Below are 80,747 nucleotides of genomic sequence, written 5' to 3' on the forward strand. Positions count from 1 at the left end.
CCGGCCCGCAACCGTCCCTCCCGTCGCCCGCCCAGTCAAACACATCCACCGGTGCGGGGGGGTGGGTACCCGGCCCCCCCCCGGGCCCCGCACCCCCCCCACACGACGTTTCAGCCGCCGGCGCCCGAGAGACCGGCGGCCCTAAAAGCGGATGACGGCCGCCCGGACCCCGCGTACCTTCTTCCCCATGGGAACGCTGTGATCGCCCCGCCCACGACCGCGTAGAGCTCAGCTCCGCCGTCGTGGTGCCGATCCGTCCTCGAATCCGTTCTGCCGGCCCGGCCGAGAACAGGGGCTCACGCATGCACCCAGCACACTCCGCACAACTCTCCCTGCACGATGTCACCAAGCGTTACGGCGACCGCACCGTGCTCCGACAGGTCTCGTTCAGCCTCGCCCCCGGCGAGAAGGCCGGCGTCGTCGGCGACAACGGGGCGGGCAAGTCCACCCTGCTCCGTCTCCTCGCGGGCGAGGAACGGCCCGACGCGGGCGAGGTGTCCGTCGTCGCGCCCGGCGGGACGGGGTATCTCGCCCAGGCCATCGCGCTGACTCCGCGGGCCACGGTCCAGGACGCCGTCGACCTGGCACTGCGGGAGCTGCGCGACCTGGAGTCCGGGATGCGCCGGGCCGGGGCCGCGCTGGCCGAAGCACCTCCCGGCCCGGAGCAGACGGCGGCCCTCAGCGCGTACGCGCGCCTGACCGAGCGGTACGAGGCGCGCGAAGGCTACGGTGCCGAAACCCGGGTGGACACCGCGATGCACGGACTCGGCCTGCCGCGGCTGTCCCGGGACCGGCCGCTGGGCACGCTCTCCGGCGGTGAGCGGGCACGGCTGGCGCTGGCCGCGGCACTCGCCTCCCGCCCCGAACTGCTGCTGCTGGACGAGCCGACCAACGACCTCGACGACCGGGCGGTCGGCTGGCTGGAGGATCATCTGCGAGCCCATCGCGGAACGGTCGTCGCGGTCACCCATGACCGGGTGTTCCTGGAGCGGATCACCGCCACGGTCCTGGAGGTCGACGGCGGGCGAGTCTCCCGCCACGGCAACGGCTACGCCGGATACCTCACGGCCAAGGCCACCGAACGCCGGCGGCGCCGGGAACGGTACGAGGAGTGGCGGGCCGAACTCGACCGCAGCCGCCGGTCGGCCGAGTCGAACGCCGTCCGCCTGGGCGCCATCCCGCGCAAGCTGGAGAAACCCGGCTCCGGGGCCGGTGCGTTCCGTGCGCGCGGGCGCGCCCACGGCGCGATGAGCCGTATCCGCAACGCCAAGGAACGGGTCGACCGACTCACCGCGAACCCGGTGGTTCCGCCGCCGGACCGGCTGTCCTTCAAGCCCCGTATCGCCACCGCCGACGGGCCGGGCGAGGCGCCGGCCGCGGTGCTCGGCGGTGTGGTCGTCGGGGACCGGCTGAAGGTGCCGGAGCTGCGCATCGGACCGGCCGAGCGGTTGCTGGTCACCGGCCCCAACGGCGCGGGCAAGAGCACCCTGCTGCGGGTCCTGGCCGGGGAACTCCGGCCGGACACGGGCGCCGTGGGCGTGCGCGGGCGGGTAGGGCATCTGCGGCAGGAGGAGACTCCGTGGCCGCCGGGCCTGACCGTACTCGCGGCGTACGCCCACGGCCGGCCCGGCGACCGGGACGGGCACGCCGACCGGCTGCTGTCGCTCGGCCTGTTCGAGCCGGCCGACCTGCGTCTGCGCGTCGGGGAACTCTCGTACGGCCAGCGGCGCCGCATCGAACTCGCCCGGCTGGTCAGTGAGCCGGTTGACCTGCTCCTGCTGGACGAGCCCACCAACCACCTCTCGCCGGTTCTCGTGGAGGAGCTGGAGGCGGCGCTGGCCGGTTACGCGGGCGCACTGGTGCTGGTCACTCACGACCGCCGGATGCGGAAGGGGTTCAGCGGCACCCGGCTGGAGATGAGCGACGGCACCGTCACCGGCGGACCCTGAGCCTCTCGCCGGGAGCCGGGAGCCGGGAGCCGGGAGCCGGGAGCCGGGAGCCGGGAAGCGGCGCCGCTGGGCACGGCCGGTGTCCCGTCCCCGGCACCCGTGAGGGCGTGGACGGGACACCGGTTCCGTGCGGCGGGTCAGGAGGCGACGAAGCGCGCGATCTGGCCCAGCACGATGGTGTCCGCCAGGTAGCCGATGTGGGTCTGGCAGGCCACGTTGTGGTTCGTCGCGCCGCTCAGCCTGGTGCTGGTGTACGGGAGGATGACGCCGTCGCACGCCGAGTACCAGGTTGCGTACGCGGTGTCGCCCGGCGTCTCGTCACCGGAGGAGATCTGGGAGATGTACGACGAGCCCGGGTACATCTGCTGACAGGTCGTGTAGATCAGGCAGGCGCCGGCGAACGTGGTGCCGTGGTTCGCGCCGGCGATGGACGCCAGGTGGCTGACGCTGGTGTTTCCGCCCAGGACCTTCAGGTAGTACTGGCTGACGAGGCCGCCCATCGAATGGTTGACGATGGCGACCTTGCGCGCCCCGGTCTGCGACTTCACGTTGTTGACGAAGGTCGCGAGCCCCTGCGCGTTGGTGATGTTGTTGCCGTACGAGTTGTACTCGTAGGCGAAGAGCTTGGAGCTGGACCAGCCGTTGAGCTGGAAGACGCTCTTGGCGGTGACCCAGTTGGAGGCATTGCCGGTGTACCCGTGGACGAAGACGACCGGGGTGCTGGTCGACAGGGGCTGAACGGCGGCCTGCGCGGCCTGTCCGGTGGAGACGGCCGTGGTCTCGGCCGCGCCGGCCGTCGACGCCGAGCCGAACAGGGTGAACGCGACCGCGGTGGCCGCGAGAACGCCGAGAAGCCGGCGGGGGGAACGACGACGCATGGGGCACTCCTGACAACGATGTGGGGGAGACGGGGATGCGGATGACTGCTTGGATCAGCGTCGGGGCGCGAGGCGCGGGCGGCATCGGTGATTTCACCGGTGTTCGTGAGCGGCGGGGACGCCGTACCTGAGCTGGGGCGCCGCACCTGCGTATGCGGCGGCTCCCAGTGGGGCCGATGACCGTAAGTCTTTGCATAAAACTGCGGCTATGCGTATAGTCATGCCATCGACGAGGAGGATTTCGATGGCGGTACGTGCAGCAGTGGCAGGGGCAAGCGGATACGCCGGCGGGGAGCTGCTCCGCCTTCTGCTGGTCCACCCCGAGGTGGAGATCGGGGCCCTCACCGCGAACTCCAACGCGGGACAACCCCTCGGCGCCCTGCAACCGCACCTGCGACCGCTGGCCGACCGCGTGCTCCAGCCGACCACCGCCGAGGTGCTCGCCGGGCACGACGTGGTCTTCCTTGCGCTGCCGCACGGCCAGTCCGCCGCAGTGGCGGAGCAGCTCGGCGACGAGGTGCTCGTGGTCGACATGGGGGCCGACTTCCGGCTCAAGGACGCGGCGGACTGGGAGAAGTTCTACGCCTCGCCGCATGCGGGCACGTGGCCCTACGGCCTGCCCGAGCTGCCCGGGGGACGGGCCGCACTGGCGGGGAGCAAGCGCGTCGCGGTGCCCGGCTGCTACCCGACCGCCGTATCGCTCGCGCTCTTTCCGGCGTACGCGGCCCAGCTCGCCGAGCCCGAGGCCGTGATCGTCGCCGCCTCCGGGACCTCCGGCGCGGGCAAGGCGGCCAAGCCGCATCTGCTCGGCTCCGAGGTGATGGGCAACATGTCGCCGTACGGCGTCGGCGGCGCCCACCGGCACACGCCCGAGATGATCCAGAACCTCAGCGCCGCCGCGGGCGAACCGGTCACCGTGTCCTTCACCCCCACTCTCGCCCCGATGCCCCGCGGCATCCTCGCCACGTGCAGTGCCAAGGCGAAGCCGGGCGTGAGCGGCGATTCGCTGCGCGCCGCGTACGAGAAGGCCTTCGCGGACGAGCCGTTCGTCGATCTGCTCCCCGAGGGGCAGTGGCCCGCGACGGCCGCCGTGTACGGCTCCAACGCCGTACAGATCCAGGTCGCCCACGACGAGGCCGCCGGCCGGATCATTGTGATCAGCGCCATCGACAACCTCGCCAAGGGCACTGCGGGCGGCGCCCTGCAGAGCATGAACATCGCCCTCGGACTCCCCGAGGACACCGGACTTTCCACGATCGGAGTGGCACCGTGAGCGTCACGGCAGCACAGGGATTCTCGGCGGCCGGCATCGCCGCCGGAATCAAGGACAGCGGCAACCCGGACCTGGCCCTCGTGGTCAACAACGGTCCGCGTCGCGCCGCCGCGGGCGTCTTCACCTCCAACCGTGTCAAGGCCGCTCCGGTCCTCTGGTCGGAGCAGGTCCTCAAGGGCGGCGAGGTCAGTGCCGTCGTCCTCAACTCCGGTGGCGCCAACGCCTGTACGGGTCCGCGGGGCTTCCAGGACACCCACGCCACCGCCGAGAAGGCCGCCGAGGTGCTGGAGGGGCACAGCGCGGGCGAGATCGCCGTCGCCTCCACCGGGCTCATCGGCCTGCTGCTCCCCATGGACAAGCTGCTGCCCGGCATCGAGAAGGCCGCGGCGGCCCTGAGCGAGCACGGCGGCGAGAAGGCCGCCATCGCGATCAAGACCACCGACACCGTGCACAAGACGGCCGTGGCCGGCGGCGCGGGCTGGACCGTCGGCGGCATGGCCAAGGGCGCGGGCATGCTCGCCCCCGGCCTGGCCACGATGCTCGTCGTCCTCACCACCGACGCCGACGTCGCCGCCCCCGCCCTCGACACCGCGCTGCGGGATGCCACCCGGACCACCTTCGACCGGGTCGACTCCGACGGCTGCATGTCCACCAACGACACCGTGCTCCTGCTGGCCTCCGGAGCCAGCGGCATCACCCCGGAGCAGGGGGAGTTCGCCGAGGCCGTACGGACCGTCTGCGACGACCTCGCCCGGCAGCTGATCGGCGACGCCGAGGGTGCGTCCAAGGACATCCGCATCGAGGTCGTGAACGCGGCGACGGAGGACGACGCCGTCGAGGTGGGCCGTTCCATCGCCCGTAACAACCTCCTCAAGTGCGCCATCCACGGTGAGGACCCCAACTGGGGCCGGGTGCTGTCCGCCATCGGCACGACGAAGGCGGCCTTCGAGCCGGACGAGCTGAACGTCGCCATCAACGGCGTCTGGGTCTGCAAGAACGGGGGAGTCGGCGAGGACCGCGACCTCGTCGACATGCGCTACCGCGAGGTCAAGATCACCGCCGACCTTGCCGCGGGCACCGAGTCGGCCGTCATCTGGGCCAACGACCTCACCGCGGACTACGTCCACGAGAACAGCGCGTACAGCTCATGACCACCGCGCGGAAGCACACCGCACTCCCGAAGGCGCAGATCCTCATCGAGGCCCTGCCCTGGCTGACCCAGCACAACGGCAAGACCGTCGTCATCAAGTTCGGCGGCAACGCCATGATCGACGAGGATCTGAAGGCGGCCTTCGCCCAGGACATCGTCTTTCTGCGGCACGCGGGCCTCAAGCCCGTCGTCGTGCACGGCGGCGGCCCGCAGATCAGCGCCCAGCTCGACAAGCAGGGCCTGGTCAGCGAGTTCAAAGCCGGGCTGCGCGTCACCACGCCCGAGGCGATGGACGTCGTACGGATGGTGCTCGCCGGACAGGTCCAGCGCGAGCTCGTCGGCCTGCTCAACCAGCACGGCCCGCTCGCCGTCGGCATGACCGGCGAGGACGCGCACACCATCACCGCAGTCCAGTACCGCCCGGTGATCGACGGCGAGGCCGTCGACATCGGCCGGGTCGGTGAGATCACCGCCATCGACACCGGGGCCATCCAGGCGCTGCTGGACGACGGCCGTATCCCCGTCATCTCCTCCATCGCCCGTTCGGCGGAGGACAATCACGTCTACAACGTCAACGCCGACACCGCGGCCGCCGCTCTCGCGGCCGCGCTGAACGCCGAGACCCTGATGGTCCTCACCGATGTGGAGGGCCTCTACGAGGACTGGCCCAACAGCGACGACGTGATCAGCCGCCTCACCGCCACCGAACTGGAGACGCTCCTGCCGGAACTCTCCAGCGGCATGGTGCCCAAGATGCAGGGCTGCCTGCACGCCGTGCGCAACGGCGTGCAGACCGCTCGTGTCATCGACGGACGGGTCCAGCACTCGATCCTGCTGGAGATCTTCACCGACGAGGGAATCGGCACGATGGTCGTGCCCGACGCACAGGGGGAAGCATGACCAACGCCGAGCTCTCGCAGCGCTGGCAGACCGCGCTGATGGACAACTACGGCACCCCGAAGCTGTCCCTCGTGCGCGGCGCAGGCGCCCGTGTGTGGGACGCCGACGGTACCGAGTACCTCGACTTCGTCGGCGGTATCGCGGTGAACGCACTGGGACACGCCCACCCCGCCGTCGTCGAGGCGGTCTCCACCCAGATCGCCTCCCTCGGTCATGTCTCCAACCTCTTCATCGCCGAGCCGCCCGTGGCACTCGCCGAACGGCTGCTCCAGCTCTTCGGCCGCACCGGCAGGGTCTACTTCTGCAACTCGGGTGCGGAGGCCAACGAAGCGGCGTTCAAGATCGGCCGGCTGACCGGCCGCACTCACATGGTCGCCACCGACGGCGGCTTCCACGGCCGGACCATGGGCGCCCTCGCCCTCACCGGCCAGCCCAAGAAGCGCGACCCCTTCCTGCCGCTGCCCGGCGACGTCACCCATGTCCCCTACGGGGACGCCGAGGCACTGCGGGCCGCGGTGACCACCGACACCGCGCTGCTGATCATCGAGCCCGTCCAGGGCGAGAACGGTGTGGTCGTACCGCCCAAGGGGTATCTGGAGGCGGCCCGGGAGATCACCCGCGCCACCGGCACCCTGCTCGTCCTCGACGAGGTGCAGACCGGGATCGGCCGCTGCGGCACCTGGTTCGAGCACCAGGCGCACCAGGGCGTGGAGCCGGATCTGGTCACCCTCGCCAAGGGGCTCGGCGGCGGACTGCCGATCGGTGCCGTCGTGGCGTTCGGCGAGGCGGCCGACCTGCTCGCGCCGGGTCACCACGGCACGACGTTCGGCGGCAACCCGGTCGCCTGTGCCGCCGGTCTCGCGGTCCTGGACACCCTGGCCGCCGACGGCGTGCTGGACAGTGTGAAGCGGCTCGGTGAGAAGATCCGCAACGGCGTGGAGGGCCTGGGGCACCCCCTGGTCTCCCACGTCCGCGGCTCCGGTCTGCTGCTGGGTATCGTGCTCACCGAGCCACTCGCACCCCAGGTGCAGCAGGCGGCTCAGGGAGCCGGAATCCTGGTGAACGCACCCGCGCCCGATGTCGTACGGCTGATGCCGCCGCTGATCATCGGTGAGGCGGAGGTGGACGCGTTCCTCCAGGCGCTGCCCGGCGCTCTCGACGCGGCTTACGGGAACGGACGATCCGGAGAGGGACACACCGGGGAATGAGGCGACGACGATGACCGAGGCGCAGGATTCCGAGCACGGAGGGCCGTCCGTGCCGCAGACCCGCACCGCACGCCACCGCCGGATCGTGGACATCCTGAACCGGCAGCCGGTGCGCTCACAGAGCCAGCTGGCCAAGCTCCTCGCGGACGACGGACTGAGCGTCACCCAGGCGACGCTCTCCCGGGATCTCGACGAACTGGGCGCGGTGAAGATCCGCAACACCGGTGGCGAGCTGATCTACGCGGTGCCGAGCGAGGGCGGATTCCGTACCCCGCAGGCACCGCTGGGCGGGTCCGCCAAGGAGGAGCGGATGCGCCGCCTCTCCGCCGAACTGCTGATCTCGGCGGAGGCGTCGGCCAACCTCGTCGTGCTGCGTACGCCTCCGGGCGCCGCCCAGTTCCTCGCCTCGGCGATCGACCAGGCCGAGCTGCACGACATCCTCGGCACGATCGCCGGGGACGACACGCTCATGCTGATCAGCCGTGACCCGGCCGGCGGGCAGGCGCTCGCCGACCATCTGCTGCGGCTCGCCCAGAACGACCGCTGACGGCCGGTCAGTAGCGCGTGATCGCGGTCGTGCCCGAGCGGGTGCCGATCGCGATGTGCGGACGGCGGGCCGGATCGGCCCAGGCCAGGATCCGGTCCATCGCGGCCGCCGGCACCGAGACACAGCCGGCGGTCGCTCCGCGCCCGTTGACGTGCAGGAAGATCCCGGCACCGCGGCCCCGTACGGGCCGGTCGTAGTTGAACCCGACGACGAGGGCGCGGGCGTACTGCGCCGGATACGTGATCAGGTGCTCGGCCTCGGCCGCCCGGCAGTCGGCGGGCCGGGGCTCGGCCCACCGGTTGTAGGCGCGCGCCTCGGTGTCCTGGCACCACCATGACCGGTCACCGACCCGGCGATACGGGTAGCGCGTCCCGGGCCGGGCCGCCGCGATCCCGAAGGCGTACGGCAGGTCGTACAGCCCGGTGGGTGTGGTGTCGGTGCCCTGCTTGCGCGAAGCGCCCTCGGTCAGCCCGTTCGCACCGAAGCGGGCCGGCGCCGACCCGGCCGCCACCCAGCGGCCGGCCCGCAGACTCCACCAGGTGACGGTGCCCGTGGTGGAGGCGGTGGAGGGTGCCTCGGCCGTGATGAGCTGGCTGCCGCCGCCCGTGTCGGCCAGCCGCCCCGGCAGCGGGGCCGCTGCCGGGGGCCGGGCTCCCACGAGGCCGGCGAGAGTGAGCAGGACCGAACCGGTCACCAGAATTCCGCGCATGGACCGGACCGTAGACGGGCCGCCGCCGGGGCGCCCGCGGGCCTGCTCCGTACGGCCCAGCGGACCCGTGGGCCAGGAGGTGTGCGCTCGCTCGGGAGCGCAGGGCCCGTGACGGGACCGCTCCCGCGCAGCTTTGACAAACCATACAGAGCATCGCATAGTTATGCCTGATAGTGATTGCGGCAGTGGCTGCACCGTGGATCGCGCCGTGAGCAGGTATCCGTAACCGGGTGTTCCCCGCGCGCGGGGAGGCGGTCGCACATCCAACCCCCTGGTTCTTCCGAGGAGCACGCAGTGAGCAACGGCAACGGCAACGGCGACGTACGTCTCTGGGGCGCCCGCTTCGCGGACGGTCCGGCCGAGGCGCTGGCCAGGCTGTCCGCGTCCGTCCACTTCGACTGGCGGCTCGCGCCGTACGACATCGCCGGCTCCCGCGCCCACGCGCGCGTCCTCAACAAGGCGGGCCTGCTCACCGAGGACGAGCTGAAGCGGATGACCGCCGGGCTCGACCAGCTGGAAGCCGATGTCGCGGACGGCTCCTTCACCGGCACCATCGCCGACGAGGACGTCCACACCGCGCTGGAGCGCGGACTGCTGGAGCGCCTCGGTCCCGACCTCGGCGGCAAGCTGCGGGCCGGACGGTCCCGCAACGACCAGATCGCCACGCTCTTCCGGATGTACCTGCGCGACCACGCCCGCATCATCGGCGGCCTGATCGCCGAGCTCCAGGACGCCCTCGTCGGTCTCGCCGAGGCTCACCCGGACGTGGCCATGCCCGGCCGCACCCACCTTCAGCACGCCCAGCCGGTGCTCTTCGCCCACCATGTCCTGGCCCATGTGCAGCCCCTGTCCCGGGACGCCGAGCGGCTGCGGCAGTGGGACGAGCGGACCGCGGTCTCGCCGTACGGTTCCGGCGCGCTCGCCGGCTCTTCGCTCGGGCTCGACCCGGAGGCGGTCGCCGCCGACCTCGGGTTCGAGCGAGGCTCGGTGGGCAACTCCATCGACGGAACGGCCTCGCGGGACTTCGTCGCCGAGTTCGCGTTCATCACCGCGATGATCGGCGTCAACCTCTCCCGGATCGCCGAGGAGATCATCATCTGGAACACGAAGGAGTTCTCCTTCGTCACCCTGCACGACGCCTTCTCCACCGGTTCCTCGATCATGCCGCAGAAGAAGAACCCCGACATCGCCGAACTGGCACGGGGCAAGTCCGGGCGGCTCATCGGCAACCTGACCGGTCTCATGGCCACGCTCAAGGCCCTGCCGCTCGCGTACAACCGCGACCTCCAGGAGGACAAGGAGCCGGTCTTCGACTCCTGCGACCAGCTCGAAGTCCTGCTCCCCGCCTTCACGGGCATGATGGCCACCCTCACCGTCAACCGCGAGCGCATGGAGGAGCTGGCCCCGGCCGGTTTCTCGCTCGCCACCGACATCGCCGAGTGGCTGGTCAAGAAGGGCGTCCCGTTCCGCGTCGCCCACGAGGTCGCGGGCGAGTGCGTCAAGGAGTGCGAGAGCCACGGCATCGAGCTCGACGAACTGACCGACGAGCAGTTCGCGAAGATCTCCGGACACCTCACCCCCGAGGTCCGCACGGTCCTCAACGTGGCCGGTGCGCTCGCCTCCCGCAGCGGACGCGGTGGGACGGCGCCGTCGGCCGTCGCCGTCCAGCTGGCCGAGGTCAAGGCCGACCTGGTGACCCAGCACGCCTGGGCGGCGGCGCGCAAGTAGCCGTAAGGGCATCGCGGGCTACGTTGGGGGTAGCCGAGAGTCCTGCCTACCGAGGAGCCCGCGATGCCGTTCGCCCGACTTGCCGACGCGACCACCCCGACCGCCCACATCGGGCTCGGCCTGGCAGCGGTCGGCAGGCCCGGTTACATCAACCTCCACCGCGAGCGCGACCTGCCCGGCGAGCGCACCGTCGACGCGCTGCGCGCCCGTACGCACGAACTGCTGGACGCGGCCTACGCGCAGGGTGTCCGGTACTTCGACACCGCCCGCTCCTACGGCCGTTCCGAGGAGTTCCTCGCCGACTGGCTGACCGCCCGGCCCGAGGTCCGCGACATCGTCGTCGGCAGCAAGTGGGGCTACACCTACACGGCCGACTGGAGCGTCGACGCCGAGGCGCACGAGGTCAAGGACCACACCCTCGACACCTATCTGCGCCAGCGCGCCGAGACCGCCAATCTGCTCGGTGACCGGCTCGACCTCTACCAGATCCACTCGGTGACCGCAGACAGTCCGGCACTCACCGACAAGGAGCTGCACGCCCGGCTCGCCGAGCTCGCCGCCGAGGGGGTCAGTGTCGGCCTCTCCACCAGCGGACCGGCCCAGGCGGACGCGATCCGGGCCGCCCTCGCCGTCACGGTGGACGGCGAACCTCTCTTCCGCACGGTCCAGGCCACCTACAACGCGCTGGAGACCTCGGCCGGACCGGCGCTCGCCGAGGCCCGGGCCGCGGGGCTCACCGTCATCGTCAAGGAAGCCATGGCCAACGGCCGGCTCGCGGGCACGGAGGCCCCCGCCGTGATGCGGGAGATCGCCGACGAGGAGGAGCTCGGCAGCGACGCGGTCGCCCTGGCGCTGGTGCTTCACCAGCCGTGGGCCGGGGTCGTGCTCTCCGGCGCGGCGACCGTCGGCCAGCTCGCCGGCAACCTCCACGCGGCCGTCCTCGACCTCGACGCGGAGCGCAGGTCCCGGCTGGAGGCGCTGGTGGAGGAACCGGAGGCGTACTGGCGGCACCGTGCGTCGTTCCCCTGGAGCTGAACCGAGCCGAGTCCTCCCCGCACCTCTGCCGCATCGGGCGGCTCCGCCACGTCAGTGCGGTCACAGCGCATGACGCGGGAGGCGGAAGACCGCGGGCGCGGAGGTCAGCCGCCGGCCCGGCCGTCCGCCCACGCTGCCAGCGTGTCGAAGTCGGCCCGCTCCAGCCCGGTCAGCGGATCGATCCGCAGCAGGAGACTCTCCTCGCCCGCACCCCGGCCCGCGACCCACGCCCGGTCCCGGTCGGTGATCTCGTCGTCGACCCATGCGAACGGCCGCCCGGCCGCGTACTCCACGACGTACTGCGTCTTCCAGTACGTCCCGGCCGGTGCGGAACCGTGCATGTCCGGCCAGTCGATGTACGGGAGCGGGGGCAGCCCGAGACGCGGCCCGATCCACTCGTTCGCCTCGTCCTTCCAGGTGGTCGCCCAGACCAGCTCGTACCGGCCGGTCAGTGCGAGCAGCCTGCCGCCGTGTCCGGGATTGAGGAGAACGGGCAGCGCCGGGCCGTCGGTCCACCCCGTCGGCCGCATGCGGTGCCTGGTGTATCCCTCCGGCGCACGGCGGCGGGAGAGCGCTGCGTACGGATTGAGCGGACCGTCGATGTCGATCAGCAGCAGCGGCTTCATGCCGATATGGTCCCCGCTTCCGCAGGGGGCCGCGACCCTCTTTTCGGTGAGACGTTGATGTCTCAAATGGGTTAGTGTCGTCTCATGACTCTTGATCGTGAGCAGGTTCTGCGCAGCGCCGCAGCCCTGCTGACCCGCAAATCGACGGCAACCATGGACGAGGTCGCCAAGGTCGCAGGCATCGGCCGCGCCACTCTGCACCGGCACTTCGCCGGACGGGACGCCCTGGTCAGGGCGTTGGAGGGGCTGGGTATCCAGGAGTTCGAAGCAGCCCTCGACGCCGCCGCGCTGGACGAGGGGACGTCGGAGGAGGCGCTGCGCAGGTTCGTCGCGGCGATCGAGCCGAGTGCCGGACTGCTCTCCTTCCTCGTGACCGAGAACCAGCTCTTCGAGGGCGATGAGCAGAACGAGGGCTGGGACCGGCTGGACGCCCGGGTGGCCGCGTTCTTCCGGTACGGCCAGGAGCGTGGCGAGATCCGCCTCGACCTGACCCCGGCCTGGCTCACCGAAGCGCTCTACGGGCTCATCAGCAGCGCCGCGTGGGCCGTTCAGGCGGGCCGGGTCGCCGCACAGGACTTCCCGTACATGATCGTCGAGTTGCTGCTCGGCGGCGCACGCCGGAGCGTGGAGCAATGAGCAGCGTCGAACAGCCCCCGGAGCCCGCGCCCGAGCTGTACCGCCCCGGGCGCTGGATCGCGCTGTCCGTGCTCGTGCTCGCGGTGCTGCTGGTGGCCATCGACGCCACCGTGCTGGGGCTCGCGACCCCGTTCCTCAGCGAGGACCTCGAACCGACCGGCACCCAGCTGCTCTGGATCGGCGACGTCTACTCCTTCGTCATCGCCGGACTCCTGGTCTCGATGGGCAGCCTCGGCGACCGCATCGGCCGCAAGAAGCTGCTGCTGTGCGGTGCCACCGCCTTCGGCGCGGTCTCGGTGCTCAACGCGTACGCGAACTCGCCGGAGATGATGATCCTGGCGCGGGCCCTGCTCGGCGTCGCCGGCGCCACGCTGATGCCGTCCACCCTCGCCCTGATCCGCAACCTCTTCCACGACCCCCGCGAGCGGAGTCTCGCCATCGGCATCTGGGGAGCGATGGCGTCGGCCGGTGCGGCGGTCGGGCCCGTCGTCGGCGGATTCCTCCTGGAGCACTTCTGGTGGGGCTCGGTCTTCCTGATCAACGTGCCGGTCATGGCCGTACTCGTCGTGGTCGGGATCAAGATGATCCCCGAGTCGAAGAACCCGGCGCCCGGACCGTGGGACCTGCTGAGCGTGGCGCTCTCCCTGGTCGGCATGATCGGGGTCGTCTACGCCATCAAGGAGCTGGCCGCACACGGCGGAAGCTGGGAGGTCGCGCTCGCGGGCGTGGGCGGACTCGCGGCACTCGTCTGGTTCGTACGCAGACAGTTCCGGCTCCCCGCACCCCTGCTCGACATGCGGCTCTTCCACCACCGGGGCTTCTCCGGCGCGGTCCTCGCCGATCTGCTGACCATCCTCGGCCTCTCCGGCCTGGTTTTCTTCCTCTCCCAGTTCCTGCAACTGGTCCAGGGGCGCGGACCGCTGGAGGCCGGACTCGCCGAACTGCCCGCGGCCGTGGGCGCGGTCACCGCGGGTCTGCTGGCCGGCACGACCGCCCGCCGCTTCTCCGTACGGTCCGTGGTGGCCGGGGGGCTCGGCGGGATCGGCCTGGCACTCGCCGCCGTCGCCGCGGTCCACAAGGACACCGCCTATCCGCTGATCGGCGCCCTTCTGCTGGTCGTCGGCGTGGGGGCGGGCTTCGCCTTCACGGTCACCTCCGACGTGATCCTCTCCAGCGTTCCGAAGGAGCACGCCGGTTCCGCGTCCGCCGTCTCCGAGACGGCGTACGAGCTCGGCGCGGCTCTCGGCATCGCCCTGCTCGGCTCCATCGTCACCGGGGTCTACCAGGGATTCACCGCCCCGGCCGGAACCCCGCCCGATGTCGCGGAAGCCGCCCATGAGTCACTCGGCGGTGCGGTCGAGGCCTCCCATGTGCTGCCCGAGGAACAGGCGACGACCCTGGTCTCCTCCGCCCAGGACGCCTTCGTCGACGGGCTGGGGGCCGCCTCGGCCATCGGTGCGGTCGTTCTGATGGCGACGGCGGTCGCCGCCTGGTTCCTGCTGCGCGGCCAGGAACTGGAGGAGGGCATCGTCCACGAGTAGGGACTTCCCGCCGCCCGCGCCCCGGGGATCTGTTCCGCCCGTGACCACCCGTCCCCGCCCGGCTGCTCCGGGGCCGTATCGAAACCCGGGGCAGCCGGAGTGCCGCGCGCCGCACGAGCGTGCGGGCATGCCGAAGGGCCCGTACCGCCGACCGGGGACACCGTGTCCACCGGCCCGGGTACGGGCCCTTCCCGCCGCTTCGTTCCGTGCCGTGGGGCTCCGGTTCAGGCGGCCTTGGCCTTCGTTGCGTACATGTCGACGTACTCCTGGCCGGACAGCCGCATCACCTCGGCCATCACGGAGTCCGTCACCGCCCGCAGCACATAGCGGTCGCGGTCCATGCCCTCGTAGCGCGAGAACTCCATCGGCTCACCGAAGCGGACCGTGACCTTGCCGGGCCTCGGCAGGCCGGCGCCGCCCGGCTGCAGCTTGTCCGTACCGATCATCGCGAACGGCACCACCGGAGCACCCGTCATCAGCGTCAGCCGCGCGATGCCCGTCCGGCCGCGGTAGAGGCGGCCGTCGGGGGAGCGGGTGCCCTCCGGGTAGATCGCGAAGGCCTTGCCCTCCTCCAGCACCCGACGACCCGTCATCAGCGCCGCGACGCCGCCCCGGCCGCCGTCCCGGTCCACCGGGATCATGCCGCTGCCGGTGAAGAACCACGCCATCAGCCGGCCCTTGAAGCCCTTGCCGGTCACGTACTCGTCCTTGCCGATGTAGAACACCGGCCGGTCGCAGCAGATCGGCATGATCATCGAGTCGATGAACGTCAGATGGTTGCCCGCGAGGATCACCGGCCCGGTCCCCGGAATGTTCTGGGCGCCTTCCACCTGGGGGCGGAACATCAGGCGCAGGATCGGTCCGAGCACTGCCTTGATGAGTGCGAGTCGGGACAACGGTTCCTCCGGTGTAGTGGCCGGGCCGGCCGAGGCGACGGATTGAGAGGGTCCATGCAGGTGAGGACGATACTCGCGGGTACTCGCTGATCGCACATCGGGTTCACTCCACGGATACACGGTGTTGACCTGTGTTTGCGCCATGTTCGTCCAGATGGCGCCGTCCGGACCGCGCCGCCGCCTACGCTCGGTCCTCGCCCGAACAGGTGCCGCACATCACATGCGAGGAGCATCAATGACAGAGCGTACGCAGGCCGGCCCCGGACGACGGACCGTCATGGGCGCAGGCGCGGCGGTACTCGGGACCGCCGCCCTCGGAGCCACCGGAACGGCGCACGCGGCCGCGGAGCCCGGCCGGAAGCCGGCCGGGCACGGCGGCCACCGCCTCGATCTTCCGGTGCCGACCGTCATCGGCCACCGGGGTACCAGCGGCTACCGCCCCGAGCACACGCTCGGCTCCTACCAGCTGGCTCTCGACATGGGCGCGCACATCATCGAGCAGGACCTGGTCCCGACCAGGGACGGCCATCTCGTATGCCGACACGAGAACGACATCACCGCCACCACCGATGTCGCGGCCCACCCCGAGTTCGCGAGCCGCCGGACGACGAAGACGGTCGACGGCACCCCACTGACCGGCTGGTTCACCGAGGACTTCACCCTTGCCGAGCTGAAGACGCTGCGAGCCGAGGAGCGCATCCCCGGCAACCGCCAGAAGAACACGCTGTACGACGGCCGTTGGGAGATCCCCACCTTCGAGGAGGTGCTGAGCTGGGCCGAACGCGAGGGCCGCGAGCGCGGAAAGCCCGTCTGGCTGTACGTCGAGACCAAGCACCCCACCTACTTCCGCGGCCTGGGCCTCGGCCTGGAGGAGCCGCTCGCCAAGCTGCTGCGCCGCTACCACAGGCACCGCGCACAGTCGCCGCTCATCCTCCAGTCCTTCGAACCCGGCAGCATCCAGCGGCTGTCGAAGCTCGTCGCCACCCCGCGTGTCGTGCTGCTCTCGGGCGCCGGTTCCCAGCCCTGGGACTTCGTCACCTCCGGCGACCCGCGCACGGTCGACGACCTGGTGAAGCCCGAGGGCCTGAAGTGGCTGGCGTCCTTCGCGCAGGGCATCGGCCCCACCCTGGACCTGGTCATCCCCAAGGACGCCGCGGGACGGCTCACCACGCCCACCACCCTGGTGCGCGACGCGCACGCACAGGGCCTGATCCTCCACCCGTACACGATGCGCAACGAGAACACCTTCCTGCCCGCCGACTTCAGGCGCGGTACGGACCCCAACGCGTACGGCGACGCGTTCGGCGCCTTCGCCGCGTACTTCGCCACCGGGATCGACGGGATCTTCTCGGACAACCCGGATACGGCGCTGCTCGCGGCGGCGGACTTCACCGGCGAGTAGCACCCCGTCGGTCCTTCCGGCCGCCGTGCGCGGCACGGCACATCCGGTACGTCAGCACCCGGCCGGGCCGTGCCCCGGTCGGGTGGTCCCGGCAGGTTCGGCGACCGTCGCCCGGGATACCGGGTCGGGTGGGGGCGTGACGCTTCTCGATCTTCCCCAGGTCCTGCCCGCCCCGGGCGCCGCCGCCGTGGTCCGCGCGCTGTATCCGCTGGTCGGAGCGGAGGCGACGGCGGAGGCCGCGGCATCCGCCACCGGCGCCGCAGTCGAGCCCGCCGATCTCGCGCAGTCGGTCTGGCTGCGGCTGCTGGAACGGCTGGCGGACCAGGGGCCGCCCGCCGACCCCGTCCGGTGGGTGCGGGACACCGTCAGGGCCGAGGCCCGCCGGGCCCGTCGTACCGCCCTGCGGGAACGCCCCTACCGGGACGAGTCCGCCGCCGACCCCTCCGGCTGCCCGGAACGGGCCGCCCTCTTCGCCGACCAGTGCCGGATGCTGTACGACGCGGTGGACCGGCTGCCCGGTCACTGCACCCGCCTGCTGCGCGCGCTGCTCGCTCCGGGCGACCTCACCTACCGCCAAATCGCAGGGGAGTTGGGTATGTCACAGGGGAGTTTGGGTCCGATCCGTTCCCGATGCCTTGGATGTCTGCGCAGAATGCTGGCGGCGGAGGTTGTAGCTCCTGAACTGCGGGGAAAGGAGCGGTAGACAACCGGCGGATCAGGTGAGCGAGAGGCATGCGCGGATGGGCATGAGCGTGATCATCTCGGCGGCGAAGGCACAGGACGCCGAGCAGGTCTTGAAACTCCAGTACCTCTGTTTTCAGAGCGAGGCGGAGCTGTACGGGAACTACCGGATCGACCCCCTCGTCCAGACCCTCGAATCGGTACGCGCCGAAATCGCCACGCACCTGGTGTTCGTGGCGCGCCTCGGCGACGAGGTCGTCGGTGCGGTACGCGGTGCGGCGGACCAGGACGGCACCGGACAGATCGGGAGGCTCTGCGTCCACCCCCGGCTCCAGGGGCACGGCCTCGGCGCCCGGCTGCTGGGCGCGGCGGAGGCCGGCCTCACCGACCAGCGGTCGGCCACCCGCTTCCGGCTGCACACCGGGCACCGCAGCGAGAACAATCTGCGGCTCTACCGGCGCGCGGGCTACGCCCCCGTCGGCAACGAGACCGGTCAGGACGGCGTCCGGATGATCCTGCTGGAGAAGGAGGCCTCGGCACCCGCCTATGTGACGAGCGCCTGAGGGAAGTCCCGGCAGTTCCTGGCGGGAGCGCCCTCGGGGTCACGCGGTCCGGGCGCGGCGCAGCCACATCATCCCGGTGACCGGAAGGATCACCGGGATGAACAGGTAGTCCCGGCCGAAGTACGACCAGACCGTGGCGTCCGAGAACGCCGAGGGCTCGACCAGGGTCCACGTACCCACGATCAGCACCCCGGCGAGCTCGGCGGCACAGCACACCAGAGCCGTCCGCCGGGCCTTCTCGCCACCGCGCACCAGCGAGTAGGTGATGAAGCCGTAGACGGCCGCGGCCCCAGCCGACAGCACGTACGACAGGGGGGCCCTGCCGAAGTCCAGGATCATCTGCACGATGGCGCGCGACGCCGCCGCCACGGTGAACACCCCGTAGAACCAGACCAGTACCCGGCCCGGTCCGGTGCCGAGGTCGAAGGGCTGCTTTCCACCGGCGGCCGTTGCGGGGGTGCGATCGGTGTCGGTCACGGTCAGTTTCCCCAGATGTCGTAGAGCCGTACTTCGAGAACGGCCAGCACGACCGCGCCCGCCGCCACCGTCACCGAACCCCAGCGGGTCCGTTCGCTCAGTGACAGGAAGCCCGCCGCCGGTACGGCGAGGAAGGCCCCGGTCAGATACGCGATGAAGATGGTCATGCCCTGCTCGGGCCGCTCGCCGCGGGCCAGCTGCACGATCCCCACCACCAGCTGGGCCAGCGCCAGGAGCGAGACCACGGCCATCCCGATGAAGTGCCAGTCCTTGGTCGGCTGGTCCCGGTAGGCGGCGAATCCGCACCAGGCGGCGAGGGCGAGGGCGGCCACACCGACCGCGATCGTCAGGGCGTCAAGCATGAGCCGAGGGTATTACGGGCGGCGGGGGCCGCTGCGTGCACCCCCGTGCCCGAAGGCCGCGGCTCGCGGGGACGAGGGCGTGCGACAGGACCGCACCGGGCGGGGGAGCGATCGTGGTCTTGGCCACACGCCCCCATGCCCCCGGCGGGTGCGGGCCTGCTTCACGGACCGTGCGCCCCTTGTATCGGCGCAGGTCACAGCGGTACGGCCGGGCCTCTGCCGGGCAGGCCGGCCGAAGCCGTCGGACCATCCACGGCTGTCCGCTATCCGGACAGCGGGTTCGGCGGGAACCTGACGTCTGTTTTACTTGGCGCATGACCACGACGAGCAGCCGCACCCTTGCGACCGAGGCGATCACGACGCCCGGTGCTCGTTGTATGTGTCGAATGCGCGCCTTCTGAGGGCCCACGCCTGAGCCTCGCGCCCCGAAGCGAGACCGAGTCCGAGCTGTCCGCACCCAGCGGAACGCGCCCTTCCAGCACGCTGCCCCGCGGCCGCCGCCGCGTACCGGCCGTGCCGGGACACCCGCTCGGAACGTCCGGCCGAAACGTCCGGACGGCCTCATCGGACGACTTCCCCGTGCCCGGCGGACACCGCGCCGCGCACTCGACAGTGACGGAAACCCTGTGATCACCACTACAGGCCTGACGAAGGTCTACCAGTCGCGCGACCGTGAGGTCACCGCCCTGGACGGCGTCGACCTGCACGTCCGCGAGGGCGAGGTGTACGGCGTCATCGGGCAGAGCGGCGCCGGGAAATCCTCCCTCATCCGCTGCGTCAACCTGCTGGAGCGCCCCACCTCCGGCACCGTGACCGTGGCGGGCCAGGACCTCACCGCTCTCGCGGGCCGGGGCCGCCGGGCCGGCAAGGAACTGCGCGAGGCACGCAGCCGCATCGGCATGGTCTTCCAGCACTTCAACCTGCTGGCCTCCCGCACCGTCCAGGGCAATGTGGAACTCCCGCTGGAGATCCTCGGCGTCACCGGCCGCGAACGGTCCCGCAAGGCGCTCGAACTCCTCGGCCTGGTCGGCCTCGCCGACAAGGCCAAGGCCTACCCGGGCCAGCTCTCCGGCGGCCAGAAGCAGCGTGTCGGAATCGCCCGCGCGCTCGCCGGCGACCCCAAGGTGCTGCTCTCCGACGAAGCGACCTCGGCCCTGGACCCCGAGACCACCCGCTCCATCCTCCAGCTGCTGCGCGATCTCAACCAGCAGCTCGGTCTCACCGTCCTGCTCATCACGCACGAGATGGACGTCGTCAAGACGATCTGTGACTCCGCCGCGCTGATGCGCAAGGGGCGCGTCGTCGAGTCCGGCACTGTCGGCGACCTGCTCGCCACCCCCGGCTCCGAACTCGCCCACGAGCTGTTCCCGGTCGGCGGCAGCGCCTCCGGCCCCGACCGCACGGTCGTCGACGTCACCTTCCACGGCGACGCGGCCGGCCGGCCGGTGATCTCGCAGCTCTCCCGTACGTACAACATCGACATCTCGATCCTGGGTGCCGCGATGGACACCGTCGGCGGCAGGCAGATCGGCCGGATGCGCATCGAGCTGCCCGGCGGGTTCGAGGAGAACGTCGTCCCGATCGGCTTCCTGCGCGAGCAGGGACTGCAGGCCGAGCTCGTCGACGGCACAGAGACCGAACCCGCCGTCATCCCCGCACCGCTCACCAAGGAGGTGGCGAAGTGACCTGGTCCGAAATGCAGCCGCTGCTGACACAGGGCACCGTCGACACCCTCTACATGGTCCTTTGGTCCGCGGTCGTCACCGTCCTGGTGGGACTGCCGCTCGGCGTCCTGCTCGTTCTCACCGACAAGGGCGGCCTCCTGCGGAACACACCGGTGAACAAGGTCATCGGCGTGATCGTGAACATCGGCCGCTCGCTGCCGTTCATCATCCTGCTGATCGCCCTGATCCCCTTCACCACCTGGGTCGTGGGCACCTTCATCGGCCCGACCGCGATGATCGTGCCGCTGGCCGTCGGCGCCATCCCGTTCTTCGCCCGGCTCGTCGAGACGGCGGTGCGCGAGGTGGACCACGGGCTCGTCGAGGCCGTCCAGTCCATGGGCGGCTCCATCCCGACGATCGTCCGCAAGGTCCTGCTGCCGCAGGCGCTGCCCTCCCTCGTCTCCGGGATCACCACCACCGTCATCGTGCTCATCGGCTACTCCGCGATGGCCGGTGCGGTCGGCGGCGAAGGACTCGGATCCAAGGCCGTCACCTACGGATTCCAGCGCTTCGACAACCAGTTCATGCTCATCACCGTCGCGCTGCTGATCGTCATCGTGACCGTGATCCAGCTGATCGGCGACGGAGCCGTACGCCTGCTCGCCCGCCGAGGCCGCACCACCTCCTGAGACTTCTCTCCTCCACGAGCCCGCACTCCTTGTCCGGGCGCACCACCATCACCACCTGAAAGAGGCACTCTTCGTGCGTAAGAACATCAAGATCACCGCGGCTGCCGCCGCCACCGCCGCCCTCGCCTTCGGTCTCACCGCCTGCGGTACGGACTCCGACCCGGCGTCCAAGGGCGGGACCGGCGCCAAGGCCGACACCTCCAAGGCCCTCGTCGTCGCGGCCTCCCCGACGCCGCACGCCGACATCCTGGGCTTCGTCAAGAAGAACCTCGCAGAGAAGGCCGGCCTCAAGCTGGAGGTCAAGGAGTTCACGGACTACGTCCTGCCGAACACCGCCACCGAGACCGGCCAGGTCGACGCCAACTTCTTCCAGCACCAGCCCTACCTGGACGACTTCAACGAGAAGAACAACACCCACCTGGTCTCCGTCGGCACCGTCCACCTGGAGCCCCTGGGCGTCTACTCCAAGAAGGTCAAGGACCTGGCCGACATCAAGTCCGGCCAGACCATCGCCGTACCCAACGACACCACCAACGAGGGCCGCGCGCTCCAGCTCCTCGCCGAGAACGGTCTGATCACCCTCAAGGACGGCGTCGGCACCAGCGCCAAGCTGAGCGACATCACCGACAAGAAGGGCCTGAAGTTCAAGGAGCTGGAGGCCGCGACCGTACCCCGCGCCCTGAACGACGTGGACGCCGCCGTCATCAACGGCAACTACGCCATCGAGGCCGACCTCAAGCCCGCCGAGAACTCCCTGGCGCTGGAGAAGGCGGACGGCAACCCGTACGCCAACATCATCGCCGTCAAGAAGGGCAACGAGACGGACCCCCGCGTGGAGAAGCTCGTGAAGCTCCTCCACTCCGACGAGGTCAAGAAGTTCATCGAGGACAGCTACCAGGGCTCGGTCATCCCGGCCTTCGGTACCGCAGCCAAGTCCTGACCACGGCAAGGCACTTGCCCGCGGAGCCCCGCACACCCCGCCCGGGTGTGCGGGGCTCCGCCGTGCCCACCCGGCCATGCGCGGGGCCCACCCGATGCTGCATGCTGTGCCTTTACACGGTCTTCGGCATGGAGCTGCGCATGACTTCCACCTTCCCGGACATCTCCATCAGCACGGACCGGTTGGTGCTGCGCCCGTTCGACATGGCGGACATCCCCGCGCACATCGAGATGATGAACGACGAACTCGTCATCGCCTGGACCGAGGCCCCTCAGCCCTACACCCAGGTCGACGCCGAACGCTGGGTCCGCAGAATCGCTCCCGCGGAGCGCACGAAGGGCGACGGCATCGTGTTCGCCGTCACCGAGTTCCTCACCCAGCGCCTCGTCGGCTCGGTGCGGCTGCGCAACACCGACTGGCGGACCCGCGCCACCGAGGCCGCCTACATCACCGCCCCGTGGGCGCGCGGCGAGGGCTACGCCACCGAGGCCGTGCTGGCCCTTGCCCAGTGGCTCTTCCGTGACCAGGGCTTCGAGCGCATCGAGCTGCGCACCGCCGCCGACAACACGGCCTCCCAGCAGGTCGCGCAGAAGCTCGGCTGCATCAGCGAGGGAGTGCTGCGCAACGCCCGCATAGCCCGTTCACAGACCGAGGACGGAGGATGGACCGACATCAGGACCGATCTGATCGTCTGGGGCCTGCTGCCCGAGGACCTCGAAGGGGTGGCCGAAGAGCTCGCCGACGCCGGTGGCTACGGCACCTACAACGACTGGAACTGAGCTTGCCGGGGCACTGGCACGGCACAGGTCCGTACCGGGTAACCTCACCCTGCCCGCCTCTGGGCAACCTGCCCCACCTGCGACACATCCAGGAGACTGACGACAGATGGCCGACCGTGTCACCGTGATCGGCTGGGACGGCTCGCCACTGACCAGAGCGGCCACGGCCGCGCTCTCGGCTGCCACCCTCGTCGCCGGCGCCGCCCACCATCTCGCGCTGCCCGAAGTCCCGCACGGCGCGGAGCGGATCCGCCTCGGCTCGGTCGACCTCGCTGCCCGCCGGATCGCCGGGCACCGGGGCAGCGTCGTGGTTCTCGCCGACGGGGACCCGGGTTTCTTCGGGGTCGTACGCACCCTGCGCGCGCCCGAGCACGGTCTCGAAGTCGAAGTGGTGCCCGCCGTCTCCTCCGTCGCCACCGCCTTCGCCCGCGCCGGCATGCCGTGGGAGGACGCCCAGACGGTCGTCGCTCACCCCCGCACCCTGCGCCGGGCGGTGAACGTCTGCCGTGCCCACCACAAGGTCGCCGTCCTCACCTCGCCGGGTGCGGGCCCCGCCGAACTGGCGCTCCTGCTCGAAGGCGTCCACCGCACCTTCGTCATCTGCGAGGAGCTCGGCACCGACCGCGAACAGGTCAGCGTCGTCACCTCCGACACCGCCGCCGACCACGTCTGGCGCGACCCCAACGTCGTCATCGTCATCGGCGGCGGCCCCGAACAGCGGGCCGAAGGAGCCTGGATCGCGGGCCGCCACCCCGCCTACCCCCAGGGCGTACGCGGCTGGGCGCTGCCCGCCGACGCCTACCGGGGCCCCGCGACGGACGCCCGGGGCGAGAGCGGCGAGGGCGAGGCCCCCGGGCTCCGCGCCGCCCAACTGGCCCATCTCGGGCCCCGCACGGGCGACCTGCTCTGGGACATCGGCTCCGGCTGCGGCGCCCTGGCCGTGGAGGCCGCCCGCTTCGGTGCGGCGGTCCTGGCCGTCGACAGTGACCCGGACGCCTGCGCCCGTACGACCGCGGCGGCCCGGGCCTTCGGCGTTCAGCTCCAGGTCGTCGAGGGCCGGGCTCCGCACGTGCTGGAGCGGCTGCCCGAGCCCGACATCGTACGGATCGGAGGCGGCGGCGCCCCCGTTGCCGTCGCCGTCGCCGACCGCAGGCCGGAGCGGATCGTGACCCACGCGTCGACCCGGGACGAGGCGGAGGTGCTGGGCGCGGCGCTGATGGAGAACGGCTATACGGTCGCCTGCTCCCTCCTCCAGTCCGTCGAACTCGACACGGCTGCCTGGTCGGAGCGCGAACGCACAGTCGTCTTCCTGCTCTCCGCACTGCGTTCGGACCTTGCCCCCTGACCCGGTCGGCATGCGGTGCGAGGTAGGCTGGCCGATCGTTGCACCGCGCCCGGACGTTCGTCGCTTCGTTCGTCAATGTCCGGAAAAGGGGACTGTTTTGGCCCCTGTTGTGGTACGGCAGAACCGGGGGACGCGCAACGTGGCGCAGTCCACAGCGAGCCGTGGCGAAATGTCCTGCCGCGGCGCCGAACGGCCGCGAGAATGCACTATGTCCGCGACCGATTCGTGCCGCGCGGCTCGCCCGCTCGTTCCACTGGACGAGTACCGGTGTGCCACGTTCGGGCGTTCCGGGCGAAGGGCCGAAGAAGCACTGACGATGGGCGAGGGGTACGCATGAGTGACACCGGCCGGATCCCGGGCGAGGGACTGCCGGAGAACGCAGGCATGGTGGAGCGGACGGGCATCCCCGCCCCGGACGCTTACACCTTCCTCGACCCCTCCGCGCATGTCTCCGAGGACGACGACCTCCTGCTGATGCCGAGCGCCCAGGGCGCCTGGGGCGAGCCCCAGGCGGGCCAGGCCCCGCTGCCCGAGCAGGGCGGCGCGTACCAGCAGGGACCCGCCCCGCAGCCGCACCACATGCCGCAGGGTGACGGCGGGGCGCAGGACCCGGCCCCGTTCCAGGAGCAGGTCACGGCGTACGCCGTGCAGCAGGCCCCGGCCGAGGCCCTCCAGGAGAGCGGCCGGGGAACCCATGAGTCGGGCGGCCGCGATTCCGGGCACGTCGACCTGAGCGGTGTACGCATCCCCTCGCCCGCCCCCGTACCGGCGCAGGCCCAGGTACCCGTGACGCAGACGCAGACGCAGACGCAGACGCAGGCGCCGGTGCGCCGTCCGCTGCACCGGGGTCCGGCCTCCGCCGACTCCGGTCCCTCCTACGGCGGTACGTCCGGCGGCGTGGTCCGTTCGCTGGCCGACCGGGGCCCGGCAGGATCGCCCCAGCCCCGGACCCAGCCCCCGGCGCGGGCTGCCGTTCAGACACCCGCACGGCACGCGGGCCCGGCCACCGCCGAACCCGAGTACTTCGAGCTGCCGGCCGACGAGGTTGCCGCGCTCCCGGGACCGCAGCTCGGTGAGATCCCGCCGCAGAGCGCGGGTCAGTGGGCCGCCCAGGCGCCGCAGCAGGCCGCCGTGCCGGTCGCGGAACAGGCCGTCGCCCCGGAGGCGGAGTCCTCGGCGCCGGAGGAAACGGCAGCAGCAGAAACGGTTGTACCGGAGGCGGTCGTTCCGGAAGTGGTGGCCGAGGTGTCCGTCGCCGAGATGCCCGTCGCCGAGATGCCCGTGGCCGAGATGGCCCCGGCCGAGGCGCAGGAGCCCGCGCCGGTGGCCGTGGAGCCGGTGGCCGTCGAGCCCCCGACTCTCCCGGCCGAGGACCCGGCACCCGCACCCACGTCGGCGGAGACCGCTGAGGCCGCTGGGGCCGAGGTTCCGGCCGGCGTCGCTCCCGTGCACGCGGCACCTGCCGAGGCAGCGGCCCATGACGCCGCCGCGCCCGCCGAGGCCGTGGCCCCGACCGAGGCCGCATCCGCCGAAGTCCCGCTCGCCCAGCCCGTGCCTGCCGAGACGGCGGCCGCCGAGCCCGTGCCCGCCGCCGAAGCGCGGGCCGAGGCGGCCGTGGCCGAGGAAGCCCCGGCCGGGGCAGCCGCCCTGCCGCAGGTGGAGCCGGTTCCCGACGGAGCGTCCCTCGGCCGGTTCGTGCCCGTCGCGGGTTCGCTGCCGACCGCCCCGCACCTCGCTCCGGTGCCGGTGACCGAGCCGGCCGCGGAGCCTGCTCCGGAGCTCGCTCCTGAGGCCGTGGCAGCGGTCATGGAGACCGGGGGCCCGGCCCGGACGGTGGAGGCGGCCGAGGTCGTCGAAGCCGTCGCGCCGGAAGCCGTCGTCGTGCCCGCGCCCGAACCCTTGGCGGTGCCCGAGCCGGAATCCGCGAGCGTGCCCGCGCCCGCACCGGCGGTCGTGGCCGGGCCGGAGACGGGTCCCGAGGTCATCGAGACCCCGGACCTCACGGACGGCCACGGCTACCCGGAGCCCGTACGGCCCGAGGCCGCCGAACCCGAGCCGCGGACCCGGGCCGCCGATCTCACGGAGACCTCCGGGGCCGCTGCTCCCATGGTGGCCGACGAGCCCCAGGCCTCCGACGCCCCGGCCCCGGAGGGCGATGAGGCCGCCGCCTTCCAGCCCCCCGCCCCCGGCTACGACGACGCCGAGCGCGATGCCGTACTGCGCGTCATGCGCGAGCGCCGCGACATCCGCAACGGCTTCCGCAGCGACCCCATCCCGCACGAGGTGCTCCTGCGGGTCCTGGAGGCCGCCCACACGGCGCCCAGCGTCGGGCACTCGCAGCCCTGGGACTTCGTCGTCATCCGCTCCGCGGAGACCCGCCGCTCCATGCACGAACTGGCGCAGCACCAGCGTGAGGCCTACGCGAAGTCGCTCCCCAAGGGCCGGGCGAAGCAGTTCAAGGAACTGAAGATCGAGGCGATCGTCGACACCCCGGTCAACATCGTCGTCACGGCCGACCCCACCCGCGGCGGCCGGCACACCCTCGGCCGGCACACCCAGCCGCAGATGGCTCCGTACTCCTCGGCGCTCGCCGTCGAGAACCTGTGGCTGGCCGCACGTGCCGAAGGCCTCGGCGTCGGCTGGGTCAGCTTCTTCGACGAGCGTGAGATGGTCCGGGCCCTGGGCCTGCCCGAGCACCTCGAAGTCGTGGCGTACCTCTGTGTCGGTTACGTCGACGAGTTCCCCGAGGAGCCCGAGCTGATGCAGGCGGGCTGGTCCAAGCGCCGCCCGCTGTCCTGGGTCGTCCACGAGGAGACCTACGGCCGCCGTGCCCTGCCCGGCGAGGAGCCGCACAACCTGCTCCAGGAGACCATCTCCACCATCCGGCCGCTGGACGCCAAGGCGCTGGGCGAGGCCTGGGAGCGCCAGAAGCGGATGACCAAGCCGGCCGGTGCGCTCGGCATGCTGGAGATCATCTCGGCGCAGCTCTCCGGGCTCTCCCGGATGTGCCCGCCGCCGATCCCGGAGCCCGCGGCCGTCGCGATCTTCGCGGGTGACCACGGGGTGCACGCCCAGGGCGTCACGGCCTGGCCGCAGGAGGTCACCGGCCAGATGGTCGCAAACTTCCTCGGCGGCGGCGCGGTCTGCAACGCCTTCGCGGCCCAGGTCGGTGCCGAGGTGTGCGTGGTCGACGTCGGTGTGGCCATGGAACTGCCCGCGCAGCCCGGCCTGCTGCCCCGCAAGGTGCGCGCCGGAACGGCTGACTTCACGACCGGCCCCGCGCTCACCCGCGAGGAGGTCCTGGCCGCGATCGAGGTCGGCATCGAGACCGCCCGCGATCTGGTGGCGGCGGGCAACAAGGGCCTGCTGACCGGGGAGATGGGGATCGCCAACACCACGGCGTCCGCCGCCCTGATCTGTGTCTACACCGGCCTGGACCCGGCCGAGGTGACCGGCCGGGGCACCGGCATCAACGACGAGATGCACGCCCGCAAGGTCGATGTGGTACGCCGCGCCCTCGACCTTCACCAGCCGGACCCGGCCGATCCGATCGGGGTACTCGCGGCCGTGGGCGGCCTGGAGCACGCCGCGATGGCCGGCTTCCTGCTCGGCGGGGCGTCGCTCCGTACGCCGGTCATCCTCGACGGTGTGAGCGCGGGCGCGGCCGCCCTGGTCGCCCGTGCCATCGCGCCGGAGGCGCTTGCCGCCTGCATCGCGGGCCACCGCAGTGCCGAGCCCGGTCATGTGGCCGCGCTCAACAAGCTGGGCCTGCGCCCGCTGGTCGACCTCGACCTCCGCCTCGGCGAGGGTACGGGCGCTCTGCTGGCGCTGCCGATCGTGCAGAGCGCGGCCCGCGCGATGCACGAGGTGGCGACGTTCGACTCGGCAGGCGTCACGGAGAAGTAGCCCGGTCGCGGTCCGGGGGCATCGCACCCCCGGACCCCGCTCCCGGTCGCCGGAGGTCCGGGCCCGTCCCGCCGGGCGTGAAGCCCCGGCTGCGCCGGCATCCGCGGCTCGCCCCGGGGCGAGCCGCGGGGCCCGCGGTACCCGACGTCCGGCCCACCCCACCCCGTATCGTGGCCAGCCCCAGCCCCAGCCCCAGCCCCAGCCCCAGCCCGCCCCGCACCACCGCACATCACCGCACGTGACAGCCGCTCCACCGCCGCAGCGGCCGCAGCCCCCGCATCGCACGAGGAGCCCGCACCGCCATGGCCGAGCACGCCGATCACCCCGCCTACCCTGTCGGACTGCGCCTCAGCGGGCGCCGCGTCGTCGTCGTCGGCGGCGGCCAGGTCGCGCAGCGCCGCCTCCCCGCCCTCATCGCGGCCGGCGCCGACATCGTCCTCGTGTCGCCGTCCGCCACCCCGTCCGTCGAGGCGATGGCGGATGCCGGCGAGATCCGCTGGGAGCGCCGCCCGTACGCCGACGGGGACCTCGCCGACACCTGGTACGCCCTCGTCGCGTCCGACGACACGGCGGCCAACGACGCCGCCTCCGCCGAGGCCGAGCGCACCCGCACCTGGTGCGTCCGCAGCGACAACGCGGACGAGGCCACCGCCTGGACCCCCGCCACCGGCCGCAGCGAGGGTGTGACGGTCGCCGTGCTCACCACCGACGCGCACGGACGCGACCCGCGCCACTCCGCAGCCGTCCGCGACGCCATCGTCGAGGGGCTGCGCGACGGCACCCTCGCCGCCCCCCACCACCGCACCCGGGCCCCCGGCGTCGCCCTGGTCGGCGGCGGACCGGGCGACCCGGACCTGATCACCGTCCGGGGCCGCCGCCTCCTCGCCGAGGCGGACGTCGTCATCGCGGACCGGCTCGGCCCGCGCGACCTGCTCGACGAACTCCCGCCGCACGTCGAGGTGATCGACGCCGCGAAGATCCCCTACGGGCGCTACATGGCGCAGGAGGCGATCAACAACGCCCTGATAGAGCACGCCAAGGCGGGCAAGGCCGTCGTACGGCTCAAGGGCGGCGACCCGTTCGTCTTCGGGCGCGGTATGGAGGAGGCCCAGGCGCTCGCGGCCGAAGGCATCCCGTGCACCGTCGTGCCCGGCATCTCCAGCTCGATCTCCGTTCCCGGAGCGGCGGGCATTCCCGTCACCCACCGCGGTGTCGCCCACGAGTTCACAGTGGTCAGCGGCCATGTCGCCCCTGACGACGCGCGTTCGCTGGTCGACTGGGAGGCGGTGGCCCGGCTGCGCGGCACCCTCGTGCTCCTGATGGCCGTCGACAAGATCGGCGCCATCGCCCGTACGCTCATCGCTCACGGCAGGTCTCCCGAGACCCCGGTCGCCCTGGTCCAGGAAGGGACCACGGCCGCCCAGCGCAGGGTCGACGCGACGCTCGCCACGGTCGGGGAACGGGCCGTGGCGGAGGACGTCCGCCCGCCGGCCGTCATCGTCATCGGTGACGTCGTCGCGGTCGGTCCGGCGACGGCCGCCACGACACACACCGAGTAACCGGCGGTAACGGATCTTCTTCCAGACCGTTGGCACCACACACCGGACAAGGCAGTATCAACCTGTGGCTGATCTCATCACCGTCGACGACCCCGACGACCCCCGCCTGAGCGACTACATCGGTCTGACCGACGTCGAGCTCCGGCGCAGGCGCGAGCCCGCCGAGGGCCTCTTCATCGCCGAGGGGGAGAAGGTGATCAGACGCGCCAGGCATGCCGGGTACGAGATGCGCTCCATGCTCCTCTCGGCGAAGTGGGTCGACCTGATGCGCGACGTCATCGACGAGGTGCCGGCGCCCGTCTACGCGGTCAGCCCGGAGCTCGCCGAACGCGTCACCGGCTACCACGTGCACCGGGGCGCCCTCGCCTCCATGCAGCGCAAGCCGCTGCCGACGGCCGACGAACTGCTCCTCGCGACCCGCCGCGCGGCCGGCGCGGAGACTGCCGACGACCGGGCGGACACCGGCGCGGTGCCGGCGCCGGGTGCGCGCGAACGGGCTGGGCAGAGCCGTATCGCGATCTTCGAGGACATCGTCGACCACGCCAACCTGGGTGCGGCGTTCCGCAATGCGGCGGCTCTGGGAGTGGACGCCGTGTTCCTCACCCCGCGCTGCGCCGACCCGCTCTACCGGCGGGCCGTGAAGGTGTCCATGGGGGCTGTTCTCGCGGTCCCGTACGCCAGGTTCGAGTCCTGGCCGAAGGGCGCCGACGTCATCCGGAAGGACGGCTTCGTGCTCGCGGCCCTCGCCATCTCGGCGAGTTCCATCACGCTCGACGAGCTCGCCGGCCGCCGTCACGAGAAGCTTGCCCTGATGCTGGGCACGGAGGGGGAGGGGCTGTCGGCCGGTGCGCTGCTGGCAGCCGACGAGCATGTACGCATCCCGATGGACGCCGGTGTCGACTCCCTGAACGTGGCCGCCGCCTCGGCCGTCGCCTTCTACGCCACCCGGCCGAGGTCCGGCTGACCCCCGATGCCGAGGCTCATGAGGGCGGCATGAGCTGACGGGCGGTCTCCCGGGCACGCGGGACGCCGCGGCGGCCCTGCTCGCCATCGGTCCGAACCCGCCCGGCGGCCCCCCCCGGCCCCCGGACCCCGGGGAGCCGGCGGGCCCAAGGCGCACGGCTACTGCTCGCCCTGCCCCTGCCCCTGCCCCTGCGTCTGGCCGGCGCCGAGACCGCGGGCCGGTCCCTCGCAGCCCTGCGCCGCCGCGATCCCCAGCGCCACCAACAGCGTCACCACGACGAAGACCACCAACCGCTGCCGCAGCAGGCGCGGGTTGGCAGGACGCCTGCCTGTCGAGGTCGGGCGCGTGCCGGGCCGGGTCCCCGGCCTGCCGTTCGTCCCGGCCGGACCCTGCGGCCTCCTGCCCGAACGTGTCGTACCGCGCGGCTGCTGCGGCGCGGGCCGCGAACCACCGGTGCGGGGCGACGCCGGACGCGGTGCCGCCGGCTGACGGCTCCGCGGCCGTGAAACCGGAGCGGGACCGGGCGAGCGACGCGTCTGCTGCTCGGTGTACGGGCCGTCCAGGCGCCCGGTGGGCCGGTCCGCCTCCTGCGCCGAGCGCTGGGCGGGCGGGCGGCTCTCGTGCAGCCCCTGCGCCTCCCGTGCCGCGATCTCCTTCAGCCGCATGGAGAGTTGCAGTGTGCTGGGGCGCTCCTCCGGGTCCTTCGCCAGACAGGCGCTCACCAGTGGCGCGAGTGCGTCGTGCACGTCGTACAGCTGAGGCTCCTCGTGCACCACGCGGTAGAGCATCACCTCGGAACTGCCGTGCCCGAAGGGCGAATCGGCCATGGCCGCGTACGCCAGTGTGGCCCCGAGGGAGAAGACGTCCGTCGCGGGCGTCACCGCCGCGCCCCGCACCTGCTCGGGCGCCAGGAAGCCGGGCGAACCCACCGCCGTACCGACGTGCGTGAGTGTGGAGGCACCGGTCGCCCAGGCGATGCCGAAGTCGATGATGCGGGGCCCCTTGGGGGACAGGAGGATGTTCGACGGCTTCAGGTCCCGGTGGACGACACCGGCCTCGTGCACCGCCACCAGGCCCTCGGAGAGCGCGGCCCCGATCGAGGCCACCTCGGCGGCGGACAACGGGCCCTCCTCGGCCACCTTGTCGTGCAGCGAGGGGCCCGGAACGTACTGCGTCGCGAACCACGGGCGGTCCGCCTCCAGATCGGCGGCGACCAGCCGTGCCGTGCAGCCGCCCCGGATCCGCCGGGCCGCGGACACCTCGCGCGCGAACCTCGAGCGGAATTCCTGATCCTCCGCCAGGTCGGGGCGGATCACCTTCAGGGCCACCCGCTGGCCCCGCCGGTCCGAGCCGAGGTAGACGACACCCATGCCGCCCGCCCCGAGCCGCCGGTGCAGCCTGAACGAGCCGACGACACGCGGGTCCTCGCGCCGGAGCCGCATCATCGCCATGTCTGCCCATCCCCGCTGCCTGGTCCGCCTGACGAGGCACAGCTTACGTACCCGCCGCCCGGGGCGCTCAGAGGCCGCGCCCTCGCCGGACAATCGATTGTCAGTGCCGGGTGGGAAACTTGAGGAGTGGTCAGGGAGCCGCGGATCCAGGCTCCCCGGCCCGTGCGAGATCTCAAAGGTCCGTCGCAGAAGGGGGATTGGATCAATGAAGGGCGATCGAGTCGAGATAGTCGTGGACGCCGGGGGCACGACCCGAACCTACGAAGTAGTGGCCTCCAGGGCAGGGCGCAGGGTGGAGACCGCGGTCCGCCGAGGGGTGGTCGAAGTGAGTGAAGTCACGAGGAAAGGCTCCGTGGTGCGCACTGCCCGCTTCATGGCGGCCAGGGTGGTCGCCCTGGTCGAACAGCCGGTACCCGGAGAGGACACATCCGAGCGTCCTCTCCGGGATGACCCCAACGTCCGGTAGTCCGTTCTCCACCCAGGGGAGTACGCCGACTGTCCACGGCTCATCCTCCGGGAGGCCCGGTATTCGGTACGCGGGCATGACGCCGCCCGCTTCCCGGATCCCTAATGTGTAAGTCAAGCGGCGGGCGTCGCACTCGTCCCCCGAGGTCACACGCCCGCTGCTCCACATCAGGTCAGGAGAGGAACCATGACGGACACGGCAGCGCGGACCATGGTCCGCACGCGAGGACGCGGGGCCCATGCCTCGTTCGGCAGCCGCCCGTCGTCCGGCAGGCGGCACCCGTTGGTCGCCACGGTCATGGTTCTTCCTCTGGCGGCCCTGCTCGCAGTCGTCTTCGGCGGCTGGGAAGCGGTGGTCACACAGGCGTCGTCCGTGGGCGTGATGCTGGGGCGCTGAGCGGCGCCCCGGGTCCGGAAGAGCGGTCCGGACCGGGACATCCGGCCAACAACCCCGTGGGGACGGGGGTGCGGCGGACGGCAGCGTTTGTCCGGTCAGCTGGGGAGCTGACCGGACATCGCGCTGTCCGGGGCCGTTCGGCCGCAGGCGGATCCGACGGCGTCGTCCGGAGCCCGGCAGGGCGAGCGGCAGCCGTCCACCCGCGTACGGCTGTCAGCGCGATCCGCGTACGCTCTCCGGCGGGCGCGGCGCCGGCCGGGCCCGCCGATCCTGTACTACCGGGGGAGTCCGTGACCACCGCAGTCGTACGCGCGCTGGGCGCCCTCGCCCACGAAGCGGCCCATGCCCGTTCCGGGTCCTTTCCCGGTCAGGTGCGGCGGCGCGACGACGTGTGCGGCTGCCCGCCACCGGCCGTCCTCGCGGACCGCGCGGACGGCACCGTGGTCCGCTGCGGCCCCGTCGTCGCCAAGGCCCACGCCGCAGGTACGGACCCCGCCGCCCTCTCCGCACGCCTCGGCCTGGCCTCCGATCCCGGTCTGGCCGGCATTCTGCTCGCGCCGCTTCCCGCGCGGCTGCTTTGGGCACCGGCGGAGGACGGCGCCGCCCCGCCGTCCTCCGCCGGTGCCGCGTACGGCGCCGCCTCGCCGTACCTTGCCGAGCTGCACGGCAGGCCGGTCACCCTGTGGCCCTACGGGGAGCCGGTGGACCCGGGCGACCCGGACGGGGCGCCGTGGGAGGAGGCGGCCGCCCTGCTGGCCCGTCTGCACCGCACCGGGAGGCCGGACCGGCAGCCCGCTCCGGGCACGCTGCCCGCCATGAGGGGCCCGGCGAAGGCCGCGCTCGCGGTGGCCCGGATGCGCGCGGCCCGGCCCGGTGACCGGGCCACCGCCCCGGTGCTCGCGGCCTGGCGCGCACTGCCGCCCTGGGTACGGGACGAGGCCGCGGCTCCCGCGCACCGCGCGCACGCTCTCTGCCACGGCGATCTGCACCTGGGCCAGCTCGTCCGGCACCCCGCCCCGCATGGTGCGTGGCTGTTGATCGACGTCGACGACGCGGGACCGGGCGATCCGGCCTGGGACCTCGCGCGGCCCGCGGCCTGGTACGCGGCCGGACTGCTGCCCCCCGAGGTGTGGTTCCGCTTCCTGGGCGCCTACCGGGCCGCGGGCGGCCCCGCGGTACGCGCCAAGGGCGACCCGTGGCCCGAGCTGGACCTCGCCGCCCGCGCCCTGACCGTACAGACGGCGGCACTGGCCCTCGCCAAGTCCGCGGCGGAGCACCGGGATCCGGATGAGGTGGAACAGATGATGATCGATGCCTGTGCCCGAATTGCCTCTCTCCCGGCCGAGTTGGCCGCCGAACACTCGTCGTAGGGTGAACCGACCGCCGCCGGGCACGCATTCCGGCGATGGCTAACCGACGGCGAGGAGTGAGCCCGAAGATGCAGTGTCCCAAGTGCCACGCACAGATGCACACGTACAACCGCAACGGCATTCAGATCGAGCAGTGCAGCGGCTGCCGGGGGATATTCCTGGACTACGGCGAGCTGGAGTCCCTGACCCGCGTGGAGGCGCAGTGGACGCAGCAGGCTCCGCCCGCGCCGCCCGCCCCGCAGGCATACCCGGCGGCACCGGCCCCCGCCTGGGGATCCCCGCAGCACCACGGCGGGCACCACCAGGGTCACTACCGGCAGAAGAGCTTCGGCCGGATGCTCTTCTCGTCCTGATCCGGACCACCCCGTGCCGTGGCCCGGACGGAACACGTCCGGGCCACGGCACGGGCACCCGTCGGCGGCGACCGCGGGTACGCGAGCCAACAACGAAGCCCCGGTCGTCGAGACGACCGGGGCTTCGAACGGTGCGCGATACTGGGATTGAACCAGTGACCTCTTCCGTGTCAGGGAAGCGCTCTCCCGCTGAGCTAATCGCGCAGGTGACCCTGCGTGTACTGCGTGCGCGATACTGGGATTGAACCAGTGACCTCTTCCGTGTCAGGGAAGCGCTCTCCCGCTGAGCTAATCGCGCGGGGATCCTTGCGGATCAGTGGACGATACTGGGATTGAACCAGTGACCCCTTCCGTGTCAGGGAAGTGCTCTCCCGCTGAGCTAATCGTCCTTGGAGGTGGAGACGGGATTTGAACCCGTGTAGACGGCTTTGCAGGCCGTTGCCTCGCCTCTCGGCCACTCCACCAGGGGTGGGGGTTCGGGAAGATCCCCCACCTTCTGCGAGCGGACGACCAGGTTCGAACTGGCGACCTCAACCTTGGCAAGGTTGCGCTCTACCAACTGAGCTACGTCCGCTTGTCGGTTCCGATTCACTTGCGTGTCCCGGCGACGTGTTGAACTCTAGCGGATTCCGGGGCCAGTACAAAAACGCGTTTGTGCAGCGTGCTGAGGTGCACTCGCCCCGGCGCGGGTCGGCACGGACCGTCCTAGACTCGCGGACGTGCACGACCTTGCTCCCATGGCCCGCTTCGGGGGCCTCGTCGCCTCCGGCCTGCGGGATGTGACCAGTGATCCCGCGGCCCTCGACTCGTCCGGCTTCTGGGCGGTATCGGCCGATTTTGAAGGCCGCCTCGTCTGTGCCCGCTTCGACACGGTGCGCACCGAGACCGTCCCCCAACCCGTGCGTGGCGCCTGGCGCGGCCCCGTCGCCGGTGACTGGACCTCCTCCCTCGACCGTGACGCCTACCTGGCGGGTGTGCGGCGCATCCGCGCGTACATCGCGACGGGCGAGGTCTACCAGGCCAATCTCTGCCGCGTGCTGACCGCACCGCTGCCCGATCCGGCGGCGGCGGACGTGGACGCCCTCACCGCACTGCTGGCGCGCGGCAACCCGGCCCCGTACGCAGGAACGATTCGGCTGCCCGGTCACGGCGTCGGGATCGCGACCGCCTCGCCGGAGCTGTTCCTGCGCAGGGACGGCCGCACGGTCGAGTCCGGACCGATCAAGGGCACCGGCCGCACCGAGGCCGACCTGCTGGAGAAGGACCACGCCGAGAACGTGATGATCGTCGACCTGGTCCGCAACGACCTGGGCCGGGTCTGTGCCACCGGAACGGTCACGGTCCCCGGCCTCTGTGCCGTGGAGAGGCACCCCGGGCTCGTCCACCTCGTCTCCACCGTGCGCGGCCGGCTCGCCGACGGTGCGGGCTGGCCGGAACTGCTCGCCGCGGCCTTTCCGCCCGGCTCGGTCACCGGAGCCCCCAAGTCCAGCGCGCTCAGGATCATCGAGGAACTGGAGACCGCCGCGCGCGGCCCGTACTGCGGCGGCATCGGCTGGGTGGACGCCGACCGGGCCACCGCCTCCCTCGCCGTGGGCATCCGCACCTTCTGGACCGACCGCGCGGGCGACGCCCAGGTCCTGCGGTTCGGCACCGGGGCGGGTATCACCTGGGGCTCGGATCCGGAACGCGAGTGGGACGAGACCGAACTCAAGGCGTCCAGGCTGCTCGCGGTAGCGTCGGGCGCATACGAACCAACCGGGAGGACCGCGCCATGAAGATCTGGGTCAACGGGGGACTGCGGGCCGCCGACGACGCCCTGGTGTCCGTGCTCGACCATGGGCTGACCGTCGGGGACGGCGTGTTCGAGACGGTGAGGACCGCCGACGGCCGGCCGTTCGCGCTCACCCGCCATCTGGACCGGCTGGCCCGCTCCGCCCTCGGCCTCGGCCTGCCCGCTCCCGACCTCGACGAGGTCCGCCGGGCCTGCGCAGCCGTGGTCGAGGCCAACCCCGTCGCGCTGGGCAGGCTCCGGATCACCTACACCGGCGGGATCTCACCGCTCAGCTCCGACCGGGGCAACGAGGGTCCCGGCCTGGTCGTCGCCCTCGGCGCGGCGAAGCGGCGCCCGGACACCACGGCGGTCATCACCGTGCCGTGGACCCGCAACGAACGCGGCGCGCTCACCGGACTCAAGACCACCTCGTACGCGGAGAACGTCGTCGCCCTCGCCCGTGCCCACGAGCACGGCGCCACCGAGGCACTGTTCGCCAACACGGTCGGCCGGCTCTGTGAAGGAACCGGCTCCAACGTCTTCGTCGTCCTCGACGGACAGCTGCACACACCGCCCGTCGCTTCCGGGTGTCTGGCCGGGATCACCCGCGCACTGGCGGTGGAGTGGACCGGGGCGCAGGAGACGGACCTGCCGTTCGACGCCCTGGACCGGGCCGAGGAGATCTTCCTGACCTCCACTCTCCGCGACATCCAGGCCGTCCACCGCGTCGACGGCCGGGAGCTGCCCGGCGGACCGGGACCGGTGACCGCCAAGGCGATGCGCGTCTTCGACGAGCGGGCCGCCGACGATCTGGACCCGTGACCGGGAGGCCCGTACGGCAGGCCCCGCCGAGCGGCCCGTTCCCGGAAAAGCGAATGACGGGCTCGCGCGCAGGGGATAGAAATCCTCTGATGACCACGACACTCCGGCCGTCCGGGCCGATCCAGTCAGGCGCCGACGGCGCACAGAGCCGCGCCTACGACGTGTGCGACAACGGGCGCCCTGTCGGAGCCGTCGAGATCGGCACCGAGCCCGGGTCGGACGGCTCGACGGGGGTGCTGCGGTCCCTGCGGATCGACGAGCCGGTCCGGCGGCGCGGCCGGGGCACCATCGCCGCGCTGGCGGCCGAAGAGGTGCTGCGCGGCTGGGGCTGTACGCAGGTGCTGGCGGAGGTCGCCCCCGACGACACCGCGGGGCGACGGCTGACGGCTGCGCTCGGCTACACCGAGCGCAGCCGGAACATGATCAAACAGCTGCCGTCCGACCCTCCGGCCCTGCCCGACGGCCTGACCACACGGCCGATGACGTCCGAGGAGTACACGGCCTGGGAGGACGTCGCGACAGCCGGGTACGCGGAGAGCCTGGTGGCACGCGGCGTCCCGAGGGAGTCGGCGCTGGGAGCCGCCCGCGCCTCGCACGCCAGGCATCTGCCGCAGGGCCTCGCCACCGAGGGTGCGCAACTGCACCACCTCATCCATGAGGACGGGAAGGCCGGGTTCCTGTGGGTGGCGCGGTTCGAGATGCACCCCGGCCAGGTGGTCGGCTACGTCTTCGATGTCGAGGTGGACGAACGCTACCGGGGACGCGGTTTCGGCCGGGCGCTGATGCTCCGGGCCGAACGTCTCGCGCGGGCGGCCGGCCACACGCGGCTGGGCCTGCACGTCGTCACGGCCAACACTCCGGCGCTCCGGCTGTACGAGTCACTCGGCTACGAGCCGACCCGCTACAACCTGGCCAAACCGCTCTGACCCACCACCCGGCCCTTGCTCCCGTCGGCACGCGGCCCGAGTCGGCCCGTGCGCCGCTCCGGGCCCGTGCGCCGAGTGTGCCCCTGCTCCCGTCGGCCCGTGTGCCGCTTCGTGCGGTGCTCAGCTCCGGCCTGTGTGCCGCTCCGGGCAGGACGGGGCGGTGGGCCTCTTCGGCAGTCCGGCCGCCGCACGCCCGTTCCCGCCCCGCTTCTGTTCCCGTCCCGTTGCCGTTCCCGTCCTCAGCCCTGTTCGGCGAGCAGCCGGTCGGCGATCGCCTCGATCCGCTCCCGCAGCCCCTCCTGGCTCTTGCCGCCGTCCAGCCGCTCGTCACCGATCACGTACGTGGGCGTGCCGGTGACCCCGATCGCCTTGCCCTCGGCCTGGTCGGCGTCGACGATCAGCATGTGCCGGCCGTCGATCAGCGCGGTGTCGAACTCCTCGGCGTCCAGACCCAGTTCCCCGGCCAACTCCACCAGCAGCGGCTCACCGGTGCGGCCAAGTTCGGCGGTGCGGGCGAGGACCGCCTCGATGTACGGCCAGTCCTTGCCCTGCGCCGCGGCCTCCTCGGCGGCCTGCGCCGCCGCGTAGGCGTGCTTGTGCTTCTCCAGCGGGAAGTGCCGGAGCCGGATGTCGATCCGGTCGCCGTACCGGGCGCGCAGCGCGTGTACATCGGTGAGGGCCTGGTGGCAGTCGGGGCACTGGAGCTCGCACCAGACATCGAGGACGACCGGTGCGGCGGAGGTGGAATCGCTCATGGGACCAGTCTCCCAGGGGGCGCCGGTCCGCCACGACCGGCACCGGGGCGGAGGAGGGCGCGGCGTCCGCGGCCGGTCCGGTGGTGGGGCGTACGGCACCTGGGGAGGATTCCGGCCCTGAAATGTCCCTGATCCGGGCAGGGAGCGTGGCCGCCCGCCCGGTCTCCGGTGCAGGATGGAAGGGACGTTTCCCCTGCGCCTGGAGGCCGTGATGCTTGCCGAGACCATCTGCTCCGCGGTGTCAGCGGCGGGCTTGGGCATCGCCGCCGTCACCGCGTACCGGAAGAGGTTCCTCACGGCGACCAGGATCGCCGCGTACTCGCTGGTCCCGATCGGTCTGGTGCTGACCGGTGTCGTCGAGTGGGTGTCGGACATCGCCTTCAAGCCCAGCGTCTGGCTGGGCTTCGGGGTGCTGGGGGTGGCCTGGCTGCTGTTCATGACCACGCGCGCGATCGAGCGCCGGGGCGGGGGCACCCGGAAGGAGCGCAAGGCGGCGGCCCGGTCCGGACGGAGCGACGCGGTGGCGCCGGCGGCCTCGGCTCCCTCGCTGGGGCCGGGCGCACCGGCTGCCGGGCCGAGGCAGAAGCCGAAGAAGCAGTCCGCCGACGCGGGTGCGGGCGACGACTTCAGCGACATCGAGGCCATCCTGAAGAAGCACGGCATCTGAGCGCCACCTGTTCCTCCCCGCCTCCGGTTCCGCGGGCCGGCCCCCTGGAGGTCGCCGGCGGACGGACCCCACTCGTATGAATCGATTCAGGCATGATCCTTGACGGCGTCCGACCGGCGGGCTAGCGTCCCGGTCGGATTGAAACAATTCATTCATGCCCGTCCGTACGATGGGGTGACGCCGCCTGACGAGCGCGGCCGGGGCAGTGGGGCAGGACTAGTGGCGCGTGTGGCAGGGATCAAGGACGTGGCCCGGGAGGCCGGCGTCTCCGTGGGCACGGTCTCCAATGTGATCAACCGTCCCGAGGCGGTGCTGCCCGAGACTCGGGCCCGGGTGCTGGCCGCCATCGAGGAGCTCGGATACGTCCGCAGCGAGTCGGCCCGCCAGCTCAGGGCCGGGCGCAGCCGGATCATGGCACTCCTCGTCCTGGACATGGGCAACCCCTTCTTCGTCGAGGTGGCACGCGGGGCCGAACGCGCCGCCCGGCAGGCGGGACTCGGCGTCATGGTCTGCAACAGCGGCCAGAGCCCCGCGGAAGAGGCCGAGTACCTCGGCCTCTTCGCGGAACAGCGCGTATGCGGCGTACTGGTCACCCCGGCCGATGCGACCGGCCGCAACCTCGAATCCTTCGCCCGCCACCGGATTCCCTACGTCCTGGTGGACCGGGTGGCATCCGGCACCGGGACCTGCGCGGTCTCCGTCGACGACGTGCGGGGCGGCGCCCTGGCCGTCGGCCATCTGATCTCGGCCGGGCACCGCTCGGTGGCCTACGTCAGCGGCCCGGGTGATCTGCATCAGATCAGGGACCGCCGCCAGGGCGCGCTGTCCGCCCTCGCCGAAGCCGGGCTGCCGTCCGAGGCGCTTGTGGAGATCCCCTCCGACCGCCTGGACGTGGCGGCGGGCCGTGATGCCGGGGCCCGGCTGCTCGGGCTGGTCCCGCGTCCCACCGCTGTGTTCTGTGCGAACGACCTGCTCGCCCTGGGTGTGCTCCAGGCCCTGTACGCGGCCGGGGTGCGGGTGCCCCAGGACATCGCCATCGTCGGGTACGACGACATCGAATTCGCGGCCGCCGCTGCCGTACCGCTCACCTCGGTCCGCCAGCCGGCGGCCGTGATGGGCCGGATGGCCGCCGAACTCCTGCTGGAGGAGGCGGACGACGAGGGCGGTACCCACGAGCACCGCAGCGTCGTGCTCCAGCCGGAACTCGTCGTGCGCGCGTCGAGCTCCACACCGCGCTGAGTTCTGCCGTCCGGCCCGCCCCTCGGTCCTTCTCCGTAGTTCCATCCTCCGCTGTTCCATCCTCCGCAGTTCTTCCGCATGCCCGAAATGGAGATGCCATGTCCCTGTTCGACCTGCCCTTGGACGAACTCCGCGCCTACCGGCCGGAATCCGGTGAGCCCGACGACTTCGACGCCTTCTGGCGCCGCACCCTCGACGAGGCCGCCGCGCACCCGCTGGACGCCGAATTCACTTCGTTCGACGCCGCGTTGAGCAATGTCGAGGTCCATGACGTGTCGTTCGCCGGCTGGGGCGGCCATCGCATACGCGCCTGGCTGAACGTGCCCGCGGGCGCCGAGGGTCCCCTGCCCACCGTCGTCCACTACCTCGGCTACGGCAGTGGGCGCGGACTGCCGCACGACCACCTGGTCTGGCCCGCCGCCGGCTGGGCCACCCTGGTCGTCGACACCCGCGGCCAGGGCGCCGTCAACAGCCACTCGGCGGGCGCCACCGCCGACCCGCACGGCGGCGCCAACCCGCAGTCGCCCGGATTCATGACCCGCGGCATCCTCGACCCCGACGAGTACTACTACCGCCGGGTGTTCACCGACGCGGTGCGCGCCGTCGAGGTGGCCCGCGCCCATCCGTCCGTCGACGCGGACCGGATCGTCGTGCACGGCGGCAGCCAGGGCGGCGGCATAGCCCAGGCGGTGGCGGGGCTCAGCCCCCATGTGAGGGCCGCGCTCGTCGACGTACCGTTCCTGACGCACTACCGGCGGGCCGTGGAGATCACCGACGAGGACCCGTACCAGGAGATCGTGCGTTTCCTGGCCACCCAGCACGGCCACGCCGACCAGGTGTTCCGGACTCTCTCCTACTTCGACGGCGTCAGCTTCGCCGCCCGTGCGGAGATGCCGGTGCTGTACTCCGTGGCCCTGATGGATCCCATCTGCCCGCCGTCCACCGTCTTCGCCGCCTACAACAACTGGGCGGGCCCCAAGGAGATCGAGGTCTACCCCTGGAACGGCCACGAGGGCGGCACATCGGCCCACCGCGCGGTGCAGCTGCGTATGCTGCGCGACCTGGGCTGACCGGAACCGGGCGGAACGAGAGGGCTGAGGCCTGTCCCGCAAGGAAGCACGGGACAGGCCTCAGGAGTGCGGGAGCGGAGTTCCGAAAGCGCGGCGGGAGCACCGGAGTTCCGAAAGCCTGACACGCGATCGGACGCAGGATCGATTCGGCACTCCCTTTGGGGGGTGAACTGCCTTCGTGAAAAGGTGTGTTGCCCCCCAAGGGGGCCGGACTGCGTCATGATCGTCGCGAGATGGTGGACACCTCCCGGGGCGATGCCCCCGCACCCCCCGCCGAAGAGCCGCGTGGCTGCCTCTTCGCGCTTTCCCAGCCCCCTCTGATGATCTTCCTCACGGTGATCGGCGGCTTACTGCTGATGGCCGCGTTGCATGATCTCTTCGTGCTGTGAGCCGTCAGTCGGCCGCTTCTCTGCGGCGTGCCCGGTACGCGGCGACGTGCAAGCGGTTGCCGCAGGTGCGGCTGGAGCAGTAGCGGCGGGAACGGTTGCGCGAGAGGTCGACGAAGGCGTGCCGGCAGTCCGGCGCCTCGCAGCGCCGCAGCCGCTCCGTCTCGCCCGCCACGATGATGAAGGCGAGAGCCATGCCGCAGTCGGCCGCCAGGTGGTCGGCGAGCGAGGCGTCCGGCGCGAAGTAGTGCACGTGCCAGTCGTAGCCGTCGTGGTTGCTGAGCTGTGGTGTGGTGCCCGCGGCGGCCACGAGCGCGTTGACGAGTGAGGCGGCGACCTGTGCGTCGGCCGCGGCGAAGACATCGGCGAACCGCGCCCGTACGGCGTGGACGGCGCGCAGGTCCTTCTCGTCGAGCTCGTTCACGCCGCTCACCCGGTGGCGCCGGGCGAACGCGTACAGCGCCTCGATGCCGGCGAGTCCGTCGACGGGCGAGCAGCCCTCGGGCCGCTCGCTCTCCGGCGCGGTGTTCACCAGATCGACCACCGTTTCGAGGGCGATCCGGGTGTCGTGGGGGATCAGCACGCTTCCGCTCCCTGGCCTCCGGCAGGCAGGACGCCCGCCGATGCCCGCTGACTCTACTGGCAGGGTCCTGACGCATCGGGACGTGAGGGTCATCAGGGGCCCCTGGGGCGCGTTGCCGCCCGAGGGGGCTCCCCTGACCCCGGCGCGGACACGGAAAGGCTCCACGGGGCACCTGGCGGGCCTGTGGAGGGTGCCGGCGGGGGACGGAGGGAACGCGGACCGGCGCCGTCACCACGGTGGATTCCGTGATGACGGCGCCGGTGTCAGCCCTATGAGGTTGTCCGTGCGGCGCCGTCTCCCCGAGTCGACGGCGCCGTTGCGCTCTCGGCCTGGCTCAGCTCTCGGCCAGGATGTGTGAGAGCTCCGTATCGAGATCGAAGTGACGATGCTCGGTCCCTGGCGGTACCGCGGCGTCGGTCCTTTTCAGGAACGACTCCAGGGCCCGCGCAGGGGCCTCCAGCAAGGCTTCGCCCTCTGGGGAGCTCAGTGCGATACAGGCGACGCCCTGGCCGTGACTACGGGATGGCCAGACGCGGACGTCTCCGGTGCCGGTGGGCCTGTGCAGCCCCTCGGCAAGGAGGTCGCGGGCGAATACCCACTCGACCGTTTCCTCCGCTCCGGTGTGGAAGGTGGCGTGCACGGCATACGGATCGGCCGTGTCATACCGCAGGCCCGCGGGTACAGGCAGTGAGGACTCGCTCGACACAACGAGGCGCAGGTGCAGCTCGCAGCTGACCGTGGTGTTCATAAGCGCCAGGGCCTTTCGCTCAGTGTGCGCTCGGGGATTCGCACGTCGGCGAAATCGACATGCCACCTACGGTGTCGTTGTAAACCCCTCTGACCGTTTTGTGATCCTTCGGGTAGCTCGTACAGCGGTGTGTAACTTTGAGTTATGCGGCCATTCCAGTGACGAGGAGCGTTCCGGTAGGTTGGCACCCATGAATGCGGAGAGTGACGAGCGGGACGGAGCTGCCGCACCGGCGGATCCGGCATCCGCGACGGGGGAAGCGCGCGGGAGCGTGACGGGGGACGTCACGGAGGGGGTGGCGAAGGAGGAGCGGGAGCTCGGCTCCAGGGCCCCCGGGTTCATCAAGGCGTCCAGGACGCTGCACCTGAGCTGGCAGGTCGGTGTGTTCGTGGTCGGCCTGGTCGTCGTGGCGGCCGGGATCGTCATGCTGCCGCTGCCGGGCCCCGGCTGGCTGGTGATCTTCGGGGGCATGGCGATCTGGGCGACCGAGTTCGTCTGGGCCCAGCTGGTGCTGCGCTGGACGCGCCGGAAGGTCACCGAGGCCGCCCAGCGCGCCCTCGATCCCAAGGTGAGGCGGCGCAACATCGCGCTCACGGTGATCGGCCTCGTGATCATCGCGGTGCTGGTGGGGATCTATCTGTGGAAGTTCGGAATCGTCATGCCGTGGAAGATCAACGAGTGACCCGGGGATGGTCGGGGGGCGCCGCTGACATGGGGTAATGTTTGGCGTGCGCCCGGGGCGATTAGCTCAGTGGGAGAGCGCTTCGTTCACACCGAAGAGGTCACTGGTTCGAACCCAGTATCGCCCACCCCGGACCGACGGCCCGGAAGCTTTCCGAAGCTTCCGGGCCGTCGGCGTTTTCGTGTGCGCCGTTCAAGCGCTTCGACCGATTTTCGTCCCAACTGTTGACGTCGCCGGTGCCGCTCCTTACTTTGACCCGGCAAGCGCTTTCTAAAACGATTCAATCAAGCGTAGGGGCGAACTATGTCTCGGAACCAGGGCATGGACCGGCGGCAGATGCTGAAGCTCGCGGGCTTCTCGGCTGCCGGTCTCGGGCTGACCGCGGCCGGCTGCGGCTCGGGCGGCGGCTCCAACGGGCCGGTCACCATCCGGCATGCCTGGTGGGGCGCCGACGACCGGGCGAAGAAGGTCCAGGAGTGCGTCACGCTCTTCGAGAAGAAGCACCCGAAGATCAAGGTGAAGACGGACTTCCAGCAGTACGCGGACTTCTGGAAGAAGTTCAACACCCAGGCCGCCGGCGGCAACCCGCCGGACGTCATCCAGAACGCGGTGACCTTCCTGCGCAAGTACGAGGCGAAGAACGTCCTGCTCGACCTCAACCCGCAGGCGAAGAAGGGCAACCTCAAGCTCGAGGGCTTCCGCGCCGGTCTGGAGAAGTTCGCCGAGATCGACGGCAAGCTGCTCGGCGTACCGGTCGGCAGCAACTCGATGGCCCTGGTCATCGACGAGAAGGTCTTCGAGAAGGCCGGCGTCGACCACAGCCTCGGCTGGACCTGGGACGACTGGTACGCGGGTCTGAGGAAGATCAAGTCCGGCCAGGGCATAGCCGGCGACTCCGGCCCGCACGGCGTCATGTACCTGTACGACCTGATCCTCCGCCAGAACGGCAAGGCGTTCTTCACCGAGGAGGGGATGGGCTTCGGCGAGGCCGAACTGCTGCCGTACTGGACCGAGGCGCTCGCCCGGGTCAAGGCCGGTATCTACGCCGACCAGAAGAAGGTCGAGCAGATCAAGCCCGCCTCCGCGCTCGCCAAGGGCCTCTCGGCCGGCGAGTTCACCTGGGACAACTTCTCCGTCCGCTACAGCGCGGAGGGCAAGAGCAGCTACAGCCTCGCGCCCATCCCGAGCACCGACGGCAAGAAGACCGGCCAGTACCTCGGTTCGCTGATGCTCAGCGGCACCGCCCGTACCAAGCACCCCGCCGAGGTCGCGACCTTCATCAGCTTCATGACCCACGACCCCGCCGTCGCCCGCATCATGGGCTACGACCGGGGAGTCCCCGCCACCACCGCGCAGTTCGAGGCCTACCAGCCCACCGACGCCCCGAGCAAGGCGATCGGCGCGTACGAGACCGAGATCGCCAAGGCGGGTGTGCTGGAGCCCATCACCCCGCACCCGGCCGGTGCCGACGTTGTCGAGGCCGCGTTCCTGCGCATCGGCGGCGACATGTCCCTGGGCAAGGCCTCGCCGGAGGACTCCGTCAAGCAGTTCTTCTCCGAGGCGAAGACCGCCCTCGCCTCGAACTGAGAGGAAGACGCGGTGACTCACATCCAGACCTCCACGAGCGGCCCGGTCCTCGACAAGGACCTTGCCGCCGTGGGGCCGAGCGGCCCGGGGCCCAGGACCCGCCCCGCTCCGCGACCGCGGGGCCACCGCGAGAATCTGACCGGCTATCTCTTCATGTCGCCCTGGATCGCGGGCTTCCTGTTCCTGATCGCCGGGCCCATGGTCTTCTCGCTGTACCTCGCGTTCACCGACTACAACCTGTTCGACGCCCCGAAGTGGGTCGGACTGCAGAACTTCACCGACATGTTCGCCGACCCCCGCTGGCGCCAGTCGGTCAAGGTGACCTCCTGGTACGTGGTGATCGGCACCCCGATCAAGCTGGCCGCCGCACTCGCCGTGGCGATGCTGCTGGCCCAGAAGCGCTGGGGACAGTCCTTCTACCGGGCCGCGTTCTACGCCCCGTCGCTGATCGGCGCGAGCGTATCGGCCGCCATCGTCTGGCGCGCCCTGTTCTCCGACGACGCCGTCGTCGACCGGGGGCAGCAGCTGTTCGGCATCGACGCGGGCGGCTGGATCGGCGATCCGGACATGATCATCTATGCGCTGGTGGGCCTCACGGTCTGGCAGTTCGGCGCCCCGATGGTGATCTTCCTGGCGGGTCTCAAGCAGGTCCCCAGGGAGCTGTACGAGGCGGCCGAGGTGGACGGGGCCGGTCCCTGGCGCAAGTTCTTCAACATCACCCTGCCGATGATCTCGCCGGTGCTGTTCTTCAACGTGCTGCTGGAGACCATCCACTCCTTCCAGATCTTCGGATCGGCCTACATCGTCAGCAACGGCAGCTGCGGCCCGGCCGACGCCACGCTCGTCTACACCTGTTACCTGTACGACCAGGGCTTCGCGAACAGCCGGATGGGCTTCGCCTCCGCCATGGCATGGCTGCTGCTCGTCGCCGTGGGCCTGGTCACCGCCGTGCTGTTCTGGTCCCAGAAGCGCTGGGTGCACTACGAGGAGGGGGGCCGATGACCCCGATGGACACCACTGCCGTACGACGCCGGCTGCCCGGCTCCCTCGCCTGGCACATCGGCGCCCTCGCCATCCTCGTGGTGGTCCTGTACCCGGTGGTGTGGACGATCGGTGCCTCGTTCAAGCCGAGCGGGGACATCGTCGGCGCGCTGAACCTCTTCCCGGCCGACCCGATCACCGACAACTACCGGCGGCTCGCCGACGGCATCGCCGACATCCCCATCTGGAAGTTCTTCCTGAACTCGGCCTACATCTCGGTCGGTTCCGTGATCGGCGTCGTCATCTCCTGCTCGCTCACGGCGTACGCCTTCACCAAGGTCCGCTTCGCCGGGCGCAACGCCATGTTCGCCGTCATGATCGGGACGCTGCTGCTCCCGTACCACGTACTGATCATTCCGCAGTACGTGATGTTCCAGAAGCTGGAGCTGATCAACACCTTCACTCCGCTGCTGATCGGCAAGTACCTCGCCACCGACGCGTTCTTCGTCTTCCTGATGGTCCAGTTCATGCGCGGACTGCCCAAGGAACTCGACGAGGCCGCCCGGCTCGACGGCTGCGGGCACCTGCGGATCTACTGGTCGATCGTGATGCCGCTGTGCCGGCCCGCGCTCATCACCAGCGCCATCTTCACCTTCATCCAGGCCTGGAACGACTTCATGGGCCCGTTGCTCTATCTCAACGAGCCGGACAAGTACACCGTCTCGATGGGGCTGCGGATGTTCATCGACCAGGACGCCGTCGCCGACTACGGCGGCATGATCGCGATGTCACTGGTGGCTCTGCTCCCGGTACTCGCCTTCTTCCTGGCCTTCCAGCGCTACCTCATCGACGGCATGGCCACCTCCGGCCTGAAGGGCTGAGCACCCCGTGGCGACCACATCCCGCACCGCACCCAGGACCTCCTTCGTCCGGGAGCGATTCAGCGTCTTCTCCGAATGCCTGCTCACCGGCGTGTGGATCACCGTCGCCGCCCTGCCCCTGGTCACGTTCCCCGCGGCGTTCGCCGCGGGGAGCCGGCACCTGCGCCGGTATCTGGCCGGGGAGGCGGGCGGGGTGCGGGAGTTCGCCGCCGATGTGCGGGAGGCGTTCCGCAGTGGCTGGCGGATCTCCCTGCTCTGGTGGGCGGCGCTCGCGCTGCTCGCCTTCGACTGGCAGGTCGCCCGGTCCGGCCTGCTGCCGGGCGGCCGTCCCCTCATCGCCGTGAGTCTGCTCGGACTGCCGGCCGTGGCCGTCTGGGGACTGCGTACGGCTGCCGCCTGGCGGCCCGGCACACCCTGGACGGCCACCGCGCGGGCCGCGGGCCGCCGGACCTTCACCGACCCGGCGGGATCACTCCTGCTCGTCGGCGGATTCGTCGCCCTGGCCCTCGCCGCCTGGCAGATTCCTCCCCTGGCCGCACCCGCCCTCGGCTGTCTCGCCGCGGCGGCCGTCGCCGCCGACCGTCGCTGACCGACGGCCGGAACCGCCTGCCGAACCACCTCCCACCACGCGTCAGCGTGCGATCAGTCATGCCCGTTTCGCCACGAACTGGAGTCGTGATGTCCCCGATCCCCCGCCGCACCGTCCTCAAGGCCGCCGCCGTAGCCGGTGCGGCCACCACCTTCTCCTGGGCGTTGAACGACACCGCCCAGCAGGCAGCCGCCGCCACCGGCAAGGCCGACGAGGGCCCCGTCGAGATCGGCTGGCTGGAGGAGGACGGCCTGGGCGCCGCGCCCGGCTCCACCTTCGGCGTCCCCTGGGCCAAGGGGCGTTACCCCGCCGACCAGAAGTTCGCCCTCGCCACCGCCGACGGCAAGGACGTTCCCGTCCAGACCTGGGCCACCGCCAAGTGGCCCGACGGCTCGCTCAAGTGGACCGCCCACGCGGTCGGCCCCGAAGCCGGCGGCGCCAGGAAGTTCACCCTCACCACCGGCGAACCCGCCACCGCCGCCCACAAGGTCACCGTCAGGAACAGCGGCGGCTCGGTCACCGTCTCCACCGGGATCATCACCGCGAAGATCGGCAAGACCGGCTCCTCGCTCGTCACCTCCCTCACCCGAGGCTCCACCGAGATCGCCAAGGACGGCCGCCTCGTCCTGATCCGCCAGGGCGAGATCGAGGACGGCGACCAGGGGCAGGAGAAGTACGAACGCTTCGAGAGCGTCATCGGCACGACCGAGGTGGAACAGAGCGGGCCGGTCCGCGCCGTCGTCCGCATCGACGGCAAACACCGCCGCGGCAACCGCTCCTGGCTCCCCTTCACCGTCCGGCTGTACTTCTACGCGGGCGCGGAATCGTTCCGCATGATGCACACCATCACCTTCGACGGCACCCAGGAACCCGGCAAGGCGAGCGGCGACTTCATCCGCGGCCTCGGAGTCCGTTTCACCGTCCCGATGCGCGACGAGACGTACGACCGCCACATCCGCATCGGCGGCGACGAGTCCGGAATGCTCCGCGAAGCCGTCAAGGGCATCACCGGACTGCGCCGCGACCCGGGAGCGGCCGTCCAGGCCGCCCAGTTCGAGGGCACCAAGCTGCCCGACCCCGCCACCTGGGACCAGCGCGTCACCACCCGCCTCCCGCTCATCCCCACCTGGGGCGACTACACCCTCAGCCAGCTCTCCGCCGACGGCTTCGCGCTGCGCAAGCGCACCAAGAAGGGCCACGGCTGGATCGCCGCGGGTGGCGGCCGGCGGGCCTCCGGCTTCGGTTACGTGGGCGGCGCGAGCGGCGGACTCTCCTTCGGGCTGCGCGACTTCTGGGAGAAGTTCCCCGCGCAGCTCGACATCCGCGGCGCCGACACCGACGCCGCCGAAGTCACCCTCTGGCTCTGGTCGCCCGAGGCCGAACCGATGGACCTGCGCTTCTACCACGACGGCCTGGGCCAGGACACCTTCGCCGAACAGCTCGAAGGCCTCAACATCACCTACGAGGACTACGAGCCCGGCTTCGGCACCCCGTACGGCATCGCCCGCACCAGCGAACTCGTCTTCTGGGCCAACGACTCCACCCCCAGCGCCGAGGCCCTCGCCCAGCAGACCCGCACCGTGCGCACCCTCCCGCAGCTCGTGGCGCCGCCGTCCCAGCTGATCGGCGCCGGCGTCTTCGGCGGACTCTTCTCCCCGGTCGACCGCTCGACCCCCGCCAAGGCGAAGATCGAGGACCACCTGGACTTCCTGTTCACGTACTACAAGGACCAGGTCGAGATGCGCCGCTGGTACGGCTTCTGGGACTACGGCGACATCATGCACTCCTACGACCCCGCCCGGCACCAGTGGCGCTACGACGTCGGCGGCTACGCCTGGGACAACTCCGAACTCTCGCCCGACCTCTGGCTCTGGTACGCCTATCTGCGCTCCGGACGCGCCGACATCTTCCGCTTCGCCGAGGCCATGACCCGCCATACCGGCGAGGTCGACGTCTACCACCTGGGCGAATGGGCCGGCCTCGGTACCCGCCACGGCGTCCAGCACTACGCCGACAGCGCCAAGCAGCAGCGCATCGCCAACACCACCTACCGACGCTTCTACTACTTCCTCACGGCGGACGAACGCGTCGGCGACCTGATGCGCGCCAACGTCGACTCCGACGAGACCTTCCTCGGCCTGGATCCCCTCCGCAAGATCCGCACCGAGCCCTACACCCCGGACCGGCACGCCCTGTCCATCGGCTTCGGCACCGACTGGAGCGGACTCGTCTCGGCCTGGCTCACCGAATGGGAACGCGGCGGGCCGCAGGCCGAGAAGGCCAGGGCCCGGGTGCTCGGCACCATGGAGACCATCGCCGCCCAGCCCAACGGATTCGTCCAGGGCAGCGGCCTCTACGACCTGGACACCGGCAGGTTCGCCGTCGCCACCGAACCCGTCGTCAGCGTCTCCCACCTGTCCGGAGTCTTCGGACTCAACGAACTGTGCGCCGAACTCATCGGCCTGGTCGACATGCCGGAGTTCAAGGAGGCGTACCTCGACTACTGCCGCTACTTCAACGCGAGCAAGACCGAGCAGGCAGCCCGCTACGGCTCCAACTTCGGCACCCTGCTCCTCTTCCAGGGCCACTCCCGGATGGACGCCTACGCAGCCGTGCAGACGGGCGACGAGAAGCTCGCCGCCCGCGCCTGGGAGAAGTTCTACAACAGCGACGGCTACCAGGAATCCGCCCCCTGGAAGACCGAGAAGGTGAGCGGCCCGGTCACCACCGTCCCCGGCAGCGAGGCCAACTGGGTCTACACCAACGACACCGCCCTGTACGGACTCGCCGCCATCGAGAACCTCGCCCTGGTCGGTGACCACATGCCGGCCTGAGGCCCGTGAGGGCGCCCCGGGCCGGCATGCGGCAGGTCACCGCATCCGGCCCAGGGCGTCCCGCAGCCGCCGGGCATCACGCAGCCGCTTCTCGTACGTGGCCCCCACCGCCAGCAGCAGCACCCCGGCCAGCGCCGGTGCCACCCAGCGCGGCATCGCACCCACCACCTGCACCACATACGGCGCCAGTTCGTGCAGCGAGTCCAGCGCCAGCACCGCACCGCCCAGCACCAGCAGCGCCTGGAGCCGCAGCCGGGCCCCCAGCAGCGTGATCACCAGCGCCGCCACGCCGAGCAGCAGGGGCCGCAGCCAGTGCGGGTCGGCCCAGGCGGCGAAGAGCGCCGGTACCAGCGTCACCGCCAGACCCGCCCCGTACGCGGTCCACGAGGACGCCGCGGGATCGCGACGGCGGCGCAGCGCACCGATCACCAGCGCCGGAACGGTCACCGGCAGCGTGTACGCCTCCGGGGACGTCACCCCGGACGCCGACAGCCGCACCCAGGAGGCCAGGACGAACAGCGCGGTCGCCAGACCGCCTGCCGTCTGCCGGCGCTCCGGGCGCAGCGCCGTACCCGCCGCCAGCACCCCGCAGAGAGCCAGCACCAGAGCCAGGAACGGCGGGTCCTCCAGGGCCGCCACGACCGAGGCGAGGCCCACTGCCGCGCCGGTCAGTTCGAGCGGCAGCGCCACCGGGTGCCCCTTCAGCCGCGCACCCAGCACGGCGGTCACGGCGGGGACGAGGAGCAGCACGGGCGCCGCCTCGTACACCGTGAGCCCCATCGACGCGCCGAAGGCGGCAGCGAGGACCGCGGCGCAGGCCACCGCCGCGCACGCCGACACCGCCTGCGCGGTCGCGGAGACCGAGGAACGCGACGGTTCCCCGGGCGTCTCCAGCGCCGTCGCGGCGCCCGCGAACAACAGCGACAGCGCCCCGAACACCGCATAGGTGGCGGGCTCCGAACCCAGCGACAGCAACGCCACATCCACCGCGCCGGCCGTCGCGCACACGCACGCGCCCATCGCCGTACCCTTCATCCCGCGGCGCAACGCGCCCCACGCGAGGATCAGCACCGCCGCGACGAGCACCCACTGCAGCGAGACACCCGCCGTGTACGAGACGTCCAGCGCGGGCGGCAGTACCGTCAGCCCCGCCCAGCCGGTCAGTACCGCCGACGTCGCAACGGCCTTCCGCGCAACGGGACCGGGCGCGAGCACCGGCCCCGCCCACCGCGCCACGGCCTCCCACGACCGGTACGCGGCCGTGAGCGCCGCGGCCACCGTCAGCAGCACCACCGGAGCCGTCGCCATCTCCCGCCACGGCAGCTCCGAGGCCCCCAGCGCCCCCCGGATCCCCGGGCCCGGCGCCCCCGACCACAACCGGCCCAGCTGAGTCACCGGACCCACCAGCACCACCGCGACCGGAGCGGCCGAGAAGAGCACCGACGCGACCGTCACCGAACCCGCCGCCCACACCAGCCCCCGCACGGCCGGACGCCCCAGCGGAGCCCGTACCCCCAGCAACAGCAGCCCGCCGCAGACCAGATACACCGGCACCGCCCAGCCGCGGGTCAGCCCCGCGGTCAGGATCCCGCCCACCGCTGCGACGGCGGCCAGCCCGGCCACCGCACCACCGGCGCCCGCGAGAGCCGCCGGCGCCCGCCGGGCACCCGCGAGAGCGATCACCGCACCACCCAGCAGCAACGCCCCCGGCACTACCGCACCCGTCGGCCCCTCGGCCGACACCGACTTCACCAGGGCCACCAGCAGCCCCGCACCACCGGTGACACAGAGCCCGGCACAGGCCGTGACCCGGACGGCAACCCCCTTGAACCGCACCGCGATCACACAGTCCAGCGCCGCAGTCGCCAGCAGCGCGGCAGCGAACACCAGGGCGTCCGCCTCCCCGGCCCACGCCCACAGCACCAGCGGCAACTGGGCGCTGACCACGGCCAGGGGCAGCGGCAGCCGCAGCCGGCCCAGCAGCAGACCGTAGGCCGCCCAGAGCACCGTCAGCACGGCCGAGGCGGCCGCCGCGTACCCGAGCGCGCCGGTTTCCGGAACCGCGACCAGGTACAGGGCGAAGGCGTCCAGCACCATCAGCACCGACGCCAGCGCCGCGAGCGCCTCGGCCGTCGCGGACAGGCCCCGCCGAAGGAGCGTCGCGGGCACGGCCAGGGCCGCGACCGTGACGGCCGTCAGGACCGCCGAACGGCCGCCGATGCCCATCTCACCCCAGCTGACCAGAGTGAACGCGATCGCGGCGATCGTCAGCAGCAGACCGCCGAGGACGAGCAGCACGTTCTGCGTACTACGGGTACGGGCCGGGGGAGCGGGCGGGGCGAACGGCGCCCCGGCGGGGGCGGGGGCGCCGGCCGCAGGGGGCGGGAATTGCGGCGCGTGCGGCGCGGCCGGCCGGGGGCCGGGTGCCCGCAGCACGCTCAGCAGCCAGGTGCGGCGGGTCAGCAGCTGGGCGCGGCGCAGATCGAGCCGGGCGAGCTCACGGTCGAGGATGACCAGTTCCTCGGCGGGTGGCGGCACATGTTCCATGGAGGCGAGTGTGGTGCGGGCCATGCGAACGGGTATGCGCACACGTACTCAGATCTCCGGCTGAGTACGCACATCATGGGGTGCCGGGCCGGGGCCTTTGACGGGCGCCACGGGCCGGCGCCCTGGGCCGGATCCTTCGACCGGGACTGCGGACTGCGGCCGTGGACCGGGACCTTGGGACGGAGCCCTTGACCGGGACCGCGGACAGCGGCCTCGGGCCGGAGCCGTCGCCGATCTGCCGGTGTCCGGTCCTCCCGGCCCTGCCCGGCCGGTGCCGGGACGGCCCGCTTTCCGGTCCTGTCGCGCCCTGATGACGGGGGCCGGGTGGCGTGGTGGCGCGGCTCGGCCTGGAGCGGTTTGAACCACACCCGCCGGGCCCTGTATTGTTCAACCCGTTCCCGGGCGATTAGCTCAGTGGGAGAGCGCTTCGTTCACACCGAAGAGGTCACTGGTTCGAACCCAGTATCGCCCACCCCGGGAGAGGCCGGTCCGTCAGCATCACCGACGGACCGGCCTCTGCGTGTCCGGGCGCGAACCTCTCCGCGCCGCTCACGCCGCTGTGCGCAGCTCCGGACGGAGCGGCCAGGCCGGATCGACCGTCTCCGGCGTGCCGCTCCGGGCGAACCAGGCCTGCAGGCCACGCGCCTGGGCCGCGTGCCACACCGCCTGGAGCGTGTGCAGTTCCGCCGGTGACAGCCGCCCCAGACGGGTGGCGAAGCGCCGCCCCACCGCCCGGACCAGCTCCAGCGACGCGGCCGCGTCGGCCGCCGCGTCGTGGGCGCCGTCCAGCACCACCCCGTACAGCTCGCAGAGATCCGTGAGGGTCCGCCGGCCCTTGCGGTAGCGGTCCAGATGCTTGTCGAGCACCCGCGGGTCCAGCACACACAGCGAGGTGTTCTCCAGATATCCGGCGAGCGATGACGCCCGGTGCCGCTTCAGCTCCCGGTCCAGCAGCGTCAGATCGAACGGGGCGTTCATCACGACCAGCGGCCGGCCCGCCGCGCTCTGCTCGGCCAGCGCCCTGGCGATCTCCTCGACCACCGGCGCGGGCCATCGCCCGTTGCGCTGCAAGTGGTCGTCGGTCAGGCCATGGATCTCCGTCGCCCCCACGGGCACCGGGATCCCCGGGTTCACCAGCCAGCGGGTGACATGCGGCCGCCCGCCGGCAATGTCCTGGACGACGAGCGCGGCCGAAACGATACGGTCCTGCTCGACGTCCACTCCTGTCGTCTCGGTGTCGAAAGCGGCCAGCGGCCCCTCGTACCAATGAGTCATCCCCGAACTCCTCGCGCCCGAGCGGCAGATGGCGAGATTCCTCTGCCCGGTTCGCTGATACCCGCACCCTTTGCCTGATACGCCGTTTGGGGGACACCCTGTGCGGTGACAACACAAGTGACGGGGACGGAAGCTGACATGCCGTCGCGTTCCACCTGCTCATCGGCACAGCCCGGAAGGCATACGGAGCCACGGCGCTCGCGCAGCCCGAACCGAGTGGGCTGCTGTCCCAGCGGACCGCACCGCTGCGCGGCGCCCTCGCCACCACCGCCTGTATGGAGACCCTCCAGGTGGGCTACCTGCACGCGGTCGCGGCCGCGGCGGGGTGCTCCCTCTCACAGCCCTTCCCCGACAACGGCATCGACTGGCACGTCAGCCACGGCGCCCCCGGACATGTCGTCGACGACGAGGTGACCATCAAGGTCCAGCTGAAGTGCACCTACCGGATCCCGCCCCGGCCGCCCGGTCCGGCCTTCGCCTTCACGCTCGACAACGCCCACCTCGTGAAGCTCGCCCGGACCCCCGTTTCCGTGCACAAGATCCTCGTCGTGATGCTCGTGCCCCGCAGCCAGGACGACTGGCTGCGGGCCGGCCCCGACCGCCTCGACCTGCGGCACTGCTGTTACTGGACCAACCCGGCCGGTCACGCCGTGACCGGCCGGAACCGGACCACGGTACGGATCCCGACCTCGCGCCTCTTCGACGACGGGCGCTCTGCGAGATCATGACCCGTGCCGGGGCTGGAGGGAGACCCTGATGCACCGGCCGCTGGATGAGTCCGCCCACCGAGTGTTCCCGTCGGCCGTCCGCCTCTTCCCGGGCGAACGGGCGGGGCCCCGGCCCGCCGGTTCACCGGCCGGCGGCCTTCCCGACCCGGCCCGCGTCGATCCCGCGGTCCTCGGCGTCCTGCTCGCCCGGCACGGCTGGCGGCGGCGCGGCGGGGCGGCCGGCCGCTACAGCCGGTGGACCCCGCCCGGCCCGTCCGCCGGCTCCACCAGCCTCCTGGTGCCCGACACCACCGCCTTCCCCGACAGCGAGGACCTGCTGGCCGAGGCGCTGACAGCCCTGGCCCGCAGCGCGGCGCCCTCCGCCCGCGAGGTCCTCGTCTCGCTCGCCGTCCCCAGCGACGAGATCCGCTGGTGGCGCGATGTGCCGGAACCCGCCGCGGGAGCCGCCGGGGCGGCCGGCTGGACCAGTGCGGAGCAGCTGCACGGCGCGGCCCGTCAGATCCTGCTCGCCGGAGCGCTCGCCGTCCGGGGCCGGGCCGGCTACCACGGCGCCCGCCACCGCCGCCGCGCCCTGGCGGCACTCGGCACGGTCCTCATCGGCCCCGCACCGGGCGGCCGCGAGCTCACGGCGTTCGTCCCCGTCGAGGCGGGCCGCGCCCTCGCCGTGCGCCTCCACCACGCCCTGCGCGCCGCCCGGGAGGCCGTCGACCACGAACGGGCCACCGGCGGCATGGACGCCTTCGACGCCGCCGTGGAGGCGGGTGTCAGCCGCGAGCTGACCGAGGCCGTCGTCGCGCTCGTCCGGGGCTCGGAGGGGGCCGGAATCGCCCTGGACTGGGCGCCCGCCGCGGGAACCCCCGACGGCTGCCCGGCACGCCCCGAGCCGGTCGAGTTCTCCCCGGGGGACCTGCCGGCCCTGCGCCGGGCGGGCGCCCGCTACCTTCGCGACGAGCCCGCGGTCACGGTACGGATCACCGGTGCCGTCGTCCGCCTGCGCCGCTCGGGCCCGCGCGGGGCGGGAATCGTACGGCTGCGGGTCCTGGCCGGCGCCGAGGTGCCGCACCTAAGGCTGGAGCTCGACGAGGAGGTGTACCGGATAGCGGGCCAGGCCCACCTGGTGGGGCTGCCCGTGCGGGTGGAGGGAAGGCTGGAGAGCCGGGGCGGTTTCCGGCGCCTGACCAGGGCCTCGCAGGTCGTTCCGGTGCAGGTGGACGAGGAGGAACGGGACCGGCTGATGAAGTCGCTCCAGGAGAACGTCGACTCTTTCGAGGAGGCGTGCACGGGGGAGTAGCGGGTGGCGGCGGCCCATTTCGCGAAGGGGGCGGTCGGCTCGGTACGATTCCCCTTGCGCCCGCCATGGAAATGCGGCGCACCCCCTGAGTCAGGAGAGACCGGTGTCAGACGTCCGTGTGACCATCCAACGCGATTCCGAGCGGGAAGAGCGCGTGGTGACGACGGGCACTACGGCAGCCGACCTCTTCCCCGGCGAGCGCACCGTCGTCGCCGCCCGCATCGCCGGTGAGCTGAAGGACCTCGCGTACGAGCTCAAGGACGGCGAGACCGTCGAGCCCGTCCTGATCTCCTCCGAGGACGGCCTCAACATCCTGCGGCACTCCACCGCGCACGTGATGGCCCAAGCCGTCCAGGAGCTGCACCCCGAGGCCAAGCTCGGCATCGGCCCGCCGGTCAAGGACGGCTTCTACTACGACTTCGACGTCGAGAAGCCGTTCACGCCCGAGGACCTCAAGGCCATCGAGAAGAAGATGCAGGAGATCCAGAAGCGGGGCCAGAAGTTCTCCCGCCGGGTCGTGACGGACGAGGCGGCCCGCGAGGAGCTCGCCGACGAGCCGTACAAGCTGGAGCTCATCGGCATCAAGGGCTCCGCCTCCTCGGACGACGGCGCGGACGTCGAGGTGGGCGGCGGCGAGCTGACCATCTACGACAACCTCGACGCGAAGACCGGCGAGCTGTGCTGGAAGGACCTCTGCCGCGGTCCCCACCTGCCGACCACCCGGTTCATCCCGGCCTTCAAGCTGATGCGGAACGCGGCGGCGTACTGGCGGGGCAGCGAGAAGAACCCGATGCTCCAGCGTATCTACGGCACCGCCTGGCCCACCAAGGACGAGCTGAAGGCGCACCTGGAGTTCCTGGAGGAGGCCGCCAAGCGCGACCACCGCAAGCTCGGCAACGAGCTGGACCTCTTCTCCTTCCCCGACGAGATCGGTCCCGGTCTCGCCGTCTTCCACCCCAAGGGCGGTGTCATCCGCCGGGCCATGGAGGACTACTCGCGGCGGCGCCACGAGGAGGAGGGCTACGAGTTCGTCTACTCGCCCCACGCCACCAAGGGCAAGCTCTTCGAGAAGTCCGGCCACCTGGACTGGTACGCCGACGGCATGTACCCGCCCATGCAGCTCGACGACGGGGTGGACTACTACCTCAAGCCGATGAACTGCCCGATGCACAACCTGATCTTCGACGCGCGCGGCCGTTCCTACCGTGAACTGCCGCTGCGCCTCTTCGAGTTCGGCACGGTGTACCGGTACGAGAAGTCGGGCGTCGTGCACGGCCTGACCCGCTCGCGCGGCTTCACGCAGGACGACGCGCACATCTACTGCACCAAGGAGCAGATGGCGGAGGAGCTGGACCGGACGCTGACCTTCGTCCTGAACCTGCTCCGCGACTACGGTCTGACCGACTTCTACCTGGAGCTGTCCACCAAGGATCCGGAGAAGTTCGTCGGCTCGGACGAGACCTGGGAAGAGGCCACGGAGACCCTGCAGAAGGTCGCCGAGAAGCAGGGCCTGCCCCTCGTACCGGACCCGGGCGGCGCCGCGTTCTACGGTCCGAAGATCTCGGTGCAGGCGCGGGACGCCATCGGCCGGACCTGGCAGATGTCGACCGTGCAGCTCGACTTCAACCTGCCGGAGCGCTTCGATCTGGAGTACACCGGCCCGGACGGCACCAAGCAGCGCCCGGTCATGATCCACCGCGCCCTGTTCGGCTCCATCGAGCGCTTCTTCGCCGTGCTGCTCGAGCACTACGCGGGTGCGTTCCCGGTGTGGCTTGCGCCCGTCCAGGCGGTCGGCATCCCGATCGGTGACGCGCACATCCCGTACCTTCAGGAGTTCGCGGCGGCGGCGCGGAAGAAGGGCCTGCGCATCGACGTGGACGCTTCGTCCGACCGGATGCAGAAGAAGATCAGGAACCACCAGAAGGCCAAGGTGCCGTTCATGATCATCGCGGGCGACGAGGACATGGCCAACGGCGCCGTCTCGTTCCGTTACCGCGACGGTTCGCAGGAGAACGGCATCCCGGTCGAGGACGCCATCGCCAAGATCGCCAAGGCCGTCGAGGACCGCGTCCAGGTCTGATCCGTGCCCGGCAGGGGCCCCCGGTGAGCTACCCGCTCGCCGGGGGCCCCTTCTCGTCCTCCCGCCGGAACACCTGGATCAGCCACGACGAGAACGAACCCGTCACCGCCCCCAGCAGCGCCAGCCCGCAGGCCATCAGGAACGCCGCGACCACCCGTCCCCACGGCGTCACCGGCACCGCGTCCCCGTACCCCACGGTCGTGAGCGTCGCGCACGCCCACCAGACCGAGTCGCCGAAGGTGCGGATCGAGGCGCCCGGCGCGTCGTGCTCCTGGTTGTAGACCGCGAGGGACGCCGAGAAGCCGAGCAGCACGGCCGTCAGGCCGGCGTACGACATGACGCGTGCGTACAGGCTCAGCCGGGGCTCGTCGTGGCGCTTCTGGACGGCCGTGTAGACCTTGACCAGACGCAGCGGGCGCAGCAGCGGCAGCAGGAGCACGAGCGTGTCGAGCCAGTGGACACGGACGAAGCGGTGTCCCAGGCCGCTGAGCCGGATCCGTACCGCGTAGTCGATGACGAAGAGCAGCCAGGTGGCGGCGACCAGGGCGAGGGAGATGTCGTGCCAGGGCTCGGCGTCGTCCGGGGCGAGTACGCGGGCCGCGTAGCCGAGCAGGAACAGCAGCGAGGCGGCGAAGAGCGGTACCTCGGTGCGCTGCTCCCAGCGGGCGAAGGCGGGTGAGGGCCGGGCCGGGGTGCGGTCGCTCATCGGCCCAGCATCGCTTCGCGCGGACGGGATCGGCCCCGGCGACACGCTTTGCGGGGGGTAAGCAATATGCTGATCGGCATGACGAGTGAGCCGGAGCAGCAGATCGGAGTGGGAACGCCCGATGCGTTCCAGCGCCTGTGGACGCCCCACCGGATGGCGTACATCCAGGGCGAGAACAAGCCGACCGGCCCGGAGGCCGGCGACGGCTGTCCGTTCTGCGAGATCCCTTCGAAGTCGGACGAGGACGGGCTCGTCGTCGCGCGCGGCGAGAAGGTCTACGCCGTGCTGAACCTCTATCCGTACAACGGTGGGCACCTGATGGTGGTGCCGTACCGGCATGTCGCGGACTACACCGAGCTGGACGGTCCGGAGACGCTGGAGCTGGCCGATTTCACCAAGCGTGCGATGACGGCGCTGCGTGCGGCCTCGGGGGCGCACGGTTTCAACATCGGGATGAATCAGGGCGCTGTGGCCGGCGCGGGTATTGCCGCGCATCTGCATCAGCATCTGGTGCCCCGCTGGGGTGGTGACACCAACTTCATGCCGGTGGTGGGTCACACCAAGGTACTGCCGCAGCTGTTGGGCGACACGCGCAGGATGCTGGCCGACGCCTGGCCGCGTACCGCCTGATCCCGTTCTCTCGCGAGGGGCGCCCCGGTCTCCCGGGGCGCCCTTTCCATGTCGGCTCCACGTTTCGTCCGGACCGGACCGGACCGGGACCGGATCTTTGATCGGGCTGGATCAGATGCGGTGCCAGGGGGCGGCGCGAGCCCGGCACGACTCAGAGGGGACAAGCCCTCACGCGTCGTAGAGGTCGGCCTTGCGCGGGGTGGGGTCCTGGACGAGTCCGCCCAGTATCGTCGAGCGGTTGTCGAAGCGTTCCGTGTCTACGCCGTTCTCGTTCAGGACCTTGATGGCGGCGCTGTGCACGACACGCAGGACGGGTGTGGCGGCGCGCATCGCGTCGTCCGCCATGAAGCGGTGGCGCCACGGCTTCTCGGCCCAGGCATGCCGCAGCCCGAAGGGTTCGGGCAGGGCGATCTTGCCGCCGAGGTAGTCGAGGAGCGGCGGGTACCAGGTGAAGGGGGCGCGCAGGGCGAGGCGGACGACTTCCTTGGACTCCACCAGCGCCAGCGTGATGTCGCGGGTCTCCCAGAACTTGACGGTCTTGTTGACCGTCTTCTTCTTGGCCGCGGGCTTGCTGGTGAACAGGGAGTGGACCGGGCCGAGGGCGTGTCCGGTGACTTCGATGCGCAGGGTCTCGAAGAGCACGGTGACGGTGATCATCATGGTGATGACCAGCTGGCCGTCCCAGAGGGTGAACTGGACGCCCAGGTAGTGACGGTCGCCGCCGCCGAACTGCTGGTGGTTGCAGATCCGCTGTATTTCGTGGGGCTTGACCTGGAAGGTGGCGACGTCCTCGCCCTCGGGGCGGGACACCCCGTCGGCGTTCTCCCCTACGGGCGAGACGATCCAGTGGGTGACCGAGGGCGTGGGGAACCCGCCCGTGTTCAGCGGGCCGCGCTCCAGCATCTTGAGTTGGTCGTGGATGGCGCGCACCAGGTCCCAGCTGCGGAACTGGTGGAACTCCTTGCCGGGCTCCTTGGCGACGAGCTCCTCGGCGAGCTGCCAGCTGCCCCAGCGGGTGCCCATGCCGAGGATGCCCTTGGGGCCGGCGTAGAAGACGGAGTTGGACTGCTGTTCGGCGGAGAGCTTCTCCAGGCCCTGACGGAGTGCCTCGCGGGCCGTCTCGTTGGGGTTCTTCGGTACGGCTTCGGGGATCTTGGCGATGATGCCGCCGCCGGAGAGCAGGCCCTCCCAGCGGGCGCGCATGTCCTTGGCCGAGGCCTCGGCGATCCGCTTGGCGATCAGCCAGCCGATGACGGGCGCGACGATCATCACTCGCAGATACAGCGCGAGGAGCCCGGTGAGAGGCATTTTGATCAGGAAGAACAGCGCGGCGATGCCGATGACGGGCAGCAGGGCGTTGCCGAGGGCGGCGAGGCCCTTGTCCTTGGTGTTGGCCAGGCCGTCGCGCAGCCGGAAGGCGATCACCCACAGCAGCATTCCGGGCAGGAAGACGAAGCCGAACAGGGCTGTCACCGCGGTGAGTTTGGTGTCGCGGGTCTTGCGCAGGCGGCTCGCGGACAGGCAGTGCTCGACGACGGTCTGCGGGTCGCTGCCGAAGGACTGGATGAGGGCCTTGCGTGCGCCGCCCAGCATGCGTTCCTGGACGGCGCGGGAGAAGGCCTCGCCGAGGTTGGGTTTGAAGTAGTCGGACTTGAAGAGCTTGGAACGCCCTTCCTTCACCTCGGACTTGTGCCATTCACTGTTGGCTTTGAGGATTTCCTCCACCGGGCTGTCGCGGTACGCGGCAGAGGCGAGGGCGTTGGTCGCCACCGCCGCTCCCGCCGCCCCCTGGAGCGGAATCTGTGCTCCAGGAGAGAAATCGAATCCGTTGCTGGCCACTGTCGCCCCCACTCGCCGCCGAGGAACCGCTCCTGCGGCTGTTTCCCAACTGCCGGGCCCGGCACACTTTCTGAGCTGGAAGCACAGCGTATCGTCCGAATAGGTATGCCGTCCGGCCCTGTGGACAACCTCGGGCGGACGAGGCCGTCAGGCGCCGTTCGCGGCCGTCTCCCGCTGTTCGTGGACGCGGTCGGCGAGCTGTCGGGGCATGGCTTCGTGCCGGGCGTACGCACGGTCGAAACGGCCGGTCCCGTGGGACAGCGAGCGCAGGTCGACCGCGTAACGGCCGATCTCCAGTTCCGGGACCTCGGCCCGTACGAGAGTGCGTCCGGCGCCCGACTGCTCGGTTCCGGTGACCCGGCCGCGGCGGCCGGAGAGGTCGCTCATGACCGGTCCGACGTAGTCGTCGGGGATCAGTACGCGCACTTCGGCGACGGGTTCCAGCAGCTGGATACGGGCGTCGTCCGCGGCCTCGCGCAGGGCCAGGGCGCCCGCCGTCTGGAACGCGGCGTCGGAGGAGTCCACGGAGTGGGACCTGCCGTCCCGCAGGGTCACGCGCACGTCGACCAGCGGGTGCCCGGTGGTGAGGCCCCGGGCGGCCTGGGCGCGTACGCCCTTCTCGACCGACGGGACGAACTGGCGGGGTACCGATCCGCCGACCACCTTGTCGACGAACTCGATGCCGGAGCCCGGCGGCAGTGGTTCGACGTCGATCTCGCAAATGGCGTACTGGCCGTGACCGCCGGACTGCTTCACGTGGCGGCCTCGTCCGGTGGACGGCCCGGCGAACGTCTCGCGCAGCGCGACGCGGTGGGGGACGGCGTCCACCTGTACGCCGTAACGGGTGCGCAGCCGGTCCAGCGCCACGTCCAGATGGGCTTCGCCGAGGCACCACAGGACCACCTGACGGGTGTCCTGATTCTGTTCCAGGCGCATGGACGGGTCCTCGGCGACGAGGCGTGCGAGGCCCTGGGAGAGCTTGTCCTCGTCGGCCTTGCTGTGTGCCTCGATGGCGAGCGGCAGCAGCGGGTCGGGCGTGGTCCACGGTTCCAGCAGCAGGGGTTGGTCCGGTGCGGACAGGGTGTCGCCGGTCTCGGCCGCGTCCAGCCGGGCGACGCAGGCGAGATCGCCGGCGACACAGGCGGTGAGGGGGCGCTGCAGTCTGCCGAAGGGGGAGGAGAGGGCGCCGACGCGGATCTCGGCCTCGTGGAAGGCACGGGCCCCGGGCCCCGGGCCGTCGAGTCCGTGGCCGGCTATGTGCACGGTGTCGTCGGGACGCAGGGTGCCCGAGAAGACGCGGACGAGCGACAGCCGGCCGACGTAGGGATCGGAGGCCGTCTTGACGACCTCGGCGGCCAGAGGGCCCCGGGTGTCGCAGTCCAGAGCGGGGAGCGAGGCGCCGTGCAGGGTGGTGACGGCGGGCAGCGGGCGTTCGAGCGGGGTGGGGAAGCCACCGGTGATCAGGTCGAGGAGTTCGACGGTGCCGATGCCCTGGCGGGCGCCGTCGGCGGCGGGGGCCGCGGTCAGGACCGGGTGGAAGGTGCCGCGCGCGACAGCGCGTTCGAGGTCGTCGACGAGTGTCCCGATGTCGATCACGCCACCGCCGAGATACCGGTCCATGAGGGTCTCGTCCTCGCTCTCGGCGATGATTCCCTCGATCAGCCGGTTGCGGGCTGCGGCCAGCGGCGCCTGCTGGGACTCGGCGGGCGGGTGTTCCCGCCGTTCCCCGCCGGAGTAGTCGAAGATCCGCTGGGTGAGCAGCCCGGTGAGTCCGGTCAGCGGCGCGTGTCCGTCCGCGGCCTCGGGACCGTGCACCGGCAGGTAGAGGGGGAGTACGGCGTCGGGGTCGTCGCCGCCGAAGATCTCGCCGCAGACGCGGGTCATCGCGTCGAAGGGGGTGCGGGCCGTGTCCAGGTGGGTGACGACGATGGCGCGCGGCATGCCGACCGCCGCGCACTCCTCCCAGACGGCGCGGGTGGTACCGGCGACGGCGTCGGCCTCCTGCGCGGCCGAGACGACGAAGAGTGCCGCGTCGGCGGCGCGCAGACCGGCCCTGAGTTCCCCGACGAAGTCGGCGTATCCGGGACTGTCCAGGAGGTTGATCCTGACGCCGTCCCATTCGACGGGGACGAGGGAGAGCGAAACCGAGCGTTGCCGGAGCTGTTCGATCCCGTCGTGGTCGGAGACCGTGGTGCCGTCCTCGACCCGGCCCGGCCGGTTGACCGCGCCCGCGGTCTGTGCCAGGGCCTCGACGAGGGTCGTCTTGCCGGATCCGCTGTGGCCGACCAGCACCACGTTCCGGATGTCCGAGGGATGGCCGGCCGTCGTCGCTCCTGTGGCGGCTCCGGTGTGTGCGTGTGCCTTGGCGCCCATGACGTGCCTCCCGGGTGGCGGCGCCGGCGGGGCCCGCCGGCGCGGGGATGGGGAGCGGTTGCACGGGCACGGGGGAGCCGCCGCGGCGGCTACGGCGACGCCCGCGGTTGGTTCCGAGCTTTCCACTCCCTCCCGGCCGCGTCCATACGCCGTACGCCGCCGCGGGGTCCGGCGCCGGTGCTGCGACATCCCCAGGGTGCCCGGACGGTGGAGTGCGGCAGGCGTGACTACGATGGGCCAGGAGGGTGCTGAAGGGCTTGGCCGCGCTCGCGGCGCCCGGCGCGCACGTCTGCGGCGTTGCCGAAACGTCCCCATGGCGGAGTCAGGGGACGCTCCGGCGCCTTGCAGCCGCACGCACCGGACGCCGCCCCGACCCGGCCAGGACGTCAGCACCCTCCAGCCGGTGGCCGATGGGGCCATACGGCCCACCGACCCCTCGGGAAGGCCATGCTGAACAAGTACGCGCGTGCATTTTTTACGCGTGTCCTCACGCCGTTCGCCGCACTGTTGCTCCGTCTGGGTGTGAGCCCCGACGCGGTCACTCTGATCGGCACGGCCGGGGTGATGGCAGGTGCGCTGGTCTTCTTCCCGATGGGGGAGTTCTTCTGGGGCACGATCGTCATCACGATCTTCGTCTTCTCCGACCTCGTCGACGGAAACATGGCGCGGCAGGCCGGCATCTCCAGCCGCTGGGGCGCGTTCCTGGACTCGACGCTCGACCGGGTGGCCGACGGGGCGATCTTCGCGGGCTTCGCGCTCTGGTACGCGGGCAGCGGCGACGACAACATCCTGTGCGCGGTCGCGATCTTCTGTCTCGCGAGCGGCCAGGTGGTCTCGTACACCAAGGCGCGCGGTGAGTCGATCGGTCTGCCGGTCGCGGTCAACGGGCTCGTGGAGCGTGCCGAGCGTCTGGTGATCTCGCTGGTGGCGGCCGGTCTGGCGGGTCTGCACAAGTTCGGTGTGCCGGGGATCGACATCCTGCTGCCGATCGCGCTGTGGATCGTCGCCGCGGGCAGCCTGGTGACGCTGGTGCAGCGGGTCGTGACCGTGCGCCGTGAGTCCGCCGAGGCCGATGCGGCCGCCGCGGTGTCGGCTGCGGCGGACCGGGGGAGCGAGGCCGCGCAGTGAGCGGCGCACCCGGGGACGCGAAGCCCGGACCCAGGGAACGGCTGAGCGACGGGCTGTACGGACTCGGCTGGGCCGCGGTCAGGAAGCTGCCCGAACCGGCCGCGCGGGCTCTCTTCCGCACCCTGGCCGACCAGGTGTGGAAGCGGCGCGGCAAGAGCGTGCTGCGGCTGGAGTCGAATCTGGCGCGGGTCGTGCCGGACGCGAGTCCGGCCCGGCTCGCGGCCATGTCCAAAGCCGGGATGCGCTCGTACATGCGCTACTGGATGGAGTCGTTCCGGCTGCCCACATGGACCCCGGAGCGGATCAAGGCGTCCATCGACGTGACGGACGCACACCGGCTGACCGAAGGGCTCGACGCGGGAAGCGGCGTGATCCTCGCGCTGCCGCACCTGGGGAACTGGGACCTGGCGGGGGCGTGGGTCACCACGGACCTGAAGGTCCCCTTCACGACGGTCGCCGAGCGGCTCAAGCCGGAATCGCTGTACGACCGGTTCGTGGCCTACCGCGAGGGCCTCGGCATGGAGGTGCTCGCGCACAACGGCGGGAGCGCGTTCGGGACGCTGGCCCGCCGGCTGCGCGAGGGTGGCCTCGTCTGCCTGGTCGCCGACCGCGACCTGTCGGCCTCCGGCGTCGAGGTGACCTTCTTCGGCGACACGGCCCGGATGCCCGCGGGACCGGCCCTCCTGGCCCAGCAGACCGGTGCGCTGCTGCTGCCGGTCACCCTCTCCTACGACGACACGCCGGTCATGAAGGCGCGGATCCATCCGCCCGTCGAGGTACCCGGCTCAGGCAACCGTGCCGAGAAGACGTCTTCCATGACACAGGCCCTGGCCGACGCGTTCGCCCTGGGCATCGCCGAGCACCCGGAGGACTGGCACATGCTGCAACGGCTCTGGCTCGCCGACCTCGAACCCCAGGGAGACTGAGGGCTGTCCCGACAGCCCTCAGGAGCTGTCCCGGGCCCGTGGGGTCCGGCACGCACCCCTGAGGGCACGGCCTCGTTCGACCAGGGGGATCCCCTCGGGCGTCGCCGTCGGTCCCGATGCTCCGCGGTGACTCCCTCCTCCGCCTCGCACCGCACGCACCGGACCCCGCCCTCTGATCCGGTCCGGCCCGAAATCCGGTCCGACCCGAACGAAAGGCCCAGCAGTGAAGATCGGCATCGTCTGCCCGTACTCCTGGGACGTCCCGGGCGGCGTGCAGTTCCACATCCGCGATCTGGCCGAGCATCTGATCCGGCTCGGCCACCAGGTCTCCGTGCTGGCCCCGGCCGACGACGAGACGCCGCTGCCGGCGTACGTGGTGTCCGCGGGCCGGGCCGTCCCCGTTCCGTACAACGGCTCCGTCGCACGGCTGAACTTCGGCTTCCTGTCCGCGGCGCGGGTGCGGCGGTGGCTGCACGACGGCACGTTCGACGTGATCCACATCCATGAGCCGACCTCGCCGTCGCTGGGGCTCCTGACGTGCTGGGCGGCACAGGGGCCGATCGTCGCCACGTTCCACACGTCCAATCCGCGCTCACGGGCGATGATCGCCGCCTACCCGATCCTCCAGCCGGCCCTGGAGAAGATCAGCGCGCGCATCGCGGTGAGCGAGTACGCGCGCCGGACGCTGGTGGAGCATCTGGGCGGCGACGCGGTGGTCATCCCCAACGGGGTGGACGTCGGGTTCTTCGCGGCGGCCGAACCCAGGCCCGAATGGCAGGGCGGCACGATCGGCTTCATCGGCCGCATCGACGAGCCCCGCAAGGGCCTGCCCGTCCTGATGCGCGCGCTGCCCGCGATCCTGGCCGCCCGTCCGGACACGCGGCTGCTGGTGGCGGGCCGGGGCGACGAGGAGGAGGCCGTCGCCTCGCTGCCGAAGGAGATGCGGGAGCGTGTCGAGTTCCTCGGCATGGTGAGCGACGAGGACAAGGCGAGGCTGCTGCGCAGCGTCGACGTGTACGTCGCGCCCAACACCGGAGGCGAGAGCTTCGGCATCATCCTCGTCGAGGCCATGTCGGCGGGCGCTCCGGTCCTGGCCAGCGATCTGGACGCGTTCACGCAGGTCCTGGACCTGGGGGCGGCGGGGGAGCTGTTCGCCAACGAGGACGCGGACGCGCTGGCCACCGGCGCGATCCGGCTGCTGGGCGACCCGGAACGGCGCGCGGAGCTGCGCGAGCGCGGAACCGCGCATGTCCGGCGCTTCGACTGGTCGACGGTGGGCGCGGACATCCTCGCGGTGTACGAGACGGTCACGGACGGCGCGGCGTCCGTGGCGGCGGACGAACGGACGGGCCTGCGGGCCCGGTTCGGGCTGGCCCGGGACTGATCCCGGGGGCGCCGGCCGGCGAGCGGCCCCGCGCCGCCCGGGGGAGGCTGTCCGGACCCCGCTCCCCGGTAGCCTTTCCGCCTGTGACCGAAACCCTCATCTGGACCGCCGTCGTGCTCATCGCGATCGGCCTGTACCTCAGTTGGACCGCGGGCCGTCTCGACCGGCTGCACACCCGGATCGACGCGGCCCGTGCCGCCCTCGACGCCCAACTGCTGCGCCGCGCCTCGGTCACCCAGGAACTCGCCACGTCCGGTGTCCTCGATCCGGCAGCCTCCATCGTGCTGTACGAGGCCGCGCACGCGGCCCGTCAGTCGGAGGAGGAACACCGCGAGGTCGCCGAGAGCGAGCTGAGTACCGCCCTGCGCGCGGTGTTCGGCGAGCCCGCCCAGGTGGAGGCGGTGAAGGAGATCCCGGGCGGTGAGGAGACGGCCTTCGAACTGGCGGCCGCGGTGCGCCGGGTCCCGATGGCACGCAGGTTCCACAACGACGCGGTGCGCGCGGCGCGTGCGCTGCGCCGCCACCGCACGGTGCGCTGGTTCCGGCTGGCCGGGCACGCGCCGTTCCCGCTGGCGTTCGAGATGGACGACGAGCCGCCGGTCGCCCTCGCGGACCGCCCGGTCAGCTGACGGCGGCGGACGCGGGGCCTGGCGGGCCTCCCGGGCTCGGTCCACGGCCGCCGGGTTCCCGGGCTCCGTCCCCAGATGCCGGGGTCTCCGGGCCAAGCCCACGGTCCCGAGTCTCCGGGCTCGGCTCGCGACGGCCCGCCACGGCCGACAAAGACCCGCGACGGCCTGCCGGACCCCTGCCCGCGGCGGCCGCGCAGGCCTCGCCCCGCCTGCCGCGCCGGACCAAAACGATCCACCGGCCTTCCATTGGCCCTTGCTGTGGCCCGGTCCCGGAGAGTTTGCTCAGCAGTGCATCACCCCCGCACGCTCAGCACCCTTTCCCCGAGTGAGGTCGATCCGTGTCCACGCATCCCGCCACCCCGCAGTCCGCCGACGCGCCGGCCACCGGCACCGCCCGAGTCAAGCGCGGCATGGCCGAGCAGCTCAAGGGCGGCGTGATCATGGACGTCGTCGACGCCGAGCAGGCCAGGATCGCCGAGGACGCGGGCGCCGTGGCCGTCATGGCCCTGGAGCGGGTGCCGGCCGACATCCGCAAGGACGGCGGCGTGGCCCGGATGTCGGACCCGAACATGATCGAGGAGATCATCGAGTCGGTCTCCATCCCGGTGATGGCGAAGTCCCGCATCGGACACTTCGTCGAGGCCCAGGTGCTCCAGTCCCTCGGGGTCGACTACATCGACGAGTCCGAGGTCCTCACCCCGGCCGACGAGGTCAACCACAGCGACAAGTTCGCGTTCACCACCCCGTTCGTCTGCGGCGCCACCAACCTGGGCGAGGCCCTGCGCCGCATCGCCGAGGGCGCCGCCATGATCCGTTCGAAGGGCGAGGCGGGCACCGGCAACGTCGTCGAGGCCGTCCGCCACCTGCGGCAGATCAAGAACGAGATCGCCCGGCTGCGCGGCTACGACAACAACGAGCTGTACGCCGCAGCCAAGGACCTCCGCGCCCCCTACGAGCTGGTCAAGGAGGTCGCCGAGCTCGGCAAGCTGCCCGTCGTCCTCTTCTCCGCGGGTGGCGTCGCCACCCCGGCCGATGCCGCGCTGATGCGCCAGCTCGGTGCCGAGGGTGTCTTCGTCGGCTCCGGCATCTTCAAGTCCGGCGACCCGGCCAAGCGCGCCGCCGCCATCGTGAAGGCCACCACCTTCTACGACGACCCGAAGATCATCGCGGACGCCTCCCGCAACCTGGGCGAGGCCATGGTCGGCATCAACTGCGACACCCTGCCCGAGGCCGAGCGCTACGCCAACCGCGGCTGGTAGTCACTGATGAGCGACACCCCTGTGATCGGTGTCCTGGCTCTCCAGGGCGACGTACGGGAGCACCTGATCGCCCTGGCCTCGGCGGACGCCCTGGCCAGGCCGGTCCGGCGTCCCGGGGAACTCGCCGAGGTCGACGGCCTGGTCATTCCGGGCGGCGAGTCCACCACGATGTCCAAACTGGCTGCCCTGTTCGGCATGCTGGAACCCCTGCGTGAGCGCGTGGGCGCCGGAATGCCGGTCTACGGCACCTGCGCCGGGATGATCCTGCTCGCCGACAAGATCCTCGACCCGCGCTCGGGCCAGGAGACCGTCGGCGGTATCGACATGATCGTGCGCCGTAATGCTTTCGGGCGGCAGAACGAGTCGTTCGAGGCGGCCGTCGAGGTCGCCGGGATCGAGGGCGGCCCGGTCGAGGGCGTCTTCATCCGGGCCCCCTGGGTCGAGTCCGTGGGCGCGCGGGCCAAGGTGATAGCCGAGCACGGCGGTCATATCGTGGCGGTACGGCAGGAAAACGCCCTTGCCACGTCATTCCACCCGGAACTGACCGGCGACCAACGGCTTCACGCGTACTTCGTCGACATGGTGCGCGCAGCCACCTGACTCGACCCCGGTAGGATCTCTCGGGTTCGTACGGAATTTGGTGACGCGAAGGAGAAGGCAGATGTCCGGCCACTCTAAATGGGCTACGACGAAGCACAAGAAGGCCGTGATTGATGCCAAGCGCGGCAAACTCTTCGCGAAGATGATCAAGAACATCGAGGTCGCGGCCCGTACCGGCGGTGCCGATGTGTCCGGCAACCCGACCCTCTTCGACGCCATCCAGAAGGCCAAGAAGAGCTCGGTCCCGAACAAGAACATCGACTCGGCGGTCAAGCGTGGTGCCGGTCTCGAGGCCGGTGGCGCCGACTACGAGACGATCATGTACGAGGGCTACGGCCCGAACGGCGTCGCGGTGCTCATCGAGTGCCTCACCGACAACCGCAACCGCGCCGCGTCCGACGTGCGGGTCGCCATGACCCGTAACGGCGGCTCGATGGCCGACCCGGGTTCGGTCTCGTACCTGTTCAACCGCAAGGGCGTCGTGATCGTCCCCAAGGGTGAACTCTCCGAGGACGACGTGCTCGGAGCGGTGCTCGACGCGGGCGCCGAGGAGGTCAACGACCTCGGCGACACGTTCGAGGTGCTCAGCGAGGCCACCGACATGGTCGCGGTCCGTACCGCGCTCCAGGAGGCCGGCATCGACTACGACTCGGCCGAGGCCAACTTCGTCCCGACCATGCAGGTCGAGCTGGACGAAGAGGGCGCGCGCAAGATCTTCAAGCTGATCGACGCGCTGGAGGACAGCGACGACGTGCAGAACGTCTTCGCCAACTTCGACGTCTCCGACGAGGTCATGGAGAAGGTCGAGGCCTGAGAGGCGACCGACCTGCGCAGCTTCCGCGGACGGGCCGACGGGGACACACCCCGTCGGCCCGTCGCATTGTCAGTGCGAGCCGATAGCCTCCAGGAACAGTTGACCGATCGGCAGGAGGGGGGCGGACCGTGCGGGTACTCGGCGTGGACCCCGGGCTCACCCGGTGCGGCATCGGCGTCGTCGAAGGCGTCGCAGGCCGGCCCCTGACGATGCTCGGCGTCGGAGTCGTGCGCACCGCCGCCGACGCGGAGCCCGGCCACCGGCTGGTGGCCATCGAGCGCGGCATCGAGCAGTGGCTCGACGAACACCGGCCCGAATGCGTAGCCGTGGAGCGGGTGTTCGCCCAGCACAACGTCCGTACGGTGATGGGCACCGCCCAGGCCAGCGCGGTCGCCATGCTCTGCGCGTCCCGTCGCGGCATCCCGGTCGCCCTGCACACGCCCAGCGAGGTCAAGGCCGCCGTCACCGGCAGCGGACGTGCGGACAAGGCGCAGGTCGGGGCCATGGTGACCCGGCTCCTGCGCCTGGACGCCCCGCCGAAGCCCGCAGACGCCGCCGACGCCCTCGCTCTCGCCATCTGCCACATCTGGCGCGCACCCGCGCTCAACCGCCTCCAGCAGGCGCACGCGGCGGCCGCAGCGGCCTCCCGCACCCCGCGCGTCCCGCGCACCGCAGCAGTCCCCGTCCGGAAGGTCCCCCGATGATCGCCTTCGTCAGCGGCCCCGTCGCCGCGCTCGCCCCGACCACGGCCGTGATCGAGGTGGGCGGCATCGGCATGGCCGTCCAGTGCGCACCGAACACCCTCGCCGCCCTCCGGATCGGCACGGAGGCCAAACTCGCCACCTCCCTCGTCGTACGGGAGGACTCGCTGACGCTCTACGGCTTCGCCGACGACGACGAACGGCAGGTCTTCGAACTCCTCCAGACCGCCAGCGGGGTCGGGCCCCGGCTCGCCCAGGCCATGCTGGCCACACACAGCCCGGACGCCCTGCGCGTCGCCGTGGCCACGGGCGACGAGAAGGCGCTCACCGCCGTGTCGGGCATCGGCAAGAAGGGAGCCCAGAAGCTCCTGCTCGAACTGAAGGACAGACTCGGCGAGCCCCTCGGCGCCCACACCGGCCGCCAGGGCATCGGCACCGCGGTCACCTCCTCCTGGCGCGACCAGCTCCAGGCAGCCCTGATCGGTCTCGGCTATGCCACGCGTGAGGCGGACGAAGCGGTGTCCGCCGTGGCGCCGCAGGCGGAGGCGGCCCTCGCGGAAGGCGCCCAGCCCCCCGTGCCGCAGCTGCTGCGCGCCGCCCTGCAGACCCTCAACCGCGCGCGCTGAGCGGACGGGCACCCCCTGACACCCGGCCCGAAACCCGATGGCACGGCACCGAAACCCCCGAGGCGGGACTGACGAGATGAACTGGGACGAGACCGGACCCGACACCGACGAGCTCCTCGACGAGCGGCTCGTCGACGCCGGCGCGGACGGCGAGGACACCGCGGTCGAGGCGGCGCTGCGCCCCAAGGACCTCGACGAGTTCGTCGGCCAGGAGAAGGTGCGCGAACAGCTCGACCTGGTCCTCAAGGCGGCCCGCGCCCGCGGTGCGACCGCCGACCACGTGCTGCTGTCCGGTGCCCCGGGGCTGGGCAAGACCACTCTTTCGATGATCATCGCGGCCGAGATGGGCGCGCCGATCAGGATCACCTCCGGTCCCGCCATCCAGCACGCGGGCGATCTGGCGGCCATCCTGTCCTCGCTCCAGGAGGGCGAGGTCCTCTTCCTCGACGAGATCCACCGCATGTCCCGGCCCGCCGAGGAGATGCTCTACATGGCCATGGAGGACTTCCGGGTCGACGTGATCGTCGGCAAGGGCCCCGGGGCCACCGCCATCCCGCTGGAGCTGCCGCCCTTCACCCTGGTCGGCGCGACGACCAGGGCAGGACTGCTGCCGCCCCCGCTGCGCGACCGCTTCGGCTTCACCGGACACATGGAGTTCTACGCCCCGAACGAGCTGGAACGGGTGATTCACCGCTCGGCCGGTCTCCTGGACGTCGCGATAGACTTGGAGGGTGCCGCCGAGATCGCCGGGCGCTCACGCGGCACGCCCCGCATCGCCAACAGGCTGCTGCGCCGGGTCCGGGATTATGCCCAGGTCAAGGCCGACGGCAGGATCGACCGCGAGATCGCCGTCGCGGCCCTGCGGGTGTACGAGGTCGACGCCCGGGGGCTGGACCGGCTGGACCGGGCGGTGCTCGGTGCCCTGCTGAAGCTTTTCGGCGGCGGCCCGGTGGGCCTGTCCACGCTCGCGGTCGCCGTGGGGGAGGAGCGCGAGACGGTCGAGGAGGTCGCCGAGCCCTTCCTCGTACGGGAAGGACTGCTGGCCAGGACGCCGCGAGGGCGGGTCGCCACCCCGGCTGCCTGGGCCCATCTCGGGCTGGTGCCTCCGCAGCACGGCGGAAAGGGACAACAGGGCCTGTTCGGGGCGTGATGCATCACAGGTTGACCCACAGAGGAACCATGGTGCCATGCTGGGCGTTGTTCCATCGATGCGGACTCGCTTAGACTCCGCCGATGCCGCCCTTAACGGGTCGGTGTACCCACCCCCGTAGACCAGGCCGCCTTCCAGCGCGGTCGTGCGAAGGAAAATCGTCCCGTGAATCCCGTGACTCTCCTCCCCTTCATCGTGCTCATCGGGGCCATGTTCCTGATGACGCGGTCCGCCAAGAAGAAGCAGGCGGCGGCTGCGACCATGCGCAATGAAATGCAGCCCGGCACCGGCGTCCGGACGATCGGGGGCATGTACGCCACCGTCAAGGAGCTTCACGACGACACGGTCCTCCTTGAGGTCGCCCCCGGCGTCCACGCCATCTACGCCAAGAACGCCATCGGCGCCGTTCTCGACGACGCGGAGTACAACCGCATCGTCCACGGTGACGAAGAGGAGTTCGACGTCGACGGCGCGATTGTGCCGGACGACGCCTCCTCGCTGACCGAGGCCGACAAGACCGACGAGGCCACGGCGGACGACGCCAAGACCGACCTGGTCAAGAAGACCGAGGCGGACGACGCCGAGCCGGCCGACGACAAGGCCGACAAGAAGTCCGAGGGCAAGGCCGACGGCGAAACCGACGCGAAGTAGCACACGACCCGGGGACGCCGTGAGCCCACAGGCATCCGGTCATCCCCGTACCGTGCGGTCTTCTGCGGGGGCGGGTCCCCACTAAACTTCGTGGCCGCTCGGGCGCGTACCCGGCGCGGGGCGGTTGGACAGGGAGAAACGAGAAGGTGGCAGCACCGAAGAAGGGCCGAGGACCGGCCGGCGGTCAGGGCAGGCCGGGGCGATCCCTGGTTCTGATCCTGATCGCCATGGTCGCTCTCACCGGCGGGATGTTCCTGGCCAAGCAGCCGACGCCGCGACTCGGCATCGACCTGGCCGGTGGTACGTCCATCACGCTGGAGGCGAAGGCCGAGCCCGGCCAGGAGTCGGCGATCAACAAGACCAACATGGACACGGCGGTCCAGATCATGGAGCGCCGCGTCAACGGTCTTGGTGTCTCCGAGGCCGAGGTCCAGACTCAGGGCGATCGCAACATCATCGTCAACATCCCCAAGGGAACGAACTCCGCGCAGGCCCGTGAGCAGGTCGGTACGACCGCCAAGCTCTACTTCCGGCCCGTGCTGACCGTCGCCCAGGGAACGCCCACGCCTGCGCCGAGCGCCTCGCCCTCCGACAAGGCCAGCCCGTCCGCCAAGCCGAGCGCCTCCGCATCGGACAAGGCGAGCAGCTCCTCCGCGAAGCCCAGCGCCGACGCCACCACCCAGGGCCGCGCGGTCACCGGCGCCCTGAAGGCGGACTCGTCGCCCTCGCCCAAGGCGAGCACCGCGCCGACCGCCTCCGCCGAGGAGCAGGCCGCCGCCGCGGATCTGCAGAAGAAGTTCGAGGCGCTGGACTGCTCCAGCAAGGCCTCCCGCTCCAAGGCCAGCCAGGGCACGAAGGCCACCGACACGGTCGTCGCGTGTGAGCAGGACGGCTCCGCCAAGTACGTCCTCGGCCCGGCCGAGGTCGACGGCACGGACGTGGACAGCGCCAAGGCCGCGATCAACCAGCAGACCAGCCAGTGGATCGTCCAGATGGAGTTCACCGGCGGCGGCGCCAAGAAGTTCCACACGATCACGGGCAAGCTCGCCCAGCAGCAGTCCCCGCAGAACCAGTTCGCCATCGCGCTCGACGGCGAAGTCGTCTCGGCACCCTCCGTGAGCCAGGCGCTGAGCGCCAACGCCGAGATCTCCGGCAGCTTCGACCAGCAGTCCGCCGAGGAACTCGCCAACGTGCTCTCCTACGGTGCGCTGCCGCTCTCCTTCCAGGAGCAGAGCGTCACCACCGTCACCGCCGCACTCGGCGGTGAGCAGCTCCGGGCGGGCCTCATCGCGGGCGCCATCGGTCTGGCCCTGGTGGTCGTCTACCTGGTGGCCTACTACCGCGGGCTGGCGTTCATCGCGCTCCTCAGCCTCCTGGTGTCCGGCATCCTGACCTACACGATCATGTCGCTGCTCGGCCCGGCCATCGGCTTCGCGCTGAACCTGCCGGCGGTCTGTGGTGCCATCGTGGCGATCGGTATCACCGCGGACTCGTTCATCGTGTACTTCGAGAGAATCCGGGACGAGATCCGCGAGGGCCGCACCCTGCGTCCGGCCGTCGAACGGGCCTGGCCGCGAGCCCGGCGCACCATCCTCGTCTCCGACTTCGTGTCGTTCCTGGCGGCGGCGGTGCTGTTCGTGGTCACCGTCGGCAAGGTCCAGGGCTTCGCGTTCACGCTGGGCCTCACCACCCTGCTCGACGTGGTCGTGGTCTTCCTCTTCACCAAGCCCATCATGACGATCATGGCCCGCACGAAGTTCTTCGCGAGCGGTCACCCGTGGTCCGGACTGGACCCGAAGCGGCTCGGCGCCAAGCCGCCGCTGCGCCGGTCGCGCCGTGTCAACGCCCCTACCGACCCGAAGGAGGCGTGAGATGTCGCGACTCGGCAATCTCGGCGCCCGTCTCTACCGCGGCGAGGTCGGCTACGACTTCATCGGCAAGCGCAAGATCTGGTACGGCGTCTCGATCCTGATCACGATCACGGCCATCGTCGGCCTGGCGGTCAGCGGCCTGAACATGGGCATCGAGTTCAAGGGCGGCGCCGTCTTCACCACCCCGAAGACGAGCGTCTCGGTCGACAAGGCGGAGTCGCTGGCTTCCGAGTCCTCCGGACACCAGGCCATCGTCCAGAAGCTGGGCAACGGCGGTCTGCGCATCCAGATCACCGAGGTCGACACCGCGAAGTCCGACCAGATCAAGGGCGAGCTCTCCAAGGGCCTCGACGTCCCGGCCGAGAAGATCGCGGCCGACCTGGTCGGCCCCAGCTGGGGTGAGCAGATCGCCAACAAGGCATGGACCGGCCTCGGCGTCTTCATGGTCCTCGTAGTGATCTACCTGGCGATCGCCTTCGAATGGCGGATGGCCATCGCCGCCCTCGTCGCGCTGATCCACGACATCACCATCACGGTCGGTGTCTACGCGCTCGTGGGCTTCGAGGTCACCCCCGGCACGGTGATCGGTCTGCTGACGATCCTCGGTTACTCCCTCTACGACACGGTCGTCGTCTTCGACAGCCTCAAGGAGGGCACGAAGGGGATCACCAAGCAGACCCGGTGGACGTACGGCGAGATCGCCAACCGTTCCATCAACAGCACGCTGGTCCGCTCGATCAACACCACGGTCGTCGCCCTGCTGCCCGTCGCGGGTCTGCTGTTCATCGGTGGCGGTGTCCTCGGCGCCGGCATGCTGAACGACATCTCGCTGGCCCTCTTCGTCGGCCTCGCCGCCGGTGCGTACTCCTCGATCTTCATCGCCACTCCGCTCGTCGCCGACCTCAAGGGACGCGAACCGCAGATGAAGGCCCTGAAGAGGCGGATCCTCGCCAAGCGCGCGGCGGCCGCCGCCAAGGGCGAGCCCAACGAGGCCGAGCAGGCGGACGAGCGTTCCCCCGAGGACGCCGCGCCCGCCGGTGCGGTCGTCGGACAGCGCCAGGAGCCCCCCAGGGGCCACGGCCGGACCTCTGGGAAGCGTTGATGACCAGCACCACCGAGAACACCAGGGACCTCCTGCTCAGCCGGATCCGTGATGTGGCGGACTACCCGAAGCCGGGGGTGCTGTTCAAGGACATCACCCCGCTGCTCGCGGACCCGGTCGCGTTCACGGCCCTGACGGACGCCCTCGCGGAGCTGTGTGTACAGCACGGCGCCACGAAGATCGTCGGCCTGGAGGCCCGCGGCTTCATCCTGGCCGCACCGGTCGCGGTACGGGCCGGTCTCGGCTTCGTCCCCGTCCGCAAGGCCGGGAAGCTGCCGGGAGCCACGCTCTGCCAGGCGTACGAGCTGGAGTACGGCACCGCGGAGATCGAGATCCACGCGGAGGACCTGTCGGCCGACGACCACATCATGGTCATCGATGACGTCCTGGCCACCGGCGGCACCGCCGGAGCCTCGCTGGAGCTGATCCGGCGAGCCGGAGCGCAGGTCGCCGGCGTCGCCGTCCTCATGGAACTGGGATTCCTGGCCGGCCGCGAACGCCTGGCACCGCACCTGCGGGGTGCTCCGCTGGAGGCCCTGATCACGGTCTGAAGGACTGCCGGACGGCAGCAGGCACAGTTACACGCGCAATGATGCGGGCACCCGGGAACAACCGGGTGCCCGCATCGCGTGGTGAGGGCTCCCGCAGTCCCCGGGGGAGCTCCGGCCGCAGGGTCGTTACGATGGCCTTTCCGGGTGTCCGGATCCGCACGAGGAGCGCTCTTGCCAGACGAGGCCCAGCCAGTCGCCGCCCCGCAGCCCGACAAGCCCGAGGCGGCCCCAGCCACGCCCGCGACGCAGCAGCCCGCGGAGAAGCCGAAGCCCCCGGCCCCTGAGCCCGGCACGGGTCCGGCCCCCGCCGAAGCGAACGGGCCCGCGCCCGTTTCCCCCTCGCAGCCGTCCGTCCCCGTCTCCCCGGCACCCACCGCACCGAAGCCGCCCTCCAAGCCCGCGGCGGCACCGGCCGCCCCCGTGGGCCCGGTGGCCCGTACCGGCGGCTCGTCCAACCGCGTAAGGGCCAGGCTGGCCCGACTCGGTGTGCAGCGCTCCAGCCCGTACAACCCGGTCCTGGAACCGTTGCTGCGCACCGTCCGCAGCAACGATCCCAAGATCGAGAGCGCCACGCTGCGGCAGATCGAGAAGGCCTACCAGGTAGCCGAGCGCTGGCACCGCGGCCAGAAGCGCAAGAGCGGCGACCCGTACATCACACATCCGCTCGCCGTGACGACGATCCTCGCCGAGCTGGGCATGGATCCGGCCACCCTGATGGCCGGCCTGCTGCACGACACGGTCGAGGACACCGAGTACGGCCTGGACACGCTGCGCCGCGACTTCGGCGACCAGGTCGCCCTGCTGGTCGACGGCGTCACCAAGCTGGACAAGGTCAAGTTCGGCGAGGCCGCCCAGGCCGAGACCGTACGCAAGATGGTCGTCGCCATGGCCAAGGACCCCCGGGTCCTCGTCATCAAGCTCGCCGACCGGCTGCACAACATGCGCACCATGCGGTATCTCAAGCGGGAGAAGCAGGAGAAGAAGGCCCGCGAGACGCTGGAGATCTACGCTCCGCTGGCCCACCGGCTGGGCATGAACACCATCAAGTGGGAGCTGGAGGACCTCGCCTTCGCGATCCTCTACCCCAAGATGTACGACGAGATCGTCCGCCTCGTCGCCGAGCGGGCGCCCAAACGCGACGAATACCTCGCCATAGTGACCGACGAGGTCCAGTCCGACCTGCGGGCGGCCCGCATCAAGGCCACTGTCACCGGACGGCCGAAGCACTACTACAGCGTCTACCAGAAGATGATCGTGCGAGGCCGTGACTTCGCCGAGATCTACGACCTGGTGGGCATCCGGGTGCTCGTCGACACGGTCCGTGACTGCTACGCGGCGCTCGGTACCGTCCACGCGCGATGGAATCCGGTCCCCGGCCGGTTCAAGGACTACATCGCGATGCCCAAGTTCAACATGTACCAGTCGCTGCACACCACGGTGATCGGCCCCAGCGGCAAGCCCGTCGAGCTGCAGATCCGTACGTTCGACATGCACCGCCGCGCCGAGTACGGCATCGCCGCGCACTGGAAGTACAAGCAGGAGGCCGTCGCGGGCGCCTCCAAGGTCCGCACCGACGTCCCCAAGAACACCGGCCGAGGCCAGGACACCGTCAACGACATGGCGTGGCTGCGCCAGCTCCTGGACTGGCAGAAGGAGACCGAGGACCCCAGCGAGTTCCTGGAGTCCCTGCGCTTCGACCTCTCCCGCAACGAGGTCTTCGTCTTCACGCCCAAGGGCGACGTCATAGCGCTTCCGGCAGGGGCGACACCGGTCGACTTCGCGTACGCCGTCCATACGGAGGTCGGCCACCGGACCATAGGAGCACGGGTCAACGGGCGGCTCGTACCGCTGGAGTCGACGCTCGACAACGGCGACCTGGTGGAGGTCTTCACCTCCAAGGCGGCCGGTGCCGGGCCCTCGCGCGACTGGCTCGGCTTCGTCAAGTCGCCGAGGGCCCGCAACAAGATCCGTGCCTGGTTCTCCAAGGAGCGCCGGGACGAGGCGATCGAGCAGGGCAAGGACTCCATCGCGCGGGCCATGCGCAAGCAGAACCTGCCGATCCAGCGCATCCTGACGGGCGACTCGCTCGTCACGCTCGCCCACGAGATGCGCTACCCCGACATCTCGTCGCTCTACGCCGCGATCGGCGAGGGGCATGTGGCGGCGGCCGGCGTCGTGCAGAAGCTGGTCCAGGCGCTCGGCGGCGAGGACGCGGCCAACGAGGACCTGGCGGAGAGCTCGCCGCCCTCGCACGGCCGCAGCAAGCGCCGCTCCAACGCGGACCCGGGCGTCGTGGTCAAGGGCGTCGAGGACGTGTGGGTCAAGCTGGCCCGCTGTTGTACGCCTGTGCCGGGCGACCCGATCATCGGCTTCGTCACCCGGGGCAGCGGCGTCTCCGTGCACCGTGCGGACTGCGTGAACGTGGACTCGCTCTCGCAGCAGCCGGAGCGGATCCTGGAGGTCGAGTGGGCGCCCACACAGTCCTCGGTCTTCCTGGTCGCGATCCAGGTCGAGGCGCTGGACCGGTCCCGGCTCCTCTCGGACGTCACGCGGATCCTGTCCGACCAGCACGTCAACATTCTGTCCGCGGCCGTGCAGACGTCCCGCGACCGGGTGGCCACCTCGCGCTTCACCTTCGAGATGGGCGACCCCAAGCACCTCGGGCACGTCCTGAAGGCCGTACGGAGCGTGGAGGGCGTCTACGACGTCTACCGGGTGACCTCGGCCCGCAGGCCTTGACGAGGAGCCCACAGGCCCGACCACGCGCCGTGGGCCGTAGCGACGAGCCTGCGGGAAGGTCCTCCCAGGACAGACATGGAGCGGGCCCGGTACGCATCGCGTACCGGGCCCGCGCCCAGGGCCGCGGGGGCGCCGTGCGCCCCCCAACACATACACGCCCGTGTGAGCCATGTGCCGGCACGC

General features: G+C 71.2%; 71 protein-coding genes, 7 tRNA genes and 1 pseudogene. 59 read left to right on the forward strand and 20 right to left on the reverse strand.

Annotated features, from left to right (window positions below; all coding sequences use genetic code 11):
* The first annotated feature begins 302 nt into the window (after positions 1-302).
* The gene (locus tag ACZ4LX_RS23135; RefSeq protein WP_467648197.1) at positions 303-1,949 is read left to right on the forward strand and encodes a TlrC/CarA/OleB/SrmB family ABC-F type ribosomal protection protein; all 1,647 of its coding nucleotides are present in this window, start codon (positions 303-305) and stop codon (positions 1,947-1,949) included.
* Positions 1,950-2,086: 137 nt separating this feature from the next.
* On the opposite strand, the gene ACZ4LX_RS23140 is transcribed toward ACZ4LX_RS23135, so the two are convergent.
* Positions 2,087-2,827 (reverse strand): esterase/lipase family protein, encoded by a 741-nt coding sequence (locus tag ACZ4LX_RS23140; protein WP_467648202.1) that lies wholly within the window; start codon positions 2,825-2,827, stop codon positions 2,087-2,089.
* Positions 2,828-3,071: 244 nt separating this feature from the next.
* On the opposite strand from ACZ4LX_RS23140, the gene argC reads away from it, so the two are divergent.
* Genes argC through ACZ4LX_RS23165 form a run of 5 tightly spaced genes read left to right on the forward strand, consistent with a single transcriptional unit; the run spans position 3,072 to position 7,905 of the window.
* Positions 3,072-4,100, forward strand: coding sequence for an N-acetyl-gamma-glutamyl-phosphate reductase (gene argC, locus ACZ4LX_RS23145; RefSeq protein ID WP_467648207.1), 1,029 nt, complete (start codon positions 3,072-3,074; stop codon positions 4,098-4,100).
* Complete coding sequence (gene argJ / locus ACZ4LX_RS23150) at positions 4,097-5,251, forward strand: bifunctional glutamate N-acetyltransferase/amino-acid acetyltransferase ArgJ (protein WP_467648210.1); 1,155 nt, start codon at positions 4,097-4,099, stop codon at positions 5,249-5,251. The genes argC and argJ overlap by 4 nt, the downstream gene beginning before the upstream one ends.
* Positions 5,248-6,150 carry an acetylglutamate kinase gene (gene argB / locus ACZ4LX_RS23155; protein ID WP_467648213.1) on the forward strand — a complete coding sequence of 301 codons (903 nt, stop codon included), beginning with the start codon at positions 5,248-5,250 and terminating at the stop codon, positions 6,148-6,150. The genes argJ and argB overlap by 4 nt, the downstream gene beginning before the upstream one ends.
* Positions 6,147-7,358 (forward strand): acetylornithine transaminase, encoded by a 1,212-nt coding sequence (locus tag ACZ4LX_RS23160; RefSeq protein ID WP_467648216.1) that lies wholly within the window; start codon positions 6,147-6,149, stop codon positions 7,356-7,358. Before argB ends, ACZ4LX_RS23160 begins: the two co-directional genes overlap by 4 nt.
* A gap of 10 nt (positions 7,359-7,368) precedes the next feature.
* Positions 7,369-7,905 carry an arginine repressor gene (locus ACZ4LX_RS23165; protein ID WP_363072269.1) on the forward strand — a complete coding sequence of 179 codons (537 nt, stop codon included), beginning with the start codon at positions 7,369-7,371 and terminating at the stop codon, positions 7,903-7,905.
* 7 nt (positions 7,906-7,912) lie between these two features.
* Here the strand turns inward: ACZ4LX_RS23165 and ACZ4LX_RS23170 are convergent, their stop codons facing one another.
* The gene (locus ACZ4LX_RS23170) at positions 7,913-8,614 is read right to left on the reverse strand and encodes a L,D-transpeptidase family protein (RefSeq protein WP_467648220.1); all 702 of its coding nucleotides are present in this window, start codon (positions 8,612-8,614) and stop codon (positions 7,913-7,915) included.
* Between the two features lie 294 nt (positions 8,615-8,908).
* Between ACZ4LX_RS23170 and argH the strand changes: the two genes are divergently transcribed.
* Entirely contained in the window at positions 8,909-10,342 is a 1,434-nt protein-coding gene (argH, locus tag ACZ4LX_RS23175) for an argininosuccinate lyase (protein WP_467648224.1), read from the forward strand.
* Positions 10,343-10,405: 63 nt separating this feature from the next.
* Positions 10,406-11,377, forward strand: coding sequence for an aldo/keto reductase (locus tag ACZ4LX_RS23180; protein ID WP_467648227.1), 972 nt, complete (start codon positions 10,406-10,408; stop codon positions 11,375-11,377).
* A gap of 104 nt (positions 11,378-11,481) precedes the next feature.
* Here the strand turns inward: ACZ4LX_RS23180 and ACZ4LX_RS23185 are convergent, their stop codons facing one another.
* Positions 11,482-12,003, reverse strand: a complete 522-nt coding sequence (locus tag ACZ4LX_RS23185; RefSeq protein ID WP_467648229.1) for an HAD domain-containing protein — start codon at positions 12,001-12,003, stop codon at positions 11,482-11,484.
* 84 nt (positions 12,004-12,087) lie between these two features.
* On the opposite strand from ACZ4LX_RS23185, the gene ACZ4LX_RS23190 reads away from it, so the two are divergent.
* Positions 12,088-12,639: a TetR/AcrR family transcriptional regulator gene (locus ACZ4LX_RS23190; protein ID WP_467648231.1), complete on the forward strand. Its 552-nt coding sequence runs from the start codon at positions 12,088-12,090 to the stop codon at positions 12,637-12,639.
* The gene (locus tag ACZ4LX_RS23195; RefSeq protein ID WP_467648234.1) at positions 12,636-14,180 is read left to right on the forward strand and encodes an MFS transporter; all 1,545 of its coding nucleotides are present in this window, start codon (positions 12,636-12,638) and stop codon (positions 14,178-14,180) included. Before ACZ4LX_RS23190 ends, ACZ4LX_RS23195 begins: the two co-directional genes overlap by 4 nt.
* A 224-nt stretch (positions 14,181-14,404) precedes the next feature.
* Here ACZ4LX_RS23195 and ACZ4LX_RS23200 read toward each other — a convergent pair whose 3' ends face one another.
* Positions 14,405-15,076, reverse strand: a complete 672-nt coding sequence (locus ACZ4LX_RS23200; RefSeq protein WP_467648237.1) for a lysophospholipid acyltransferase family protein — start codon at positions 15,074-15,076, stop codon at positions 14,405-14,407.
* Between the two features lie 235 nt (positions 15,077-15,311).
* Between ACZ4LX_RS23200 and ACZ4LX_RS23205 the strand changes: the two genes are divergently transcribed.
* The 3 genes from ACZ4LX_RS23205 to ACZ4LX_RS23215 all read left to right on the forward strand — a co-directional run bounded on the left by ACZ4LX_RS23205 (position 15,312) and on the right by ACZ4LX_RS23215 (position 17,722).
* On the forward strand, positions 15,312-16,478 hold the full coding sequence (locus ACZ4LX_RS23205; RefSeq protein ID WP_467648240.1) for a glycerophosphodiester phosphodiesterase: 1,167 nt from the start codon (positions 15,312-15,314) through the stop codon (positions 16,476-16,478).
* A gap of 136 nt (positions 16,479-16,614) precedes the next feature.
* Positions 16,615-17,181, forward strand: coding sequence for a sigma-70 family RNA polymerase sigma factor (locus tag ACZ4LX_RS23210; protein WP_467648243.1), 567 nt, complete (start codon positions 16,615-16,617; stop codon positions 17,179-17,181).
* Between the two features lie 37 nt (positions 17,182-17,218).
* The gene (locus ACZ4LX_RS23215; protein ID WP_467648509.1) at positions 17,219-17,722 is read left to right on the forward strand and encodes a GNAT family N-acetyltransferase; all 504 of its coding nucleotides are present in this window, start codon (positions 17,219-17,221) and stop codon (positions 17,720-17,722) included.
* Positions 17,723-17,761: 39 nt separating this feature from the next.
* On the opposite strand, the gene ACZ4LX_RS23220 is transcribed toward ACZ4LX_RS23215, so the two are convergent.
* Together ACZ4LX_RS23220 and ACZ4LX_RS23225 are read right to left on the reverse strand one after the other, a co-directional pair.
* Positions 17,762-18,199 (reverse strand): hypothetical protein, encoded by a 438-nt coding sequence (locus ACZ4LX_RS23220; protein WP_467648245.1) that lies wholly within the window; start codon positions 18,197-18,199, stop codon positions 17,762-17,764.
* Positions 18,200-18,201: 2 nt separating this feature from the next.
* A complete protein-coding gene (locus ACZ4LX_RS23225; RefSeq protein WP_467648249.1) occupies positions 18,202-18,561 on the reverse strand; it encodes a hypothetical protein in 360 nt (119 codons plus the stop codon).
* A 626-nt stretch (positions 18,562-19,187) separates the two neighbouring features.
* On the opposite strand from ACZ4LX_RS23225, the gene ACZ4LX_RS23230 reads away from it, so the two are divergent.
* From ACZ4LX_RS23230 to ACZ4LX_RS23265, 8 genes are all read left to right on the forward strand, one after another.
* Complete coding sequence (locus ACZ4LX_RS23230) at positions 19,188-20,246, forward strand: methionine ABC transporter ATP-binding protein (protein WP_467648253.1); 1,059 nt, start codon at positions 19,188-19,190, stop codon at positions 20,244-20,246.
* A complete protein-coding gene (locus tag ACZ4LX_RS23235; RefSeq protein ID WP_467648255.1) occupies positions 20,243-20,914 on the forward strand; it encodes a methionine ABC transporter permease in 672 nt (223 codons plus the stop codon). Before ACZ4LX_RS23230 ends, ACZ4LX_RS23235 begins: the two co-directional genes overlap by 4 nt.
* 73 nt (positions 20,915-20,987) lie before the next feature.
* Positions 20,988-21,854 carry a MetQ/NlpA family ABC transporter substrate-binding protein gene (locus ACZ4LX_RS23240; protein ID WP_467648259.1) on the forward strand — a complete coding sequence of 289 codons (867 nt, stop codon included), beginning with the start codon at positions 20,988-20,990 and terminating at the stop codon, positions 21,852-21,854.
* Between the two features lie 101 nt (positions 21,855-21,955).
* Positions 21,956-22,633, forward strand: coding sequence for a GNAT family N-acetyltransferase (locus ACZ4LX_RS23245; protein WP_467648263.1), 678 nt, complete (start codon positions 21,956-21,958; stop codon positions 22,631-22,633).
* A 106-nt stretch (positions 22,634-22,739) separates the two neighbouring features.
* On the forward strand, positions 22,740-23,978 hold the full coding sequence (gene cbiE / locus ACZ4LX_RS23250; RefSeq protein WP_467648265.1) for a precorrin-6y C5,15-methyltransferase (decarboxylating) subunit CbiE: 1,239 nt from the start codon (positions 22,740-22,742) through the stop codon (positions 23,976-23,978).
* Between the two features lie 333 nt (positions 23,979-24,311).
* Positions 24,312-27,884: a nicotinate-nucleotide--dimethylbenzimidazole phosphoribosyltransferase gene (cobT, locus tag ACZ4LX_RS23255; RefSeq protein ID WP_467648269.1), complete on the forward strand. Its 3,573-nt coding sequence runs from the start codon at positions 24,312-24,314 to the stop codon at positions 27,882-27,884.
* A 302-nt stretch (positions 27,885-28,186) separates the two neighbouring features.
* Positions 28,187-29,443, forward strand: coding sequence for a uroporphyrinogen-III C-methyltransferase (gene cobA / locus ACZ4LX_RS23260; RefSeq protein ID WP_467648271.1), 1,257 nt, complete (start codon positions 28,187-28,189; stop codon positions 29,441-29,443).
* 64 nt (positions 29,444-29,507) lie between these two features.
* A complete protein-coding gene (locus ACZ4LX_RS23265; RefSeq protein ID WP_467648274.1) occupies positions 29,508-30,407 on the forward strand; it encodes a TrmH family RNA methyltransferase in 900 nt (299 codons plus the stop codon).
* 158 nt (positions 30,408-30,565) lie between these two features.
* Here ACZ4LX_RS23265 and ACZ4LX_RS23270 read toward each other — a convergent pair whose 3' ends face one another.
* Positions 30,566-31,858 (reverse strand): serine/threonine-protein kinase, encoded by a 1,293-nt coding sequence (locus ACZ4LX_RS23270; RefSeq protein ID WP_467648278.1) that lies wholly within the window; start codon positions 31,856-31,858, stop codon positions 30,566-30,568.
* 205 nt (positions 31,859-32,063) lie between these two features.
* Between ACZ4LX_RS23270 and ACZ4LX_RS23275 the strand changes: the two genes are divergently transcribed.
* The 4 genes from ACZ4LX_RS23275 (at position 32,064) to ACZ4LX_RS23290 (ending at position 34,443) form a co-directional block, all read left to right on the forward strand.
* Positions 32,064-32,324: a hypothetical protein gene (locus ACZ4LX_RS23275; RefSeq protein ID WP_467648282.1), complete on the forward strand. Its 261-nt coding sequence runs from the start codon at positions 32,064-32,066 to the stop codon at positions 32,322-32,324.
* A gap of 186 nt (positions 32,325-32,510) precedes the next feature.
* The gene (locus tag ACZ4LX_RS23280) at positions 32,511-32,720 is read left to right on the forward strand and encodes a hypothetical protein (protein WP_467648284.1); all 210 of its coding nucleotides are present in this window, start codon (positions 32,511-32,513) and stop codon (positions 32,718-32,720) included.
* A 290-nt stretch (positions 32,721-33,010) separates the two neighbouring features.
* Entirely contained in the window at positions 33,011-34,090 is a 1,080-nt protein-coding gene (locus tag ACZ4LX_RS23285) for a phosphotransferase (protein WP_467648287.1), read from the forward strand.
* A gap of 68 nt (positions 34,091-34,158) precedes the next feature.
* Positions 34,159-34,443: a TFIIB-type zinc ribbon-containing protein gene (locus ACZ4LX_RS23290; RefSeq protein ID WP_467648289.1), complete on the forward strand. Its 285-nt coding sequence runs from the start codon at positions 34,159-34,161 to the stop codon at positions 34,441-34,443.
* Positions 34,444-34,575: 132 nt separating this feature from the next.
* On the opposite strand, the gene ACZ4LX_RS23295 is transcribed toward ACZ4LX_RS23290, so the two are convergent.
* The 5 genes from ACZ4LX_RS23295 to ACZ4LX_RS23315 form a co-directional block, all read right to left on the reverse strand.
* Positions 34,576-34,647: transfer RNA gene (locus ACZ4LX_RS23295), tRNA-Val, on the reverse strand.
* Positions 34,648-34,669: 22 nt separating this feature from the next.
* Positions 34,670-34,741, reverse strand: a tRNA-Val gene (locus ACZ4LX_RS23300).
* A 19-nt stretch (positions 34,742-34,760) separates the two neighbouring features.
* Positions 34,761-34,832: transfer RNA gene (locus ACZ4LX_RS23305), tRNA-Val, on the reverse strand.
* A 1-nt stretch (position 34,833) separates the two neighbouring features.
* Positions 34,834-34,907, reverse strand: a tRNA-Cys gene (locus tag ACZ4LX_RS23310).
* Positions 34,908-34,944: 37 nt separating this feature from the next.
* Positions 34,945-35,017 (reverse strand) — tRNA-Gly (locus tag ACZ4LX_RS23315).
* A gap of 163 nt (positions 35,018-35,180) precedes the next feature.
* Here ACZ4LX_RS23315 and ACZ4LX_RS23320 point away from each other — a divergent pair.
* The 3 genes from ACZ4LX_RS23320 (at position 35,181) to ACZ4LX_RS23330 (ending at position 37,962) form a co-directional block, all read left to right on the forward strand.
* Complete coding sequence (locus ACZ4LX_RS23320) at positions 35,181-36,218, forward strand: chorismate-binding protein (protein ID WP_467648513.1); 1,038 nt, start codon at positions 35,181-35,183, stop codon at positions 36,216-36,218.
* Positions 36,215-37,036: an aminotransferase class IV gene (locus ACZ4LX_RS23325; protein WP_467648291.1), complete on the forward strand. Its 822-nt coding sequence runs from the start codon at positions 36,215-36,217 to the stop codon at positions 37,034-37,036. Before ACZ4LX_RS23320 ends, ACZ4LX_RS23325 begins: the two co-directional genes overlap by 4 nt.
* Positions 37,037-37,125: 89 nt before the next feature.
* On the forward strand, positions 37,126-37,962 hold the full coding sequence (locus tag ACZ4LX_RS23330) for a GNAT family N-acetyltransferase (RefSeq protein WP_467648294.1): 837 nt from the start codon (positions 37,126-37,128) through the stop codon (positions 37,960-37,962).
* Positions 37,963-38,201: 239 nt separating this feature from the next.
* Here the strand turns inward: ACZ4LX_RS23330 and ACZ4LX_RS23335 are convergent, their stop codons facing one another.
* Entirely contained in the window at positions 38,202-38,717 is a 516-nt protein-coding gene (locus tag ACZ4LX_RS23335) for a DsbA family protein (protein ID WP_467648298.1), read from the reverse strand.
* 211 nt (positions 38,718-38,928) lie between these two features.
* Between ACZ4LX_RS23335 and ACZ4LX_RS23340 the strand changes: the two genes are divergently transcribed.
* From ACZ4LX_RS23340 to ACZ4LX_RS23355, 4 genes are all read left to right on the forward strand, one after another.
* A complete protein-coding gene (locus ACZ4LX_RS23340) occupies positions 38,929-39,384 on the forward strand; it encodes a hypothetical protein (protein ID WP_467648301.1) in 456 nt (151 codons plus the stop codon).
* A gap of 219 nt (positions 39,385-39,603) precedes the next feature.
* Positions 39,604-40,623 carry a LacI family DNA-binding transcriptional regulator gene (locus tag ACZ4LX_RS23345; protein WP_467648305.1) on the forward strand — a complete coding sequence of 340 codons (1,020 nt, stop codon included), beginning with the start codon at positions 39,604-39,606 and terminating at the stop codon, positions 40,621-40,623.
* A 98-nt stretch (positions 40,624-40,721) separates the two neighbouring features.
* The gene (locus ACZ4LX_RS23350; RefSeq protein ID WP_467648309.1) at positions 40,722-41,693 is read left to right on the forward strand and encodes an acetylxylan esterase; all 972 of its coding nucleotides are present in this window, start codon (positions 40,722-40,724) and stop codon (positions 41,691-41,693) included.
* 233 nt (positions 41,694-41,926) lie between these two features.
* Complete coding sequence (locus ACZ4LX_RS23355; protein ID WP_164494018.1) at positions 41,927-42,082, forward strand: hypothetical protein; 156 nt, start codon at positions 41,927-41,929, stop codon at positions 42,080-42,082.
* Between the two features lie 4 nt (positions 42,083-42,086).
* On the opposite strand, the gene ACZ4LX_RS23360 is transcribed toward ACZ4LX_RS23355, so the two are convergent.
* The gene (locus tag ACZ4LX_RS23360; protein WP_467648313.1) at positions 42,087-42,662 is read right to left on the reverse strand and encodes a CGNR zinc finger domain-containing protein; all 576 of its coding nucleotides are present in this window, start codon (positions 42,660-42,662) and stop codon (positions 42,087-42,089) included.
* 334 nt (positions 42,663-42,996) lie between these two features.
* Positions 42,997-43,410 carry an SsgA family sporulation/cell division regulator gene (locus ACZ4LX_RS23365; protein ID WP_016905455.1) on the reverse strand — a complete coding sequence of 138 codons (414 nt, stop codon included), beginning with the start codon at positions 43,408-43,410 and terminating at the stop codon, positions 42,997-42,999.
* Between the two features lie 190 nt (positions 43,411-43,600).
* Between ACZ4LX_RS23365 and ACZ4LX_RS23370 the strand changes: the two genes are divergently transcribed.
* From ACZ4LX_RS23370 to ACZ4LX_RS23400, 7 genes are all read left to right on the forward strand, one after another.
* Positions 43,601-44,092: a TIGR02611 family protein gene (locus ACZ4LX_RS23370; protein ID WP_467648317.1), complete on the forward strand. Its 492-nt coding sequence runs from the start codon at positions 43,601-43,603 to the stop codon at positions 44,090-44,092.
* A gap of 55 nt (positions 44,093-44,147) precedes the next feature.
* Positions 44,148-44,219 (forward strand) — tRNA-Val (locus ACZ4LX_RS23375).
* Between the two features lie 176 nt (positions 44,220-44,395).
* The gene (locus tag ACZ4LX_RS23380; protein WP_467648321.1) at positions 44,396-45,679 is read left to right on the forward strand and encodes an ABC transporter substrate-binding protein; all 1,284 of its coding nucleotides are present in this window, start codon (positions 44,396-44,398) and stop codon (positions 45,677-45,679) included.
* A 69-nt stretch (positions 45,680-45,748) separates the two neighbouring features.
* A complete protein-coding gene (locus ACZ4LX_RS23385) occupies positions 45,749-46,681 on the forward strand; it encodes a carbohydrate ABC transporter permease (protein WP_467648516.1) in 933 nt (310 codons plus the stop codon).
* Entirely contained in the window at positions 46,678-47,541 is an 864-nt protein-coding gene (locus ACZ4LX_RS23390; RefSeq protein WP_467648324.1) for a carbohydrate ABC transporter permease, read from the forward strand. Before ACZ4LX_RS23385 ends, ACZ4LX_RS23390 begins: the two co-directional genes overlap by 4 nt.
* 7 nt (positions 47,542-47,548) lie before the next feature.
* Entirely contained in the window at positions 47,549-48,130 is a 582-nt protein-coding gene (locus ACZ4LX_RS23395) for a DUF624 domain-containing protein (protein ID WP_467648327.1), read from the forward strand.
* A gap of 89 nt (positions 48,131-48,219) precedes the next feature.
* Positions 48,220-50,964 carry an exo-rhamnogalacturonan lyase family protein gene (locus ACZ4LX_RS23400; RefSeq protein WP_467648329.1) on the forward strand — a complete coding sequence of 915 codons (2,745 nt, stop codon included), beginning with the start codon at positions 48,220-48,222 and terminating at the stop codon, positions 50,962-50,964.
* A gap of 36 nt (positions 50,965-51,000) precedes the next feature.
* Here the strand turns inward: ACZ4LX_RS23400 and ACZ4LX_RS23405 are convergent, their stop codons facing one another.
* Positions 51,001-53,535: an SCO7613 C-terminal domain-containing membrane protein gene (locus tag ACZ4LX_RS23405; RefSeq protein ID WP_467648332.1), complete on the reverse strand. Its 2,535-nt coding sequence runs from the start codon at positions 53,533-53,535 to the stop codon at positions 51,001-51,003.
* A 376-nt stretch (positions 53,536-53,911) separates the two neighbouring features.
* Here ACZ4LX_RS23405 and ACZ4LX_RS23410 point away from each other — a divergent pair.
* A tRNA-Val gene (locus ACZ4LX_RS23410) sits at positions 53,912-53,983 on the forward strand.
* Between the two features lie 77 nt (positions 53,984-54,060).
* On the opposite strand, the gene ACZ4LX_RS23415 is transcribed toward ACZ4LX_RS23410, so the two are convergent.
* Positions 54,061-54,786 carry an exonuclease domain-containing protein gene (locus ACZ4LX_RS23415; RefSeq protein WP_467648335.1) on the reverse strand — a complete coding sequence of 242 codons (726 nt, stop codon included), beginning with the start codon at positions 54,784-54,786 and terminating at the stop codon, positions 54,061-54,063.
* Between the two features lie 161 nt (positions 54,787-54,947).
* Here ACZ4LX_RS23415 and ACZ4LX_RS23420 point away from each other — a divergent pair.
* From ACZ4LX_RS23420 to thrS, 3 genes and pseudogenes are all read left to right on the forward strand, one after another.
* Positions 54,948-55,543, forward strand: a pseudogene (locus tag ACZ4LX_RS23420) (DUF4365 domain-containing protein).
* Positions 55,543-56,805: a hypothetical protein gene (locus ACZ4LX_RS23425; protein ID WP_467648338.1), complete on the forward strand. Its 1,263-nt coding sequence runs from the start codon at positions 55,543-55,545 to the stop codon at positions 56,803-56,805. The pseudogene ACZ4LX_RS23420 and the gene ACZ4LX_RS23425 overlap by 1 nt, the downstream one beginning before the upstream one ends.
* A gap of 103 nt (positions 56,806-56,908) precedes the next feature.
* Positions 56,909-58,885 (forward strand): threonine--tRNA ligase, encoded by a 1,977-nt coding sequence (gene thrS, locus ACZ4LX_RS23430; protein WP_467648341.1) that lies wholly within the window; start codon positions 56,909-56,911, stop codon positions 58,883-58,885.
* Positions 58,886-58,913: 28 nt separating this feature from the next.
* Here the strand turns inward: thrS and ACZ4LX_RS23435 are convergent, their stop codons facing one another.
* Positions 58,914-59,591 carry a potassium channel family protein gene (locus ACZ4LX_RS23435; RefSeq protein WP_467648344.1) on the reverse strand — a complete coding sequence of 226 codons (678 nt, stop codon included), beginning with the start codon at positions 59,589-59,591 and terminating at the stop codon, positions 58,914-58,916.
* 66 nt (positions 59,592-59,657) lie between these two features.
* Between ACZ4LX_RS23435 and ACZ4LX_RS23440 the strand changes: the two genes are divergently transcribed.
* Positions 59,658-60,221 (forward strand): HIT family protein, encoded by a 564-nt coding sequence (locus ACZ4LX_RS23440; protein WP_467648347.1) that lies wholly within the window; start codon positions 59,658-59,660, stop codon positions 60,219-60,221.
* 168 nt (positions 60,222-60,389) lie between these two features.
* Here ACZ4LX_RS23440 and ACZ4LX_RS23445 read toward each other — a convergent pair whose 3' ends face one another.
* Together ACZ4LX_RS23445 and ACZ4LX_RS23450 are read right to left on the reverse strand one after the other, a co-directional pair.
* Positions 60,390-62,060 (reverse strand): hypothetical protein, encoded by a 1,671-nt coding sequence (locus ACZ4LX_RS23445; RefSeq protein WP_467648350.1) that lies wholly within the window; start codon positions 62,058-62,060, stop codon positions 60,390-60,392.
* A gap of 147 nt (positions 62,061-62,207) precedes the next feature.
* Positions 62,208-64,433: an elongation factor G-like protein EF-G2 gene (locus tag ACZ4LX_RS23450; RefSeq protein WP_467648354.1), complete on the reverse strand. Its 2,226-nt coding sequence runs from the start codon at positions 64,431-64,433 to the stop codon at positions 62,208-62,210.
* Between the two features lie 447 nt (positions 64,434-64,880).
* Here ACZ4LX_RS23450 and pgsA point away from each other — a divergent pair, with 447 nt between their 5' ends.
* The 15 genes from pgsA (at position 64,881) to ACZ4LX_RS23525 (ending at position 80,564) form a co-directional block, all read left to right on the forward strand.
* Entirely contained in the window at positions 64,881-65,561 is a 681-nt protein-coding gene (gene pgsA / locus ACZ4LX_RS23455) for a phosphatidylinositol phosphate synthase (RefSeq protein ID WP_467648358.1), read from the forward strand.
* Positions 65,558-66,487, forward strand: a complete 930-nt coding sequence (locus ACZ4LX_RS23460) for a phosphatidylinositol mannoside acyltransferase (RefSeq protein ID WP_467648361.1) — start codon at positions 65,558-65,560, stop codon at positions 66,485-66,487. The genes pgsA and ACZ4LX_RS23460 overlap by 4 nt, the downstream gene beginning before the upstream one ends.
* Before the next feature lie 223 nt (positions 66,488-66,710).
* Entirely contained in the window at positions 66,711-67,871 is a 1,161-nt protein-coding gene (locus ACZ4LX_RS23465; protein ID WP_467648365.1) for a glycosyltransferase family 4 protein, read from the forward strand.
* 83 nt (positions 67,872-67,954) lie between these two features.
* Positions 67,955-68,500: a hypothetical protein gene (locus ACZ4LX_RS23470; protein WP_467648369.1), complete on the forward strand. Its 546-nt coding sequence runs from the start codon at positions 67,955-67,957 to the stop codon at positions 68,498-68,500.
* A gap of 338 nt (positions 68,501-68,838) precedes the next feature.
* Entirely contained in the window at positions 68,839-69,759 is a 921-nt protein-coding gene (pdxS, locus tag ACZ4LX_RS23475) for a pyridoxal 5'-phosphate synthase lyase subunit PdxS (RefSeq protein WP_467648372.1), read from the forward strand.
* A 6-nt stretch (positions 69,760-69,765) separates the two neighbouring features.
* Positions 69,766-70,359 carry a pyridoxal 5'-phosphate synthase glutaminase subunit PdxT gene (pdxT, locus tag ACZ4LX_RS23480; protein WP_467648375.1) on the forward strand — a complete coding sequence of 198 codons (594 nt, stop codon included), beginning with the start codon at positions 69,766-69,768 and terminating at the stop codon, positions 70,357-70,359.
* A gap of 61 nt (positions 70,360-70,420) precedes the next feature.
* Positions 70,421-71,173: a YebC/PmpR family DNA-binding transcriptional regulator gene (locus ACZ4LX_RS23485; protein WP_467648377.1), complete on the forward strand. Its 753-nt coding sequence runs from the start codon at positions 70,421-70,423 to the stop codon at positions 71,171-71,173.
* A 128-nt stretch (positions 71,174-71,301) separates the two neighbouring features.
* Positions 71,302-71,877, forward strand: a complete 576-nt coding sequence (ruvC, locus tag ACZ4LX_RS23490; protein ID WP_467648380.1) for a crossover junction endodeoxyribonuclease RuvC — start codon at positions 71,302-71,304, stop codon at positions 71,875-71,877.
* Positions 71,874-72,500, forward strand: a complete 627-nt coding sequence (ruvA, locus tag ACZ4LX_RS23495) for a Holliday junction branch migration protein RuvA (RefSeq protein WP_467648384.1) — start codon at positions 71,874-71,876, stop codon at positions 72,498-72,500. Before ruvC ends, ruvA begins: the two co-directional genes overlap by 4 nt.
* Positions 72,501-72,576: 76 nt before the next feature.
* Positions 72,577-73,650, forward strand: coding sequence for a Holliday junction branch migration DNA helicase RuvB (ruvB, locus tag ACZ4LX_RS23500; protein ID WP_467648388.1), 1,074 nt, complete (start codon positions 72,577-72,579; stop codon positions 73,648-73,650).
* Positions 73,651-73,815: 165 nt separating this feature from the next.
* On the forward strand, positions 73,816-74,301 hold the full coding sequence (gene yajC, locus ACZ4LX_RS23505; RefSeq protein ID WP_467648391.1) for a preprotein translocase subunit YajC: 486 nt from the start codon (positions 73,816-73,818) through the stop codon (positions 74,299-74,301).
* Positions 74,302-74,447: 146 nt separating this feature from the next.
* The gene (gene secD, locus ACZ4LX_RS23510) at positions 74,448-76,172 is read left to right on the forward strand and encodes a protein translocase subunit SecD (protein WP_467648395.1); all 1,725 of its coding nucleotides are present in this window, start codon (positions 74,448-74,450) and stop codon (positions 76,170-76,172) included.
* Position 76,173: 1 nt separating this feature from the next.
* A complete protein-coding gene (gene secF / locus ACZ4LX_RS23515; RefSeq protein ID WP_467648401.1) occupies positions 76,174-77,274 on the forward strand; it encodes a protein translocase subunit SecF in 1,101 nt (366 codons plus the stop codon).
* Positions 77,274-77,825 carry an adenine phosphoribosyltransferase gene (locus tag ACZ4LX_RS23520; protein WP_467648407.1) on the forward strand — a complete coding sequence of 184 codons (552 nt, stop codon included), beginning with the start codon at positions 77,274-77,276 and terminating at the stop codon, positions 77,823-77,825. The genes secF and ACZ4LX_RS23520 overlap by 1 nt, the downstream gene beginning before the upstream one ends.
* A gap of 171 nt (positions 77,826-77,996) precedes the next feature.
* Positions 77,997-80,564, forward strand: a complete 2,568-nt coding sequence (locus ACZ4LX_RS23525) for a RelA/SpoT family protein (protein WP_467648412.1) — start codon at positions 77,997-77,999, stop codon at positions 80,562-80,564.
* Positions 80,565-80,747 lie beyond the last annotated feature (183 nt).

Source organism: Streptomyces sp. NPDC026062 (assembly GCF_055568375.1).

Coding starts and splice junctions, on each gene's coding strand:
- ACZ4LX_RS23245 (WP_467648263.1), top strand. CDS start 21,956: ATGCTGTGCCTTTACACGGTCTTCGGCATGGAGCTGCGCATGACTTCC.
- ACZ4LX_RS23440 (WP_467648347.1), top strand. CDS start 59,658: ATGCTGATCGGCATGACGAGTGAGCCGGAGCAGCAGATCGGAGTGGGA.
- ACZ4LX_RS23365 (WP_016905455.1), bottom strand. CDS start 43,410: ATGAACACCACGGTCAGCTGCGAGCTGCACCTGCGCCTCGTTGTGTCG.
- ACZ4LX_RS23520 (WP_467648407.1), top strand. CDS start 77,274: ATGACCAGCACCACCGAGAACACCAGGGACCTCCTGCTCAGCCGGATC.
- ruvB (WP_467648388.1), top strand. CDS start 72,577: ATGAACTGGGACGAGACCGGACCCGACACCGACGAGCTCCTCGACGAG.
- ACZ4LX_RS23275 (WP_467648282.1), top strand. CDS start 32,064: ATGAAGGGCGATCGAGTCGAGATAGTCGTGGACGCCGGGGGCACGACC.
- ruvA (WP_467648384.1), top strand. CDS start 71,874: ATGATCGCCTTCGTCAGCGGCCCCGTCGCCGCGCTCGCCCCGACCACG.
- ACZ4LX_RS23290 (WP_467648289.1), top strand. CDS start 34,159: ATGCAGTGTCCCAAGTGCCACGCACAGATGCACACGTACAACCGCAAC.
- ACZ4LX_RS23450 (WP_467648354.1), bottom strand. CDS start 64,433: ATGGGCGCCAAGGCACACGCACACACCGGAGCCGCCACAGGAGCGACG.
- cobA (WP_467648271.1), top strand. CDS start 28,187: ATGGCCGAGCACGCCGATCACCCCGCCTACCCTGTCGGACTGCGCCTC.
- ACZ4LX_RS23425 (WP_467648338.1), top strand. CDS start 55,543: ATGCACCGGCCGCTGGATGAGTCCGCCCACCGAGTGTTCCCGTCGGCC.
- cobT (WP_467648269.1), top strand. CDS start 24,312: ATGAGTGACACCGGCCGGATCCCGGGCGAGGGACTGCCGGAGAACGCA.
- ACZ4LX_RS23225 (WP_467648249.1), bottom strand. CDS start 18,561: ATGCTTGACGCCCTGACGATCGCGGTCGGTGTGGCCGCCCTCGCCCTC.
- ACZ4LX_RS23205 (WP_467648240.1), top strand. CDS start 15,312: ATGACAGAGCGTACGCAGGCCGGCCCCGGACGACGGACCGTCATGGGC.
- pgsA (WP_467648358.1), top strand. CDS start 64,881: ATGCTGAACAAGTACGCGCGTGCATTTTTTACGCGTGTCCTCACGCCG.
- ACZ4LX_RS23215 (WP_467648509.1), top strand. CDS start 17,219: ATGGGCATGAGCGTGATCATCTCGGCGGCGAAGGCACAGGACGCCGAG.
- ACZ4LX_RS23380 (WP_467648321.1), top strand. CDS start 44,396: ATGTCTCGGAACCAGGGCATGGACCGGCGGCAGATGCTGAAGCTCGCG.
- ACZ4LX_RS23195 (WP_467648234.1), top strand. CDS start 12,636: ATGAGCAGCGTCGAACAGCCCCCGGAGCCCGCGCCCGAGCTGTACCGC.
- ACZ4LX_RS23190 (WP_467648231.1), top strand. CDS start 12,088: ATGACTCTTGATCGTGAGCAGGTTCTGCGCAGCGCCGCAGCCCTGCTG.
- ACZ4LX_RS23340 (WP_467648301.1), top strand. CDS start 38,929: ATGCTTGCCGAGACCATCTGCTCCGCGGTGTCAGCGGCGGGCTTGGGC.
- ACZ4LX_RS23325 (WP_467648291.1), top strand. CDS start 36,215: ATGAAGATCTGGGTCAACGGGGGACTGCGGGCCGCCGACGACGCCCTG.
- ACZ4LX_RS23485 (WP_467648377.1), top strand. CDS start 70,421: ATGTCCGGCCACTCTAAATGGGCTACGACGAAGCACAAGAAGGCCGTG.
- ACZ4LX_RS23405 (WP_467648332.1), bottom strand. CDS start 53,535: ATGGCCCGCACCACACTCGCCTCCATGGAACATGTGCCGCCACCCGCC.
- ACZ4LX_RS23185 (WP_467648229.1), bottom strand. CDS start 12,003: ATGAAGCCGCTGCTGCTGATCGACATCGACGGTCCGCTCAATCCGTAC.
- ACZ4LX_RS23415 (WP_467648335.1), bottom strand. CDS start 54,786: ATGACTCATTGGTACGAGGGGCCGCTGGCCGCTTTCGACACCGAGACG.
- ACZ4LX_RS23355 (WP_164494018.1), top strand. CDS start 41,927: ATGGTGGACACCTCCCGGGGCGATGCCCCCGCACCCCCCGCCGAAGAG.
- ACZ4LX_RS23160 (WP_467648216.1), top strand. CDS start 6,147: ATGACCAACGCCGAGCTCTCGCAGCGCTGGCAGACCGCGCTGATGGAC.
- argB (WP_467648213.1), top strand. CDS start 5,248: ATGACCACCGCGCGGAAGCACACCGCACTCCCGAAGGCGCAGATCCTC.
- ACZ4LX_RS23135 (WP_467648197.1), top strand. CDS start 303: ATGCACCCAGCACACTCCGCACAACTCTCCCTGCACGATGTCACCAAG.
- secF (WP_467648401.1), top strand. CDS start 76,174: ATGTCGCGACTCGGCAATCTCGGCGCCCGTCTCTACCGCGGCGAGGTC.
- pdxT (WP_467648375.1), top strand. CDS start 69,766: ATGAGCGACACCCCTGTGATCGGTGTCCTGGCTCTCCAGGGCGACGTA.
- cbiE (WP_467648265.1), top strand. CDS start 22,740: ATGGCCGACCGTGTCACCGTGATCGGCTGGGACGGCTCGCCACTGACC.
- ACZ4LX_RS23435 (WP_467648344.1), bottom strand. CDS start 59,591: ATGAGCGACCGCACCCCGGCCCGGCCCTCACCCGCCTTCGCCCGCTGG.
- ACZ4LX_RS23270 (WP_467648278.1), bottom strand. CDS start 31,858: ATGGCGATGATGCGGCTCCGGCGCGAGGACCCGCGTGTCGTCGGCTCG.
- ACZ4LX_RS23400 (WP_467648329.1), top strand. CDS start 48,220: ATGTCCCCGATCCCCCGCCGCACCGTCCTCAAGGCCGCCGCCGTAGCC.
- ACZ4LX_RS23335 (WP_467648298.1), bottom strand. CDS start 38,717: ATGAGCGATTCCACCTCCGCCGCACCGGTCGTCCTCGATGTCTGGTGC.
- ACZ4LX_RS23170 (WP_467648220.1), bottom strand. CDS start 8,614: ATGCGCGGAATTCTGGTGACCGGTTCGGTCCTGCTCACTCTCGCCGGC.
- ACZ4LX_RS23330 (WP_467648294.1), top strand. CDS start 37,126: ATGACCACGACACTCCGGCCGTCCGGGCCGATCCAGTCAGGCGCCGAC.
- ACZ4LX_RS23165 (WP_363072269.1), top strand. CDS start 7,369: ATGACCGAGGCGCAGGATTCCGAGCACGGAGGGCCGTCCGTGCCGCAG.
- ACZ4LX_RS23320 (WP_467648513.1), top strand. CDS start 35,181: ATGGCCCGCTTCGGGGGCCTCGTCGCCTCCGGCCTGCGGGATGTGACC.
- ACZ4LX_RS23140 (WP_467648202.1), bottom strand. CDS start 2,827: ATGCGTCGTCGTTCCCCCCGCCGGCTTCTCGGCGTTCTCGCGGCCACC.
- ACZ4LX_RS23390 (WP_467648324.1), top strand. CDS start 46,678: ATGACCCCGATGGACACCACTGCCGTACGACGCCGGCTGCCCGGCTCC.
- ACZ4LX_RS23180 (WP_467648227.1), top strand. CDS start 10,406: ATGCCGTTCGCCCGACTTGCCGACGCGACCACCCCGACCGCCCACATC.
- ACZ4LX_RS23370 (WP_467648317.1), top strand. CDS start 43,601: ATGAATGCGGAGAGTGACGAGCGGGACGGAGCTGCCGCACCGGCGGAT.
- ACZ4LX_RS23350 (WP_467648309.1), top strand. CDS start 40,722: ATGTCCCTGTTCGACCTGCCCTTGGACGAACTCCGCGCCTACCGGCCG.
- argC (WP_467648207.1), top strand. CDS start 3,072: ATGGCGGTACGTGCAGCAGTGGCAGGGGCAAGCGGATACGCCGGCGGG.
- ACZ4LX_RS23280 (WP_467648284.1), top strand. CDS start 32,511: ATGACGGACACGGCAGCGCGGACCATGGTCCGCACGCGAGGACGCGGG.